This is a genomic window from Enterovibrio paralichthyis (genome assembly GCF_019209835.1).
Taxonomy (GTDB): domain Bacteria; phylum Pseudomonadota; class Gammaproteobacteria; order Enterobacterales; family Vibrionaceae; genus Enterovibrio; species Enterovibrio paralichthyis.
This window is the reverse complement of record NZ_JAHUTS010000006.1, coordinates 1-114,771: the sequence shown is the minus strand read 5'-3', so window position 1 is coordinate 114,771 and position 114,771 is coordinate 1. Positions and strand designations below refer to the sequence as shown.

At 50.8% G+C, this 114,771-nt stretch carries 108 protein-coding genes and 1 pseudogene (1 of these 109 only partly in view); 50 read left to right on the top strand and 59 right to left on the bottom strand.

Annotated elements, in window-relative coordinates; all coding sequences use genetic code 11:
- Positions 1-251, bottom strand: the 5' end (the start) of a protein-coding gene (locus tag KU854_RS09560) for an amino acid deaminase (RefSeq protein WP_218358276.1). It extends 1,021 nt beyond the left edge of the window; only the first 251 of its 1,272 coding nucleotides appear in the window; its start codon is at positions 249-251; the stop codon falls past the left edge of the window.
- A gap of 126 nt (positions 252-377) precedes the next feature.
- Between KU854_RS09560 and KU854_RS09555 the strand changes: the two genes are divergently transcribed.
- Together KU854_RS09555 and KU854_RS09550 are read left to right on the top strand one after the other, a co-directional pair.
- Positions 378-1,814, top strand: a complete 1,437-nt coding sequence (locus KU854_RS09555) for an N-acyl-D-amino-acid deacylase family protein (RefSeq protein WP_218358275.1) — start codon at positions 378-380, stop codon at positions 1,812-1,814.
- A 13-nt stretch (positions 1,815-1,827) separates the two neighbouring features.
- Positions 1,828-2,217: a RidA family protein gene (locus tag KU854_RS09550; RefSeq protein ID WP_218358274.1), complete on the top strand. Its 390-nt coding sequence runs from the start codon at positions 1,828-1,830 to the stop codon at positions 2,215-2,217.
- A 50-nt stretch (positions 2,218-2,267) separates the two neighbouring features.
- On the opposite strand, the gene KU854_RS09545 is transcribed toward KU854_RS09550, so the two are convergent.
- From KU854_RS09545 to KU854_RS09535, 3 genes are all read right to left on the bottom strand, one after another.
- Positions 2,268-3,125 (bottom strand): sterol desaturase family protein, encoded by an 858-nt coding sequence (locus KU854_RS09545; RefSeq protein ID WP_218358273.1) that lies wholly within the window; start codon positions 3,123-3,125, stop codon positions 2,268-2,270.
- A gap of 75 nt (positions 3,126-3,200) precedes the next feature.
- Positions 3,201-3,494, bottom strand: coding sequence for a VF530 family protein (locus KU854_RS09540; protein ID WP_255555495.1), 294 nt, complete (start codon positions 3,492-3,494; stop codon positions 3,201-3,203).
- A gap of 91 nt (positions 3,495-3,585) precedes the next feature.
- Positions 3,586-3,915: a hypothetical protein gene (locus KU854_RS09535; protein ID WP_255555494.1), complete on the bottom strand. Its 330-nt coding sequence runs from the start codon at positions 3,913-3,915 to the stop codon at positions 3,586-3,588.
- 419 nt (positions 3,916-4,334) lie between these two features.
- Here KU854_RS09535 and KU854_RS09530 point away from each other — a divergent pair, with 419 nt between their 5' ends.
- The 8 genes from KU854_RS09530 to KU854_RS09495 all read left to right on the top strand — a co-directional run bounded on the left by KU854_RS09530 (position 4,335) and on the right by KU854_RS09495 (position 10,541).
- A complete protein-coding gene (locus KU854_RS09530; protein ID WP_218358272.1) occupies positions 4,335-5,102 on the top strand; it encodes a DUF3450 domain-containing protein in 768 nt (255 codons plus the stop codon).
- Between the two features lies 1 nt (position 5,103).
- On the top strand, positions 5,104-6,456 hold the full coding sequence (locus tag KU854_RS09525) for a MotA/TolQ/ExbB proton channel family protein (protein ID WP_218358271.1): 1,353 nt from the start codon (positions 5,104-5,106) through the stop codon (positions 6,454-6,456).
- Positions 6,453-7,004 carry a MotA/TolQ/ExbB proton channel family protein gene (locus KU854_RS09520; RefSeq protein WP_218358269.1) on the top strand — a complete coding sequence of 184 codons (552 nt, stop codon included), beginning with the start codon at positions 6,453-6,455 and terminating at the stop codon, positions 7,002-7,004. Before KU854_RS09525 ends, KU854_RS09520 begins: the two co-directional genes overlap by 4 nt.
- Positions 7,001-7,408 carry an ExbD/TolR family protein gene (locus KU854_RS09515; RefSeq protein WP_218358267.1) on the top strand — a complete coding sequence of 136 codons (408 nt, stop codon included), beginning with the start codon at positions 7,001-7,003 and terminating at the stop codon, positions 7,406-7,408. Before KU854_RS09520 ends, KU854_RS09515 begins: the two co-directional genes overlap by 4 nt.
- Positions 7,405-8,064 carry an energy transducer TonB gene (locus KU854_RS09510; protein WP_336245242.1) on the top strand — a complete coding sequence of 220 codons (660 nt, stop codon included), beginning with the start codon at positions 7,405-7,407 and terminating at the stop codon, positions 8,062-8,064. Before KU854_RS09515 ends, KU854_RS09510 begins: the two co-directional genes overlap by 4 nt.
- A gap of 5 nt (positions 8,065-8,069) precedes the next feature.
- Positions 8,070-9,266: a tetratricopeptide repeat protein gene (locus KU854_RS09505; RefSeq protein WP_218358265.1), complete on the top strand. Its 1,197-nt coding sequence runs from the start codon at positions 8,070-8,072 to the stop codon at positions 9,264-9,266.
- 204 nt (positions 9,267-9,470) lie between these two features.
- A complete protein-coding gene (locus tag KU854_RS09500; RefSeq protein WP_054779581.1) occupies positions 9,471-10,019 on the top strand; it encodes a hypothetical protein in 549 nt (182 codons plus the stop codon).
- A 123-nt stretch (positions 10,020-10,142) separates the two neighbouring features.
- Entirely contained in the window at positions 10,143-10,541 is a 399-nt protein-coding gene (locus tag KU854_RS09495) for a GFA family protein (RefSeq protein WP_218358264.1), read from the top strand.
- A gap of 170 nt (positions 10,542-10,711) precedes the next feature.
- On the opposite strand, the gene KU854_RS09490 is transcribed toward KU854_RS09495, so the two are convergent.
- Both KU854_RS09490 and KU854_RS09485 read right to left on the bottom strand, forming a co-directional pair.
- On the bottom strand, positions 10,712-12,508 hold the full coding sequence (locus tag KU854_RS09490) for a beta-N-acetylhexosaminidase (RefSeq protein WP_218358263.1): 1,797 nt from the start codon (positions 12,506-12,508) through the stop codon (positions 10,712-10,714).
- Positions 12,509-12,530: 22 nt separating this feature from the next.
- On the bottom strand, positions 12,531-13,625 hold the full coding sequence (locus KU854_RS09485) for an ROK family transcriptional regulator (protein WP_255555493.1): 1,095 nt from the start codon (positions 13,623-13,625) through the stop codon (positions 12,531-12,533).
- 396 nt (positions 13,626-14,021) lie between these two features.
- Here KU854_RS09485 and KU854_RS09480 point away from each other — a divergent pair, with 396 nt between their 5' ends.
- From KU854_RS09480 to KU854_RS09460, 5 genes are all read left to right on the top strand, one after another.
- Positions 14,022-15,188 (top strand): MFS transporter, encoded by a 1,167-nt coding sequence (locus tag KU854_RS09480; protein ID WP_218358262.1) that lies wholly within the window; start codon positions 14,022-14,024, stop codon positions 15,186-15,188.
- Between the two features lie 69 nt (positions 15,189-15,257).
- Positions 15,258-15,407: a hypothetical protein gene (locus KU854_RS09475; protein WP_218358261.1), complete on the top strand. Its 150-nt coding sequence runs from the start codon at positions 15,258-15,260 to the stop codon at positions 15,405-15,407.
- Between the two features lie 168 nt (positions 15,408-15,575).
- Positions 15,576-16,226, top strand: coding sequence for a glutaredoxin 2 (gene grxB / locus KU854_RS09470; RefSeq protein ID WP_218358260.1), 651 nt, complete (start codon positions 15,576-15,578; stop codon positions 16,224-16,226).
- Between the two features lie 237 nt (positions 16,227-16,463).
- Positions 16,464-17,492, top strand: coding sequence for a cytochrome-c peroxidase (locus KU854_RS09465; RefSeq protein WP_218358259.1), 1,029 nt, complete (start codon positions 16,464-16,466; stop codon positions 17,490-17,492).
- 64 nt (positions 17,493-17,556) lie between these two features.
- Positions 17,557-18,177 carry an MOSC domain-containing protein gene (locus KU854_RS09460; protein ID WP_218358458.1) on the top strand — a complete coding sequence of 207 codons (621 nt, stop codon included), beginning with the start codon at positions 17,557-17,559 and terminating at the stop codon, positions 18,175-18,177.
- A gap of 49 nt (positions 18,178-18,226) precedes the next feature.
- Here the strand turns inward: KU854_RS09460 and KU854_RS09455 are convergent, their stop codons facing one another.
- The 5 genes from KU854_RS09455 to ectA form a co-directional block, all read right to left on the bottom strand.
- The gene (locus KU854_RS09455; RefSeq protein WP_218358258.1) at positions 18,227-18,580 is read right to left on the bottom strand and encodes a DUF2750 domain-containing protein; all 354 of its coding nucleotides are present in this window, start codon (positions 18,578-18,580) and stop codon (positions 18,227-18,229) included.
- 156 nt (positions 18,581-18,736) lie between these two features.
- Complete coding sequence (locus KU854_RS09450; RefSeq protein ID WP_218358257.1) at positions 18,737-20,149, bottom strand: aspartate kinase; 1,413 nt, start codon at positions 20,147-20,149, stop codon at positions 18,737-18,739.
- Positions 20,150-20,220: 71 nt separating this feature from the next.
- A complete protein-coding gene (locus tag KU854_RS09445; RefSeq protein WP_054779588.1) occupies positions 20,221-20,607 on the bottom strand; it encodes an ectoine synthase in 387 nt (128 codons plus the stop codon).
- A gap of 15 nt (positions 20,608-20,622) precedes the next feature.
- Complete coding sequence (gene ectB / locus KU854_RS09440) at positions 20,623-21,888, bottom strand: diaminobutyrate--2-oxoglutarate transaminase (protein WP_218358256.1); 1,266 nt, start codon at positions 21,886-21,888, stop codon at positions 20,623-20,625.
- A 23-nt stretch (positions 21,889-21,911) separates the two neighbouring features.
- Positions 21,912-22,457, bottom strand: coding sequence for a diaminobutyrate acetyltransferase (ectA, locus tag KU854_RS09435; RefSeq protein WP_218358254.1), 546 nt, complete (start codon positions 22,455-22,457; stop codon positions 21,912-21,914).
- 510 nt (positions 22,458-22,967) lie between these two features.
- Between ectA and KU854_RS09430 the strand changes: the two genes are divergently transcribed.
- On the top strand, positions 22,968-24,413 hold the full coding sequence (locus KU854_RS09430) for a glyceraldehyde-3-phosphate dehydrogenase (RefSeq protein WP_218358253.1): 1,446 nt from the start codon (positions 22,968-22,970) through the stop codon (positions 24,411-24,413).
- 68 nt (positions 24,414-24,481) lie between these two features.
- On the opposite strand, the gene KU854_RS09425 is transcribed toward KU854_RS09430, so the two are convergent.
- Genes KU854_RS09425 through KU854_RS09415 form a run of 3 tightly spaced genes read right to left on the bottom strand, consistent with a single transcriptional unit; the run spans position 24,482 to position 28,075 of the window.
- The gene (locus KU854_RS09425) at positions 24,482-25,096 is read right to left on the bottom strand and encodes a PqiC family protein (protein WP_218358252.1); all 615 of its coding nucleotides are present in this window, start codon (positions 25,094-25,096) and stop codon (positions 24,482-24,484) included.
- Positions 25,093-26,766: an intermembrane transport protein PqiB gene (pqiB, locus tag KU854_RS09420; protein WP_218358251.1), complete on the bottom strand. Its 1,674-nt coding sequence runs from the start codon at positions 26,764-26,766 to the stop codon at positions 25,093-25,095. The genes KU854_RS09425 and pqiB overlap by 4 nt, the downstream gene beginning before the upstream one ends.
- Positions 26,759-28,075, bottom strand: a complete 1,317-nt coding sequence (locus tag KU854_RS09415) for a PqiA/YebS family transporter subunit (protein ID WP_218358250.1) — start codon at positions 28,073-28,075, stop codon at positions 26,759-26,761. The genes pqiB and KU854_RS09415 overlap by 8 nt, the downstream gene beginning before the upstream one ends.
- Before the next feature lie 285 nt (positions 28,076-28,360).
- On the opposite strand from KU854_RS09415, the gene KU854_RS09410 reads away from it, so the two are divergent.
- Positions 28,361-28,609 carry a YdcH family protein gene (locus tag KU854_RS09410; protein WP_418885849.1) on the top strand — a complete coding sequence of 83 codons (249 nt, stop codon included), beginning with the start codon at positions 28,361-28,363 and terminating at the stop codon, positions 28,607-28,609.
- An 80-nt stretch (positions 28,610-28,689) separates the two neighbouring features.
- The gene (locus tag KU854_RS09405) at positions 28,690-29,079 is read left to right on the top strand and encodes a nuclear transport factor 2 family protein (protein WP_218358249.1); all 390 of its coding nucleotides are present in this window, start codon (positions 28,690-28,692) and stop codon (positions 29,077-29,079) included.
- Positions 29,080-29,260: 181 nt separating this feature from the next.
- Here the strand turns inward: KU854_RS09405 and KU854_RS09400 are convergent, their stop codons facing one another.
- From KU854_RS09400 to KU854_RS09385, 4 genes are all read right to left on the bottom strand, one after another.
- Complete coding sequence (locus KU854_RS09400; protein ID WP_218358248.1) at positions 29,261-29,683, bottom strand: hypothetical protein; 423 nt, start codon at positions 29,681-29,683, stop codon at positions 29,261-29,263.
- Positions 29,684-29,808: 125 nt separating this feature from the next.
- The gene (locus KU854_RS09395; RefSeq protein ID WP_218358247.1) at positions 29,809-30,375 is read right to left on the bottom strand and encodes a hypothetical protein; all 567 of its coding nucleotides are present in this window, start codon (positions 30,373-30,375) and stop codon (positions 29,809-29,811) included.
- Positions 30,376-30,505: 130 nt separating this feature from the next.
- Complete coding sequence (locus KU854_RS09390) at positions 30,506-31,573, bottom strand: aspartate/glutamate racemase family protein (RefSeq protein ID WP_336245241.1); 1,068 nt, start codon at positions 31,571-31,573, stop codon at positions 30,506-30,508.
- 106 nt (positions 31,574-31,679) lie between these two features.
- Positions 31,680-32,408, bottom strand: coding sequence for an SDR family oxidoreductase (locus KU854_RS09385; protein ID WP_218358246.1), 729 nt, complete (start codon positions 32,406-32,408; stop codon positions 31,680-31,682).
- A 104-nt stretch (positions 32,409-32,512) separates the two neighbouring features.
- On the opposite strand from KU854_RS09385, the gene KU854_RS09380 reads away from it, so the two are divergent.
- Entirely contained in the window at positions 32,513-33,481 is a 969-nt protein-coding gene (locus KU854_RS09380) for a LysR family transcriptional regulator (protein WP_218358244.1), read from the top strand.
- A gap of 114 nt (positions 33,482-33,595) precedes the next feature.
- Here the strand turns inward: KU854_RS09380 and KU854_RS09375 are convergent, their stop codons facing one another.
- A complete protein-coding gene (locus tag KU854_RS09375; RefSeq protein WP_218358242.1) occupies positions 33,596-34,108 on the bottom strand; it encodes a hypothetical protein in 513 nt (170 codons plus the stop codon).
- A gap of 285 nt (positions 34,109-34,393) precedes the next feature.
- Here KU854_RS09375 and KU854_RS09370 point away from each other — a divergent pair, with 285 nt between their 5' ends.
- Positions 34,394-35,995, top strand: coding sequence for a glycoside hydrolase family 3 N-terminal domain-containing protein (locus KU854_RS09370; protein ID WP_218358240.1), 1,602 nt, complete (start codon positions 34,394-34,396; stop codon positions 35,993-35,995).
- A 43-nt stretch (positions 35,996-36,038) separates the two neighbouring features.
- On the opposite strand, the gene KU854_RS09365 is transcribed toward KU854_RS09370, so the two are convergent.
- Positions 36,039-36,851, bottom strand: coding sequence for a LysR family transcriptional regulator (locus KU854_RS09365; RefSeq protein WP_218358238.1), 813 nt, complete (start codon positions 36,849-36,851; stop codon positions 36,039-36,041).
- Positions 36,852-36,970: 119 nt separating this feature from the next.
- On the opposite strand from KU854_RS09365, the gene KU854_RS09360 reads away from it, so the two are divergent.
- From KU854_RS09360 to KU854_RS09350, 3 genes are all read left to right on the top strand, one after another.
- Positions 36,971-38,023 (top strand): aldo/keto reductase, encoded by a 1,053-nt coding sequence (locus tag KU854_RS09360; protein ID WP_218358236.1) that lies wholly within the window; start codon positions 36,971-36,973, stop codon positions 38,021-38,023.
- Positions 38,024-38,159: 136 nt separating this feature from the next.
- The gene (locus tag KU854_RS09355) at positions 38,160-38,318 is read left to right on the top strand and encodes a hypothetical protein (RefSeq protein ID WP_218358235.1); all 159 of its coding nucleotides are present in this window, start codon (positions 38,160-38,162) and stop codon (positions 38,316-38,318) included.
- On the top strand, positions 38,308-38,904 hold the full coding sequence (locus KU854_RS09350; protein ID WP_218358234.1) for a Fic/DOC family protein: 597 nt from the start codon (positions 38,308-38,310) through the stop codon (positions 38,902-38,904). Before KU854_RS09355 ends, KU854_RS09350 begins: the two co-directional genes overlap by 11 nt.
- 116 nt (positions 38,905-39,020) lie before the next feature.
- Here the strand turns inward: KU854_RS09350 and KU854_RS09345 are convergent, their stop codons facing one another.
- The 8 genes from KU854_RS09345 to KU854_RS09310 all read right to left on the bottom strand — a co-directional run bounded on the left by KU854_RS09345 (position 39,021) and on the right by KU854_RS09310 (position 45,814).
- Positions 39,021-39,521 (bottom strand): GNAT family N-acetyltransferase, encoded by a 501-nt coding sequence (locus KU854_RS09345; protein ID WP_218358233.1) that lies wholly within the window; start codon positions 39,519-39,521, stop codon positions 39,021-39,023.
- An 83-nt stretch (positions 39,522-39,604) separates the two neighbouring features.
- The gene (locus KU854_RS09340) at positions 39,605-40,525 is read right to left on the bottom strand and encodes a 5-oxoprolinase subunit C family protein (protein ID WP_218358232.1); all 921 of its coding nucleotides are present in this window, start codon (positions 40,523-40,525) and stop codon (positions 39,605-39,607) included.
- Positions 40,522-41,208, bottom strand: coding sequence for a 5-oxoprolinase subunit PxpB (pxpB, locus tag KU854_RS09335; protein ID WP_218358231.1), 687 nt, complete (start codon positions 41,206-41,208; stop codon positions 40,522-40,524). The genes KU854_RS09340 and pxpB overlap by 4 nt, the downstream gene beginning before the upstream one ends.
- Positions 41,195-41,935 carry a 5-oxoprolinase subunit PxpA gene (locus KU854_RS09330; RefSeq protein ID WP_218358230.1) on the bottom strand — a complete coding sequence of 247 codons (741 nt, stop codon included), beginning with the start codon at positions 41,933-41,935 and terminating at the stop codon, positions 41,195-41,197. Before KU854_RS09330 ends, pxpB begins: the two co-directional genes overlap by 14 nt.
- 26 nt (positions 41,936-41,961) lie before the next feature.
- Positions 41,962-43,272 (bottom strand): TRAP transporter large permease, encoded by a 1,311-nt coding sequence (locus tag KU854_RS09325; RefSeq protein ID WP_218358229.1) that lies wholly within the window; start codon positions 43,270-43,272, stop codon positions 41,962-41,964.
- Positions 43,269-43,820, bottom strand: a complete 552-nt coding sequence (locus KU854_RS09320; protein ID WP_218358228.1) for a TRAP transporter small permease — start codon at positions 43,818-43,820, stop codon at positions 43,269-43,271. The genes KU854_RS09325 and KU854_RS09320 overlap by 4 nt, the downstream gene beginning before the upstream one ends.
- 129 nt (positions 43,821-43,949) lie before the next feature.
- Entirely contained in the window at positions 43,950-44,927 is a 978-nt protein-coding gene (locus tag KU854_RS09315; protein WP_218358227.1) for a TRAP transporter substrate-binding protein, read from the bottom strand.
- Positions 44,928-44,980: 53 nt separating this feature from the next.
- Complete coding sequence (locus KU854_RS09310; protein ID WP_218358226.1) at positions 44,981-45,814, bottom strand: putative hydro-lyase; 834 nt, start codon at positions 45,812-45,814, stop codon at positions 44,981-44,983.
- A gap of 420 nt (positions 45,815-46,234) precedes the next feature.
- On the opposite strand from KU854_RS09310, the gene KU854_RS09305 reads away from it, so the two are divergent.
- Positions 46,235-47,329 carry a DUF2235 domain-containing protein gene (locus KU854_RS09305; RefSeq protein ID WP_218358225.1) on the top strand — a complete coding sequence of 365 codons (1,095 nt, stop codon included), beginning with the start codon at positions 46,235-46,237 and terminating at the stop codon, positions 47,327-47,329.
- Here the strand turns inward: KU854_RS09305 and KU854_RS09300 are convergent.
- Positions 47,320-48,213, bottom strand: coding sequence for a LysR family transcriptional regulator (locus KU854_RS09300; RefSeq protein ID WP_218358224.1), 894 nt, complete (start codon positions 48,211-48,213; stop codon positions 47,320-47,322). The genes KU854_RS09305 and KU854_RS09300 overlap by 10 nt on opposite strands.
- A gap of 240 nt (positions 48,214-48,453) precedes the next feature.
- On the opposite strand from KU854_RS09300, the gene KU854_RS09295 reads away from it, so the two are divergent.
- A complete protein-coding gene (locus KU854_RS09295; protein WP_218358223.1) occupies positions 48,454-50,709 on the top strand; it encodes an Orn/Lys/Arg family decarboxylase in 2,256 nt (751 codons plus the stop codon).
- Positions 50,710-50,773: 64 nt separating this feature from the next.
- On the opposite strand, the gene KU854_RS09290 is transcribed toward KU854_RS09295, so the two are convergent.
- The 3 genes from KU854_RS09290 to asnA all read right to left on the bottom strand — a co-directional run bounded on the left by KU854_RS09290 (position 50,774) and on the right by asnA (position 54,125).
- A complete protein-coding gene (locus KU854_RS09290) occupies positions 50,774-52,117 on the bottom strand; it encodes a mechanosensitive ion channel family protein (RefSeq protein ID WP_218358222.1) in 1,344 nt (447 codons plus the stop codon).
- Positions 52,118-52,512: 395 nt separating this feature from the next.
- On the bottom strand, positions 52,513-52,845 hold the full coding sequence (locus KU854_RS09285; protein WP_218358220.1) for a DUF1840 domain-containing protein: 333 nt from the start codon (positions 52,843-52,845) through the stop codon (positions 52,513-52,515).
- 272 nt (positions 52,846-53,117) lie between these two features.
- Positions 53,118-54,125, bottom strand: a complete 1,008-nt coding sequence (gene asnA / locus KU854_RS09280) for an aspartate--ammonia ligase (RefSeq protein ID WP_218358218.1) — start codon at positions 54,123-54,125, stop codon at positions 53,118-53,120.
- A gap of 335 nt (positions 54,126-54,460) precedes the next feature.
- Between asnA and KU854_RS09275 the strand changes: the two genes are divergently transcribed.
- Complete coding sequence (locus tag KU854_RS09275; protein ID WP_218358217.1) at positions 54,461-55,723, top strand: HD domain-containing phosphohydrolase; 1,263 nt, start codon at positions 54,461-54,463, stop codon at positions 55,721-55,723.
- 213 nt (positions 55,724-55,936) lie between these two features.
- Positions 55,937-57,352, top strand: coding sequence for a 30S ribosomal protein S12 methylthiotransferase RimO (rimO, locus tag KU854_RS09270; protein WP_218358216.1), 1,416 nt, complete (start codon positions 55,937-55,939; stop codon positions 57,350-57,352).
- An 82-nt stretch (positions 57,353-57,434) separates the two neighbouring features.
- Here the strand turns inward: rimO and KU854_RS09265 are convergent, their stop codons facing one another.
- The gene (locus tag KU854_RS09265; RefSeq protein WP_218358215.1) at positions 57,435-57,722 is read right to left on the bottom strand and encodes a hypothetical protein; all 288 of its coding nucleotides are present in this window, start codon (positions 57,720-57,722) and stop codon (positions 57,435-57,437) included.
- Between the two features lie 122 nt (positions 57,723-57,844).
- Here KU854_RS09265 and gcvA point away from each other — a divergent pair, with 122 nt between their 5' ends.
- Positions 57,845-58,768, top strand: a complete 924-nt coding sequence (gcvA, locus tag KU854_RS09260) for a transcriptional regulator GcvA (RefSeq protein WP_218358214.1) — start codon at positions 57,845-57,847, stop codon at positions 58,766-58,768.
- A 659-nt stretch (positions 58,769-59,427) separates the two neighbouring features.
- Positions 59,428-60,642, top strand: coding sequence for an EAL domain-containing response regulator (locus KU854_RS09255; RefSeq protein ID WP_218358213.1), 1,215 nt, complete (start codon positions 59,428-59,430; stop codon positions 60,640-60,642).
- Positions 60,643-60,746: 104 nt separating this feature from the next.
- Here KU854_RS09255 and KU854_RS25050 read toward each other — a convergent pair whose 3' ends face one another.
- Positions 60,747-64,259: an alkaline phosphatase gene (locus tag KU854_RS25050; protein WP_218358212.1), complete on the bottom strand. Its 3,513-nt coding sequence runs from the start codon at positions 64,257-64,259 to the stop codon at positions 60,747-60,749.
- An 844-nt stretch (positions 64,260-65,103) separates the two neighbouring features.
- On the opposite strand from KU854_RS25050, the gene KU854_RS09245 reads away from it, so the two are divergent.
- Both KU854_RS09245 and KU854_RS09240 read left to right on the top strand, forming a co-directional pair.
- Positions 65,104-65,913 (top strand): MIP/aquaporin family protein, encoded by an 810-nt coding sequence (locus KU854_RS09245; protein WP_218358211.1) that lies wholly within the window; start codon positions 65,104-65,106, stop codon positions 65,911-65,913.
- A gap of 49 nt (positions 65,914-65,962) precedes the next feature.
- Positions 65,963-67,045 (top strand): glycerol dehydrogenase, encoded by a 1,083-nt coding sequence (locus KU854_RS09240; RefSeq protein WP_218358210.1) that lies wholly within the window; start codon positions 65,963-65,965, stop codon positions 67,043-67,045.
- 149 nt (positions 67,046-67,194) lie between these two features.
- Here the strand turns inward: KU854_RS09240 and KU854_RS09235 are convergent, their stop codons facing one another.
- The gene (locus tag KU854_RS09235; protein WP_218358209.1) at positions 67,195-67,773 is read right to left on the bottom strand and encodes a NapC/NirT family cytochrome c; all 579 of its coding nucleotides are present in this window, start codon (positions 67,771-67,773) and stop codon (positions 67,195-67,197) included.
- A 55-nt stretch (positions 67,774-67,828) separates the two neighbouring features.
- Positions 67,829-69,295 carry a multiheme c-type cytochrome gene (locus KU854_RS09230; protein WP_255555492.1) on the bottom strand — a complete coding sequence of 489 codons (1,467 nt, stop codon included), beginning with the start codon at positions 69,293-69,295 and terminating at the stop codon, positions 67,829-67,831.
- 519 nt (positions 69,296-69,814) lie between these two features.
- Here KU854_RS09230 and ompW point away from each other — a divergent pair.
- A complete protein-coding gene (gene ompW, locus KU854_RS09225) occupies positions 69,815-70,456 on the top strand; it encodes an outer membrane protein OmpW (protein ID WP_218358208.1) in 642 nt (213 codons plus the stop codon).
- A 44-nt stretch (positions 70,457-70,500) separates the two neighbouring features.
- Here the strand turns inward: ompW and KU854_RS09220 are convergent, their stop codons facing one another.
- Complete coding sequence (locus KU854_RS09220; RefSeq protein ID WP_218358206.1) at positions 70,501-71,382, bottom strand: LysR family transcriptional regulator; 882 nt, start codon at positions 71,380-71,382, stop codon at positions 70,501-70,503.
- A gap of 111 nt (positions 71,383-71,493) precedes the next feature.
- Here KU854_RS09220 and KU854_RS09215 point away from each other — a divergent pair, with 111 nt between their 5' ends.
- Positions 71,494-71,997 (top strand): lactoylglutathione lyase family protein, encoded by a 504-nt coding sequence (locus KU854_RS09215; RefSeq protein WP_054779617.1) that lies wholly within the window; start codon positions 71,494-71,496, stop codon positions 71,995-71,997.
- A 48-nt stretch (positions 71,998-72,045) separates the two neighbouring features.
- Here the strand turns inward: KU854_RS09215 and KU854_RS09210 are convergent, their stop codons facing one another.
- The gene (locus KU854_RS09210) at positions 72,046-72,930 is read right to left on the bottom strand and encodes a LysR family transcriptional regulator (RefSeq protein ID WP_218358204.1); all 885 of its coding nucleotides are present in this window, start codon (positions 72,928-72,930) and stop codon (positions 72,046-72,048) included.
- A gap of 117 nt (positions 72,931-73,047) precedes the next feature.
- Here KU854_RS09210 and KU854_RS09205 point away from each other — a divergent pair, with 117 nt between their 5' ends.
- Entirely contained in the window at positions 73,048-73,911 is an 864-nt protein-coding gene (locus KU854_RS09205; RefSeq protein WP_218358202.1) for an MBL fold metallo-hydrolase, read from the top strand.
- A 57-nt stretch (positions 73,912-73,968) separates the two neighbouring features.
- On the opposite strand, the gene KU854_RS09200 is transcribed toward KU854_RS09205, so the two are convergent.
- Positions 73,969-75,972 carry a PhoX family protein gene (locus KU854_RS09200; protein WP_218358200.1) on the bottom strand — a complete coding sequence of 668 codons (2,004 nt, stop codon included), beginning with the start codon at positions 75,970-75,972 and terminating at the stop codon, positions 73,969-73,971.
- A 312-nt stretch (positions 75,973-76,284) separates the two neighbouring features.
- Here KU854_RS09200 and KU854_RS09195 point away from each other — a divergent pair, with 312 nt between their 5' ends.
- Positions 76,285-77,037 (top strand): DUF2076 domain-containing protein, encoded by a 753-nt coding sequence (locus tag KU854_RS09195; RefSeq protein WP_218358198.1) that lies wholly within the window; start codon positions 76,285-76,287, stop codon positions 77,035-77,037.
- 148 nt (positions 77,038-77,185) lie between these two features.
- Here KU854_RS09195 and KU854_RS09190 read toward each other — a convergent pair whose 3' ends face one another.
- Complete coding sequence (locus tag KU854_RS09190) at positions 77,186-77,680, bottom strand: hypothetical protein (protein ID WP_255555491.1); 495 nt, start codon at positions 77,678-77,680, stop codon at positions 77,186-77,188.
- Positions 77,681-78,365: 685 nt separating this feature from the next.
- On the opposite strand from KU854_RS09190, the gene KU854_RS25045 reads away from it, so the two are divergent.
- A complete protein-coding gene (locus tag KU854_RS25045) occupies positions 78,366-79,571 on the top strand; it encodes an SH3 domain-containing protein (RefSeq protein ID WP_218358196.1) in 1,206 nt (401 codons plus the stop codon).
- A gap of 290 nt (positions 79,572-79,861) precedes the next feature.
- Here KU854_RS25045 and KU854_RS09180 read toward each other — a convergent pair.
- Positions 79,862-80,824, bottom strand: a pseudogene (locus tag KU854_RS09180) (transposase).
- A gap of 846 nt (positions 80,825-81,670) precedes the next feature.
- Between KU854_RS09180 and KU854_RS09175 the strand changes: the two are divergent.
- The 3 genes from KU854_RS09175 to KU854_RS09165 all read left to right on the top strand — a co-directional run bounded on the left by KU854_RS09175 (position 81,671) and on the right by KU854_RS09165 (position 82,973).
- The gene (locus KU854_RS09175; protein WP_218358194.1) at positions 81,671-82,003 is read left to right on the top strand and encodes a hypothetical protein; all 333 of its coding nucleotides are present in this window, start codon (positions 81,671-81,673) and stop codon (positions 82,001-82,003) included.
- Between the two features lie 94 nt (positions 82,004-82,097).
- Positions 82,098-82,547 (top strand): hypothetical protein, encoded by a 450-nt coding sequence (locus KU854_RS09170; RefSeq protein ID WP_218358192.1) that lies wholly within the window; start codon positions 82,098-82,100, stop codon positions 82,545-82,547.
- A 120-nt stretch (positions 82,548-82,667) separates the two neighbouring features.
- Complete coding sequence (locus KU854_RS09165) at positions 82,668-82,973, top strand: DUF6678 family protein (protein ID WP_218358190.1); 306 nt, start codon at positions 82,668-82,670, stop codon at positions 82,971-82,973.
- A gap of 683 nt (positions 82,974-83,656) precedes the next feature.
- Here the strand turns inward: KU854_RS09165 and KU854_RS09160 are convergent.
- From KU854_RS09160 to KU854_RS09150, 3 genes are read right to left on the bottom strand one after another with little or no spacing between them, the layout of a single operon-like run.
- On the bottom strand, positions 83,657-84,205 hold the full coding sequence (locus KU854_RS09160) for a hypothetical protein (RefSeq protein ID WP_218358188.1): 549 nt from the start codon (positions 84,203-84,205) through the stop codon (positions 83,657-83,659).
- Positions 84,202-84,747 carry a sigma-70 family RNA polymerase sigma factor gene (locus tag KU854_RS09155; RefSeq protein ID WP_218358186.1) on the bottom strand — a complete coding sequence of 182 codons (546 nt, stop codon included), beginning with the start codon at positions 84,745-84,747 and terminating at the stop codon, positions 84,202-84,204. The genes KU854_RS09160 and KU854_RS09155 overlap by 4 nt, the downstream gene beginning before the upstream one ends.
- A gap of 23 nt (positions 84,748-84,770) precedes the next feature.
- The gene (locus tag KU854_RS09150; protein WP_218358184.1) at positions 84,771-86,447 is read right to left on the bottom strand and encodes a vWA domain-containing protein; all 1,677 of its coding nucleotides are present in this window, start codon (positions 86,445-86,447) and stop codon (positions 84,771-84,773) included.
- A 308-nt stretch (positions 86,448-86,755) separates the two neighbouring features.
- Here KU854_RS09150 and KU854_RS09145 point away from each other — a divergent pair, with 308 nt between their 5' ends.
- From KU854_RS09145 to KU854_RS09135, 3 genes are read left to right on the top strand one after another with little or no spacing between them, the layout of a single operon-like run.
- Positions 86,756-87,514 (top strand): amino acid ABC transporter substrate-binding protein, encoded by a 759-nt coding sequence (locus KU854_RS09145; protein ID WP_054779626.1) that lies wholly within the window; start codon positions 86,756-86,758, stop codon positions 87,512-87,514.
- A gap of 11 nt (positions 87,515-87,525) precedes the next feature.
- Positions 87,526-88,200, top strand: coding sequence for an amino acid ABC transporter permease (locus tag KU854_RS09140; RefSeq protein ID WP_218358182.1), 675 nt, complete (start codon positions 87,526-87,528; stop codon positions 88,198-88,200).
- Positions 88,197-88,928, top strand: coding sequence for an amino acid ABC transporter ATP-binding protein (locus KU854_RS09135; protein WP_218358180.1), 732 nt, complete (start codon positions 88,197-88,199; stop codon positions 88,926-88,928). The genes KU854_RS09140 and KU854_RS09135 overlap by 4 nt, the downstream gene beginning before the upstream one ends.
- 116 nt (positions 88,929-89,044) lie before the next feature.
- On the opposite strand, the gene KU854_RS09130 is transcribed toward KU854_RS09135, so the two are convergent.
- The 6 genes from KU854_RS09130 to KU854_RS09105 all read right to left on the bottom strand — a co-directional run bounded on the left by KU854_RS09130 (position 89,045) and on the right by KU854_RS09105 (position 95,652).
- Positions 89,045-90,070, bottom strand: a complete 1,026-nt coding sequence (locus tag KU854_RS09130) for a Tle-like phospholipase domain-containing protein (protein WP_218358178.1) — start codon at positions 90,068-90,070, stop codon at positions 89,045-89,047.
- A 326-nt stretch (positions 90,071-90,396) separates the two neighbouring features.
- The gene (locus KU854_RS09125; RefSeq protein WP_054779629.1) at positions 90,397-91,164 is read right to left on the bottom strand and encodes an IclR family transcriptional regulator; all 768 of its coding nucleotides are present in this window, start codon (positions 91,162-91,164) and stop codon (positions 90,397-90,399) included.
- A gap of 149 nt (positions 91,165-91,313) precedes the next feature.
- On the bottom strand, positions 91,314-92,474 hold the full coding sequence (locus KU854_RS09120; RefSeq protein WP_218358176.1) for an iron-containing alcohol dehydrogenase: 1,161 nt from the start codon (positions 92,472-92,474) through the stop codon (positions 91,314-91,316).
- Between the two features lie 47 nt (positions 92,475-92,521).
- Positions 92,522-93,877 carry a TRAP transporter large permease gene (locus KU854_RS09115; RefSeq protein ID WP_218358174.1) on the bottom strand — a complete coding sequence of 452 codons (1,356 nt, stop codon included), beginning with the start codon at positions 93,875-93,877 and terminating at the stop codon, positions 92,522-92,524.
- A 5-nt stretch (positions 93,878-93,882) separates the two neighbouring features.
- A complete protein-coding gene (locus tag KU854_RS09110) occupies positions 93,883-94,497 on the bottom strand; it encodes a TRAP transporter small permease subunit (RefSeq protein WP_218358172.1) in 615 nt (204 codons plus the stop codon).
- Positions 94,498-94,575: 78 nt separating this feature from the next.
- On the bottom strand, positions 94,576-95,652 hold the full coding sequence (locus tag KU854_RS09105) for a TRAP transporter substrate-binding protein (RefSeq protein ID WP_218358171.1): 1,077 nt from the start codon (positions 95,650-95,652) through the stop codon (positions 94,576-94,578).
- A 625-nt stretch (positions 95,653-96,277) separates the two neighbouring features.
- Between KU854_RS09105 and KU854_RS09100 the strand changes: the two genes are divergently transcribed.
- Complete coding sequence (locus tag KU854_RS09100; protein WP_218358170.1) at positions 96,278-97,426, top strand: Na/Pi symporter; 1,149 nt, start codon at positions 96,278-96,280, stop codon at positions 97,424-97,426.
- 166 nt (positions 97,427-97,592) lie between these two features.
- The gene (locus KU854_RS09095; protein WP_218358169.1) at positions 97,593-99,110 is read left to right on the top strand and encodes an MFS transporter; all 1,518 of its coding nucleotides are present in this window, start codon (positions 97,593-97,595) and stop codon (positions 99,108-99,110) included.
- A gap of 4 nt (positions 99,111-99,114) precedes the next feature.
- On the opposite strand, the gene KU854_RS09090 is transcribed toward KU854_RS09095, so the two are convergent.
- Genes KU854_RS09090 through KU854_RS09080 form a run of 3 tightly spaced genes read right to left on the bottom strand, consistent with a single transcriptional unit; the run spans position 99,115 to position 100,956 of the window.
- Positions 99,115-99,885, bottom strand: a complete 771-nt coding sequence (locus KU854_RS09090) for an ABC transporter permease (protein ID WP_218358168.1) — start codon at positions 99,883-99,885, stop codon at positions 99,115-99,117.
- Complete coding sequence (locus tag KU854_RS09085) at positions 99,878-100,525, bottom strand: ABC transporter ATP-binding protein (protein ID WP_218358167.1); 648 nt, start codon at positions 100,523-100,525, stop codon at positions 99,878-99,880. Before KU854_RS09085 ends, KU854_RS09090 begins: the two co-directional genes overlap by 8 nt.
- Entirely contained in the window at positions 100,522-100,956 is a 435-nt protein-coding gene (locus KU854_RS09080; protein WP_218358166.1) for an acyl-CoA thioesterase, read from the bottom strand. The genes KU854_RS09085 and KU854_RS09080 overlap by 4 nt, the downstream gene beginning before the upstream one ends.
- A gap of 226 nt (positions 100,957-101,182) precedes the next feature.
- Between KU854_RS09080 and KU854_RS09075 the strand changes: the two genes are divergently transcribed.
- Positions 101,183-101,368, top strand: a complete 186-nt coding sequence (locus KU854_RS09075; protein ID WP_218358455.1) for a YgaP family membrane protein — start codon at positions 101,183-101,185, stop codon at positions 101,366-101,368.
- A gap of 49 nt (positions 101,369-101,417) precedes the next feature.
- On the opposite strand, the gene arfB is transcribed toward KU854_RS09075, so the two are convergent.
- Both arfB and KU854_RS09065 read right to left on the bottom strand, forming a co-directional pair.
- Entirely contained in the window at positions 101,418-101,831 is a 414-nt protein-coding gene (arfB, locus tag KU854_RS09070) for an alternative ribosome rescue aminoacyl-tRNA hydrolase ArfB (RefSeq protein ID WP_054779635.1), read from the bottom strand.
- 331 nt (positions 101,832-102,162) lie between these two features.
- Complete coding sequence (locus KU854_RS09065) at positions 102,163-103,101, bottom strand: DMT family transporter (RefSeq protein ID WP_218358164.1); 939 nt, start codon at positions 103,099-103,101, stop codon at positions 102,163-102,165.
- Between the two features lie 213 nt (positions 103,102-103,314).
- Between KU854_RS09065 and KU854_RS09060 the strand changes: the two genes are divergently transcribed.
- The 3 genes from KU854_RS09060 to KU854_RS09050 all read left to right on the top strand — a co-directional run bounded on the left by KU854_RS09060 (position 103,315) and on the right by KU854_RS09050 (position 105,021).
- Positions 103,315-103,710 carry a DUF805 domain-containing protein gene (locus tag KU854_RS09060; RefSeq protein ID WP_218358162.1) on the top strand — a complete coding sequence of 132 codons (396 nt, stop codon included), beginning with the start codon at positions 103,315-103,317 and terminating at the stop codon, positions 103,708-103,710.
- A gap of 204 nt (positions 103,711-103,914) precedes the next feature.
- Positions 103,915-104,424, top strand: a complete 510-nt coding sequence (locus KU854_RS09055; RefSeq protein WP_218358160.1) for an NAD(P)-binding domain-containing protein — start codon at positions 103,915-103,917, stop codon at positions 104,422-104,424.
- A gap of 207 nt (positions 104,425-104,631) precedes the next feature.
- Entirely contained in the window at positions 104,632-105,021 is a 390-nt protein-coding gene (locus KU854_RS09050; protein ID WP_218358157.1) for a DUF805 domain-containing protein, read from the top strand.
- 84 nt (positions 105,022-105,105) lie between these two features.
- Here KU854_RS09050 and tkt read toward each other — a convergent pair whose 3' ends face one another.
- From tkt to KU854_RS09035, 3 genes are all read right to left on the bottom strand, one after another.
- Positions 105,106-107,100, bottom strand: a complete 1,995-nt coding sequence (gene tkt, locus KU854_RS09045) for a transketolase (RefSeq protein WP_218358155.1) — start codon at positions 107,098-107,100, stop codon at positions 105,106-105,108.
- Positions 107,101-107,209: 109 nt separating this feature from the next.
- Positions 107,210-108,160, bottom strand: coding sequence for a transaldolase (gene tal / locus KU854_RS09040; protein WP_054780120.1), 951 nt, complete (start codon positions 108,158-108,160; stop codon positions 107,210-107,212).
- Positions 108,161-108,428: 268 nt separating this feature from the next.
- The gene (locus KU854_RS09035) at positions 108,429-109,424 is read right to left on the bottom strand and encodes a sugar-binding transcriptional regulator (protein ID WP_218358454.1); all 996 of its coding nucleotides are present in this window, start codon (positions 109,422-109,424) and stop codon (positions 108,429-108,431) included.
- A gap of 365 nt (positions 109,425-109,789) precedes the next feature.
- On the opposite strand from KU854_RS09035, the gene KU854_RS09030 reads away from it, so the two are divergent.
- Complete coding sequence (locus tag KU854_RS09030; RefSeq protein WP_218358153.1) at positions 109,790-112,360, top strand: EAL domain-containing protein; 2,571 nt, start codon at positions 109,790-109,792, stop codon at positions 112,358-112,360.
- Between the two features lie 15 nt (positions 112,361-112,375).
- On the opposite strand, the gene KU854_RS09025 is transcribed toward KU854_RS09030, so the two are convergent.
- Entirely contained in the window at positions 112,376-113,470 is a 1,095-nt protein-coding gene (locus KU854_RS09025; protein ID WP_218358151.1) for an anhydro-N-acetylmuramic acid kinase, read from the bottom strand.
- Positions 113,471-113,622: 152 nt separating this feature from the next.
- On the opposite strand from KU854_RS09025, the gene nagZ reads away from it, so the two are divergent.
- Positions 113,623-114,627 (top strand): beta-N-acetylhexosaminidase, encoded by a 1,005-nt coding sequence (gene nagZ / locus KU854_RS09020; protein WP_218358150.1) that lies wholly within the window; start codon positions 113,623-113,625, stop codon positions 114,625-114,627.
- Positions 114,628-114,771: the final 144 nt, after the last annotated feature.

Here is a 114,771-nt window from a genome sequence, read left to right as displayed (position 1 = left end):
GGTGTCATGGATGTTTTTCCATGTGGGCAGAGTGCGGCCTTGTGTTGGTCAGCAAAGTGCTGCATCCAGGCAATGTTGTTGTCGAGGGCGTCTTTCAGGATCACCGCGGCGGGCAGTGAAATATCTTCGTTGACCAGACTGTAGCGGCCGTCTGGCTTTTTCTCTGTCCAGACTCCTTTGGTACCCACAGGAAAACTTTCGTGAAGTGATACCTGATAGTTTTCAGTCGCTTGTTGCGCTGTGTCTGCCATTCCTTATTCTCCTAACATCCTTGTCGGCGATTGGGTATCAAACGATGGTATGCAGTTGTGCCACTTCAGGCTACCGCAAACTGCAGGGATTAGACCCGCGTCATAGTGAAAGTTTCAGGGGGAAACGTGCAGTTTGATTTTGTTGTCCGGCAGGCATCGGTGGTGGATGGAACCGGTAAAAACAGCTTCGAGGCAGACGTTGCTGTAAAGGGTGACCGTATCGCCGTCATCGGCAAACCGGGTTCACTGAACGCAGGGAAGACAATAAACGCAAAGGGGCTTGTGCTGGCTCCCGGCTTTATTGATGTGCATACCCATGACGATACCCAGGTGATCAAACATCCTAGCTGTGAAGCAAAAATCAGTCAGGGTGTCACGACGGTGATCGTGGGCAACTGCGGTATCAGCGCCGCCTGTGCATTGTTGAAGGGCGATCCGCCGGATCCGATGAACCTGCTCGGTAAACGAAGTGATTTTGACTACCCAAGTTTTGCTGAGTACACACTTGCGGTGCGAGAGGCTGTGCCTGCGGTGAATGTGGCAGCGCTGGTTGGGCATACCACACTGCGCAACAACGTGATGGATAACCTGTACCGACCAGCGACGCAGACCGAAATACAGTTGATGCGCCGCGCCCTCCGCGATGCCCTTGAACAGGGCGCACTCGGCTTGAGCTCCGGCCTCGCGTATGCCAGCGCCCATGAAGCCACCACAGACGAAGTAAAGGCGCTGGCCGAAGAACTCGCCGCTTTCGACGCGGTTTACACCACCCATCTTCGCAGTGAATTTGAACCCATCCTGACCGCCATGGAAGAAGCCTTTGCGACGGCCAGACATGCAGACGTGCCCTTGGTTATCTCCCATCTGAAATGTGCCGGAGCCGGAAACTGGGGGCGCACAAAAGAGGTGCTGTCTTTGATGGATTCTGCTGCAAAGGGTCAGGATATCGCCTGTGACTGTTACCCCTATGCGGCCAGTTCATCCACCCTGGATTTAAAACAGGTAACGGATGAATTCGATATCTTCATTACCTGGTCAGACGCAATGCCGGAGCAGGGAGGAAGAATGCTGGATGATATTGCCAAATCCCTCAACGTTTCCTTGCTGGAAGCGGCAAAGAGGTTGCAACCGGCAGGGGCGGTATACCACTGTATGGATGAAAAGGATGTGCAGAATGTGTTGCGCTATCCACTCACCATGATTGGTTCTGACGGCCTGCCCAATGACCCGCACCCACACCCAAGGTTGTGGGGAGCCTTTCCAAGGGTGTTGGGGCATTACTGTCGGGAGCAGAATCTGTTTTCACTCGAGCAGGCAGTGCACAAAATGACAGGACTTTCAGCCCAGCGTTTTGCACTTAAAGACAGGGGACAAATACGTGAAGGGGCGTTCGCCGACCTGGTGTTGTTCGACCCCGAAACCATCTCGGACAGAGCCACATTTTCTTCGCCGAAGCAGGCGGCAACAGGCATCAAACGCGTTTGGGTGAACGGTGCTTTGGCATGGCAGGAAGGCAACCAAACCGGTCAACGGTCAGGACGATTTATAAAACGAAAACAATAGTGGAGAAAGGAATATGACCATTAAGCGATATGGGGTGGAAGGCGGCGTTGGCACTGGTGGCCAGCATCTACCATTTGCACGTGCGGTAGAAGCGGGCGGATTTTTGTATGTATCCGGCCAGACCCCGATGATTGACGGTGAGGTGGTTGAAGGCGGTATTGTGGAGCAATCGCGCCTCGCAATCCAAAACTGCGTGGATATCATGACCGAGGCGGGATTTGGTCTCGAAGACGTTGTGCACGTCAAAGTTGTGCTGACCGATGCGCGTTACTTTCAGTCTTTCAACAAGGTGTTCAGTGAGTTCTTTGCTGCCAATCCACCGGCGCGGATCTGCATGGTGGCCGATTTGGTGGTGGATGTGAAAGTGGAAGTCGATGTGACCTGTTATCGCGCAGACCGCTGATAACGCTTCGCTGTATTCTGAGGCCGCCCCAGTGAGGGGCGGCTTTTTTATTACGTTTTTTCCCCTGCACTGTCAGCAATTGCCGGTGGGCCAAACAGGTACGCCAAGCGGGTTTTAAGCGGTGTTGGCTGTCTGGTAAACGCCAGGGATAACATTGTTCGCCATTGGTGGAAGGTGGCTACAAACGGGTTCCAGCTTTGGATCGGTTTAGGGATGCCGTAATCGATGTCAATATCGTCACGCTCTTCGACAAAGGTGCCGAACATTTTGTCCCAGATAATCAGCACTCCGGCAAAGTTGCGGTCAATGTACTGGGGATTTTTTGCATGGTGGACACGGTGGTGTGATGGCGTATTGAAGACTTTTTCAATCACGCCCAGCTTATTGATCACCCGCGTATGCACAAAAAACTGGAACCCGAGGTTTACTCCCACGACCACAAGCACAAGTGAAGGGGCAAATCCTATCAAGATTAATGGCGTCCAGAACAGCCACATGCCGGAGACAGGGTAGGTCAGGCTTTGCCGGAACGCAGTGGTAAAGTTCATCCGCTCGGAGCTGTGGTGGGCGATATGGGAAGCCCAAAGCCAATGGATATTGTGTGATGCGCGGTGAAACCAGTAGTAGAAAAAATCCTGCAGGATGAACACACCAATCAGGCTGGCAGCGCTGAGCGGGATATCCCAGATGCGGAAATGATAGAGCCAGAGAAAAAATGGCATCAGTACCAAGGTGGCAATGATGTCAGCGCCTTGGTGTAGGCCGGCCAAGCTGAAGTTGCAGACCAATTCTTTAAAGGAATAGTCGGCATCGCCGCGGACACGAAGAATACGGTACTCCGCCAGCATACAGAGCAGAAACAGCGGTGAGAGTAGAAGCAGCGTGAGCGATTCCCAGCCCAAATCCATAGAAAGTCCCCATCCTGTGCGTATTCACTACCATACATCAGGCGTCAGGGGACGACAATCTCAGGCTGGAATCTGTTAATTTTTCAGCTTGTTAAGCGATGCCGCCCAAGGGTCAACGTCAGGCTGTGACTGACAGAAGGTGTCGAGATAGAGCTGCTCAACTTTTTCACGGGCCCAGGGTGTTTTGCGCAGGAACTTGAGGCTTGATTTCACGGACGGATCGCTGCGAAAACAGTTGATCGCAATTTCCCTGCCAAGGTATTGCCAGCCGTAGTGCTCAACCAGTTGGTTGATGATTTGTTCCAGTTTAACGCCATGAAGCGGATTGTTCGGTTGATGGTTCATGATATTGGGGTGTGAAGATAACAAGGGGCAAATGTGCCACAGGCGGCCAATTGCATCAATGAAAAGCACGAAAAAGAAAGGGAGCCGAAGCTCCCTTGCATGAATTTTTCTGCAATCAACGACGCATTGACAGGCTTTGGTCAGTGAACTGGTTCAGGCGAAGACGTGTCTTAATGTCTTCACATGCACGTTGAATGCTGAACGTGTCCTGTGCGCTCAAGTGCAGGGACAGAGTGCTGGTGAAGCGGAAGTCTTCACAAATCTCAGCCAGACCAATCAAATCAGAAAGCTTGGCATCCTCAGGATCTTTAAGCAGCTTCTCGTGTTGTTTCTGAATCTGGATAGTGTAAATCTTGCTTGAGTAAGTGTATGAACTTAGTGTCATACCAACCATAGCGAAGAAAAGCAGTGCTGCAATGATATAAAGGGGCTTGTTATTAGACATGTTATCTTTCAATGTATTGGGCGAAAAAAGATGCGTATCTTTTTAGAGACAGAAGTCTACTCTTTTGGGCAGTGATTTCGCAATAGTTTCAAATTGCTAAATTAGTTGTTTTTTGAGATCTAGGTCTAATTAATACCAAATGCTCTCACTGCGTTACTTTTCTGATTTGTTTTTGCTCAACTTTTTCCACCTCTCATTGATTCTTTTGTTGTTTACCCGTTCGTTAGGCGAAGCCTGATTAACAACGCTCTTGTTTTGCCCACTCCCAATGATGTGACGCCTTGGTTCTCACAGACTGCCTTTACTCAATAATGTTCTGACACTGACGCCCTTATTGATTAGAATCACGGGTTTAAATTGTGCCGTTTTGAACGGTGATACTTCCGAGCCACATGAACGATGTTGAGAGATACCGCTAGATGAATCTTGTTGCGCGTTTAAGCGCTGCTTCGTTAATCCTGATAGCCTGTTCCGCTGCGGCGACGGGTCTGGACAAAGCTTCCACCATTGAAGCGAACACAGTGAAAGCAGATGCGGCCTCCCAACAGCGTATCAATCGCAGCGATGATGCTGCGCAGACCATGAAGGCAGAAATAGAACGGCTTGAGCAGGAAGTGGAAAACCTCACTGTTTACCGCAATCACCTGCAAAACCTTATTACCAGCCAAAATGAAGAGCAGGCTTCACTGCAAAAACAACTTCAGGATATCGCTGAAACCCGCCAGGGAATCGTGCCCCTGATGTACCGCATGATTGAAGATTTGTCGTTTTGGGTGAGTACAGATTTGCCGATGAACAAAGCAAGCCGGGAAAAACGGGTTGAAGACCTGAAAACACTGATGACCCGCGCCGATGTCAGCGATGCGGAGAAACTGCGCCGTATTCTTGAGGCGTATCAGATTGAACTGGATTACGGTGCCAAACTGGGTGTTTTCCAGCAAAAGCTCACCCTCGATGGCATTTCCCGTGAAGTCGATGTTTTGCACCTTGGCCGTATGGCACTTGTCGCCAAAAGCCTGAAGGGGGATCTGTTCTGGTACTACGATCTGCCACAAAAACAGTGGGTCAAAATGGACAGTGCCGACACCACTATGTTGGGTCAGGCTTTTGATGTCGCCGATGAGCGTGTTCCGCCGTCCATGTTAACCCTGCCATTGGCTGTATCAGCCGACAGTAAGGAGGGGTAAGATGCGATTATCCCTCCGTAAATGTCTTGCCGTGTCTGCCTTGGGCGGAGCTGCGCTTCTTCTTCAGGTGCCAGCAGCAAATGCTGACTTGGTTAAGCAAACGGCTGCGGCGCAAAAAGAATCCGCGAAAACCAATTCTGCACGTGAATCCAGATTTTCTGAAACGGAGCAACAACTGTCAGAAAAACTGAAAGTGCTTAAATCCCAGCGCCTAGCACTCGAAGCCGAAACCGACGCATTGAGTGATACTTTTTCAGACAATGAGCAAACACTGGCAAGTCTGGAAGAAACCTTGCGTCTTGAAGCGGGCAGTCTGGGCGAAGTTTTCGGTGTCGTCCGTCAGGTTGGGCGTGAGCTCAACAGTGAGCAAGCCGGATTACCTGCTGCGATTGGGACACCACTGGCATCATCTCTTGATACGATTTCTGACGCCAGTGCGTTGCCATCACTGGCAATACTGCAGTCGTTTGCGCAAGGGTTGGAGAAAACACTGACCAACAGTGCCCATATCGGTCAAATCACGTTGGATGTACGGGATGACAACGGTGCCATTGTACCCGAGGCAGTGACCCGTGTCGGTAATGTTGCGCTGCTCAATGATAAAGGCTATCTGGACTGGGACGCCTCCAGCCAGCAGGCCAATACCTTGCCCCAAGTTCATGGAGTTAAACCCCCGCAAGTGCAAGCCCTGAACGCTGGTGAAATGATCGCGTTGGATCCAAGCCGTGGTGAGGTGATCAAACGCCTGGCGGATAAACCGACACTGCAGCAACGCATTGCCCAGGGAGGTTTGGTGGGCGGCGTGATCATCGCATTACTTTGTGTGGGTATCGCCATTGCACTGGTGCGGGGTGTGGTGATGTTCCGTGCGCGCGCCCAGATGAATGCCCAACTTAAAGTGCCCCGTAAACCCGCGGACAACCCGTTGGGGCGCGTACTTAAAGTTTATTACGATGAGCCTGACCGCGCCCTAGAGACGCTGGAGTTGAGGCTGCTTGAAGCCGTGATGGATGAGCAGGAAGGATTCGAGAAGGGTTTGTCTATGCTGAAACTTCTGGCTGCACTGGCACCGATGCTCGGCTTGTTGGGAACGGTCACAGGGATGATCGAGACTTTCCAAGTGATCACAGAATACGGCAATGGCAATCCGTCCATTATGGCGGGCGGCATTTCGACAGCCCTGATCACGACTGTTATGGGGCTGGTGGCTGCTATACCGCTGCTACTGGCTCACAATGTGCTGAGCTCACAGGCTGACACTCTGCGTGGCATGCTGGAAAAAACCGGGGTGAGCCTGATTGCCGAGCAAGCTGAAATGAACCACGACATTATGCCAGTGGGGCAGGCGGTATGACCGAGCTTATCGATGACTTTCCCGCATTGCCCATAGACGGCTGGCAATCCCTGAGCAGCTTTATGGCGCAGGGTGGCCCGGTATTGTGGCTTCTGGCCGCAGTGGCAGCGCTATGTTGGCTGCTGGTGGTTGAAAGACTTCTCTACATGGTGGGTGTGTATCCTGCTTTTCGCGCGGGATTAGCGCAGCGCTGGCAATCACGCGCCGATAAATCTTCCTGGTATGCCAAAGCGATCCGTGAAGGGTGGCTGTTTGACGCCCGCCGACAGCTGAACCGGAATTTGCGCGTTATCCGTGGCCTGGTAGCGGTATGCCCAATGATTGGATTGTTGGGTACGGTAACCGGCATGATCTCAGTGTTTGACCTGATGGCAGCCAACGGCGCAGGCGATGCCCGCGCAATGGCCAACGGGATTTCCATGGCCACACTGCCGACATTGGCGGGCATGGTCATCGCGTTGGCAGGACTTTTTGCCCATGCGCGGTTGCAAAAACTGGCAGAGCGCCAGGAACTTTCACTGTCTCGCACGCTGAGGTTGGTGTCATGAGATTCCAACGTCAGCAAAAGCCGCGGGAAGATGCACAGGTTGATCTGACTTCCATGCTGGATATCGTCTTCATCATGCTGATCTTTTTCATCGTGACCAGCTCTTTTGTGCGTGAGTCCGGTGTGGACGTTAACCGTCCTGCTGCCAGCAACACCAGTATGCAGGCGGCAACCAGCATTTATGTCGCTATCACAGATAGCAACGACATTTATATCGACAAGGCACGGATTGATGTTGAACGCATTGAAGCGACGCTGTCGAGACTGTCCAGCGAACAGCCTGATGCTGCCTTGGTGATTCAGGCGGATAAACATGCTTACAGTGGCACTGTGGTACAAGTGATTGATGCGGCAAAAGGGGCAGGTATTTCCCGCATTGCCCTGGCTGCGGAGCCAAAACAGTGAAACGTTGGCTGTTTGCGTTGCCCCTGTCTATGCTGTGTGTCTTTGCCCTGTTCAGTGTAATGGCGGCATTGGTGACGCCCACTGACAACCAAACCAGGGCAGGCAATTCGCCCGTTTCCCTTGATGTATTGGTGACGCCGGAGGAAACCGAAGCCAACCGCCGTGAGCGGGCGGCGCCGCCGAAACCGCCTGTTGCTGTAGCTCCGCCGTCGCTGGCGCTGAGCACACCATCAACCACATTGCCAACCCCTGCCATTACCGCATCTTTGCCCGATATCTCTATGGATGTTGCCGTTGAAGGGCTTTCCGTCGCCATGCCTTCGTTTGGCGAGGTCGCTGACGTGGCTGTTCCTCCGCCATCGCTCGGCGAGGGAAGTGGTTATCAGGGCGCTGTGCCTTTGGTAAGGGTGGAACCTGTTTATCCAGCAAAAGCCCTCAAACGAGGCATAGAAGGTTACGTTATCGTACAATTTACTATTGATGAAAACGGAAACCCGATGGATCTGAGTGTGCTCGAAGCATCACCCAAACGGGTCTTTGACCGGGAAGCGCTGCGCGCCGCAAAACGCTGGAAATACGCACCGAAACTGGTCAATGGCAAGGCGGTTTCTCAGCCGGAACAAACCGTAAAAGTGGAGTTCAATCTCACAAAATGAGCCGCATGCCGCGTTCAACATTTTGCCTGATATCTGTGCTGGTGGCGTCGCTTGCCATCCTGCCAGCTTCGCTTTCTGCTGCCACTTTGTCAGCGCCGACGGCCAAACAGGTACAAAAGGCCATGAACTTGCAGTCGCAGAATAACCTCGCTGAAGCGGCGGCAATTTTGGAAAGCCTAAACTCGGGATCGTCCTATGACAGGGCTTTTGCCGACAGAATGCTGGGCGCGATTTATTGGCAGCAGGGAAACACGCTCAAAGCGATCAATGCACTGATGTCGGCTGAGAAAAGCGGCGCTTTAAACCCGGAAGAAATGCGTTCGGCGCAGCGTATGCTGGCCGACCTTTTGCTCATTCAGACCCGCTATTCAGAAGCCCTTACCCGCTATTATCCGCTCGTTGCTGATACCCAAACCACTGACAAGGAAGCCGGTGAGATCTGGTTCCGCATTGCTCAGGCGCAGTACCAGAATAAACAAGCTGGCAAAGCGTTGGATGCGGTTAACCGTCACCTTAAATTGTCACCTGCCAGCGTATCTGCCTTATCCCTGAAGCTTGGTGCCGAGGTTCAGTTAACGCAATGGAAAGCATCGACGAAGACGCTTGAACGCTTGATCATGCTTGATCCGGGCAACAAAACCTGGTGGCTTCAATTGGTCAGCAGTTACCAGAAACTTAATGACCACGCCGGCATGCTCAACACGCTTGTCCTTGCTGAGCGAAGTGGCATTGCCTTAACCACAGATGAGAAGATGTTCCTCGCCCAACTGTATGGCAAGCAGGGTGTTCCCCACAAAGCGGCGCGTGTATTGCGTGCTGTCAATGAACAGTCAGCGGATGCCCGGCGCCTGGCAGCAGAGGCATCTTATTGGCAGCAGGCCAAAGAGTGGGACGAAGCGATCGACGCATGGACAAGAGCCGCAGCGTTCAACCCTGAATATTATTGGGTGGCGGCGCAACTCGCGCTGCAGCACCAGCAGTATCAGCGGGCCTTGTCCTTGCTGGAAAAGGTAAGTGATGATACGCCCGCTGACAGGCTGGAACTTGCCCGCGCATTGGCTTATGACAAACTCAACCAAATCACCAAAGCGTTACAACATGCAAAACGCGCCCACGCCGCAGTCCCCTCTAAACAGACGGAATCCTGGGTTCAATATCTGACAGAGAAGCAGGATGCCGCCCTCAGATCTCCTGCGAAATGAAGGCTTTATTTTTGCTGTTATGAATAACCAATTTACTAGTTGATTAGTACATCAATATCGCATTATTATCACCCCAAGCCATATTATCGATATGTTAATGGAAGATGGTCTGGTTAAAAATTCGGCAGCATGACAATCATTGTCAGGCCGGTTAAGGAAAACGAAATATCGAGCCTTGGCTCCCCTGTATAGAGAAGTACCTGAATGACGTTAGAGCTCATCACTGAAATTCTTGGTTGGACATCCGTTGTTTTCTACATCGGTATTACTATTTTCAACACCATGAAATTCACCCGTTTTGCTGCATTTGGTTCGGCAGCGAATGATACGCTGTGGGCATTTTTAATGGGCTGGTGGCCAAAAGTCATTCTGAACCTCTCTGTGGCATCTCTGAATACTTATCGCTATGCCAAAGACTTCACCAACGCGTCGAAAAGCGTGATTCTGGGTCTGGGCTCTGTGATGGCTGCCGGTATCTTGTATATCGTTTACGTAGCAGTGACTGGATTTATCGCTAACCCAACATTGCCAGTTGCACTGCAATTTGCAGATCTGGGCATCATTTTGCTGGCACTTTACATGACCACCCTGGGTAACTACCGCAAACTGATGTTGCTGTCAGGCTTTGTCGGCATGGCCGCTTACTACGGCAACCCACAGATGATGATCATCAAAGCGCTGGTGATCGGCATCATGAGCTACAAGCTGTTTTTTGATAAGTCGCAGCAGGTTGAAACTGCTGAAGCGGTGTAAAGCACCAAAAATTTCAAAACTTTTGCGAGAAAGACCCCGAAGTTCGGGGTCTTTATTTTGTCCCTTTTATTCCCTCCCGATTTGGTATAAACCTGACTAAAACAATCAAGAAAGGAGAAACCGATGAAAGGAAGTTGTCTTTGTAAAGCGGTGCAGTATGAAGTAGAAGCACTCAGCTCACCTATTATGCACTGCTCGTGTACCCAATGCCGGAAAGCCCATGCTGCAGCTTTCAATACTGGTGCAGCGGTTTTGCCTGAGTCTTTTAAATGGCTGAAAGGAGAAGATCTGCTGTCGCAATACGAGTCGTCCCCTGGCAAGCTTCGCAAGTTTTGCTCTGTTTGCGGCAGTCAGTTGCTGTCAACAAAAGAGGGCGCACCGTTTTATGTATTGCGAGTTGCAACCCTGGATGATGACCCTGGTCAGGTACCTGCTATGCGTATCTGGACGTCAGATGAAGTCCGTTGGCTGGACTACAAAGCAGAGATCCCCGAATACCCAGAATGGCATCCAAACCGATAACGGACAGTTAAAAAAAAGCCTATTAGTGACGCTGTCACTAATAGGCAAGTCGGCAGAAGCGAAGGATATCTTCTAGAGATATCTTTTATTGTTTTAGTGCGTTGAGTTACTTTTATTATTCCTTTTTAAGGCCAGAGGTTTTGGGAAACACGCCGGAACCTTGTTTGGGCTTACATTACCGCTTCTGTTTCTAACGCCGTTGTTTGCTCTTCCTGCAACAGGCTCTGTAAGAATTCAAGCCGCGCGCTGCTCTGTTTAAGTCCGCCTTCACGGTAATTCTCTCGCCAAAGTGTTCGATAAGTCTCGAGTAAAACAGCAACATCCCGTCTGATGCTTTTTTTCCTTTGTGCGCTGAAACGTTCGACTTCACGGTGCCCTTCCTCGATGTACCCCATCACTATCCTACAGGCAATGTCGAGGGCTTCGGCTGTCCAAAGCAGTTCACTGCTGAGTTCACCGCCTTTGGCAGGCGAAAGCGAGGCTTTCACTTTTGCCAGCTTTTTCCGTGCATTTTCCACCGACTGAATGTCCCTCCAAGTCGCTCGTTTAATGTGGCGTCGAGAGGCCTGATCAAATAAAACCGGACCGAAGAAGGCACAGTTTGGTGTGGTAACACCGGTTTGGCGGTAGAAATTTTGCAAGGCTAACAGCGCACCAAATTCGGTCTCTGTCGCATCTGGGTAGTACCAGCGCAGCGGCAGATCGACATTGTCATTGACTTGTTGTTCCTGCCCCCAGGCCATGGCAGCACCGAATGCGTAGGCGGGAATTGGCATGGCATGTTGCTGGCCGTGACCCATATCGCCCCATTCTGTGACCATAAAGCCTTCCGCGCCATAGTGTTTCGCGGACTTGGCTGCTCTTCGCATATGGGTTGTTGCATCGTGCCAGCGACCTGCCACTGAAGCGAAGCAGTTGGTGGAAACCACGACATGAAAGGGGTAACCAAACTGCGCCAGCTGTTTGTGCTCGGCATCAAAGGGATGGTCCGGTTCATAGCCCCAATTGAGCAATGTAAGGCCTTTGGGAAGCTCGCAGATAAGGTTGGGATAGCGAAACAGCATGTCGCTGAAAATTTGGCATTGTTTCCCTTTCGATGCCGCGATATCGATAACCTTGTTCAGGTAGTTAAGAAACACCCGGCCTTTACCATAGATTTCACAGGCAGATTTACTGGCACCCATGCCTAAATCCATGGTTTCGTCGAAATTCACATTTAGGGTATTGCTTGAGAAGTTGGGAGCCAATTCCTCAATCAAGCCATCAATAAACGCCGTCGTTTGATCACTGATGGGGTTCAGGCCAAAAGCCCCGGCGCGGAAATCACCGCGCTGGTCGCGAAATCCTTCGGTTTGCTCAGCAAGATGCGCATATTCGGGATGGCACAGCCATTTTTCCATATGCCCAAAGCAAGCCTGATTGGCAACCAGTTCAATACCCAACTGGCAGCAATAGGCATCAATCTCCCGGGTATCTTCGGCTGTCATTGGGGAGTAATCGCGCCAGACCGTCTCATGGTTTACGTAGGCGAAAGTATGTTCGGTATACAGTTGCAGTTGGTTAAAACGCAGAGACGAGAAGTAGTCAATCAGGCGCTTCAGGGTGGCGATGGTTGGTACACGGTCACGGCTGATATCTAACAACACCGAGCGAACCGGGAAATCTGGATGATCTTCAATAACAGCATCTTCCCTTACTACACTGGCATCATCAATCAATTGGTTGATAGCCAGATGGGCATAGCGTAGCCCATGCAGATCCGAATACTCCACCGTGAGCATACTTTGCCTGAAGCGCAGGCGGAATCCCTGATCGGGAAGGGTGGCGTCATGGCGATAGAGCAGGGAAGGATGAAGTAACCGCGCACCAAAGCTAACAGGACAGCGTTCAACCAATGCAGAAACACTGACGCTCTTTTTGGCGAATCCACCGATGTAACGTTTGGGTGCCGGAAATATGTTGATCATCTTACATCCTTGTATCGCAACCCTATGCAGGGACTTTTCTGTCTCCCAACAGCGCTAGACTGTCGGTAAGTTTTAATTCGGGTGTGAGCAATTTTTGCCATGCCATACAGGCGGCACCCATGGCGGCGGCTTGTGGGCCAAGCAGGGAAAACTCAATATTGGGTTTGACGATTAAAGAGCCTGCCAATTCTTCTGAATGGCGTCGGAGTGAGGCCGCAAGCTCTGAGCCGAAAGACATCCCGTTGCCGCCAATAACAATGCGGCGAATGCTCATCAGGCTGCATAAATTCACCGCAAGCGCAGAAAACTCCTCGATGATAACGCTGGGTGTCGGTTCCGCACCGCGCATTAGTTCCTGACTATTAAACTGGCCGGCCATGTGGTCGTCGCCGTAAAAAAGCTGGCGGTTCAAAATGATACCTACGCCAATCCCCAATCTATGGTAAAGCTCCCTGGCATGGTGGGTGGAGAGCAGGACATAGAGAAAATGGTCGTAGGGCAGGCTGCGCTGTTGCATCAATTCCCCCCAGGCACCGCAGTTTGCGTCGTTGTCGATAAACACGGGATAGGGGAAGTGACGTTTGAAAATAGGGGCGAAGTTGATGGGCGAGCGGATATTCAGCGTATGAGATACCAATAGTTGGCTTTTCTCCGGATTAACCAGGCCCGGGATACCGATGCCTATTGCCAGAATACGCGGAAACAGCTTCTGGATTGCTTCAACACTTGGCTGTAAGGCGAGAATAACGGCTCTTTCGAGGGCAGCTTGGGTGTCGAGCGGCAACATATCGTGATAAACCACCTGACCCAGCAAGTTGACGACGGAAACTTTCAGCATGTCTGAGTTTATGTCCACGCCGATCAAGACACCGAAATCCGGGTTGAAGATCAAGGAAACTTTGGGACGACCCCCTTTGTTGACTGGCATCTGGGGTTGTTCGAACAGCATACCAATCTCGAGCAAATGGTTGACGGTTTTGGTGACCGTCGACTTATCCAGCTCAAGCTTTTCCGCCATCTCAATGCGGGATACGCCGGGAGACTGCCACAGCGTATTGATGATTCGGGCGGTATTGGTGGTTTTGCTCAGTTTCACTGACAAGATATTAGTTTCCAAAAACAACTTAATTCGTTGGGTATCTTATTGATAGTGTTTAAAAAAACAACAGCACCACGGAAAAACTTCGACTCAATGAAAACTTAATGTTTATACGTTGAAGTGAATCGAAGAAATATGAAAAACGGTAAGTTATCAATTAGCACGCAGCCAGCAAAGTTGCCGATCGCAACTAATTAGTCGCAAGGTATAAGCATTTCGCCGTCTGACGGTTTCGGTTATTGCACCAAGGAGGAAGCTATAGCTATGAGACACTACCGCCGCTATTACATCCACGGCCGTGGCTAACTCATTGGGTGGTTGGGGTATACAACAACCCTTTCACAAATGGGGTTGATGCCTGCTGGCCAATGGAGGGATACTCGAGCTTACAACACAGCACGGGATATTCATGGAATGAATAAAAATGTTTGGCTGTTGGCCTTGTGCCAGGCGCTGTTGATGAGCGGGAATATCGTGCTTATTTCAGTGAATGGCTTGATTGGGCAACAGCTCTCGCCGAGCGATACCTGGGTCACCTTGCCGGTTTCAACACAATTTGTCGGCTTGATGCTGGCCACGATTCCGGCCTCATTAATTATGGCGAAAATCGGCCGTAAAAACGGTTTTATGCTGGGTAACATTATTGGAATTTTAGGTGCGTTGTTGTGTGTCTATGCCCTTAACCGCGGAGACTTCTGGCTATTTTGTTTTGCGACATCACTGCTCGGGATAGGCATTGGTTTTGGTACGCTCTATCGCTTCGCAGCGGTAGAAGTGAGCGCGCCAGAGAGCAAAGACAAAGCGATTTCACTTTCGATGGCTGGGGGCGTTTTGGCCGCCATTATGGGGCCAAACCTTGCGATAGCCAGTCAGGACTGGCTGCCCGGCGCGCACTTCAGCGGAGCATTTCTCGGTATTACCGGGCTTTACGTTATCTCCCTTGTCGTGCTTCAGTTTATTGGCTTACCCCCTGCAGTGAAGCAAAATGATCAGGCTGTGCAAAGCTCTGTCGGGCAGATTCTGAAAGCTCGCGGATACCTGCTTGCCGTATTTGCAGCAGTGGTTGGCTATGCAGTAATGAACCTTTTAATGACAGTCACGCCGATTGCGATGCACCGGCACGGTTTCCATTTTGAACAAGCGGCAATAGTGATCGAATGGCATGTTCTGGGTATGTTTGCGCCGGCATTTATCACCGGCAGCTTGATAGGCAAAATCGGTACGCGAAACACCATAGTGCTCGGTAGCCTGTTCTTTATAGGCTGCATTTTGATCAACCTGAACGGTATGACTGAGTGGCATTTTCGGGCTGCTTTGGTCATGCTGGGGATCGGCTGGAACTTTATGTTTATCGGCGCGACCAGCCAGCTAACGCAAACCTATTTGCCGCAGGACAAACCCCGGGCACAGGCGATCAACGAATTTGCCGTTTTTGGCAGCGTGACACTCACCGCGCTGCTCGCCGGTAATCTGGAAGTGACGCTGGGGTGGCAAACCCTTAATTTGGTGGTACTTCCCTTTGTTTGCGTGGTGCCTTTGCTGTACCTGATGCTAACCCGCGCCAAACCGGTAGAGGTGTGATAACACGACGCAGCAAACCAGGTGGTGCTATCTTTAATTAGCCTGGTGTGATGTAGAGGAGTGCGCCACATGGAACTGGAAAATGAGCGCGGCGATAAGATGCACCTTGCTGATGATCTTACGCTCAAGGAAATGGTTGATATGGGTTTGTTGGTCGTCATTTCTGACACCAATGACGACAGTGAAGAGTGCTGGATACCCGCCGACGATATTGATTGATAAAGTGCCCCGGAAGGGGCATTTTTCCGCCCCATCCATTCATCTAGACAATACAAATTCCTGACCTGTGATCTGAGCAGTCCGGTGCTTGTTGCGTTTGTGTCTGTTGGCACTAAAATCAGCGCGTCGCACAACGTTTGTGTGCGCCTGTTTCAAAAAGGATGTTGGATGAAACTGTACGTGTTTGATCACTGTCCCTTCTGCATAAAAGCAATGATGACCGTGGGTCTGAAAAAGCTGGACGTTGAACTGGTTTACCTTCAAAACCATGATGTAGAAGCGCGGATAGAAAAGGTAGGCGCGAATCTGGTGCCTATTCTGGAGAAAAGTGACGGTAGCTTCATGGCAGAAAGCCTCGATATCGTCGCTTATTTGGACAACCTTGATGGGCAACCCGTATTGGGCGAAAGCCAATTCGGTGAGCGTATTTCCACATGGCAAACGGCAGCTGGCTATTTTGGCTCGCGGCTTTTATTTCCGCGCTGGATGATGATCTCCCTGCCGGAATTTGCGTGTGATGAAGCAAAGGCGTGGTTCACCAAGAACAAAACGGAAATGATTAACAGGCCTTTTGATGACGCCTATGCCAAAAGTGATGAGTATATCGCCAAATTGAGCGTCGAGTTACTCAAGCTGGACTGGCTGGTTCCGCCATCGCAGCGTGGTAATCAGCTCACTTACGACGACATCAATATCTTCCCAACGCTTCGCAACTACACGGTGATCAAAGGGATCCGCTATCCGGGAAATGTGCGCCAGTACATTGATGAAATGGCCGCGCTTACCGACATCGCTTTGTATGATTCTGTTGCGGTTTAGCCCCTAACCTGATTCGGTTTTGAGAAAGAGGAGCCTGTTAGCGCTCCTCTTTTTGTTGGTGGCTTTTCGCCACGATCGCACCAGTGTTTTATCTATATCAAACGGTTAATACAGCTGTGTCACCCTGCTATCCCTGCGGCATCGGGATTCCCTTTTAAAGCTATCTGAAATTCCAATTGTATTGCTTCGGCGCTTTATGCTCAGATGATTTGAAATTGCTGCAGCGGGAGGTGGCTAATGAAGCAAAACAACGCAAACTTTATCACCACAGCGCTGATATGCGTGGCACTCTTTCCTGCCGCCACTTCCTACGCTTTGCCGGACGCCCAGCTAAGAGATCTGTCCAACCGGCTTTTTGGTCCCTTACCTGACACCATGCCTGGAAGCGGGCAAGACACGGCCGCCATGGCTTCGCTCGGCCAGCAACTGTTTTTCGAAAAGGGCTTGTCTGCCAACGAAACGCAATCGTGCAATACCTGCCATGACTTGACGGGTTCTAAATCGGGCACTGAACCGCGTTCTGTGTCACAGGGTGCATTGGGATTGACCGGCACACGTAATAGCCTGACGGTGTGGAATGCAGGCTTCCAGTTCTCACAGTTCTGGGATGGACGTGCTGACTCGCTGGAAGAGCAGGCAAAAAGTCCGCTTCTTGCACATCATGAAATGGCCTTGTCATCGGGGCTGGAGGCTGAAAGGGTCTTGCGCGAGCGCGGTTATACCCCGGCGTTTGAGGTTGCGTTTCCCAATCAGGACGATCCTGTGACCTTTGATAATGCCGCCAGGGCACTGGCGGCATTCCAGCGCACTTTGATCACTGCTGATCGCTTTGATCGTTGGCAAAAGGGCGACGATAACGCTCTGTCTGCAAAAGAAAAGCGGGGGCTGGAACGTTTTGTATCAACAGGTTGTAACGCCTGCCATAATGGCCCGTTAATGGGCGGTCAGCTTTTCATGAAAATGGGACTGGTCAATCCGTATCCTAACCAGATAGACAAAGGCCGGGCTCATATTACCGGCAATGCAGCGGACGACTTTCTGTTTAAGGTGCCTCCATTACGCAATGTGGCGAAGACAGCGCCTTACTTTCATGATGGTGCTATATATTCGCTCGAGCAAGCCGTCAAGGATACTGCCTGGCACCAGCTCGGGGTAAAACTTAAACCTGATGCCGTCGAAGATATTACGGCTTTCCTGAAGGCACTGGACAATGAGCGTGAGGTGAATTTTACCGTGACCGACAACGAGCAAATGAGAGAGGAATAATTTCGTGCAAACCTTATTTGCCCTGGAAGGGGTATACCGTGGAAACGTCCAGCAACAGTTCGGGATGCGAACGGCGATGGGCAAGTCGCGGATTGAAGAGCCGCTGTTTTTGTCAGCAGTGGGACTCGAGGGTGACGAATGTGCCGAAACACGGTTTCACGGTGGCGAAGAACGTGCACTGCATCAATACCCGGCGGAACACTATCTTCACTGGCAAACGCGATTCGGGATTCAAACATGGCAGGCTCCCGGGATGGGAGAGAATATCAGCACTCTGGGTATGCTTGAGACAACCGTGTGCATCGGGGATGTCTATCAGTGGGGTGAGGCAGTCATTCAGATCAGCCAGCCACGCTCCCCTTGCTACAAACTGGACAAGCGTTGGCAGGTGGAAGGATTTGCACAGCGAATGCAAGACAGCGCGCGTTGCGGTTGGCTATACCGGGTTCTGACGCCGGGTTTCGTCAGCGTGCATGAACCATTGGTGCTCATCGAGCGCCCAGCTAATGCAGTGACGGTGAAAGAGACGTCAGATATTTTCTTTGTAGATCCGTTAAACCCGCAAGGATTGGAACGCTTGGCAATGCAAACTGCGTTGTCTGAAAGCTGGCGCGGCAAAGTGCTACAACGTATCGAAACCGGGGTGGTAGAGAATTGGCAGCACAGGCTGACGGGGAAAAGTTAGCGGCGGGTGATATAAGAAGGCGCAGTACGAAGACTGCGCCATGGCGGGATTAGAGGTACATTTTCGCCAGTTCTGATGGCTCGATTTCTTTGCCATCCAACTCTGCGTTCCAGTTGGTACCTACCAACACGCCATCTTCATCCAGCGTGATCAGCCAGTCTTCAACGAACACATCCAGTGGGATCTCAACCACTTCGAAGTCTGCCCACTCTTCCACGTTGTGATGCTCCGCATCTTTTTTCGCAGACCAGAAAGGCATCACTTCGCTGCTTTCGAACTCAGTTGAGTCACATGCCAGCCAGCCGTCTTCTTCGTTCTTCAGACCCCAAACTACGTTAGTGCGTTTGGTTTCTTCAATGAAAAGCATCAGGTTTGCCTGAATGTCTGACGTTAATTTGCTCATTGCTTTGCTCTCACAGGAAAATTCGCCGCTAGAGTAACACTTTATGGCGCATTCTGTCTGTTTCGTTTCGGTAAACGAGAGGGAATTTCTGTCGGACGGCCGAAAATAAAAAGCCAGCGCCCGGAAAGGCACTGGCTTCTTGCATGAATAGCGCTGTTATGCGACGTTTTTCTGTGCAGCCTGGGTAAAGAACTCATCATGCAGTGCTCGGATAGCAAACTCGTACATCTCGTCTTTTACCACAAACTGTACGTTCACATTGCGCATTGAGGAGTGAACAGCAATCGGCGAAATGTCATTGCGCATCAAAGCCAGTACGCCACGGCTCAATGTAGTGTTGGTGTTGATCTCGGCACCAATGGCTGAAATCAAAGCCACCATGTGACCGGTGATTGTCGCACTTGGGAAGCGTTTCTCAGCGCGATACAGCACCTTGTTCAGGTTCTTGGCGACACCGCTCAGGTAATAAGTGATGGAGTTGGCGTTCATTTCCTTACCGACCAAGCTGACGCTTTCATCGGCAATCATTTCCATCATGTCGTAACCGACGTTGTCGACATTGCCAACCATAGCCTGATCAAAGATATGCAGTGCGAAGACTTTATTTTTCCCTGCGATGATCTCGATATGCTCAGCATCCGGCTGGTAAGAGCCAGAGATCAAAGTGCCCTGATGCTCAGGTTCGAAGGTGTTCTTAATCTGCAGCGGAATACTTTGTTGGCGCAGGCCGGAGGCAGCGTTCGGGTGAATCGCTTCCATGCCCAAATTGGCCAGCTGATCAGCCACATCGAAGTTGGTCTGGCCGATTGGCAGCACATTCTCAGGCCCGGCAATACGTGGGTCGGCACTGCTGAGGTGATACTCTTTGTGGATGATAGCGAGATCCGCTTCCGTCAGGCAGGCAACACGGCTGAACGTCATTTCGCTGTAACCGCGGTCATAAGTCTTCATCAGGCCTTCGTCGCAATAAGCATAACCGGTCACAATGGGCAGCTCATTGCTGACATCAATATCAGCGAAGGCACTTTCAATCACACTGTCCAGGCTGCCGCTAAGCTTGTTGTCCCAACCTGAAAGGTCAACAAAACGGGCGTTGACGCCGAGCGTCCTGAGTTTGAGTGCGGTGTTATAAGCACTGTGCGCTTCACCGATAGATGACAGAAACTCGCGGATTTGTGGCAGGTATTGGCGCAGGGTGAATTGACCATAACTACAGGTCGCGAGAATGTTGCTGATACAGTCACGCGCTTCCTGCAAGCGCTGGGAGATAAAGTTATCTGCACGGGTGCGGTTCAGGGGGTCGGCGAACAGATTCTCGTTGATCAGCATCATGCGCTGTTCAAGGGTATCGAATCCACTCTGCCACTCTTCATCGCGTTGAGCGACGCGCTGGTAAATACCAGGCTCACCGGTGCGTTTACATTCCAGCAGCGCATCGGTAATACCGCCATAAGCGGAAACCACAAACACGCGGTTATAAGGGGAAACTGGGCGAAGAAAAATATTGTCGAGCACGGCATCAAAAGCCGACATGGATGTGCCGCCGATCTTTTCTACGGTGTAGGTCATCGTTGAAATCCTTGTCTGCGAAAAAGGAAAAGAGAAAAGGGGGGCTTAAGCCCCCAAATTAGGTGAGGCGATCAGTCAACCAGAGGGTACACGCCATTTTCATCGTGTACTTCCTGGCCGGTAATGGGCGGGTTGAATACGCAGGCCATTACCATTTCCTTATCTTTATAGGCACGCAGGTAATGTTCGTCGTGCTTGTCGAGGATATAGAGGGTTCCCGGTTTAATAGGGTAGGTTTCTCCCCCTACAACTTCGATTTCACCTTCACCGGACATGCAGTAAACCGACTCCAGATGGTTCTGGTAGTGGATGTGGGTTTCTGTTCCCTCAAAAATAGTCGTGATATGGAAAGAAAAGCCCATTTTGTCGTCTTTGAGCAGCATGCGCACGCTTTCCCATGTTTCGGCTACGACACGGCGTTCGCTGTTCTTACATTCTTCGAGTGTTCTTACGATCATGGTTCTTCTCTTTCCTTAAGATGCTTTGCGGGTGAGTTTGTTGGCAATGTCTACGGCAGCCTGTTCGAAAATTTGCAGGCCTTGTTCCAGCTCAGACTCACTAATAGTGAGTGGGCAGAAGAACTTCACCACTTCATCGTTTGGACCGGCAGTCTCGATCACCATGCCTTTTTCAAAGCAGCGGTCAGAAATTGCGGAGGCGATATCACCGTTTTTACACTCAATCCCCTGCATCATGCCGCGTCCTTTAGCTTGCACGAACAAAGATGGCAGTTTTTTCAGCGTACGTTCGATCGTTTTGGCGACCTGCTTGCTGCGCGCAGCAATGTGGTTTTCAAACTCGTCGTTACTCCAGTAGCTTTCGATCGCCTGAGTGGCGGTAATGAAGGCATGGTTGTTACCACGGAAGGTGCCGTTATGTTCACCCGGAGACCATTTGTCGAGCTCTGGCTTGAGCAGTACAACTGCCATTGGCAAACCGTAACCACCGATAGATTTCGACAGAGTGATCATGTCTGGCTCAATGCCTGACGGCTCAAAGCTGAAGAAAGTACCCGTGCGGCCACAACCTGCCTGAATGTCATCGACAATCATCAGAATGTTATGTTTGGTACAAAGCTTACGAAGCTTTTGCAGCCACTCGTTGGAAGCGACATTCAGACCACCTTCGCCCTGCACGACTTCAAGCAATACAGCCGCAGGTTTGTCTAGACCGCTTGAGTTATCGTTCAGCATGGTTTCGAATAGCGCCAGGCCATCAATGTCGGCATAACCTTCATAAGGCAGGCGGGTAGTGCCGAACAGAGGCATGCCTGCGCCGCCACGATGGTGTTGGTTACCTGTGGCTGTCAGTGCACCCATGGTGCAGCCGTGGAATCCGTTGGTGAAGGCAACAATGTTGGTGCGGCCAGTGACTTTACGGGCCAGCTTCATTGCTGCTTCCACGGCGTTGGTGCCTGTTGGTCCGGTGAACTGCACTTTGTAATCAAGTTGCCGTGGTTCGAGAATGTGATTACGGAGTGCGGTTAGGAAGGCGGCTTTTGCTTCAGTATGCATATCGAGGCCATGGGTAATGCCATCACTGTCGATATAATCCATTAGCGCTTTTTTAAGTACAGCATTGTTGTGCCCGTAGTTCAGCGAACCGGCACCGGCAAGAAAGTCGATATAGCGCTCACCACCCTCAGTGGTCAGCCAGCAGCCCTTTGCCGATGTAAACACAACCGGAAAGCTGTTGCAGTATGACTTAACGTTTGACTCTTGCTTGTTAAAAATGTCCATAAGGAATCCGTTTCTCTTTTTAATTAGTGAGTTTTTTTCAAAGGAATGCGGTAAAGGAACTCTGTGTCATGCTTGCCTTTGAAATGGCGTTCTTCATCCAGAAACACCGACACTTTTCCTTTATTGCCATGGCTGGCATCAAGTTTACGGAACAACGCCCAAGAGCCTTGGTTTGACTCAGTGATGGTTGTTTCTACCGCCAGTAGATCGTCGAGGTGGGAGCGCATCAGCAGCTCTTGCAGCATTTGATAAGCCAAACCCAAACCGCGCATCTTCGGAGAGACCGCTACCTGCCACACAAACAGCACATCGGGGTTATCAGGTTTACGGTAGCCAGAAATAAAGCCAGCGATTTCTCCATCGTACTCGGCGAGAACGCAGGTTTTGTTGAAATGGGAAGACTGAAGGAAATTGCAGTAAGAAGAGTTTTCATCGAGCGGGGGGCAACTAGCGATGAGTTGATGAATCGCGATGCCATCTTCCCTTTTCGGTGTGCGGAACACCCAAGCATCCTCATCTGTCCTCAAACGCTTTAGTGCTGCGTTTTGATAAATCGTCTCTGTACTCATGTATCCAATACATCCTTTAGTGGTCTAAGCATTTAAGCCCTTTAAATGATACATCTGTTGGATTTTTTATCAAGTCAGCGTCGACATTTTGAGATTTTATGCCTGTAAGGCGCTGTTATTATTTGGATTAAAAATTATGGCTCAAAAGTAATACATTTAGACGTGTAATCATTTTATCAATAAAACGTCATATTCAGAGGAGGGAACAGGGGCAATCCAGCGTGGATACTTATTTGACGTCGCGTAGTAAGTGAAAGCAACCCGGAAGGAGAACATTTTGTTGTTGTAAACTTTCAATCATTTTTTGTGTGCTGGGGAAAAGTGCCGTGATCGGACAGTAAAAAATCTACGCAAATACCTTTAATGTATTGATAGTTATACATAAAGAACGGTGCTTAATTTTACTAGGTTAATAATTGCCCACCCTTTAGACTCGTCGCCAAAATAATAAAAACAGCCCTCTCAACTCTTTTATTTACCTAACCTTCAAAAAGGCGAAAGAAAGTAACGATGAGCCCAGAACAATACCTTACCCAATGGCAAAAAAGTCAGAGTGACGCCGAAACCATGTCGCTAATGATCGGCAAACTCTATCGTGAAAAAGGTGTAGAAATTCAGGTCTATGGTCGCGCAGTGATCAACGCAAGCACCATTGATTTGATCAAATCTCACCGTGTTGCGAGATGGTATACCGGTCAGGAAGTTTCTACTTCCCAGACGCTCCTTATCCTTGAAGCGTTATCTACTATGGCGTTATCCCCTTGCCGTATCGATATAGGCCGACTGGCGAGCCAGTACTGGCAAGCACATGACGATACCGAGCAACTTGATGATTTTCTCCAGACAGCAATCGCAGATTTGCCACCAGCCACGAGTCTTAAGAAGCCCAGAGATATCGTGTTGTATGGCTTTGGCAGAATCGGCCGTTTAGTAACGCGCCTGATGATAGAAAAAAGCGGGCCGGGTTATCCCCTGCGTCTCCGCGCGATTGTTGTACGTGGCGGCAAAGATGGCGATCTTGAAAAGCGCGCCAGCTTGCTGCGCCGTGATTCTGTCCATGGGCCATTCAATGGCTCAATTCTGGTGGACCACAGCCGCAATGCACTGATTGTAAACGGCAACTATATCCAGATCATTTATGCCAACCATCCGTCTGAAGTGGATTACGAAGCGCATGGCATTCATGATGCTGTGGTGGTGGATAACACCGGTATGTGGCGTGATGTGGAAGGCTTGAGCCAGCATCTGACTGCCAAAGGCGCATCAAAAGTGCTGCTGACTGCTCCGGGCAAGGGTGACATCAAAAATATCGTGTTTGGTGTAAACCACACCGATATTGAAGATAAAGACACCATTGTTTCAGCGGCAAGTTGTACCACCAACGCTATTACGCCGGTGTTGAAAGCCATGAATGATCGCTATGGCGTGGAATCAGGCCATATTGAAACCGTGCATTCGTTCACCAATGACCAGAACCTGATCGACAACTTCCACAAAGGTGATCGCCGCGGCCGTGCTGCATCACTCAACATGGTGCTGACCTCGACCGGTGCGGCTAAAGCGGTCGCTAAAGCGTTGCCTGTGCTGAAAGGTAAACTGACCGGAAACGCTATCCGCGTGCCGACCCCGAACGTGTCGATGGCCATTGCCAACCTCAATTTGGGTAAAGAAGTTGACCGTGATTCGCTGAATACTTACCTGCGTGAAACCGCGTTGATGTCACCGTTGTCCGGTCAGATTGACTACACCCAGTCAACGGAAATCGTGTCTTCAGACATCGTTGGCTCTCGCTATGCAGGTGTTGTAGACAGCGAGGCAACCATTGCTGACGGCAACCGCTGTGTGCTTTACATCTGGTACGACAATGAGTTTGGCTACAGCTGCCAGGTGATTCACTGTATGGAGCAGATGTCGGGGATCATGTATCCAACGGTGCCTGCGGTGAAGCAGGCATAAGAGTCTGCATGCAATGAAAAAGCGGCTATCAATGCCGCTTTTTACTTTTGGGGAGACGGGTATGCTGGCTACCCCTTGATTGGAACGCCGCTACCCGCCCGCGTTTGGTTGGCTAAAATCCGCGCCAAGGCGTTAATCAGTTGGTCTGTCGCTACCGACAGTGCATTAACCAGTGCCGGATAACCCTCTTCCGCCAACGGCTCCTGATAATGGAACGTTTCTGACCGCACCAGCTCGCCGTTTCCATCCAACAGGCTCCATTCACCGGCGACCTGTGCATTGCCGGTGTAGCTGCCGTTGAACTGTTCAAAATGCAGCAGAAGGGTGAAGGCCGCTGTTTCGTTGATGGGTGCGCTTGCGGTTACTGGCCAGAGAGACGGGGATTTTGCGCGCAACCCGGCAATCACCCGCTGGGCAAGTTGTCCGGAAAGATCTTCTGCCCACAAATTGTTCTGTGCCACCACAATAGCGTTGTCACTGGTCTGATAGACAATACCAGTGCCAGACAAAAGGCTTGCCAAGGTAATGGGGGCGACCACTAACAAGGGTTGTCCATCCCGGTAGGCGAGCGTTCCGGCCGCTGGCTGCGCCGTCAGCAAGAAGTTCTGTGTCGGTGTCACCGGTGTTGAGGAGCAGGCAACCAGCAAAGTTGCCATTAATCCGGCAGTGATGATCTTTTTCATTGGCGGCTTCCTTTCACAGGGACAGGGTCAGATTTACCGTCCGTGCCGAATATCAGTGCATCCGGCTCGGCATTCAGGGTTTCCAGCAGTGGCTCCAATTCGCCAAGAACGCGGTTGAGCTGGGAAATGGCTTGCTGCAATTCGAGGTACGAATCAGAGCCAGGACTGAAGCCTTTCAGTGTTTTCTGCAATTGCTGCAAGCTTCCTTGTACCTCTTTGGGCAGTTCCTGGGTTTCTTTTTTCTTCAGCAGCGTATCGAGCGTGGCAAGAGTTACCGCCAGCTCCTTGCCGACACCCTCGAACGACGCGACGGTTTTTTTCGTTGTTTGAAGTGTCGTATCGAGGTTTTCGAGGGTTGTCTCGATAGGCAGTTTGTTCAGCTTGTCGAGAATGTTGCCGACTTGGCGCTGGAACTGGACAAACTCACCTTCGACCGTTGGGAAAACGGGATAACCGAAATAGATATCATTGGCTTCAGTATCCGGTACGTCAGTGTAAAAATCGGTATCGATATACAAGGCGCCAGAAAGCAGATTGCCGGTTTTCAATGTTGCGCGCAGCCCCTTCTGAAAGGCAGTTTTGAAGTTTTCGGCCAGTTGCGTTTCAGACTCTTCGGTTGAAGTGAGGTCGTAAATCCGTTCAAGTTCAATATGCACCAGAATAGGGATATTGCCGGTACTGATGGCGTCTTTCTCTGACAGATGAAGCGGCACTTTTTTTACGGTACCAATGCGTATGCCGCGGTATTCCACCGGTGCATCGGGTTGTAAGCCGCGAATGGACTCCGAAAACAGCATGGCGAACGGCAGATAGCTTTCATACATTTTCTCCCGCATCTGTTTCACATCGTCATACAAGGAAAAATCGACCATTTGCTCGGTCACGGGCGAGCCTTCCGGCGAACCTTCGGGAACAGCAAAACTGACGCCACCAATGATCAGGGTTTCCAGTGATGCAATCTGCACATTAAAACCTTGCGCATTGAGCTGGATATCCAGCCCGGAATTGAGCCAGAAACGGGTGCGGGTGCGGACAAGGCTGTCATAGGGCTGGAAGATGAAAAGCTGGTAAGTGGCCTTTTTATCTTTCACATCAAAACCGACTTTCTCGACCCGCCCGACGGTGTATCCCTCGAACAGTACCGGGTCGCCAACAGCCAGTTTGCCTGCCTCATTCGACGTTAACACCACCCTGAGCCCTTTGGCATCTGGCGGTGCTACAGGCGGAGAATCCAACACGGTGAAGTGTTCGCGTTTTTCTTCTGATTCGCCGGGACGGAGTTCCAAATAGGGGCCAGAAAGCAATGTCTCAAGGCCGGATACCCCTTCGGTGCCGATACGCGGCTTTACAACCCAAAACACCGTGTCTTCCCGCAACATCCGCTCAGTGCCGCTGTCCATGCGGGCGACGAGTTTAATTTCGTTGTAATTCTCACCAAGCGCGACATCGGTAATGGTACCGACTTTTACGCTGCGTGCTTTGATCAGGGTTTTTCCCGCCTGAATACCGTCTGCGGTTTGCACTGTCAGAGTAATCTCTGGCCCTTGTTGGCTCATGTACTGAAAAATCATCCACACCCCGGCAACAATCGAAACCAGTGGGATGATCCAGACAGCGGAAAAGCGTTTCGCCGGTTTGACTGTCGCCGTGTTTTTTTGTTCGTTATCCATTCGGCAAATCCTGGGTAGCGGGTTTTGTCGTGATGGCAGGGGAGATGGCTTCCTGCGTCCAGAGCGCTCTTGGGTCATAAATCATGGTGGCGATCAGGGTGAAGATCACCACAAGGGCAAAATAGGCCACAGCCGGGCCAGGAGAAATACTCATCAAATTATTGAACTGCACCAAGGCGGCAAGCAGTGCGACAACAAACACATCAATCATTGACCAGCGGCCGATAAGCTCGATAAAACGGTACAGCTTGAGCTTTGCCAGCGAGTCGTCAGGATGATGGGTTGTTTTAGCAGTCATCAACAGGTGGAAAAGGATCAGCATTTTTGTCAGCGGCACAATCACACTGGCGGTCAGAATCACCAGCGCGATGGGATAAGAGCCCAGTTGCCAGAGCAGAATGACACCGTCCATGATGGTTGAAGACTCGGTGCTACCAAAGCTGATGGTGTACATCATGGCGTAGAGATTCGCCGGCGCATAAAGTACTAGAGCCGTGATCGCCAACGCGGCAGAAATGGTCAGGCTTTTCTCCGGGTTATACGGTTGCAAGGCACTGTGACAACGTTGACAGGCATCCGGCATATCGCCGTTTTCATCCGGGATATTGATGCAGTGGCAGAGACGGCAAGCGGTGTGGTTTTGGCTAAGGTGTGTATCACCGGCTTTCACCTTTCCGGTCGGCATTGGCCGAAACAGGTGGTGATAAAGCCAATGCCTGTCTGTCGCCCGGGAGATTTTTACCAGCATCAGGGTAAACAACATAAACGCCCAGAACGACTCGCCCATCACCACGTCGGTCATCGCTGCAATTTTGACAATGCTGACCAAAACGCCCACCAGGAAAATATCGACCAGCAACCAATGCTCGATACGAAACACAAAGCGCAGCAGTTGCTTCACCCACCACGAATCCCCCGGGTAGTCTCCTTCTTGCTTTTTCGCGGCCAGTACGAACAACACCATCAAGGCAAGAACATAGCAGGCAGGCAGCAAAATAACCGTCAGCACCAGTAAAACGGCGAGGGCATTGTTGTCGAAGTAATGGAAAACGCTGAGCGCATTGAGCAGTACGATGTGGTGCGAGAGTCCCTGCACACTGATCGTCATAAAGGGAAAAACCAGGCTTATTGTCAGTAACACCAGACAGGTCGTGCCGATGGCCAATACCTTTTGGTGCGAATCGATAACCTGCCGGAACAAGGTATGTCCGCAACGCGGGCAACAGGCATTTTGCTCACCACTAATCGCGGGAATGGCAGAAACCAGACCACACTCCAGACAAGGTGCCAGCGGTGTTCGAATCGTCACTCTGCGTAAATTCCCGTTCATCAATTTGAAGCAAGTATAGAAATTGTCAGGTGCGGCGTTTGACTATCGTCTGGGGTTCCAAATTCTGAAACAGGCTGTAAGGGCAGAGGAATGTTTTGCTGTCATGACGGTGCGCATCCACGAACGCCGCGTATTCGCGAAAAGCTTTCATGTGCACTTAGTGAGATGTTCATCACTAAACGCTGCAAGACCCGCGCAATGTGAACGCACTTTCCGACTGGGCTGCTACTTTTTACACGAAGATAACGCTGAACAAAGAGGCCCATGATGTTAGGTGAAAGCCATTCTCTAAAACACGAATTTCCAGAGCTCGAAAACCTGATTGATCACCTGATTGCATCGGACATGCATTTCGCCAAGGAAGCCGCCCGTTACAACTCTCTGGACACAGAAATCCGCAAGCTCGAACTCAAAGGATCTCCGATTGAAGACGAAGACATGAAACGGCTGAAAATGGAGCGCGCCGATCTCAAAGACGAACTGTATGAGCTGCTGCAAAAAGCCAGCCAGTAGGTGCGACTTTACGCCATTGATTGACGCAGAACAAAGCGCGCGAAAGCGCGTTTTTTCGTGGTGAAGGATACGAGGTAGTAATGCACGATAAAGAAAAACTGGAGCACAACAAAGAAGCTGCAATGGACTTCTACCGCACCGCGTATTTGGGTGAACCCGCCAAAGCAGTCGAGCTGTATGTGGGCGACTATTACACCCAGCATAATCCGGCTGTGGAAGACGGCAAAAAGGGTTTTATTGCGTATTTTGAAAAGATGCACCAGGACTTCCCGGACAAGGACATCGCGTTTCTGCGTGTGATAGCAGAAGGGGATTTGGTGGCATTGCATACCCGCCAGCGTTGGCCGGGCGGCGACGAATACGTCACCATGGATTTCTTCCGATTCGACAAAAAGGGCAAGATAGTCGAACACTGGGATGCCATTCAGCAAGTGCCAGAAGAATCCGCCCACAATAACACCATGTTTTAGTGGATGAAGTGCTCTTGGTTCTTCCCCCTTTTAAGGGGGAAGTTAGATGGGGGTTTTGGTTTTTGATCTTTGGGGCGTTTTGGGCAAAACGAAGTAGACGGCTTTTCTGTTCGAGAGAAATGGCTGCTAACGCAGCAAAAAGAATGTTATTGCCTATTGACCGGAGAAGGGCTCATATGTGTTAGGTATGCTTCCGCCGCTCTTCGACTAAATCTTGCAGAGTATGCTTATTACTAAGCATAAACTCCACTCCTTGTAAGGTCATCTGCCACTGCCCCAAACCACAATCTTCTCGGTTTACACGTTTTACAAAGCCTTTGTTATCTAGATTTATCAGTTTCACTTCTAACTCTAATGGTGAATATTCATTATGATGTATCGCAAGCTCGTTGGTCGAGATAGGAGTGTTTTCCTCGTAACCGTCGTGAAGAATAAACTGCATAAAATAGATGTCGTGTTCGTCAGGGGCATAGGTTTCCTTTCGACGTGATGAGGTATTTATCGATTCTTGAGTGGTGACTTTTTTGTGCAGTGACCAAGAAATAAAAACTGCCAAAATAGTTGCTACACCACCAATCAAAGCACCAATAATCGTTGAGTCCATATATTCCTCTTTAATGCCTAACAACTGAATAACTGGAGCTTACTAAGCCAAATCTGATTTAAACGCCTAAATTTCTGGATAGCATTAAAAAATGCGCTTCGAGTAAACGTCCACATTCATTCTTGTTATCTAACATCTACTCCGGAATGTAGATCACATATAGCGTTCACAATCGGCTGAACGTCAAATCTTTCACCAAGGACTTCAAATATTGCAGTATCAATATAAAAAGCCCTGAACAAATGGACAGGCACGCCGTCGCTCTCAATTTCTCCACCAACATACGAAGGAATAATGAATCCTACAACAGGTTTTTCGTTTAGGTATTTGTCCAAATTCTCATCAAAATGCTCAAGACAATTTCTAAGTTTTCTGCTTTTGAGTGGATTATTACCATCTATATTAAAGATACTTCTTAACTGCGACGCTCTTTTTTGATGAATTTTATTTTCCCCTTTTGTAGTAGGCCAAAAATATCTGGATATAGATGCAGCATGAAGAAATACATTATGTAGATGATTCAATATTTGATCAGTCAACTCACCTGTGAGTTCATATTCACCATTTTTCTTGTTCGTCATGCTGGCAAATGAATGAATAAAATCTATAGATTCCATTGCTGCTTCACAATGGAATCTTATAGCTTGTCCATAAAATGCCACATAAGGTGGCTGAATGCCTTCAAATATCATGCTGGACTTTTCCTAATTAAATAGCAACTTCTGGATCTCAAAAAGGGCCAAAATTCAATCAACACAACCTGCCATCTCTGCTTAAACCTCGCACAAAAAACTGGCAGATTGCGTCGTGATTAATTCAGTTTTATTTAGCCGTTGGCTTGGATACCGCGTGACGGGACAGCGCGGCAAAGACATCTTCATCGCTCAGCGCTGCCTGCGGGAAGACTTCAATACCAAGCGCAGTCAGTTTTGTGGCGACATCCGTTGCGCTTTCAGAGAAAAACAGCGTTGGCAGATGCGAGTAGCTGCCACGGATTCGTTCGCCACGCGCCGCCAGGAACTGCTCGGTCAAATTGAAGATGCGCTTTTGGATATCGCACAGGGAAGGTAAATCCTGAACACTTACGGCCAGCGGTGCCAGCCAGTCGCAATGCTCACCATGGTAGCTATCCAGCGAACTTTCCAGCGTATGTGCTTGCCCTTCAGCGCATTGAAGACTCTCTGCCAGCACCTGAGATGCATCAATCACCTCGATATTCAGGTTCAGTCGCCCCTCTTTTTTGAAACGCTCAACGCTTATCGGCGTTAACGCCAGAGGCAGTTCAGTACAGCCCAACACCACTTTATTGCAGTCGTGGCGCTCGGTTTCAGCGTTGATCACCTCGCAAAGCAGGTTCTCTGCCTGTGCAGTGATTTGTGCCGTTTTAATACCAAACTCGCTGTTGTAAATCGCGTCCATCACCTTGGCCTGATTGGCACTGTCCGGTGCAACACTGTCGAGCCCAAATTCCGCCAGCGCCTTCTGATAAAGGCCGGAGCAAACCAGGCTGGTGACACCCATCACCAGAATGCGTTCTTCACATCCACGCTGGCGTTTGGCTGTTTCGTTGACCATATCGACAAAAGGAACGGGAACATTCGGCGTCAGGGTGCGGAAAAGTTCATGAGCACTGTTGCAAGCAAGCCCCAGCACCGATGCGCCAAGGTGCTGCATAAAACGTAGGGTGAAGGTGGCGGTATCGTGCTTTCTCAGCTCCGGTTCATCGGCCGGCTGCCACTCAACCCCCACTTCTTCCGGTTTGTAGGCCAGGCGTGAATTTCCAAACACCAGGTATTCTGCGCTTTGGTGCTCAGGGTTGGCGGCAATCTTTTCGACCAGATCGACCATGGCTTCATTACCCATGCCGCCGATGATTCCAATTCGTTTCACATTGATTTCCTTACTGCATTATCAATGGCGAGCAATATATCGATAATTCAGAAAGTTACATTTATATGTGTCACGAATTCCACTTAAAGTGTGTGGTTTATAGGAGTTAAAGACGAACGCCCCCATCGACGGTCATGACCGCATTGCGCATGGGCAATGAACCGTCGGAAAGCAGGAAGGTAATCGCGGGCACCAGATCGTCAGCGACCAATGCCCGTCCGAGTGGTGTTGAAGACAGTCCTTCAGCCAATGCTGCAATGTCGTCCTCAGACATGCCAGCCTTAGCCTGAATCTCGGTCAGAGTTACGCCAGGACGGACAGTGTTGATTCTGATACCGCGTCCAGCCAGTTCCACGCTCGCCACACTGGCAATGGCTTCAAGTGCTGCTTTGCTGGCGGTGTACACGGCGGTGGAAGGCCAGGTTTTATCCAGCACAACGCTGGATACCATCACCACACTCGCGGGGTTTTTCAGCAGTGGCAAGAGCGATTGCAACGTCAGCAATGGCCCGGCCATATTAATCGCAAAGGTATGGTTGATGTCGTCGGCGGAGATTTCACCGATGGGCTGCGGGAAAAAGACACCCGCATTTAACACCAGGCCGTCGAGGGTAATATCGGCTTGCTTGAGTTGTTCAGCCAAAGCCGTGATTTCCACCGGGTTGCCGCTGTCGCAGCGAAACGCCTGAACACCGGATTGGGCGGATACGCGGCGCAGCTTTTCTTCATCGCGTCCGGTGACGATAACGGTGTTTCCCTGGGCTGCCAGTGTTTTTGCGGTTTCCAGTCCAATGCCTGCTGTACCACCCGTCACTAAAATCGTTTTGTTTTCCATGATGCTTCCTTGTTCGTGATTGACAGGCTTATCCTAGCGGTTGAATTGTTCGCCTTTTAGTGCCTAATATGGAATCAATTTGTTGCCAAAAGGGAAACATTGGCATGGAGCAATTACACCAACAGTTGCCGAACATCTACGTGTTCAGACTGGTGAGCGAGCTGGGCAGTTTTCAGGCAGCGGCAAACCAGCTGGGCTTGCCGCGTTCTTCGGTCAGCAAGAAAGTCTCTCAGCTTGAGCAGTATATGGAGCAGCGCCTGTTACAGCGCAGCACACGCAAATTGCGCCTGACGGAAGATGGCCTGCGGCTGATGAATGCAACGGAATCACTTGGTCAACTGGTGGGGGAAACCCGTCATTTGCTGATGGAAGGGCAGGCGGAACCGGCGGGGAGGGTGGTGATCAGCACATCGACACTGATTGGAAGACAGTACCTCACCCCGCACGTGAAAGCGCTGCGCCAGCGTTTTCCCAAAATTACACTGCAGCTTGATTATTCCGATGATGTGGTTGATCTGCTTGAAGCGGGCGTTGATATTGCTATCCGCACCGGAAAGCTGCCGGACTCGACATTGGTGGCACGCCCGATAGGGACGAAAACCCACGGCACTTTCGCCGCGCCTTCTTACCTTGCCGAACACGGCAAGCCGAAAACGCCACATCAACTCAAAGATCATGACTGCATGGTGTTCAAGAACAACGCCGCAACGATGAACCATTGGCACTTCACCCACCCAAACGGGGAAATCCAGTCCGTTGAAGTGAAAGGTGCCATTGTTGGCAATGATGGCAGGGCGATGGTGGATTTGGCTGTGGAAGGTTTAGGCATAGTGACCGTCGACCCGAACACCATTTCAGAAGAAATCGCTCAGGGGAAACTGGTACCGATTCTGACGGAATGGCAAAGCCCTGAAAACAAGCCGGTTCAGTTAGTCTGCTTGGGCCGGGAAACCCGAAGCAAGGCCGTTGATGCAGTGTGGCGTTTTCTGGCGGAGGCACTGTCCGACAATATTTCGCCAGCGATTTCCGTTGACGGAAAATTGGGGGCAGGCGTGAGTTCAGAATGTCAGTAGGTTGAGGCGATACATGTGCCTTGAAATGCCTCGATTGGTTGTGATGAGAGTTTTTGGATTGCAGCAGATCGCAAAGGCATCCTTGCTATTCCGTGTTTGAAATCCCTTTCCTGTTCAGTCATTTCTTTCCTTTTCCATCTCCATCTCATTCACCCCTAAAAGTTTTCTCGCTGTATTTACCATCATGCCAAATGAAAACTGCTCTGGGATATCTTGCTCTTTGGCGAGTTTCTGGAATTCAGCGTTTAGCTCATCCGCTTTTTGAGTGTCAGGTGCGGCGATCAGGTAGGAAGTCTGGTAGATGTAATAAAGGGTCGCGATTGCCAATAAAGAGCCATTTGATTGCGCGTTGTTCAACAGGTCTAAATAGGCATTCACATCTTGGTCATGCTCTTTTTCGTAGTAAGCAATCAAAAACAGGTAAAACCATGCATCACCTGCTTGTTTTCCGTTTATGAGTTGGAGAAACGTTTCTTTGGCGAGTGGATAGCCGCGACTGTGGTTATCCACCACGATTTTCTTGGCAAGCTGGATTTGCAGAGCGTCGGGCGACTCACTGGCACAGACAGTGGGTGCTCCGTATATCAGCGCTAATAGCAGTAAGACTTTGCTGCTTGAACTTTTCAATATGGTTAAACCCGCTTCCTCATCCCTAAGTTAATGATACAAGAGTGTGAGGCATCCCATTCGAGCTAACCGTATTGAATCTGAAATTCCCGAATAGTTTCCCAACCCAATCGCATCTCACTGTGAAGATGAATACCGTCGCAAAACGAGATGATATCAGGTTGCTCAATAAAGCATTTCCAGCATCTGGGATCTCAAGAAAACAATCACATAGCATTCCAACTTATGCTCTCCTACACCCGTACAAGCCGCGTAGGCAACAATAGGAAACGTTGAGGAGAAAACATGAACCCAATTGAGCAACAGATCGCCAAATGGAGCCTGAAAGAGAAAATCGGGCAACTCTTTATTCTGGCGTTTCCCGGAAAGACGGCAGACACCGCTGCCCAGATGATCGCTGAATATAACCTCGGCGGTTGTTACCTCAGTCAGGACAATGCTGAAACCTTCGAAGAAGCACACGTGCTGAACAAAGGTTTGGATGCCTTGCTCAAACAACACGACCGTTTACCACTGCTCCTGGGTGTGGATCAGGAAGGCGCGTGGGGCGTGCTGGTGGGTGAGTCAACAACTGGCCCTGGTAATCTGGCGTTGGGCGTGGCTGAAGAGGTGAGCGGCACGGCCAACATGTACCGTGTATTTGGCGAAGAAATGCGAAGCGCAGGCTTTAACTGCATTCTGGGCCCGTGTTGCGACGTTAACTTAAACCCAGCATCACCGATTATTGATACCCGCTCGTTTGGGGATGTGCCGAGCAAAGTGAGTGCCCATTCCGCGGCAGCAGTGAAAGGGTTGCATCAAGGTGATATCGTCGCCTGTGCCAAGCACTTCCCCGGACATGGCGATACCCACGGTGACACCCACCGGGAAATCCCACGGGTGGATAAATCTTATGATGAACTGAAAGCCAACGACCTCGCGCCGTTTCAGGCGGCGATTGATGCCGGTGTCGATCTCATCATGACCAGCCATATTCTCTATCCGCAACTGGATGATTCAGCCCCTGCAACCTTGTCCCCGGTGATCCTGCAAAATGTTCTGCGTGGGGATATGGGCTTTGAAGGTATTATCATTTCTGACAGCATGAACATGGGGGCTATACAGAATCACTATCAACCGGTTGATGCTGCCGTTAAGGCGATGAAAGCGGGCATTACCATGATCATGCTTTCGGAAGAGCACTATGATCACTCCGATGCTTATCTTGATAAACAACTGGCGATGATCCACGGCCTGATTGATGCGGTGGAAACTGGCGAGCTGGCAGAATCCGTGATTGATGATGCGGTAAAACGCGTTGTTGCATTCAAGCTGGCGAAACTGGTTCCACAAACGCTTTACCAGCCATTCTCGTTTGCAGAAAACCGAGAAGTCGCTCAACAGGCTGCGAATGAGGGTGTGGTATGGCTGCGTGGTGGCCTCAAAGACGTTGCCGACAAGCCGCTTTACCTTTTGAACGCCACACCAAAATCGAGCTATCACAACCTGATGAACCCGCGCGGAATCGGCCCCAATCAAGCGCAACCGGCATTTGACGCTTTCCGCGATGAACTGGCCAAGCTGCACACCCACTGTCAGGTCGTCACTAAAGACACGCTGCCAAACCTGGATGATGGCTATCTGGTGGTCGTCACCGAAAACCACCCACTTCCGGGTGAAGATTTTGATCAGGTAGAAGCGAAACAAACGGTGCAGCAACTGAGCCGAGATTTCAGCAACCTTGTCGTTGTTGGTCTGCGAAGCCCTTACGATGCCTTGGAATACCCGGATGTGGTGAACTACCTTTGCGCCCATTCACCAAGGCCGGAAAGTGCAGTCGCAGCAGCGCGGGTATTGTTGTCGAAACAAGCTGCTTCGACAGGGGTAGCAGTGAGCAGGGTGAACTGATTTGCGATAAACCATTGAGAGAGGCGTTTTGCCTCTCTCTTTTTTACCCATACACTCGCCCAATCCTCTCAATCAGCCGCCGGACTTCAGGCAAATATCGGTCTTCATGATGGATCACCAGCCACTGGTCGTGACTTAGCTCGTCAATAACGTCGCCTTTTTTCACCAATTGCGGGTAGCGGTTGCCGATAAATGTGGGAAGCAGCGCGATGCCTTTGCCTGATAGCGCCAAATCCAGACTGTTTCTTGGTGCGCTGACTTCGACAAGCACATTGTCGCCCGCGGTTTTTGCAAGCCAGCGGGAAGATGGGGTATCGGCCAGCGTTTTTATCCATCGTTCGGGGGCGCTTTCAGTGCCGAAGGCGGCAAATTCAATGCGCATCAGTTTTCGACAGACGAGGTTTTCTTCCAACGGACGCTGGTTGCGAAAGCCAATCACCACCTCGCGGTGAGAAATATCCAACACTTTTTCCGAAGCAATAAACCGGATGCAGCAGTCTGGCGGTGAGCCGGAAAGATCGTCGATATGATCCAGCAGATATAAAGTCGTCCAGGTACCGGCGGAAAGCTTTATCAAGGGAAGCTGCCGTTTTTGCGAAGGCGTCGTGAGTTGGTGCAGTTTTCCCTCGATCCCCTGAAGCTCATCAAGCAGTGCTTTCCCTTCTGCAAGAAGCTCATAACCCCGATCATGGCGGGCAAACAATTCACAGCCCAAGGCTTTTTCCAACGCATACATTCTTCTGCCCAGTGTTGCGGGGCTTTTGCCTGCCACTCTGGCCGCGTTGGATAATCCGCCTTCGCGCGCGACGGCGAGAAAGAGTTGCAGATCGTTCCAGTCCACTTTCTTTTCGCTCATGAAAAGACCTTGTCATTCTGTTTCGTTGATGAAATACGCCATTCCCCTAGTCTAGGAAACAGACAGGCAATGCAGCGTCCCAACTCAGGGACGGCATCCAATGGGAAGAGGAAGTGACAATGAAAGACGAGATAGTATCAACTGGGCTAACCCATAATCCGCTCGGACGCACAGGCCCCATCGTGTCGCGCTTTGCGCTGGGAGCCATGACCTTTGGCAGCGAAACGTCAAAGAAGGAGGCGTTCAATCAGCTTGATCTCTTTGTCGAACACGGCGGCAACTTTATCGATACCGCAGATGTTTACGGCGGTGGAGGCTCGGAAAATATTATCGGCGAATGGGGCAAAGCGCGGGGAGGGCTGGACGACCTAGTTATCGCCACCAAAGGCCGATTCGCGCCGCCAGCGGGCAGTTTCGGTGCCTCAAGGCGTAGCCTTATCCGCTCAGTGGAAGCCTGCCTGAAAAGACTACAAGTGGAAGCGATTGATGTGTATTACATCCATGGTTGGGACAAAGATACGGACATTCTGGAAACCCTATCGACGCTGGATGATTTGGTTCGAAGCGGCAAAATCCATTACACCGCTTGGTCAAACCTGACAGGGTGGCAGTTGCAGCGAATCATTACCACCGCAAGAGCCTATAACCTTCCAGTACCCACAGCACTGCAACCCCAATACAGCCTGCTTGAGCGCGGCATTGAATGGGAAGTGCTGCCGTGTTGTCTGGAAGAGGGAGTTGGCCTCGCGCCATGGTCACCGCTGGCAGGTGGTTGGCTGACAGGAAAATACAACGCCGACATCAGACCAACAGGCGCAACCCGTTTAGGCGAAGACCCAAACCGTGGCGTCGAAGCCTACGATATCCGCAACACCGAGAAGACGCACCGCGTGTTGGCCGTACTTGCTGATATTGCCAAACAACACCAATGCCCAATGTCAGATATTGCTTTGGCATGGCTCGGCGCAAAACCCGGTGTGTCATCCATCCTGCTCGGCGCAAGAACAGCGCAACAGCTAAAAGCGAACCTCGCCGCCGCGAATGTCACCTTACCAGACAAGCATATCGCAGAGCTGGATGCGGTTTCTGCTCCGGGTTTACCTGCGTATCCGTATGGGTTTCAGGAGCCTTGGTCGGGCATGGAAGTTTGGGAGAAACTGAGGACGAGGTGATTGGAGGTTTTGGGTTCTTTCAAGCTTATAGCATTCGGCTTTGAAAAAAGAACCGAGCCGTTAATTCCACTCTGGGTTCGCTCAAAAGCAATGAATACGTTAAAATATAATCAATTAACAGCAAAGGCTTTTCATCATGAAAAATACAGAAGCCCCTAAAAATACAAAAAAAACGTCCCGCAATTTCTCTCCGAAACTGAGTAACTTGGAAGTGAGCATGTCTTATGAAGGACTTAGCTTGAAGGCAAAAAAACAACAGTCCTTGGAGGAACTGAAACGTCAGTATGCGAGATAAATACGGCGTTCACCAAGACCCTCACTGCTACAGTGACTCTGACGTACTGAAAAACTTACTAAATATCCGCGATGCCGATGCTCTTGCAGAGGCTGAGGCGGAGTTTGTTCGCTTCAGGTATATGGAGTACATCAGTGAAGCAGAATCTTTAGAAGATTTCACCCTAGACCATTTCTTGAAGTTGCATCGTGTGCTTTTCCAGGATATTTATCCGTGGGCAGGTCAGCTCCGTGACGTTGATATTTCAAAAGGCGATACTCGATTTTGTGCTTGTCAGTTCATCAAAACCGAACTGGTTAAACAGCTTGCGAGAATTCCAGCTCTTCTTGATTGTTTAGATAGAGAAGCAGTTGTCGAACTCACCTCTGATATTTTCTGTGAGATAAATGTTATTCACCCTTTTCGTGAAGGTAATGGGCGTTCGACCCGATTTTTCTTTGAAGAGTTACTGTTCGTAACTGGCTACGAAATCTCGTGGCCTGCGATTACCCAAGAGGAATGGATAAAAGCGAATATTGAGGGTTTCTATGGCGACGTTAAGGGGCTTAGGACTATTTTTGATCAAGCCATTCAGAGTCGATCGTAATACGTTCAATCATTCAGCTGTGCAGTAAGTAGAGGTTGCCACATATTCGGTTGGTGACCAAAAGCCCTCCAACACTCTCGTATCAAAAGGCTTCAATAACTCGTTGAAGCAGAGTCTTACAAGAACTTTTCCAGCATCACTTCATCAATGTACTGACCATTGATCTTGGCGTGCTTTTTCGCGGTGCCTGCAACTTCAAAACCTTGCTTTAGGTAAGCGTCAATCGCGGTTTGGTTGTCGGCGCGGATGTTGGCAATCAGCTTCTCAAAACCGCGGGCTTTGGCGGTTTCAAAGGTGCTGGCGAACAGGGCGGAGGCGACGCCTTGCGCGCGGCTGGTTTGCTCGACGTAAGTGGTGAGAATGCCAACGTGGTCGAGCGCGCGGGTGTAGCTCGCGAACGGTTCGACGGTTTGGTAGCCAACCACTTTTGCTGTGTCCGTGTTTTGTGCCACCAGAAAGACGCCGTTTACCGGGAAATACTGAATAAAAAAGCTCTGGTCAGAGGCGGAAAAAGGGGTATCCAGTAGAGTGGATTTTCCGTCCTGAATGATGGGATTGATTACGTCGGTGATGACGTTGGCATCGGAAGGCAGTACGTTTCTGATGGTAATGTTCATGGTTTTCAGTGTGTCTGGAAATTTTCGTCAAAGCGTAGCGCAGATAGGTTGCGCCACGCCAGTTAATTTAATGTCAGGATTGTTTATCCAAAGATCACCCGGTTAAACAGCCGTCTTTCGACCTCTGCATCCGCGACATCCATGGGCGCGAAGGTAACGGCTTGTCCAGGCTGGCGCTGGGAAAGTTGTCCTGCGCCCAGGCTACTTAAACAGCCGATTTTCGGATAACCGCCAATGGTTTGTCTGTCTTTCATCAGCACAATCGGCTGACCATCATTGGGGATTTGAATCGCCCCAAAGGCAATCCCTTCCGAGATAATCCCGCTGAGCTGGCTTTTGATTGGCGTACCGGAAAGGCGATACCCCATGCGGTCGATATTCTGGCTCACTTCATAGCGGCTGGTGTAAAAGGTCATCTGCTCGTCGTGAGTGAATGAAGCGTTCTGGTAAGCGGGCATGACGCCTAGTTCCAGAGGGGCGTCGTAATCCGGGATTGTCCATCTCGGAGCACGGCTTTCGATGACGTCTTTATTTGGCGTAAACGGCAGTGTATCGCCTTTTTTCAGCGCGTCGCCAATGCCACTTAAACCGCCCAGTTGTTCCCGTTTGACCGTCGCGCAGCTTCCAAGTTTTGGCTCGCAGTTAAACCCACCGGACACCGCAAGATACGCGCGCAGGCCGGATTTGGGTGCGCCGAAAGCCAGCACATCGCCGGGCTTTATGGCGTAGGTTAGCCAGGGCTGTATCGCTTTGTCGTTCAGGGTCGCGGCCAAATCAGCACCTGTGATGGCGACCGTCGTTGGCGCGTTGGCTTTCAGCGAGAGCTGGCCAAAGGTGATTTCCAGCTGTGTGGCATCGGGTTTGTTTCCTAATAGACGGTTCGCCCAGTAGAAGGCGTGTTCGTCCATTGGCCCGCCAGTGGTGATGCCAAGGTGCTGGAAACCGAAGCGGCCGCTGTCCTGCAGCAGTGCCAGCATGCCGGGTTTGATCACATCGAAACTCATAACACACCGCCTTGTGCGAGAAACTCTTCCTTGTCGATGGGACGGAATCTCACCCTGTTACCGACGTTGACGCGGGCGAGGGATTCACTGTCCCAATCCACCATATTGAGCGGCGTGCGGCCGATGATTTGCCAGCCGCCCGGTGTGCTGCTGGGGTAAATTGCGGTCTGGTTATCCGCAAGTCCCACGCTGCCCGTGGGCACTTTGAGGCGCGGAGTCGATTTGCGCGGCATGACAATCGCATCGTCCAGACTGCCAAGGTAGGCAAAGCCAGGGCTAAAGCCAATCGCGTACACGCGGTATTCCCGCTCGCTGTGCAGCTTGATCACGGCGTCGGCATCCAGTCCGGTTTTCTTGCACACATCAGCAATATCCAGCGCCACTTCTTCACCGTAATAGACAGGGATTTCTACCACCACACTGTCGCTGTCATCACCTGCCGCATCCACTTCGCTCTCCAATGCTTGACGGATACGTTTGATGATGTCGAAACGGTCGGTACGGTGCAGGTCGAAAGTGACCAGCATCGAATTGTAAGACGGGATAATGTCGGTGATGAGATCACCCAGCCCCGCTTTAACTTGATAGATAGCGCGGTTCACCTCAGCGGCAATCGCGTCATCAATCCTGTCTCCAAAATACACAATCAATGTCTGTTCATTGACTGCCTCAATTCGCGCCATTTGCCCTCCATTGCGTCAACGCCTGAGCCACGGCGGAAGCGTGTGGGCCGTCGCCGTGAATGCAAAGTGTGTCAGCCTCAACCTTGAGGGTTTTGCCACTTAGGGTAGTGACAGTGCCGGAATCAACGATTTGTTGAACCTGCTTGAGAATGGCGTCAGCACTGCCATGCACTGCGCCTTCAATGCGGCGGTCAACCAGAAAGCCTTCATCGTCATACGCGCGGTCTGAAAAGGCTTCAAACATGAGTTCGATGCCGACTTCTTTCGCCAACGACAGTAAAGGCTGACGGTTCGGGATAGCCATCACCACCAGAGGACAACCAGGCGCAGCATCTTTCACTGCGCGCATCACGGTTTTCAGCACTGCCATGTCTTTCATCATGGTGTTGTAGAGTGCACCGTGGGGTTTGACGTAATCCACAATCGCTTTTTGCTGGCGGCAAATGCCACGCAATGCGCCGATTTGATAACCCAGCCAGGCGTAAAGTTCTTCTTCTGTGCAATCAAACTTGCGGCGGCCAAAACCCATGAGATCCGGGTAGCCGGGGTGCGCGCCAATCGACACACTATGTTGGCGTGCCAGGTCGACCGTCTTTTGCATGGTGACAGGGTCGGAGGCGTGAAAGCCGCAGGCGATGCTCGCCATATCGACACAGGGCATCACTTCGGCATCTTTGCCCATAGTCCAGGCACCGAAGCTTTCTCCCATATCGCAGTTCAGTTTCATGGATAAATCCTTTTTCAATTAGCCGATTAACGCTGGCTCATGGTCGTCGGCAGATAGGTCACGATGTCTGGAAAAACCGTGATCAACACTAACCCCAGTAGGATCAGCATAAAAAACGGGAAGGCAGCCTTTGCGACATACAGGATGTTTTTGCCCGTGAGCGCCTGAATAACGAACAGGTTGAAACCCACTGGCGGCGTGATTTGAGAAAGCTCAACCACCAGCACGATAAAGATGCCGAACCAGAGCAGGTCAATGCCCGCTTGCTGCACCATGGGCAACACCACGGCAACCGTCAGTACCACCACGGAAATGCCATCAAGGAAGCAGCCGAGCACCACAAACAGAATGGTGAGGTAGAGCAGCAGTTCAAACGGAGATAGTGACATCGCGGCAATCCACTCCGCCAGTGCGCGTGGAATGCCCAGGAAGCCCATCGCCAATGTCAGGAAGTGTGCTCCGACCAGAATAAAGCCGATCATACAGGCGCTTTTTACTGCGCCGAGCAGGCTTTCTATAAAGCTTTGGCGGGTGAGTGAACCGGTCAGTTTCGCCAATACCATGGCCCCGAAGACACCAAGCGCAGCGGCTTCAGTGGGCGTGGTAAATCCGCCATAGATAGAGCCCAGCACAAAACCAATCAGTGCAACGATAGGGATGAGCTTTTTCAGTGCTTTGATACGCACTGACCAGGTGATGTCGCTACTGCTGTGTTGAGGCACCTGATCTTTGTTCATCAGCGCCCAGATGGTGGTGTAGCCGACAAAAAGCACCATCAGCATGATGCCGGGCAGGGCCCCTGCAATGAACAGGCGACCAATCGACACTTCTGCTGCTACGCCGTACACAATCAAAATGATGGATGGCGGAATAAGCAGGCCAAGCGTACCGGAACCGGCCAGCGTACCCACGGCCATTTTTTCGCTGTAACCCTGCGCTTTTAGCTCAGGCAGCGTCATGCGGCCAATAGTCGCGGCAGTCGCTGCCGACGAGCCTGACACCGCAGCGAAAATCCCGCAGCTCAGTACGTTCACATGCAGTAGTTTGCCGGGAAAGCTGCTCAGCCAAGGAGACAGCCCTTTGAACAAATCTTCGGAAAGGCGGGTTCGGAACAGAAGTTCGCCCATCCAGATAAACATCGGCAGTGCAGTAAGCGACCAACTGGTGCTGGCTCCCCAGCTTGATGACGCGAACAGTAAGCCGATTTGCTCGTTGCCGGTAAAGTAAAGGCCAATCACGCCGACGCCAATCAGGGCGAGGGAAACCCAAAGCCCAGCGGCCAGAAACAGCAGCATAGAGGCGGCGAGGATAAAGGAAATGGTGGTCATGTCTGTCATTGGGCACGCTCCCCGTCTTTTTCTACGTCTTTTGATTCGGGAAGGTCGAGCGAGACTTCTTCACCTTCGAGCAGTTTGTAGTGCGGTGTAATGCCGCGGATGTTTTCAATCAGGCTGTCGAGTACCGCAAGGTTGAAGGCAATCATGCCGAGGGCAACAGGCACCTGCGGGATCCAGAGCGGGATCGGTATATAGCCGTGGGTCACTTCCTCAAAATCGTAAGACTCCCACACCATGTAGGTGCAGTAGTAGCTGGCAAAGCACAGCAGCAGGAAGGCGACAGTCAGCACCACAGTTTCCAACGGGCGTTGGAACTCTTCCGGCAGGCGCTGAATAGCCAGGTTTACGCGAATGTGGCCGCCTTCATGAAAGGTGTAAGCCAGACCAAAAAAGGTGGAGGCGGCAAGGGCATAACCGGAGAAATCTTCGGCAGAGGGGACAATAAAGCCCGCCATGCGTCCGATAATCTGCGCAAGGATGATCAGCATGATCAACACGATAAAGAAACCGGACAGGCCGCCCGACAACAGGTAGAGAGCTCGTTTCATAGTAATTCGTCCCAACAGGCGTAGCTCGGTATTCGGTAGCAACAGGACGTTGCTTGTTTAACCCTCCCCAAATCCGTTTTCAGGGGGAGGGTTTATGTGCTCAAGAAAAATGATTTAGTGAGCAATCACTTACTGGCGATAAGCATTAAGTACAGGTGTCAGTGCCTGCGGATTTTCCGCTTCCCACTCTTCGGTCATGGTCACGCCAATCGCCTGTAGTTCATTGAGCAGTTGCTCAGAAGGCTTGGTCACGGTGATGCCATTGTCTGCCAGCGTTTTGGTGTCTTTGGCTTCCTGCGCCACTACTTCATCCCAACCGCGCGCTTCGGCTTTTGCAGCGGCGTCCAGAATCGCTTTTTGGGTCTCTTTATCCAAACGTTTGAATGCGCGCTTGTTCACGACCACGAAGTTTTTAGGGATCCAGGCTTTGATTTCAGTGAAGTCACTCAGGTAGTCCCATGCCTGACCGTTTGCGCCGGTAGAAGGCGAGGTGATCATGGCGTCGATAATGCCGGTGCTGAATGCCTGCGGAATATCCGGCACCTGAACCGTGGTTGGGGTGGTGTTCATCAGATCAGCCAGACGGGAAGTTGAAGGACTGTAAGCACGCATCTTGGTGCCTGCGATGTCAGCCAGTGAGTTCACGGGTTTTTTGGTGTACAGGCTTTGCGCTGGCCATGGCACGGTGTACAGCAGCATCAGGCCTTCTTTATTCAGTTGTTTTTCGATTTCAGGCTTGGCGGCTTCCCACAGCTTGTGGGCTTGTTCGTAGTCCGTGGCAAGGAAAGGAATGTTGTCGTGCTTAAAAATAGGGTGGGTATTACCCATGATGCCAATGAACACTTCGCCCAGCTGAACCTGTCCGGTACGCACTGCACGTGGAATTTCAGGGTGCTTGATCAAAGACGCACCAGAATGCACTTTGATATCCAGCTCGCCGCCAGTGGACTCTTTGATATCCTCAGCGAAACCGTAGGCAATTTGCGTCGGCAGGTTGGCATCACCATACGGGGTTGGCATGTTCCATTGCGCCGCAAGCGTGGAAGGTGCAGTCATGGCGGCGGCAGTAAAAGCCATCGCAGGTAGCAGGGTTTTCAACAACTTCATAGGAAGTCTCCTTTTAATGGGGCATTGCCCCTTTCGTCCTAAAAAATTCGTGATCAAAGAATAGAGAGTTGCTCGTTGCTTAAATCTGTCACCAGCATTTTGCCGGGAGCATGGGTAATGGCGATGGGCGGTTTGGCGTTAGCAATCGCTAACTGCGGTGTAACGCCACACGCCCAGAACACAGGAACCTCGCCTTCTCTGAGCGGCACAGGATCGCCAAAATCCGGTTTGGAAATGTCGCTGATCCCAATTGCTTCAGGGAAACCAAGATGCACTGGAGCACCGTGGGATTTTGGATAACGGGTGGTGATTTGTACTGCGCGAATCGCATCTGCCGGTTTAAACGGGCGCATGGAAACCACCATGTTGCCGCTGAAACGTTCACTTGGCTGAGTGGCGATATTGGTTCGGTACATAGACACGTTGGCTTGGCAGTCGATATTGCGAAGGGAAAGCCCCGCACGGATCAACGCATCTTCAAACGAGAAGGAGCAGCCGAGCACAAATGTCACCATGTCGTCTTGCCAGAGATGTTTGATATCGGTGGCAGAGTCGCAAAACACACCGTCACGAAACACGCGGTATTCCGGTACATCGGTACGGATATCAATGTCATCTCCCAGAGTATCGAGCAGGGGCTCGCCGGGTGCAGACACCGCCAGAAGAGGGCAAATGACCGGGTTTTTCTGACAGAACACCAGAAAGTCGTCCGCCCACTCTTTGGGTAGGATAACGATATTGCCCTGCGCTAACCCTGGCGCAAAGCCGCTGGTGGGGCCGGTAAACTTGCCTTGCCGTGCCAGCATCCGTACTTCACGCGCCTGATTGACCGAGGCTTCGTGGTGGTTAGATGTCACCGGCTTTTCCTTTCTTGCAACTTGCGTCATGGCTTCCTTGTCTCCGCCTGATACCTTTAGTGTTAACTAAATGTTGCAGGAAGGTGTCATTTCGTCCAATTATAGTTTTTTACCTTTTCCGATAAACAAAAGTTATCGGTACTGTGATGCCCGCTAGGATGCATACTCTGTGAACGGCCAATTTTGTGTGAGCTAGCCCAATGTGCTTTGCGTAGTAACCCTCTGATACACATCCAACTTTATGAATAAACTCGCTTTGTCTCGGCTTTGTTAAGCATTCCGGTCAGCCCTGTACATAAAATTGCAGTCAACCCCCTGCGCCATTTCAGGGCGGGAACTGCCTACCAAAAAGATGCAACACCATCCAGATTTCGCATCCTAATGGCGCACAAACTCATGCTTCCGTCACAAGAGAATTTAAAAAAATGTGACGTTTGGAAGGAGGTATCTATGATTCATTCTCCGCCAGGACAAAAACTTATCGTGCTTTTTGATGGCACCTGGAACGACCCGCAAGATCAAACCAACGTTTATCTCTTATCCCAGTGTATCCAGCCTTTTGACAGCAATGGGCTCCGCCAACGCTTCTTCTACGATCCTGGTGTCGGGACATCGCGCTTTACCCGTTTTCTTAGCGGCACAACCGGATGGGGATTGACGGAAAACCTGATGCAGGGCTACGAATGGCTGGCGAAGCATTACCACGGCGGCGAAGAAATCTGGATCTTTGGATTTAGCCGCGGCGCGTATACGGCGCGCAGTTTGGGCGGGTTAATACGCAAATGTGGCCTGCTGAAAACCACCACCCCGGCGTTGCTGAAACAAGCCAATAAGCTGTATCGCAACAAATCGCTGTCACCCAATGCCAAAGAGTGTATTGCGTTCCGTGAAGCCTACAGTGATTCAGTAAAAGTCCATTTCCTTGGTGTTTGGGATACGGTCGGCGCGCTGGGTGTTCCCGGCACCTTCTTTTCAGAGCGCGGCATGTTCGCCTGGCACGATACAAAGCTTTCGAGTTGGGTGACCAATGCGTTTCACGCTGTCGCACTGGATGAACACCGCGCCGCGTATGACACTGCACTTTGGGTGCAACCGGAAAACACAGACGCGCCGAGGAAAATAGGAAACGTTGAGCAGCGCTGGTTTATCGGTGCCCATGCCAATGTCGGTGGTGGATATGAGAACGATGAACTCAAGTTTATCCCGTTCAAATGGATAGCAGAAAAAGCGCAGCTCAAAGGGCTGTCACTTGATTTTAGCCACCTAAAGATTGAAGACGAAGCCTGGCGGGCAGAGCCGCGGGATTCATTCGAGGAGTTTTTAAGCGGCTACTACGCCAAATTTCAACGTCTGCGCGGCAATGGTGACGATCAGGGGCGCTTTTACCGCGCTATCAAAGGCCGAAAAGCCGGTCATGTGGCAGTAAATGTCACTATTGATGAATCCGTCTGGCAAAAATGGCACGCCGACGGCTACCGGCCACAAACCATTGTCAATGCAAGGCTAAGCCCGACTGTGAAAAAGGTGGAAGAGGTTCACGACTGATTCCCATGCATCGCCGCGACTTCAACCGCAAGCTTGGCGGCTTCCTCTGCGGCGCCGTTCATGGGGGCGCGCAGGTAGGAAGCTGTGAAACCAAGTGGCGATGGCGACCAGTCGCATTGAACCTGTTTGAGGTTTCCTTTTTCGATTTCAGGCTCGGCAATCAGTGTAGGTAAGGTCGCTAGCCCCAATCCATCCTGTGTCATGCGCAAACAGGCCGACAGAGAACTTGAGGTGAAAAAGCGGACGTTCGCTGCCTCTGCCTGGGTAAACCGTTCTTTGATTTCCCCAAACGGCTGAGTGTTACGTGCATAAGTGATGATGGGAAATTCAGCGAGTTCAGCCAGCGACAAGGTTTCGTCCCGGATTGGCAGTGATGCATTCGCCACCCACACCAGTGGGTAACGGCATAGTGCCATATTCTGCACCGAAGGCTCTGAAACAGGCCCCATCAGAAACGCCAAATCTAACGTCCGCTCCAGCAAGTCGTGGCGAAGGTTGGAAGTGACATCCACAGTAATGTCGATATCCAGCCTTGGAAATTTTTCGTTGAAGCTTCGCAGAAACTGGGTCAGCCAGGTGTGAACCACTGTCTCCGAAATCCCCAACCGCAAGGTGCCGGTAAACAGCGCATTGTTCTCGGCTCGGCGTTGGAACTGATCCGCCGAGCGCAGCATTTTCTCCGCATAAGGCAAGAGTTCCCGTCCTTTGGCTGTCAGGGTTACCGGTGAGGCTTCGCGGTCGAACAGAATCACGCCCAACTCTTTTTCAAGGCTGGCGATGCGCGAGGAAATGGCAGGTTGGGTAGTGAACTGCTGCTCGGCGGCTTTCCGAAAGCTGCGCAAAGTGGCGACAAGGACAAAAGTCTCGATACGTTTCAGGTTCATGCTTGGCTCAGGTTACTGCGTTTACACCAAAGATAGAGCATAAATAACGGTTTAAAGGGAGCAGTACGCCAGAAAGTGAACCTTCAACTAGCTATGCAAATTTCCTGCATGAATTTTTGTGGCGAAGTTCAGGGAATTGGAACGATTACTTTCTCTATCTTCCCATGCTGAGACTACTATCGGCGCGTGACACACGGAAGCTAGACGGTAACAGTTCCTCTAAAAGGTGGCCTTAAACAGATGAAATTTCGCTTTCCCATCATAATCATTGATGAAGACTTCCGCTCAGAGAATATCTCTGGGTCGGGCATTCGGGACCTTGCTGAAGCCATCAGCAAGGAAGGCATGGAAGTGGTCGGTTTGACCAGCTACGGCGATCTCACCGCGTTCGCGCAGCAGGCGAGTAGAGCGTCCTGTTTCATTGTCTCGATAGACGATGAAGAGTTTGATATTCACGACGAGCATGACGCTAATATCGCGCTGACCGCAGTGCGTAACTTCCTCAATGAAGTGCGAAAGCGTAACAGCAATATTCCCGTTTTTCTTTACGGCGAAACCCGTACCTCGCGCCATATTCCTAACGATATCCTGCGTGAACTGCATGGCTTTATTCACATGTTCGAAGACACGCCGGAGTTTGTGGCGCGGCATATCATCCGTGAAGCGAATAAATACCTCGATTCACTGGCACCGCCATTTTTCAATGCACTGATGGATTACGCCAGTGACAGCTCTTATTCCTGGCATTGTCCGGGGCACTCCGGCGGTGTGGCCTTCCTGAAAAGCCCTGTTGGGCAGATGTTCCACCAGTTCTTTGGCGAAAATATGCTGCGCGCCGATGTGTGTAATTCGGTCGATGAGCTGGGGCAGCTGCTGGACCATACTGGCCCTGTGTATGACAGCGAAGAAAATGCGGCGCGTATTTTTGGCTGTGATCATCTGTTTTTCGTTACCAACGGTACTTCGACTTCAAACAAAGTAGTGTGGCATTCCACCGTTGCGCCGGGGGATGTGGTGGTGGTCGACAGAAACTGCCATAAATCGATCCTGCACTCGATCATCATGACAGGCGCTATCCCTGTATTCCCGACCCCGACCCGCAACCACTACGGCATTATCGGGCCTATCCCGAAGTCGGAGTTTGAGCCTGAAGCGATCCGAAAGAAAATCGAAAGTCACCCTTTTGCCAGCAAAGCCAAAAACAAAAAGCCGCGCATCCTGACGATTACCCAAAGCACCTATGACGGCGTGCTGTATAACGTAGAGGAAATCAAAGGGTTGCTAGGTTCGACCATTGATACCCTGCACTTTGATGAAGCCTGGCTACCGCACGCGGCATTCCACCACTTCTACCACAACATGCATGCTATCGCGTCTGATCGCCCGCGCTCGGAAGAAGCGCTGGTATTTGCTACTCAATCGACTCACAAATTGCTGGCAGGTTTGTCTCAAGCATCCCAAATCCTGGTGCAGGACAGTCAGAGCCGTAAGCTAGATACCCACCGCTTCAACGAATCCTATCTGATGCACTCCTCAACCAGCCCGCAGTACGCGATTATTGCCTCATGTGACGTGGCTGCAGCCATGATGGAGCCTCCGGGCGGCACAGCATTGGTGGAAGAGTCCATTCTGGAAGCAATCGATTTCCGTCGCGCAATGCACAAAGTGGATGAAGAGTTTGGCGATGATTGGTGGTTTAAGGTCTGGGGGCCAGACAATCTTGGCGATGAAGGTATTGGCGAGCGCGATGACTGGGTGATCCACACGGACGACAAATGGCATGGATTTGGTCAGATTGAGTCTGGCTTTAATATGCTCGACCCGATCAAGGCGACCATTATCAACCCCGGTTTGGATGTGGACGGTAACTTTGATGACATCGGTATTCCGGCCTCTATCGTCAGCAAGTATCTGGCAGAGCACGGCATCATCATTGAGAAAACCGGGCTGTATTCCTTCTTTATCATGTTCACCATCGGCATCACCAAAGGTCGCTGGAATTCCATGGTGACGGAGCTTCAGCAGTTCAAAGATGATTACGACCAAAACCTGCCACTTTGGCGTGTTATGCCGGAATTTGCGGGAAAACATCCTCGCTATAGTAAAGTGGGTTTGCGCGATCTGTGTACTGACATTCACAACGTCTACAAAGAGTACGATCTGGCAAAAATCACCACGGACATGTACTTGTCGAATATTGAACCTGCGATGACGCCAAGTGATGCCTGGGCGCAAATGGCACACCGCCAGATTGAGCGTGTTGCGATTGATGAGCTGGAAGGGCGCATTACTGCGATGCTGGTGACCCCTTATCCGCCAGGCATTCCGCTACTTATTCCTGGTGAGAAGTTCAACAAAACCATCGTTCGTTACCTGCAGTTTGTGCGTGATTTCAATACCCGTTTCCCGGGCTTTGAAACCGATGTTCACGGTCTGGTGCGTGAGAATATTGATGGCGTTGACCACTACTTTGTTGATGCGGTGATAGAAAATTAATTCGCTGAAAAACCGATAAAAATGAGCCACGCAATTGCGTGGCTCATTTATTTCTGCATTTTGTTCAGCGTTTGTTCGCAGACTGTTGGGCTGCGAAATCGTTGGGGTTGAGCACCCGCAATTCCCGTTGTGGGAAGGGGATTTCAATGCCGTTGTTTTGCAGCGCTTCAAGGATGATCAGCAGCAAATCGCCGCCGACGCGGTTGCGTCCGTCATCAATGCCTTCCATCCAGAACTCCACAAACATATTGATACCGTTATCACCAAAGCTGTCTATTTCACAGTCCGGACGCTTTTCCAAAGGCACTTCTTCACCGCTCAGTACCTGTGGGTGATTGCCGACGGCTTCTTTAATCAGCTCAACACATTCACGCACGTTGGTGCGGTAACCCACCGAAAAATCCACGCGGTAACGCTGGTGGTCATCTTTCTGTGTCCAGTTGGTAAACGAGGAGGAGATAAAGGTTTCGTTTGGCACCACGATGTCTTTGCCGTCGAAGGTTTCCAGCGTGGTCGAGCGCATGCGCATTTGGCGCACCATGCCGAGTTTTCCGTCTTCCAGCTCGATAAAGTCGCCCAGTCGCACGGAGCGGTCAAACAGGATGATCATGCCGGAGATAAAGTTCGAGGCGATGGATTGCAGGCCAAAACCCAGACCGACGCCAATTGCACCACCAAACACAGCAAGGGCAGTCAGGTTGATCCCCACGGTTTTGAGCAGCAGCAAGGCAAACACGATAAACAGCCCGATTTCGAACAGCTTGGCAATCAGCTCGCGTGTGCGGACATCAATGTCTTCCTGACGGCGGATGATCACTTGTCCGGTTTTGTTGGTCGCCCTTCCCATCCAAAACAGCAGCAAGCCAAACAGGGTGGTTTTCAGAATGTTGTACAGCGATATACGGGTATCGTCGAACGAGAACGCTATGTTATCGAGAAACTGTGTGAATTCGTCCAACACGCCAATCAGGTGAAAGAACAGCAGCGGTAAACCCACCCAGCGCAGAAATTTGGCGACGAAAGGTTGTTTTATCGCAGCATGGATAAACTGGCTGAACAGCAACATGGCGTTGAGTGCGTGTGCCAGTATTAATAGCCACTCGGTGCCGGGGTTGTTCAAGGTGGCCGTGAATTTCAATGCGATCTGCAAAAACAGCAAGGTGAGCAGCGGGAAGATGAGCCGACCGCAGTTAAAAGCCAGATTTTTCAGTGGATAGAGTTTGGGATTCTCGGGCGGTTGGCGGAGCAGAGGCACTTTACGCCGAATCCACGAACTCACCAGCCAGGAAACCATCACGATAAAGCCAATGGCCAGCAGTTGCTGATAGGTATCTGCGTCTGAAAACGCGGTTTCCGCGCGTGTCAGCAAGGATTGAATGTGCTCCTGCCAAGGTTGCAAATTGTTCATAGTTTCCTCAATAGTTCCAGCGTTCACAGCGCGGGATACGGTGGGCGCTAGCCGCACACTTCGCAAGTAAGCACACCGGGCAATTTTTACGTCGTTTCACATGAACCTTTCTGGGTATTTAATGGTAGGCCTGTTATGGGGAATTGGGCATGAGGGTAGATGTTCAGACCCAAGAGTTATTGTGTGCCAGTGTTGCCAAAACAGGTGTTAAACCGGCACAGCCTGTTGTATCAGGTTGATGGGTATAGTATCAGAAGTCACTTAACAGTTTGTAACTATGGTGGTTATTCGTGGTTAACCTTTTCTCAATATTGATGGAGATCGCAAGCATTTGGGGCGGGGAAAAGAAGAGAGAAAAGGGAACGCCCGCCGGGATTGCAGGCGTTATTCTGCGCCTACAGGAATGAGCTGCCTGTTGCGTCTTGCCACATGACATCGCAGCCTTCTTTTTCAGCGGCTGTGAGCAAGTCAATCAGGGGAAGAGCACGGTCGCCAATACTGACCGGGGTATCCTGAAAATCTTCATCCTCGTCCTGGGGCGCTTCGTGGTGCTGGAGCTTTTCTTTCGCCAGTGCATCTTTCAATGATGCCAGCGCCTGTGAAACATCTTCCGCCAGAATGGCACCCGGCACGGTGTCGCTGTGGCCCATCATCTTGAGCATTTGTTTGCCTACTTCCCCAAACATGGTGATGTCCGAGAACGCTTTGCAACTAAATCTAATCAGCATATCGGTGTCCCTGTGTTTTTTCTTAGATGTTGATTCCCATACATTAACCCATTGAAGATAGTGGTGTTATCTCGTTTTTGAGGATTTTGGAAGGGTTGGGATTTACAACGGGTGTTATTTCCCGGCTAACCTGAACTCGGGCATCTTCGTTTTTTTGTGTGTACAGAGTATGGGTGAGCGGAGAAGCTATCGCCAACCGGCGCAGGGAAAAGAAAAGGCTCCTTTGGGAGAGGAGCCTTTACGGAAATCACCGGCGTGATAGTACCGACTGATTACAGTAGAACAATCTGGTTGCGGGTACATTCATCAATCATTTCATCCGGCCAGATGGAGGACTGCACTTCACCGATGTGTGCTTTTTGCAGGAAGAACATGCAAATGCGCGACTGTCCGATACCGCCACCGATGGTGTACGGCAGGGATTTGTTGAGTACGCTGCGGTGGAATGGCAAGGTGGCACGATCTTCACACCCGGCGATGTTCAACTGGGCTTGCAGGCTATCTTCGCAGACACGGATGCCCATAGAGGAAAGCTCCAGTGCGCTGTCCAGCACCGGGTTCCAGAACAGCAAGTCACCATTCAGGTTCCAGTCGTCGTAGTCCGGCGCGCGGCCGTCGTGGCGCTCACCATTGGACAGTACATGGCCAATGTTTTGTATAAACACCGCGCCATACTCCTTACAAATCGCGTTCTCGCGCTCTTTAGCGGTGAGATCCGGATACTTTTGCAGCAGGGCTTCAGAGGTAATAAAGGTGACTTTTTCAGGCAGGCGCTTTTTCAGAACCGGATATTCCTGATAGATATAATTTTCGGTCTTCAGGAAGGCGTTGTAGATCTTTTCGACGGTAGCGTGCAGGTAGTCTTCACTGCGCATTGACTTGTCGAGCACCTTTTCCCAGTCCCACTGGTCGACATAGATGGAGTGGATGTTGTCCAACTCTTCATCGCGGCGAATCGCATTCATGTCGGTGTAGAGGCCCTCATCGGTCTCAAAACCATAGCGGCCTAGCGCCATACGCTTCCACTTAGCCAGGGAGTGAACCACTTCAACCTGTGCGCCGTTGTCATCGGCCAGGTCAAAACTGACAGGGCGTTCGGTGCCATTCAGGTTGTCGTTGAGGCCAGTTTCCGGCTTAACAAACAGTGGCGCTGAAACGCGGGTTAGGTACAACTCATACGCCAGTGCGTATTCGAAATAGTCTTTAAGCTTTTTGATCGCGACTTCAGTGTCACGGAGGCCAAGCAGCGGCTGGTAATCTGCGGGAATGGTCAGTTGCATGGTAAATCCTTTTATTTTTCTTTCCTGCCAATACCTTACGCGACCACAGCAAGAGCGTCCAGTCTCCCCTTGGTGTTATTTTACGAATAAAAAAGGCTGCGCGATCGATGGCTGCTTTTCGACGATGGCTTTGGGTGGATAAAAACTGTACGCGGAGTGTGTTTTTCCGGGCACTCTTTGGGAGTAGGTCACCTTGGAATAAAACTACGATTTACTTAACTCACTGAGATAGCAACGTTAATTTGAAAATCTTCATGTGCAACTTGTGGCAAAGCTGAGCTTTGTAACTAAGCTTAAAGGTATCAATAAAAACGACTTTTTTGGGATTGAAGCTGATGTCTGCCACGGTTACTGCTTTAGATACCACTGTATTGGAAGTGGATATGCGCCACACGCTTTTGTTGTTTGCCAAAGCACTCGATTACGTCGGTGTGGATGACTGCCATCATGGACACCGTGTCGCCTACATCAGCGCATGTTGTGCTGAAAAATTGGGGTGGGATCCGGTAAAAGTGCAGAAAAGTTTCTTTTCGGGCTTTATCCATGACTGTGGTGTGTCGAAAAGCCGTGAACATCTGGATTTACTAGCGGAAATGGCACCGGAGACCGCAGGTGCCCATTGTGAGCGCGGCTACACCGCTTTGATGCAGTGCTCAATCCTGCATGCTTTCAGCAACATTGTCCGCTTCCACCACACCCATTGGGAAGAGTTGGTGCAGCAGGATATTCCTGAGGATGATCGTGACGTTGCGGCTCTGGTGTTCCTGGCAGACCGCGTCGATTTCCTCCGTGCAGGCTCAGTTGCGGGTCTCCAGGATGATCTGGTCACCCTGCACAAAGTATCTATCGGCGAGAGTATTCGTGCTAAAGCGGGCACTATGTTTTGCCCAGAAATGGTGGAGGTCATGTGTGAGCTTATCGATACTGATGGCTTTTGGTTCAAGATGGATGTGAACCATATTGAAATGATGGCCCAGTCATTTGACGCGGATGAATGGTACAACCAAAAGTTGTCCATTGAGCAAATTACAGAGGTGGCGACCTTCCTTGCCAAGATTGTGGATGCGAAAAGCCCTTTTACCTACGAGCATTCCATTCGGGTGGCACAACTGGCGCACTACCTAGGTGGCAAGATGCATCTGCCCAGCCAGACCCGCGATCTCCTGTATGTGGCGGGGCTAGTGCATGATATCGGTAAACTCAGAACGCCGGATGAACTGCTGAACAAGCCCGCCGCCCTTACACCGGAGGAGTACACCTACGTTAAACGCCACACCATAGATACGGAATTCGCCCTGAACAAAGTGTTCCCAAACTCTAAAATTTGCGAATGGGCATCAAACCATCATGAGTTTATTGATGGCTCGGGCTATCCCTATCAGAAAAAGGGTGATCTCTTGGATGTGCCTTCGCGCATTATTACGTTCTGCGATGTCTATCAGGCGCTCTCACAAGACAGGCCCTACCGTGGTCGTATGACCATGGAAGAGAAAATGGAAATCATCTCCAAGATGGTGACACAGCGTAAACTTGATAAAGAAGTATTCCGCCATGCGATTGAAAATCTGGATGAGTTTGATGAGATTGCCTGTGGGTAATAAAACGTCGCGACGTAATTGAAACAAAACCGCCACACCATTGTTGTGGCGGTTTTGTTTGGGTCACAGCTTCTTGATTTTCCTTTCCCTATCTTGCCCAACCTTTCCGTGAGCTATTCCACAACTTGAGGTAGTGTCGGCCACACAGCGAAGGTATAATCGCCGGCTAATTACGCTGTTCCCCCGAATAGCAGCATATGATGAGCAAAGAAGATGACTGTCGAAACCTATACGCCAAATAAAACAACGACGTTAGAAACGGCGAAAAAGACCATCGCGGAGCAAAGTGAAAGCCGCGACGCAACTGCCACTTCGGGCGGTAACAAAATTGGATTTGTGTCACTGGGTTGCCCCAAAAACCTTGTGGATTCCGAGCGCATTCTTACCCAACTTCGTACCGAAGGGTACGAGATTGTGAATTCTTACCACGACTCTGATGTTGTCATCGTCAACACCTGTGGTTTTATTGACAGTGCGGTTCAGGAGTCTCTGGACACCATTGGTGAAGCGCTGAAAGAAAACGGCAAAGTGATCGTGACAGGCTGTTTGGGCGCACGCGAAGATGAAATCCGCGAAGTGCACCCAGGTGTTCTGGGTATCACTGGCCCACACGCATACGAGAACGTGCTTGAGCATGTTCATCAGTTCGCGCCGAAGCCACAGCACAACCCGTTTACCAGTCTGGTACCGGATCACGGCGTAAAACTGACGCCGAAACACTACGCCTACCTGAAGATATCGGAAGGCTGTAACCACCGTTGTACTTTCTGCATCATCCCTTCAATGCGTGGTGATTTGGTGAGTCGTCCTGTGGGTGAAGTGCTGAGCGAAGCAGAACGCCTGAAAAATGCAGGCGTGAAAGAGCTGCTGGTGATCAGCCAAGACACCAGCGCTTACGGCGTTGACACCAAACACAGCACAGGTTTTGCCAACGGTATGCCTGTTCGCCAGAATCTGACGGCGCTGAGCAGCGAGTTGGGCAAAATGGGCATTTGGGTGCGTCTGCACTACGTTTACCCATACCCACATGTTGATGACGTGATCCCACTGATGGCGGAAGGCAAAATCCTGCCTTACCTGGACATTCCATTCCAGCATGCGAGCCCTCGCGTTCTGAAGGCAATGAAACGTCCGGGCAAAGCTGAGCGCACCCTTGAGCAAATCAAGAAATGGCGCGAGATGTGTCCTGAGCTGGTCATTCGCTCAACCTTCATTGTGGGCTTCCCAGGTGAAACCGAAGAAGATTTCCATATCCTGCTGGATTGGCTGAAAGAAGCGCAGTTGGATCGCGTGGGCTGCTTCAAGTACTCACCGGTGGAAGGCGCAGCAGCGAACGACATCGAAGACCAGATCCCAGAAGATGTGAAGCAGGATCGTTACGACCGCTTTATGCAGCTTCAACAGGAAATCAGCGCAGCGAAACTGCAAAAACGCATCGGCACCACCATGAAGGTACTGATCGATGAAGTGGACGAAGAAGGCGCAATTGGCCGTACCTACGCGGACGCTCCGGAAATCGACGGCGTGGTTTACCTGAACGAAGAATTCAACGTGAAAGCGGGTGATATCGTAGATGTTGCGATTGAACACGCTGACGAATACGACCTTTGGGGTGCTGTGGTTCGTTAATTTCAACGGGACTGACATCGTTTTCGAAAAGGGCTGGTGAACAGCCCTTTTTGTTGCCTGCCATTTTTGTTTTCACACTCCATCAGCGGCGTGTACCGGCTAGCCAGCCTACCTGTTGTCTTGGTCGGTTCGAGTAGAACTGGATCTGCCTCGTTTCCTCTGGGTTGAAACCCAAATCTTTCAGGATATATTCCGGATAGTCAGCCAACTGTCGGTAGAGCTTCTGTTGCGCTTTATGCAGGCGATACGCTTTGTAATGCTCGATAAATCCTTCTACCGCCTTCCAAATCATCCGGCTTAGGGCGAAATGTGTTTCCCGGCTCTGTTCGTATGGTGCGACCAGCAATGTGTGTTGGTTATCTTTTCGCATTGTCATGCCTCCTGGTGACCTTGGTAACGATCAAGTTTTGCTTAATCTTTGCTCAATCATGGGCTAGGATTTTCTGAGCGACAAACGAGGTTTCACAACGGATGGGTTAGATAATCTAAGTTATGGAAGGATCATTCCCCCCACTGAATGCACTGCGGGCATTCGAGAGCACGGCTCGGCAACTGAGTATCAAAAAGGCGGCGGAAGAGTTGCATGTAACCCCGGCGGCGGTCAGCCAGCAAATAAAAACGCTGGAAAGTTTCCTTGAGATCGAATTGTTTGAGCGAAAGGTCAGGGCAATTGCGCTGACGGACGCAGGCGAACAGCTGTTTCCTTTTATGGAAGAGGGATTTGCCAAACTGGAAGAAGGGATTAACCAACTACGGCGGCAACGTTACAGCAATGAGCTGGTGGTCAGTGTTTCACCGACGTTTGCGGCGAAATGGTTGTTGCCAAGGCTGGGACGTTTTTATCAGCAGTTTCCGGAATACCGGTTGCGTGTGGATGCGTGCGAGTCTTTGGTGAATTTCCGTCATGATGGCGTTGATGTGGCGCTACGCTACGGCGGCGGGAATTACGCCAATCTCTACAGCGAAATATTGCTGCCAGAAGTTGTCGTCCCAGTTTGCAGTCCTGCGCTTTTGCAAGGCAAAAACCCGATACGTACACCTTCAGATTTGCGCCACCATATGTTGCTCCGGTCAGACTGGCAGACAAGCCAACCGCAGGCTCCGTGTTGGGGAATGTGGCTTCGTGCCGCCGGTGTTGAAGATATCGACAGCACCCGCGGCCACCAGTTTTCCAGTGAAGCGCTGGCAATGCAGGCGGCCATCGAAGGACAGGGAGTCGCGTTGACATCCACAGCCTTGGCAGATTTGGATGTTGAGGCGGGGCGGTTAGTGTTTCCGTTTGGACGCAAGCACAATCAGAAAGTGGCATTTGGGTATTTCTTTGTCTGCCCTGAATCGCATTTGCGGGTAAAAAAGGTTCAAGCATTCAAGCGCTGGATAACGGCTGAGTTAAGTGATTCCGAAACCAGTGGGTAATCATTGATGCGTGGTACCACTTCTGGCGTCGCTGGGTATTATCCATTTATCTCTTGCAGTGATTTTAATACCAGCGTTGGCTTGCTTTAAATGGTCTTGTTCGGGATTTGGTTCATTTCTCTGGATATAAATACCTCAATAAGTCACCAGATTGATATTTGTGTCATTATATTTTCAAATAGGAACCAAGCTCTCATTGTTGTGTAAATTACCCCCTTGTAAATCAAGTTATTTGATATCGCATTTGACCAAGGTTTGATGTGTGTTAGGTGGTGTATTAATTTTGATACATAAATTCGCAGGTTATTATATAAGCGATGTTTCATGTAAAGCTTGGTTAATATTAAAAATGTTGCATATAAAATAAATATTTATATAAATCAAAGTCATAATGGTATCTTGGTGTGTGTTTCTTATTTGTGTGACGTTAATAATGGAATGTGTATGGATTAAATCTAATGGGTATTCTATTAATATTATTTGTAATTACTGAATCTTAAGGGAATTGAGCTAAAGCTTTCAGTTTTACGAGGTGTTTATTCATTAGAGTTAGCTAATTTATGCAACGTGTATCAGTGTAGGCATGGATTATAAATGTCGCTGATTGTTGCTTGTTGTCTTTGCTAGGGATCTATCAACATTCAATAGGAAAAGTGTTAATGAATGGCGTTAATAAAACTAAAAATATCGCTGTCGTTGATAATTCTGTATCTGTTTTAATGCTTATCAAACAAATGATGTCTAGGTTGGGATACGAAAATGTCACCTGCTTTTCGTGTCCCCAGGAAGCATTGAAGGAAATCAATTACGATATTTCTAGGTTTGATGCAGTGTTTACCAATTTGGGCATGCCGGATATTGACGGTATGTGTGTGATCCGTGAACTGGGGAAAATGAGTTATCGCGGTGCAGTATGCATTATTTCAGATCTTGAAAACCGGGTAACTGAATTGGCGGCTGAAATTGCCAAGCTCCAGTGGGTCTACCTTTTGGGCAGCATTGCCAAACCCATTACCCTTGAAGCCTTGGGAGATATACTCACCAAACTTCATAAAATTGAAGACAAAATCGAATGCCAGACGTCAGCCCTGTCACGCGACGCCTTGATGCGTTGCATTATTAACGATCAGGTACTGCCTTATTATCAGCCCAAAGTGAATCTCATTAGCCGGCGGGTTGAAAGTGTCGAGGTGTTGGCGCGGATTGACGACGGCGTCCGGCCTGTTATTTATCCCAGTTGTTTTATCCCCACGGCGATAAAATATGACCTCGTCGACCTTATCACCACTGCGATTGCCGAGAAAACGGCATCGGATATGGAAAAGTTGTCGGAGATTTTCAGCGAAGACGTTGAGGTCAGCATTAACCTTTCAGCCAAGCAGCTGGACGACTTGAATGTACCACAACGCCTTGAAGGGCTATTTCGCAATAAGAAGGTGCAGCGTTCGCGAATTACCGTTGAAATTACCGAAGAATCGTCGCTGAGTTCGCCGGAACAGTTGGAGTCACTTAACCGTTTCAGGATGCAGGGTTTTGGTGTCTCGCTCGATGACTTCGGTACAGGCTTTGCCAATTTCCAGCACCTGCGGTACTTACCCTTTACGGAAGTGAAAGTGGATCGATCTCTGGTCAGTAAAATCCATGCTGATCACTTCAGTCAGGCCATATTGAGATCACTGGTGGATTTCTCTGCAGAGACCGGATGCCGGGTTGTTGCTGAAGGGGTGGAGCTGGAAGAAGAGTTTGAATATCTGGCAACCCATTACCCTTCTATTTATGCACAGGGCTATTTTATCTGTAAGCCAAGACACATTGGGGAACTCAAAAGCTGGTATCAGCAGTGGAAGATGAAGCATACCGTGGTTGCCCTCTGAAAATCGATACGGCAACGGCGGAGGCAGGCGCTGTTAAGGTTTGCCTTGCAAAGAAAAAACGGCTCATGACGAGCCGTTTTTATTATGCGGGAGAGGTTTCCCTGTTAAGTGAAATCAAACAGGTCTGTGGTGACCATGTCGACATCCACGTTTTCCAGTGTGATAGTTGCCGCACCGTCATTAACAGAAACCACGGTGTTTGCTCCGCTCTGCCAGAACAGCAGCATGTCTGCGCTGGTAGCGAGTGAGCTGTCAATCTGGATGCTGTCTTCAGCAAGGTTGAAGTCGGTGATCACATCGGAGCCTGACTGGCTGTCGAAGAAGAAGACATCCGCGCCTTTTCCGCCAGTCAGGGTGTCGTAACCTTCCCCGCCATGAAGGAAGTCTGCGCCGTCATCACCTTTCAGGATGTCATTGCCCTCGCCGCCTTCCAGCACGTCATCGCCCTGGTTACCTTCGAGAATGTCATTTCCGGCACCACCATAGAGCAGGTCGTTACCGGTGTTGCTGCCATCAGTCTGTTCAGCATAGCCAAATTCCAGTTGGACGGTGGCGGTATTGCCGTCAGCATCAACAAGGAAGTAACTGCCATCTTCGGTCTGGACGATCACCGGTGGAGTCATGTCGTTTTCAATGCCAGTGACATTGAGCTGGAACACCAGTTCGCCGTTGGCATCGATGGTGTAGAGGTCAACGCCTTCGGCGGCATTTGGCATGACAAACACAGGCTCACCGTCGACATACCCAGCAGAAGACATGTAAGCGCCTTTACCTTCGACCGTGTCGGTCAGAGTCAGTGTGCCGGCTTCGCTGACTGCAAACACGGAAGCATAGCCACTGCCGCTGGAGGAGGTGATTGCATAGACCGCGCCTGCTGCCGTTTGGTAGAAGGTGACAGAGTTATTGCTGCCCGCGGAAGATGCTTGTGTATCAACCAGCGTGAGATCGCCGGTAACGCGGTTAACGCTGTAGAGATTCACGCTGCCATGGCCACTAGATGCCACAAAAGTCTGGCTGCCAATTGAAACGATATCAATGCCAGAGACCAGATCCCCTGCTGCTACTGACGTACCGGTTTCCGCGATTTTGCCGGTTTCAGGGTCATAGGTCAGAATATCAATGCGGTCATTCTGGGTGCGGGTGGCGTAGATGTATTCAGTCCCGTCGTTGGCTTCAAACAAGACGTTTTCACGCACGATGCCACCGCGCAGCCAGGTTTGGGAGCCGCCAAAGTTAGACAGGCCACCATCAAGGGAGAGTGTGCCATCGTCTGAGATATGCCAGGTCGTAATAGAGCCGCTGTTCTGTGAGGTCAGGAACAAAGTTGCTACGCCATCCACATAGGCCATGTTGGACTGCGACAGGCCATTACCCATAGAACCTACTGAAAGCCCTGCATCTGTGACCTGCTGGGTAATATCACCGTCTGAGGTGGTAGTGACAGTTTTGCTGCCATTGTCGAAGGTGATGCGGTCAGTCTCCGTCAGCGTACCGTCGTTTTCCACCCGTGCAATGATGGTGGTGCCGCTGTAGCCAAATTGAGTCGTAACCACATACGGCGTGCCATTGATATCAATGGTTGTTGTTGTCCAGCCGCCGTTGGCTTCGTTGGCGACTGCGTCGTCAGCATTGATCTCGTTGATCGCTGATGCTGTGCCATTGTCCCCCACAAGACGGTCGTTACCATCGCCACCATAGATCTGGTCGTTGTCGCCGTTACCGAACAGAAGATCGTCCCCAGCGCCACCTTCCATCAAGTCATCACCGTTACCACCAAACAACTGGTCGTTGACGTTGTTGCCAAACAGCTCATCCACTGCCAGCTTGACGGTGGCGGCATTGCCATCGGCATCGACCAGGAAGTAGCTGCCGTCGGCCGTTTGGACAATCACCGGTGGCGTGTTGTCATTTTGCAGGTCAGTAATTGTAGTGCGAAGCTCCAGCTGACCATTTTCATCGATAGTGAAAAGATCCACGCCTTCGGTTGCATTAGGCATCACAAACACAGGCTGGCCTTCTACATAACCGGCAGAAGACATGTAAGCGCCGCCGCCTGAAACTGTGTCTGTCAGGGTCAGCGAACCGTCTGCACCCAGTTTAAACACGGATGCGTAGTCGCCACCGCTGCTGGACGTGATCGCATACGTGGTGCCGTCTGCTGTTTGGTAGAAGTTGACCGAGTTGCCACTGCCATTGGTGACCGATTCAACATCGACAGCGGTGAGGTCGCCCGTGTTTTCATTCACTTCGTAGAGGTGGACGCTGGCGTTACCGCTCGCGACGGCAAAGGTTTTTCCATAGGCTTCGATAATGTCGATGCTTGATGCGATATCACCGGCAGCGACAGATTTTCCGGTTTCCGCCATTGCGCCGGTTGCCGGGTCATAGGTCAGGATATCAACGCGGTCGAAGAAAGGACGGGTTACATACACGTACTCACTGCCATCATTGGCTTCGAAGGTGACATTCTCGCGGATAATGCCGTCGCGCAGCCACGTTTGCGAACCACCAAAGTTAGACAGGCCACCTTCGAGTGAAAGCTCGCCATCGGCGGAAATGCTGAACGTGGTGATTGAACCGCTGTTTTGTGAGGTAAGGAAAAGAGTAGGCTGCCCATCGACCATTGAGATATTGGAGTGATGCAAGCCGTTGCCCAGCGCATTCACAGACAGACCTGCATCCTGGATTTGCCCAGTGATATCGCCACCGGATGTGGAGGTGACGGTTTTGGTGCTGTTGTCGAAGAAAATGCGGTCAGTTTCGGTCAGGGTACCGTCTGTTTCTACGCGGGAAATGATGGTGGTGCCGCTGTAGCCAAATTGGGTGGTCACCACGTATGGTACACCATCAATGGTCACTGTGGTGGTTGTCCAGCCACTGTTGGACGCGCTCTCTACCGCAGGGCCATCTGCTTCGAGTTTCACGCCGCTTGAGCTGCCAGAGCCGGTACCCACGTTGGGATCTGTGCCATCGTCACCCACGAGGTGGTCGTTGCCGTCACCGCCTAGCAGGATGTCGTTGTCGTAACCGCCATCGAGGTAGTCATTACCGACGCCACCGCGCAACGTGTCGTTGCCCTTGTCACCGTAAAGGAAGTCTGCGCCATCCTGTCCCCATAGTGAATCGTCGTCATCGCCGCCGTGAATGGTGTCAGAGCCTTGTCCACCCCAAAGAACGTCATTGCCTTCGTCACCGTTGATGGTGTCATCGCCCTGATCGCCAAACAGCACATCATTGCCTTCGCCGCCGTGCAGTGTGTCATTGTCATTGCCGCCATGGGCTTTGTCGTTGCCAGTGCCACCGTAAATGGTGTCTACACCATCGTCACCAAACAGCTGATCGTTGCCGCTGCCGCCTTCAACGCGATCATCGCCACTGTCGCCAAAAAGTACATCGTCGCCGAATCCGCCGCGTACCCAGTCGTTACCCGCATCACCATGAACGATGTCTGCGTCATCACCACCAATCACGGTGTCGTCGCCATCACCGCCGTATACATAGTCAGTGTCGCCGTCAGCCTGAATGTAATCGTTGCCGCCATATCCATAAATTACATCCACACCAATGGTGCCGCGTAGCGTATCGTCGTCTTCTGTTCCATGAATAATATTGGTCACTTCTTTGTCCTCATGTTGAGCTGTGTTGTTTGTTTTTTTATCCACGGGGAGATATTAAGTGTGATTATCAAGGCGGGATATAAATGGCCGTCTTACAAATGGAACACGTTCCATCCGTTGTATATCAGGTTTTTAGAGAAGTATGATGTTCGTATGTATACGGAAAAATACACATGCTGACGGTGGAGGATTAACCTACTGTCTATAAGGGGATATCCATTGTAAAAGTCGGATAGAACTGCATATCTATTCAGTGGTTATCCACTGTATGAAAAAAGAATGAAATTATTTTTTCTCTATCAGCGACATGCGATGGGGTGAAATGTTGCGAATTGGTGGTAAAAACCTGTTTTTGCAAAGTTATTTCGAAATGTTTGTGTGTTAGGTGATGTAAGGCTTTGTTCTTCGTGATCCCGGTTTTACTTAACTCGCTGGGTAAGTGGGGAAATACCTTTCGATTTGATTATAATTACCTTAGATCTCTAACAGCCACTCTGAGTAATGTCGAAAATCAATTTGAAAGAATTGATGTCATTAATTGAAGGTTGCGACTCACTGAGTGCTCCTGGTTCTACTCTCTATATGCGCTTGGCTTCCCTTATCAAACGAGAGTGCAGAATTAAGTATGATGTTAAGAGTTGGGTGGATATTCTTGATTTACTAATCACTTATTTTGATTTTATGACTTCAAATATCTTGATAATAGATAAGGGGATTTTACATATAACTATACTGAAATGTGTATAAATTAATGTGTAGTACTATAGTACCACCACAATAATATTCTCTCCTGTACGCTCTTGTACCTATCGTCACTATTTACAACACGGTAATGGGTGGGTATATGTTAAATTTTAAAAGAGATGATATTTACTATCAATGTATTGCGGAGTTTTGTGGTACAGGGTTACTTGTTTTCTTTGGTGTTGGGTGTGTTGCCGCGGTTGTATTGGCAAATGCGAATCTTGATTTTTGGGGGATAAGCATAACATGGGGATTGGGTGTTTCCATCGCAATTTATTGCAGTAAAGGGGTCTCTGGTGCTCATCTAAACCCTGCTGTCACAATCGCCTTAGCCGCATTTCATGGCTTTGATAAATCGAAGATTATTCCATATATCCTATCCCAACTTTTGGGTGCCTTTTGTGCAGCATGCTTGGTTTACCTTTTGTATTTCAATCTCTTCACTGAATATGAAACTGCGCATCAGATAATTCGCGGTTCAGAAAGCGGTCTTTCAACTGCAGCGATATTTTCCACTTATCCTAACCCATCAATTTCTATCGCTGGTGCGTTTTCTGTCGAGTTTTTAATCACTTCGGTTCTAATGTTTACAATATTGGCAGTCTTTGACGAGAATAGTGGGATTAGTAATAGTGCTGTAGGGCCAATCATTATTGGCATTGTTATTGCCGTAATAGGTGGTTCATTAGGTTCGCTGACCGGATTTGCAATGAACCCGGCGAGAGATTTTGGGCCTAAATTGTTCACATTTTTGGCAGGTTGGGATTATGTTTCATTGAGTGGTGGTAAAACAATTCCTTACTTTATTATTCCTATTGTTGCAACGATTTCAGGTGCATGTTTTAGCGCGTGGATTTATCCAAAAATTGCAGGAAATTACCTGTCAAGAAATAGAGTTAAATCCACTTAAATAGTACTGAGTAGTAAGTGTGTAATATAACCCCAACAAGGAGTTTATGATGGAAAGGATAATTATTAGTCCTGGAAAATACATTCAAGGTCCAGATGCTATTGGCAATCTCGCTCAATATGTTGAAAAGATTGGCAGTCATCCGCTCGTGCTTGCTGACGAAACCGTTCAACAGATAGTTGTAGAGCCAGTGTCGCAGAGCTTTTCTGCTTTGAATATGTCTTACAGCATCGAAACCTTTTGCGGCGAATGTTCCCGCCCGGAAATTGAGCGTCTTACTGATCTCTGTCGGAGCGGTGGTCATGACATAGTTATTGGTATCGGTGGAGGCAAGACACTTGATACCGCCAAGGCAACTGCGTTTTACCATAACGTTCCCGTCGTCATTGTTCCGACACTTGCGTCAACGGATGCACCCACAAGTGCATTATCCGTCATTTACACACCTGAGGGGGAGTTCAGTGAATACTTGCTTTTACCCTCAAACCCTAACATGGTCATTATGGATACCAATATTGTTGCGGGCGCACCTGTCCGGCTTCTGGTTGCGGGGATGGGGGATGCGTTATCAACCTATTTTGAAGCCCGGGCAAACAGTATCTCCGGTGGACAAACCATGGCAGGGGGTGTGCCAACAGCTTCTGCGCTAGCATTGGCAAAGCTCTGTTACGAGACGCTTCTCGCCGATGGCCTCAAAGCCAAGATCTCCGCCATTAACCACTTAAGTTCTACTGCCCTTGATAATGTCATTGAGGCGAATACTTACCTAAGCGGAATCGGCTTTGAGAGTGGTGGGTTGGCAGCAGCCCACGCGGTACATAATGGCTTGACGCATGTGGAGGAGTTTCACCATCTCTACCACGGTGAAAAAGTAGCATTTGGAACGCTGGTCCTGTTAGTGCTGGAAAATGCGCCTATGGATGAGATCCAGACAGTCCTGAATTTCTGTAAGGAGGTCGGGCTTCCTACAAACCTTCATCAGATGGGAATGAAAGAGCTGGATAATGAAAAACTCCTGCGGGTAGCTGAAGCATCCTGTGCTGAGGGAGAAACTATCCATAACATGCCATTCCCTGTGACACCATCGGCTGTACTTTCAGCGATCTACAGTGCACACACTCTGGGATTGTAAAACCGGTAAACTTGTTAAGTGCCTCCCTGCTTTGCTTTTGGAGCAGGGAGGCTTGGTTCTGTCATTCTCACCAAGATACCTGCGGTGAGCTGAATTGAACCGAAGAAAAAGGCCGCCAGATTGGCGGCCAAATTGTTGACGTTGCGCTGTTACTCCACGGTAATACGTTTATGCGCAATGCCTGTGTGACAGTCGATACAGGTTTCTCCCCGTGCCTCCATTTGCTGGTGGTTCAGGCGCGCGCGCTGGGGCTGCGATGCCAGATCAAAGTTCTCGCCCGTGTGGCAATGACGGCAGTTGGCGGAATCTGTGGCTATCATTTCCTCCCAGACAATGCCAGCCAGCCGCGGTCTTTCCTGTTCAAAGTTCTCCTTGGTGATTTTGCCGATCAGCATGTAGTAAATGTCTGCGGTCGCGACGATTTTGACTTTCATCTTATCGACAAATTCATGGGGCACATGGCAGTCGGCGCAGGTTGCGTGAACTTCGTCTTCGCTTACGTAATGCGGCGATGCCTGATACTCCTGAACAATGGTGTCCATCTTCAGATGACAGCTAAAACAAAACGCGTTTTGGTTCGATGCCACCATCACACCCTGAAAACCGGCGATCCCAAGTAACAGAACGAACACACCGATAGGAATACCGAGCAACAATGGCTTCTTTAACCAGCGCCAGAGACGCTGGGTTTTCGATAGCCGTGGCTCGGGAGCATGCGGTTCACCCATGTTTCCTCCTCAGATATCCCGCCCTTAAAACGCACAGGCGGGAACATCATGGCTATCAGTTGTTTTGGTTCAGGTAGCGGGCTTTGAAGGCTTCCTGTGCTTCTTTACGCGCGCGTTTCACTTCTTCCGGCTCGTTGCCGCTGAACCAGGCGTGCTCAGGACGCGCCAGCACTTCAGTCAATACAGCGCGGGCACGTTCAGCGCCTTCGTGATTGCCGTTTTGCTCAGCCACTTCCACCACTTCAATGAACTGGGGAACCATTTCGATGTAGAAGCGTTCGGCCACTTCATACAGGCCATGCCACTGCACATAATCCGGAGCCTGCATTGCTGCACCATGGCGGGCGCGGCGGCCTTCGTGGTGCCAGAGGTAGAACCATGTCCACTCGATCTCTTCGTCAAACCCGGTTTCTGTCAGCATGTTTTCTTGCTTGAGCACAGCCATCAGATCCCGGCCGGGACGGGCAAACTTGTCGTTATAGAGTTCTACCAGCGAATCAAACTGGATATAAAAATTATCAACCATCGACTTGGTATGACAGGACTCACAAACGTTTTGCATGTCGGCACGGCGTGCTTCCCAGGATTTGGTTTCTTTGCCCATGGCTTTGTCTTTGGCATCAATTTTTTCTGATACCGCAGGGCGCAACGTCCAGGAAATGCGGTTACCGACATCATGGGTAACGGGCAATTCACGGGTCGCTGACATATGGCAAGTGGCACAAGTTGGGGCTGCGTCATAGTCTTCGCCAACAATCCATTTGGCAGAGCCAAGATTCATTTGATCCACATGGGCAAAGAAGTTGATGCCATGTTTGGATTCTTCATAAATCTCTTTTTGCGGATGGTCAGGGCCGAGGTGACATTTACCACAGGCTTCAGGGCGGCGTGCTTGTACCATGTCAAACTCGTGGCGTTGGTGGCAGGCACTGCAAGCACCGATAGAGCCATCGGGATTGATCCGGCCAATACCGGTATTCGGCCAGGTTGCCGGGTCAAGATCGCCGTTCTCCAGCACTTTTACTTCTGAGCCATGGCACTGCCAGCAGCCGTTTACAGCGGCAGGGGAGGCACCATTTAACATCAGCGATCCTTCGACCACCTCTGCAAGGAAGTTATCGAGGGAGCCGATGATCTGCCCCGCTTTGGCGTGATGGCTAGCATCGAATTCTTTCACTTCCTGCGAATGGCAATTTCCACAGTCTTTGGGTGAAACAATGACCGCGATATCAAAGCCTTCGTGGGAGATAGCATCGGCATCTTCTGGCGAGGCCTGATGGCACTCATAGCAACCGACATTGGCACCATAGTGCTTGGAACGTCCCCATTGGGCATAGATTGAGGGGTTTTTATCCTTGTGACAGGCAGCGCATTGTTTGCTCTGTTCACTGAGTTGGTTAAAAGGCTTCATCACCAAGGGTTTTGGGTCTGCGTTCACCGTTTGGGGTAAGAGCAGCAGAAGCAGGGTCAACAGGGTGACAGACAAGACAAGCGTGTATTTCTTCAGTAGTCCTGAGTTCATGGTGAACCTCGCATATCCAGACTTCGATACATTGCCGAAGCATTTTTTGAATTGCTGACTGACTTTATTCTCACTATGAGAGTAAGTTGAATTTGAAATGCCACAAATAAGGTATGGTCAAATTGTGACCTTGCAGGAAACAAATCCTGCGTTGTGAAGAGGCAATAAGAAACTGGGTTTATAACGGGAAGGAGGAGAGTAAATCGAGTGCATATGCGGGGTGATGTAGACGAGTTACACCTTTATATTCCTTCTGGTGCATACGATTTTTAAACGGGAATCTTTCGTATTGTCACTCGCCTTTACTGCCTTTTCTTTTGGACAAATCAAGGTGTCGATCAATATGTGGTTATTGCCACAATGGATGAAAAGGTGATCGGTGATTCAGCAAAGTTAATTCGCGTTAACAAATCATTTTCAAATTGATTTCCATCAATTTAGGCGGGATTTCGTGTGCTAGATTGCGGCGGTGTTCAAAAAACACCCAGTAACGAAGCCCGAAAATGTAAGGAAACAATGATGAAAAAAACAATGACCCTGCTTGCCATGATGGCTGCGCTTTCTTCGCCTGCTATTGCCCATCAAGAGGGTGACATTCTTGTCCGTGCGGGTATTGCCAGTGTTTCACCCAATGACAGCAGCGACAAAATTCTAGGTTCTGATGAAGAGCTGCACGTGAACTCGGATACCCAGCTTGGCCTGACGGTCGGCTACATGCTGACGGACAATGTCAGCGTAGAACTGCTGGCAGCCTCTCCATTTTCCCACAACATTTCTACGCCACTGCTTGGCTTAGGAGACATTGCAGAGACCAAGCACTTGCCGCCAACGGTCATGCTGCAATACTACTTCGGCACTAAAGAAAGCACGTTGCGTCCATTTGTGGGTGCAGGTATCAACTACACCGTTTTCTTTGATGAAGGTTTTAACAGCAAGGCACAAGGCGCTGGATTGACCGACCTTAACCTTGATGACTCCTGGGGTCTGGCTGCCAATGCCGGTCTGGATTACATGCTGGAAGAGAACTGGTTCGTCAGCGGCTCTGTTTGGTATGCAGATATCAGCACCGACGCCACCTACAAGTTCAATGGCGCTGACCAAAGCACCAAAGTGGATATTGACCCATGGGTGTTTATGCTGGCAGTGGGTTATTCGTTCTAATTACGACCAGCGATATGGTTGCAAGGGGAGCTTAGGCTCCCTTTTTAGTGCATGGCATCATGAACAATATCCATCGCGGCTTCATAGCGTTTTGGCAGTTCGCGGTGTTTTTTACGCGAAAGATACAGTGATTGTGAAACTGGGGCATTGAGCTCCAGCGACTTAAGGCTGTCCCTTTCTTCAAAGCGGTTCACCACGCTTTCCGGCAACACGGTAAATCCTAATCCCTTTGCGACGGGCAGTAAGATCTGGGTGAGCTGGTTGACATAACCGCGGTGCGCCAACGCCTCAATACCTTTGTAGTGATTTGGGAAATTTTGTCCTAACACCAGATCAGCATAGTGTTTGCCATCGGGGTGATGAATAAAGCCTAAGGCGGAAAGTGCTTCAAAATCATCGCCGGAAATATTGGCTTTGGCCGGTACAACAACACACAGCGCCTCTTGTCCAAGCAAGGTTTCTTCAATGGCCGGCTGGTCAAATTTCTGGGTCGTGATGCCAATGTCTGTCTGGTTCTCCATCAACATCTGGCGGATCCGCTCTGCGGGCGCGGCTTCGAGGTGAACCGATAAACCGGGATGCTGCGTCTGAAGTGCCAGTAATTGTGGATAGAGCTTGATAGCCATCGCGCCGGAGCAAGCGAGGCGAAGGTTGCCCTGATGAGGATCGTCGTTGCGCATTCTTTCAAGAAACCGGGCTTGCAGTTTTTCCTGCTCGGCAATAAACGCTTTGAGCATGACGCCTGCACGGGTGAGTTCAAACTGCTTCCCTTCGCGGAAGATCAGGGTTTCGCCCAATGCTTCTTCCAGTTTCTTTACGTGCTGGCTTACGCCGGGTTGGGTCATATAAAGCCGCTCAGCTGTGCGGGTAAAGCTGCCGGTATCAACCAGCGTAGAGAATGTTTCCAACCATTTTGGGTTCAGCATAAGGTTTCTTGGATAACAGAAAATTATTAATCAGATAATAATCGATAATTTTTCATTGTGAAGCGTCCTCCCTACACTGGCCGCATCAAGACAATAATGAGGAATTTTCAGATGCAACAGCCTTACCCACGTACCTTTTCCCACATCGGCATTTCAGTGCCGGATCTTGAAGCGGCCGTAAAGTTCTACACCGAAGTGCTGGGCTGGTACCTGATCATGGAGCCGACGGAAATCGTTGAAGATGACTCCGCCATTGGTGAGATGTGTACGGATGTGTTCGGCGAAGGCTGGGAGCGTTTTCGCATCGCGCACCTTTCAACGGGCGATCGCATTGGCGTGGAACTGTTCGAGTTCAAGAACCAGGAAAACCCTGAAAACAACTTCGAATACTGGAAAACCGGTATCTTCCATTTCTGTGTGCAGGATCCGGATGTCGAGGGGCTGGCAGAGAAAATCGTCGCGGCTGGTGGGAAAAAGCGCATGAAAGCGCCACGTTTCTATTACCCAGGCGAGAAACCTTACCGCATGATTTACATGGAAGATCCGTTCGGAAACATCCTCGAAATCTACAGCCATTCGTATGAGCTGCACTACGCGGCGGGCGCTTATAAGTAAGAGTCTATTTGCCCTCTCCTTTTCGAGGGGAGGGTTTGCCCTTGCTATTTAAAACTTCCCGTCAAAATACCCGACCAGAAAATCAATCAATGCGCGAACCGGCCGTGAAAGGTGTTTGCGGGATGCATAAAGCAAATAGATAGTCAGGGTATTCAATTGCCATTGCGGTAGCACCACTTCCAGCTTGCCTTTTTTGACCCACTCTTCGACCAGATAAGTTGGCTGCATTGAAATCCCCATTCCCGCCAATGAGCCGTGAAGCAGCACGGTGGCTTCATTGCCGGTGATAGGGCAGTTCACCTCAATACTTTGTTTTTCATGGCCTTTGGTGAAATGCCACTCGTGACGTCCGAAGTTTTTGTAACCCAGGCATGCATGTTCCCTGAGATCGTCTGGTGTATTGATCGGCGCTCTTGATGCCAGATAGGTCGGTGAGGCAACCAGCATAGACTCGCAAGGCGCAAGCGGTCGGCCAATCAGTGACGGATCAGGATTGCTGGCGGTTCTGATGGCAAGGTCAACGCGCTCCGTCACCAAATCTACGGCTCTGTCCTGCGAATCAATATCAATGATCACACCGGGGTGGCGTTGCCTGAATTCGTGCAGGGCGGGCATAAGCTGGGAAAAGCCAAACGACATACTGGTGCTGACGCGGATAAACCCGCTCAGCGCCTCGCCTGGCATCAGGCTCTCTTCCAGATGCAATGCCTGTTCGACCCAACGCTGCATGTCCGGCAGTACCTGTTTGCCCATATTGGTAAGGGAAACCTTCCGCGTGGTGCGGTTTAAAAGCCGGGCACCCAGCCAGTTTTCCATCGCCTCGACATAGCGCGTCACCATGGGACGGGACATCTCCAGCCGGTCAGCGGTGGCGGTGAAACTCTCGGTTTGTGCCACATCCAACAGCACCTTTGCGGCAGTCAACTTGTCCATAAGTTCATCTTTAACCTGCTCGATTTAAGAAATAATGATGCAAAGGATAGGCGCTATTTCGGAGCATATCCAATCGCTATGCTTCCCCCCAAGCCCAATTGAACAGGAAGTAAAACAATGAAAACAGCAATTGCTCTCTCACTCTCTCTCGCTCTTTCCGCTCCCGTATTGGCTGACAGCACACCGCTGACATTCGATGTGTATTACGGTGATGACAACAGCTTCAACGTGACCTCCACCGTGGTGGCCGGTGAGAAGGAAGTGATGGTGATCGACACCGGTTTCACCCGTGCGGATGCACTGCAAATTGCAGCTAAAGTACTGGACTCCGGCAAAGAGCTGAAAACCATTTTTATCAGCCAGGCAGATCCAGATTACTACTTCGGTGCCTCGCAACTGCTTGAGATCTTCCCGCATGCCAACGTGCTGACGACACAGGCAGTGCGTGACGCTATCGTCAAAAAGCTGGAAACCAAGATCAGCTTTTGGGGCCCGAAAATGGGCAACAATGCGCCGAAGCAGCCTCGTGTGCCTGATGTGTATAAAGGCGATGAACTGAAGGTGGATGACACCGTTATCGAGATCAAAGGCACCGATGGTGTGTTGGCTCGCCGCCCTTACCTTTGGATCCCGTCTGAAAAAACGGTTCTGGGTAACGTAGGCATTGTGGAAGGCATGCATGTCTGGATGGCTGACACCCAAACCGATGCGGAAGTGGCGGCATGGCTGGATCAACTGAAGGAAATGCAGGCGTTAAATCCTGAGCGAGTGATCCCGGGGCACATGAAAACCGAAGGGAAACTCGACCCTTCCACCATTGCTTACACCGCGACCTGGATTGAGCGCTTTGCCGATGCCAAAGCCAAAAGCAAAGACAGCAAAGGCGTGATTGATACAATGGCCGCTTACTACCCGGAACTGGGTGCGACCTTTACGCTGGAACTGGGCGCGCAGGTACACAAAGGCGAAACCCAGTGGTAACAGTGCGGGGAAGATGAAAAGGGACGCGGCGGCGTCCCTTTTGCATTTGGGGAAGGTTTAAGTACCAATTGGCCCACCGTCATTGCGGCGGATTGCCACCGTTGCCGCGCGGGGTCTGATATCCATGCCTGACGGCGTTTGCTCTGTGGCGTCATTTGAGTAAGGCCAGTTGCCCGGGTGCTGGATGTTGACGAACACAGTGCGGTAGTCAGGGCTGATCGCAAAGCCAGTCACTTCACACCCGTTGGGGCCAACGAAGAAGCGGCGAAGCTCACCCTGGTTTTCTTCTGTGATCGGCAGTTGGTTGAACCTGTCATCCATGATGGGTGAAGGCACCACCGCCAGCATTTGGTCGTTGGTGTATTCTTCCACTTCATCTGCGCCGTTGTCGGTCTGCACCCACAGGATCCCGCGTTTATCGAACGACAGTCCATCCGGGCTAGCGAACTGGTTAAATTCCGTCAGGCCTGAGCGGTTGGTATCAGCATCGCCGTCAGCCGGGGAGCCAAACACAAAGATGTCCCAAGTGAAGTCAGTGGCGCGTCGGCCTTCGTCCCAGCGGATGATATGTCCAAACTTGTTGTTAACCCTTGGGTTGGCAGAGTTTCCTTGCGTGCGGCGGGTATTATTGGTCAGCGTCATATAAACAGAGCCGGAGAATGGATCCACAGCACCCCATTCCGGGCGATCCATCGGGGTAGCACCAAGAAGGTCGGCAGCACCGGCTGTGTTGAGAATAATGGCATCTAGCGAAGGGAAGTGATCTGCCAGAGTACCGCCATCTTGGGTCGTGCTGCTCAGCGTCAGTGGCAGCCAGGTGCCTGTGCCATCGTCGTTGAAACGGGCGACGTAGAGCGTACCTTCATCCATGTATTTGTCGCCGACGGAAAGGCGGTCAAACCGGTGCGCATCACGTTTGTGCCAGCGTGCGGTCGATACAAATTTGTAGATGTATTCAAAACGCGAGTCATGGCCGGAGTAAAAGACGATGGGCTTTCCGTGCTCCACATTGCCGAACACACAGCCTTCATGGCGGAACCGACCCAGTGCGGTGCGTTTGCGGGCGCGGGACGCTTCAGTGTAAGGGTCGATTTCGACGATATAGCCATAGCCGTTGGCTTCATTGCGGTAATCTTCATCGGCTGAACTGCCAGAAGGGGTAATATCAAAGCGGGCGAATTCATCGTCGATTTCCTGCGCGTTGCCTGCCAGCGTATCCCAGCGGTAGCGGGTGGAACGGGTTGAAATACCGATGCGGGTCTGATCGTCGGTCAATTCACCACGATTCACAAAATAACCCGGCCAGTTTTCTTCACAAGTCAGGTAGGTGCCCCATGGCGTGTAGCCGTTGCCGCAGTTGTTCAGCGTGCCGCGTGTCGTATTACCTTCCGGCGAATATTTGGTGACCAGCAAGGGTGAGTACGCCAGCGGGCCTGAGATATCCATTTCTGTCGCGCCGGTATAACGGCGGTTGAGTGGGTCGCTGTCGACCACTGTCCACACGTTATCTTCCAAACGGATGCGCACCACGCTCACACCGTGCGCATTAATTTCTTTGCGCACTTCATCCACGATAGGACGCAGCCCATCTTCAATGGTATCGCCATTCGGATGCAGGGCGTTCTGGTCAATGTATTCGTGGTTGATGCACAACAGCCCGTCGTCATTGCTGTCATTCAGCGGAAAGAAATGCATGCCGTCATGGTGCATACCTACCGCATTCAGTTGGTCATCCCCGGTATTTGAGCCATCATCCAGCCAGGTCGCGCCCTGTGAAGTCAGAGGCGTTCCCCAGGGGGCGAGGACTTGCGCATTGTAGCCGGGAGACACGGCGACGGCGTCGGTCAGTGAACCGGGAATAGACTCAAAATTCAGTTTGGCTTTGGAGACGTTGGGATAAAAACAGCCGGAAAGGCCAAGTGAACTGACGGCAGTCAGCGCGCCAATACCCACACCGCCTTTCAGCACACTGCGTCGTGAAAGGTTCGCTTCCAACACCTCATCAAAAGGTTTGTTGCCGCTGTGGTTACGTCGGGTAGCGTCAAACGTTTCCTTGCTCATTGCTCTCTTCCTATGGGTTATGTTCAGGGCGAAAACCAGTGTGGGAGGGAAAATTGACACTTTGTCTTAACAAACGTGAAGTTTCGGTGGCTGCTATATGACAGCAATGAGAACAAGCGGGGTGTCTGGCTCAATATTGAACAGGCGGCGTGTACGGGAACTGCCATGCTTTGAACATCAAAGGGACGGGTGGTGGTTGTGAAATGAGATATTTTTGCAATCTTAGATTAGCCACTTACCGTCCGCTGAATTTGGGCGTATGTTGCCATCCAAAACACAAAGAGCCTTTGCACCACAAAGGGAGGAAGAGTCATGACACCACAAGAGCAAGAGCTGATTGAAAAGCTCGCCGACAAATTGGCCAACAACACCAGCGGCAATAAAGATGCGGCTGCAGAAAACCTGATTGCCTCCCGCATCGCCAGCCAACAGGATATCGTCTATAAACTGACCCAGGTTGCTCTGGCGCAGGAAGTGGCGCTCAAAGAGATGAAAGAGCGTAACGATTATCTGCAACGCAATGCTGACTTTTACCGTCAGGAATCACAGCGCGGCAGCATCAGCCGTATGTTTGGCGGTGACAGACAGCCACCGCAACCGCCACAACCGGCTTACCGTCCAAGTGCCTTCGGCGGCTTTATGCAAACCGCGGCGGGTGTGGCAGCAGGTATGGTGGCAGGCAGTGCCTTGAGCCATATGTTCTTTGGCGGTGATCGCGGGGAAACCGTGGTTGAGGACATCACCAATAACAACATTGTTGAAGATCCCAACGCCCAGCAGGACGGTATGCAGCCAGATCAAGATCCTTCACAGGACATGGCGAACGGTGACAACGGCAGCTTCCTGCAAGGGACAGACAGCTACACCCAGGATTACACAGGCGGTGGTTGGAACCAGAATACCGGCTTTGATGACGGTAACGCAGGGTTTGATAACGACAATGGCTTTGATGATGGCTCAAGCTTTGCCAATGTCGATCCTGACGATGATCCAAACCGTTTTGGTGGCGGTGATGGCGGCGGTGATTCCGGTGATTTTGGTGGCTTTGATGACGACAGCTTCTAACACCGAAGCCGTAATGGCTTAACCCCAAAAGGTCTGGCGAGTGCCAGACCTTTTTTGTTGCCTGTCATTAACTGGCAAACGGTGAGCCGCAAAGGTTGCAACCGAGGAAGGTGATAACCAGCCGGTTCTGATAACGGTTTTGGTAGTTCTAGGGAGAGACGTCATAAGGTGCGCGCTGGTAACGTCCCTGAATGAAAATGGTTTCGCCTTGTTCCAAAGACATAATGCTGTTGACGGCGGCGACGCCGGGAATCGAACAACCGGTATCATTGTTGGCAAAAGTCACCGGGCCAATGGATGCGTTGCTGCCGGGGGGCAAGGCATTGGGCAATGAAATACCGATGCGCAGGAGATATTTGAAACCACAGGTACGCTGTGCATAGCGGGCATCAATGTTGTACAAACCGCTGGTTGGGGCGGTGAACATATGAGACGTGGTGTCAAAGGCGAAGTTATAGTTGATTTCGGTCTCATTGTATTCGACGACTTTGATCGCGCCGGTATTGGTTTCTGTCAGCTCGTCACCGGAAATATATGCATCCACCACGACAGTGTTTGACGTCAGGTAAGGATCCTGGGCCAGGGCTGGTGTTGGAGCGGTGAGTAGCATCGCCAAGGCAGTTATTGGCAGGGTTGGTTTCATTGGCATTTCTCCTTGCTGTTTATGTGTGTACAACAAGGGAAGACTAGGCGGGAATGTCAGGGGCAATTTGTGTTCTTTTTAAGATGGTCTGCCGGATATATAGACAGCTCATGATTGCAGAGTCAGGCGGTGCATAGTGGACAGAGTGCAAGATTGAAGCAAGGGAGCTGATCCAACAACTCACTGAAGTATCGGATTATTTGCATGAGTCATGACTCAAGCTGTCAGTTCGCAAACCACAATTTAATCAGACCTGACAGACCCCGCTATCTTGCTTCTGCCCATTCCAAAATACGCCTCCAGCTTTTAGTCCCTTCCCTTTTTCAAGGGGAAGATTAGGATGGGGTTGACTCAGCCCCAACTCGTGTCAGGTCGACCTGCTATGGCACGTTTATGCCCCTTTTCTTGCTAGCTAAAGCTAACGTTATCTGTCTCAACTCGAGAGTTTTCTATAGATTTTCTAATGCCAGTCGTGAGGTATGTAGAAATACCCCACTTTGTCGTAATTTCTCGTTCGTGATTTTGGGATATATGATGATACTCTATTAAAAACATGTGCTTATGCTAAGTCAAGGTGTCCGGCGGATGCGCAAAAAATCCCAAAGTGGGGTGTTTAATTACCCCACTTTGGGATCTAATAAATTGTTAGATTTTTATTTGAGTTCATCTGTTTATTGGTGAAAAAGTGACTGAAAGTAGTAAAAGTTCAAAAACGATTGAGGCACTAAGTTTTGATAATATGGTAAAGCAGATGCCCTCACAGGAATTGTCAGCGTTGACTAAAGCGAGTGAAGTAGCAAAGCAAATGTCGCTTTATGAGTCTTCGGCTCTAAAGCAAGCGAGCGAAGTGGCCAAGCAAATGTCGCTTTATGAGTCTTCGGCTCTAAAGCAAGCGAGTGAAGTGGCAAAGCAAATGTCGCTTTATGAGTCTTCGGCTCTAAAGCAAGCGAGCGAAGTGGCAAAGCAAATGTCGCTTTATGAGTCTTCGGCTCTAAAGCAAGCGAGTGAAGTGGCAAAGCAAATGTCGCTTTACGAGTCTTCGGCTCTAAAGCAAGCGAGCGAAGTGGCAAAGCAAATGTCGCTTTATGAGTCTTCGGCTCTAAAGCAAGCGAGTGAAGTGGCAAAGCAAATGTCGCTTTATGAGTCTTCGGCTCTAAAGCAAGCGAGTGAAGTGGCAAAGCAAATGTCGCTTTATGAGTCTTCAGCTCTAAAGCAAGCAAGAGGCTATTTGAAATCGTTTGCGATGCAAGAAGCTGCATCGTTGATCGCAGCTAGTTCGATTTCTCGTATGTTTGTTGCAAATGACTCCGCAGCTATCCAAGCAGTAAGAGAAATGTCAGGCTCCATATTACAGCAGGACTTAGCTGGAATTTTGGATAGCTCTAATGCTGAAATTGGCTTTGAAATCAATGCGGATGCCATCGAGGACGCTGTTACTCAATTTAGCACTGCTCCTGCACTTGAGAGCAGCAGTAGCATTTTAGACTGGTACAATAATCAACCGCCTTCAATGCAGCTGATCATTGGGCTCATTTTTAGTTATTGGATTGGAGTATTTTGCAATTTATCTATGCCACTTTACGAAGATTGGTCACAGCTATTTAGTGATACAAACTCTAGGGTAGCTCCTAAGTTAATTGTGAATGAGGCGCGGAAAGAGTACGACTTAACTGACCTCAAGAATTATCGTTTTGTTGTAGCTACAATCCTACATGTTAGGAATGAACCAACAATTAATTCAGATATACTCGATGAACTCGAAAACGGAAAAACTGTAAAGCTTATAGAAAAGTCAAAACGGTGGGTGCTGGTTGAGTACTTGTGTGATGACACGGGAGAGTATAAAACTGGTTGGGTCTTTGCGAGGTATTTGCATAGATTCGAGATCTAAAATCTAACACATATGAGCCCTTCTCCGGTCAATAGGCGATAGCCTTCTTTTGGCTGCGGCAGCAGCCAATGCTCCCTAAAAACAAAGTCGTCCATCAAACATGGGACAGGCACTTCAAAAACAGGAGAGTTTGAAGATACCTCAACGGGTGTTTACAGCCCGCCAAACTATTAAATTGAGTTTATTTTTCAGTGATGAAGGGGAATACGACGGTCAGTTTGCGAATTGCAGAAAGCACAAAGCTCAGACGTCCGTCTGATCATGTTTTTGAGTTAGCTAGCGGGTTTGAATTAGTGGTCGGGCAATCGCAGCCCAGATATCCGATGTCGTTTAAGATGAGGAAGGGCGGCTTGAATCGCCGTTTAAGTGCCAATGATATTTCCACGCTCAATACGTGTGCAGGTATCAAGCCAACTGTCTGGTTCCAAACCTAATCGTTCAAGTAGAGGCGGCAAAGCATTATCAATATGGCCGGATTTGTCATCGCGAAGTTGCCGCCCAGTCCATTCAACCAACTCCAGGTAATCCATCAGCCGGAATGGCAGTCCAGCAGGCATCTCTTTTCTTGGGTTGCCAACAAAAGGAAACAGAAAAGGCGCAGTTGCTTGTTCTTTCCTAAGTGCTTCGATTCGAGCTTTGACGGAAGTGTGTTCTGATTGTTCTGGCGTCTCTGCGATAGCGGCACGAACGGGATTCAAATCAACGTAGGCCATCGCAGCAGCCAACGCCTTTTCGTCCAATAACGCCTGGCTTTTAAACCGCCCCTCCCAAAAGTGCCCGGTGCACCCATCTTCCCGATTGGCTTCCACTGCAATATGCTGATTAAGGAGCCGCATAAACCAACTGATGGAGGTTAAGCGTCCACGCCAGCATTCCACTATTTCAAGGCAACGGGCTGTTTCAGCGTCTGACAGTTCACTACCTTGCAACCAACGTTGGATTAAAGTTGGCCCTTGATGAAACGCCAACCACCGCTCTGCAACTTCCAAAGGCGATAGTGCATTCGCTTTGTCGGTATTGATGTGCAGCACAACGTGGTAGTGATTGCTCATAATGGCGTACGCACACACATCAACGCAGAAAGCCTGGGATAGCGCCAACATCCGCTTCTCAATCCATCCGCGGCGATGCTCAAAACTCTTTCCCGCTGATTCATCAACACCACAAAGAAAAGAACGACGCACACAGCGTGACACGCAATGATAATAAGGCGTGGCGTCAATAGAGATAAGGGATGAACGCGCTTTCGTCATTATGTCTGCCGTCATGTATGAAGATTCACAATGATTTGAAAGTAGCGTGGCAGCGAAATGATTTCAGCTTAGATTACCGAGAGTTAGAGCAGGATTTTGGAATGATGAAAATGACAGATTTGTGCTTTTCTTATAGTGTCTGTCCCCATAAGACCGGTACGTCGGCGAAGTCCCGCGAGCTTCGTTTAATGCTGCTTACTTGCCCACGGGCTCCGGGCACCTGGTCCTTCTCCATCGCGGCCTCGCACTCTTCCTCTACAGAACGGCCGTTCTCTTTATCGGTGCATGCTCGTTCCGTTTCGGTGACGAGCGTGTGGGGCCGGTATTCGATGAACGATTCGCTCGCACTGAGTTCACTAACAACTTAGAAGCAATCTTCACGGACCAGCATCGGAGTCCTCTGCAGCTTGGATCGGCTCCGCATTTGAAGGCAGCACTGGCACTGACGGAGATGCTTGAATCGTGGGTGCTCGCACACGAACTTGGCCACGTACTCGGCCACGGAAAGACCTTCAAGACGTCTCACGAGGTCGAGTTCTCTGCCGACGCCCTTGGCCTCGAGTTGTACCGCGCCACATTACCTACCTATTTGCAGCACGAATGCGCACATCACGAGGACCCTATTATTCGTTCCATGCACGTAGCTGCTCCCCACATGTTCTTTCATCTGGCGCTGCTTATTGAACTCTTTCATCCGCAAGAACTCGAGGATACTCACCCCCACGCCTATGAGAGGTCTAGACGTCTCTGGAGTAAAACCGCTGGAGACGACGCGACGATAGCGTTAGCTAGACAGATCCTTGCAGCGTTCGTCCACACTACCGCGCCCAACCGAGGAATCATGCCATGACTGAATCATTCTTCTCTCCTACGAGCATTGCGAGTGTCGCGACCGCTACCGCAATGGTCGTGGCGGTGTCCACCGCCCTTCACAACTTCATTGGGCTTAAGCCCAAGATAACCGCGTTCATTTTCTCTCAGGCCATCGCCGTGCTGAATGTGATCGTGGCGAAGGATGCCGGGTGGCTTGATTGGGCTCTATTCTTCTTCAACGGGTGTTTGCTCTACTGTACGGCACTGGGACTGAATCAGAGTCTTTCGCCTACTGGTGGCGGTGGTGCAGTCCTTCCACGTCCGCGTGCGAAGGCGGGACGCTTGTTTCGGTCGTGGCTTCAATGAAATGAGTATGAGCATAGACAGCGGCCTAACAACAGCATGCAGCGGACGACTGCGCCGCCGCTGATGCTGATCGTTATGGCCCAAAAGGAGAGTCATGAAGAAATTTCTAGCATATTTGTTTGGTATTGCCTCAGTCACTGCGAGTGCGGAAGGAATGCAAGTAATTACAGTTGATGAACAGCATATCCAAATGGGGTTGGCCGAAGGTCAAGTGGGCGAATACTACGCAATAAAACCAGCTATTGAAGTTGAGCTAGATGCTTCAGGTTATAAATTTCCGGCTATCCCAGGGCAAGAATCAAATGAACCAAACGCAATTCAACTCATAATCGATAATGAGCATCAATTTACAGCGTATTGGGAGCCTGGCGTAACGAAGTACACACTTAATAATGCTACGTTGGTACCGCGGTTTAAGGACTTTAATGGTTTCAACTCGGGAGACCAATTTGTAATTGCCATTGGCGTTTTGGTAACTGATCACGTAAAAAAAGAACAAGCATTTAAAGTGCAATGGGTAGGTATGGGCAAAGTCCAGCCATAACAAGTGGCTGTAACGGACAAATTTTCGCTGTCACCTTTTTTACGTGGCAAAAAAGCCGCCATCAGAAATTTGCTCGGTGAGCCGGGCGTTATAGGTAAGTCAGTTTTCATGATATCAGTTATGAACAACACCAAATGGCGAGAACTTCGAAAGGCAATGTCTTGTTTAGGCACAGCTAGTCCTCAGTGGAAAGTCAAAATTCTCTCAACTGGCTATCAGTCAAATTGGGACGGTGACTGGTGCTATCATTTTGCAGACGACAATTATTCAGATATTGAGTGGGTTGAAATCAAAGTGGATGGCGAACCTCAACGTTCACTAGTTCTGAATGCTCTAAAAAATGTCCATGTGGCAGGCTCTGTTACTGAAGATGGATATAGGATCTACGGGTATGTTTCAGACTTTAGCTCGGTCGATTATCTCTGAGAAATTCCCTATAACAAGGCAATGAACGAGGGACGCTTTGTCAACGCGGCAGTTTTTCAAAGTATTGTGAATACAAAGGATTAAAGCGGTTTTGGGAGGTTTGGTAAGCGCCCGTTATTGCAACGTTATATGCCATGAGGACAACTTAAATGTTCGAAAGCGTGTTTTTGAACGAGATTTTAAAGTCAGAACTGACTAATAGAAATGTCATTTTAGATAAAGCGGAATGGCCGCCTAAGTGCCGCAGGCTTATCATATTGAAGTACCGATTCTCTCAGCAATATAGTCTTGCGACTTACCGTGAGGTGAATGACTCACAGTATTGGTTCTCTGAGTACGTCGAAGGGAATGAATGTTTAGCTTGTAAGTTTGAAGTCCTGAATTAACAGGCCTGTTGATAACATCATCCATTGAAACCTGTGACTGGGCGTATAACAAATATGAGCCCTTCTCCGGTCAATAGGCAATAGCCATCTTTTGGCTGCGTTAGCAGCCAATGTTTTCGAACATCAAAGCCGTCTACTTCGCTTTCCCCAACCAGAATTTATCCGAAGTAGACACTTGCGTGCACGCCCTCCAACTCGTTTCTGTCCCATCCCGAATTTCGGTTTAAGCAGACCGATTGTGTGATCTCGTCGTGACTAACCAGTGGATGTGTAAGACCGAGTATGAGTTGCTGCAGACTATTCTTTGCTCTCAAGCAGCTGTTTGAGGTGCATTGGCAACTGCGCTTTCAGTGCAGGCTCTGCATCCAGTTTCTGCTTGAGCAGCGCTCTCGCTTCGGCTGTTTCGCCTTTGGCGAGCAGTGCCTCCACATCGGCAAACGGATTGTTGACCGGTAGCGCTTTATCCTCTGCCATTGATTTGGCCGCCTCCGGGCTGACCCGGTCAAAGCGCATCATCTCGTTGCTATCCTCTGCGTGTAATTCGAAGGACTGCATTTCCCCGACCTGGCGCTTTGGTGCAGCATCGGATTGAATCATCGCAGGTGCACTTCGAAGCTCTATCTCCGCAGGTGTTTGCAGGGTTTTATCGGCCCATTTCCACGGTGCAAGCAAGGCCACAAAGCCCACAGTGGCAGCAAGCCCGACATATCGCCACCATTGGCGTTTTCGGCGTGATTGCTGCTTGGCGTAATCCAGTATGGTGTTATCCAGTTCGGCACTGGGCGATTCTGTCGCGCTTTCCTTGTACAGCGCGACGATGTCTTCATCTTTGAATGGCGCTGTCATTCTCTCTCTCCAAGTTTTTTCGTCAGGCACTGGCGAAGCTGATCCATGGCGTAGCGCAACCGGGTTTTCACCGCTTCAGCTTTAGCGCCGACAATGTCACAAATCTGGGTGGGTTCGAAACCGGCTTCATGGCGCAGCAAAAACGCCTCGCGTTGCAAAGGCGCAAGCAGTCCCATGCAGTGTTTAATAGCGGTTTTCTTGTCGCCGTCCCAATCAGGATGGTCACTGTGATCGTCATCCAGCGACTGGATATAGGCGTTGGACGAGACCATTTTACGGTGTTCGTCAATCACCAAATTGTGGGCAATATGGTAAAGCCATGTCGTGAACTTCGCCGTCGGCTGATAATTTTCCCGTTTATCGACGACCCGGTACCAGACATCCTGATACAACTCCTCCGCGCGGGCATGGTTGGCTGCGCCCAATTGCCGCACAAAGTAGCGGTAAAGCGGGTTTTTATGGCGCTGATACAGGGCAGCAAAGGCGCGCTGGTCGCCTTTGCTGAATTGCACCATCAATGTTTCGTCGGTTTGGTTATCCATGGATATATTTTAAAGATGGCTCATCAAAGATTCTGCGCGATTTCCACCAGGCTAATAAATTCGCCGCGATAGTTGTAAGGGTCGTTTCCGCGGTTATCCCGCGCAATATCAGCAATTTGACTGTAGGCTAAACCATCCACGTAGTGATTGTCTTTGAGTTTCTGCGCAAAGGCGGCAACAGCGGTAGCAAACTGAAAATCGCTGCTGGCTGTTTTAAATTCTGTCGCGCCCGCGTTGGCTTTGACCAATTGCGTGGTCAGTTTGCTTTGTTCACTGCCAGGCAGTTTGTATCGTACTTTTACCTGCGCCAGTTCACTGCCAAATCCCGCGGAAGCCTCCTTGGTTGGCTGGTAGCGCAGGTCATCGATTTGACCCTGTTCGCCCGCCAGAGTGATCTCGTAAAGGGCGGTGACGGTGTGTCCGGCACCGATTTCTCCGGCATCTACCTTGTCATTGTTAAAGTCTTCATCGCGCAACTGACGGTTTTGGTAGCCAATCAAGCGGTATTCCTTGACGGTATCCGGGTTGAATTCGACCTGGATTTTTACATCTTCCGCGATGCTTTGCAGGGTGCCGCTCATCTGGCGCAACAGTACCTTTTGCGCTTCATGGAGGGTATCGATGTAGGCGTGGTTGCCATCACCAATGTTTGCCAGTTGCTCCATCATGCCGTCGTTGTAATTGCCCCGGCCAACACCCAATGTGGTCAGGGAGATGCCTTTTTCCCGCTCCTGCTCAACCAGATTTTTCAGCGCATCCAAATCGGTCACACCCACATTAAAGTCGCCATCTGTCGCGAGGATCACCCGGTTAACCCCCTCCTTGATAAAGCCCTTCTGTGCCTGCTGGTAAGCCAGTTTGATCCCGCTTTCACCATAGGTGCCGCCGCCAGCCTGCAGGCTTTTTAGTGCTGCTAGAATGGTCTGCGCGTCGTCGCCTTTCGTGGGCTCCAGCACCACGGAGGATTGCCCTGCATACGTGACCAGACTGACTTTGTCATCGGCGGTGAGGTTTTTCACCATCAGGGACAGGCTTTGTACCAGCAGGGGCAATTTGTTGGGATCGCTCATTGAGCCTGATACATCGACCAGAAACACCAGGTTCGACGGTTTTCGCTCGTTGACCGGAATGTCGTAGCCTTTCAATGCAATGCGCAGTAGCTGGCGGCTTTCGTTCCATGGCGCAGGGGCAAGCTCAGTGCTGACGGAAAAAGGCTGCACTTTGGTCACTGGTGTGGGGTAGCTGTAATCAAAGTAGTTGATGAAGGCTTCTTCACGGATCGCGTCCGGCGGTGGCTTGTTCCCCATCTTGAGGTAACTGCGCACATTGGCGTAGCTGCCGGTATCGACATCGACAGAAAAGGTCGACAAAGGTGACGTTGTCACTAAATGAATGCCGTTGCTGGGCGTATCGAGGTAGCTGTCGCGGTTCTCAGGTTGATAATGCTCCCGGGGATAAGGCATCGGCATGGAGACAAACACCTGATCGCCCAAAGCACGCGACAGGGCGACTCTGCCCATTTTTTCCATTTGCATTACAGGCACTACCGTTTCTTCAACAACGGCTGGGGTGATCTGCGGTTCGATCACCGCTGTTTCAGTGCGGTTTGTTTTGGCACTTTCCGCCGTGTTGGATTCCGAGCATCCTACCATTAGGGTCAGCGAAGCGATGATTGCCAATGTGATTTGATTGCGTTTCATGTTCCCGTCCTTTGTTAACTGGTTTTTGGCTATAAACGGGCGGGGAGCGATAGGGGGTGATTTATTTTTATCTTTTCGGATCTTTTTTTGAGGGAGTATCTGACAGGATAAAAAACGAACAAATTTTAAACAGTGCGGCTAATCTCTCTAAATTTGCTCTCATTTGCAGAGTATTACATAGAACGATTTGTTATTTATCCCAAAAAAACAACTGCGTTACATTGAGCGCCATAAAGAGAAGCGCCCACCAGCGTCTGTGTTTATGCAGTTTGTGGCGATGTCGAGATAACGATCATGGAGTAGTAACAATGCGTTCAATGAAAAAATTACTGGTAGCGACAATTGCACTGGCTGCCAGCGTCACCTCTACCGCTTCACTGGCACAGGAAGACGTTAAAGTCGGTATGTCTGGCCGCTATTTCCCGTTCACTTTTGTGAAAATGGATGAGCTGCAAGGCTTCGAAATTGATGTGTGGAATGAAATTGGTAAGCGCGCCGACTTCAATGTGGAGTTTGTTACTTCAAACTTCTCCGGTCTGTTTGGCATGCTGGAAGCGGGTCACATCGACACCATCAGCAACCAGATCACCATCACTGATGCGCGCAAAGCCAAATACGCATTTTCTGTGCCTTACGTGGTAGACGGCGCACAGGTTGTGGTACGAAAAGGGCGTGACGATATCGAAGGTATCGACGATCTGAAAGGCAAGAAAGTTGCGGTTAACCTTGGCAGCAACTTCGAACAACTGCTGCGCAACTATGACAAAGCCGGTGACATCAACATCATCACTTATGACTCAGGCTTTGAGCAGGATGTGGCGCTGGGTCGTACCGATGCATTCGTCATGGACCGCGTATCTTCCGCGCAACTGATCCAGAAATCCGGTCTGCCGCTGCAACTGGCAGGCGAACCGTTTGAAACCATCGAAAACGCAATGCCGTTTTTGAATACGCCAGAACAGCTGGCACTGAAAACCAAAGTGGATAACGCTCTGACTGAAATGAAAGCTGACGGCACCCTCAGCGCGATTTCCCAGAAGTGGTTTGACGCTGACATTACGCAGTAAGAGCGGCGTGAATGAACGGTTTTGATTTTCACTACATGCTGGAGTTGTTCCCGATACTGGTGAAGTATCTGGGAATAACTCTGGAAATGTCACTGATTGGCTTTGTGGCAGCGCTCGTGTTGTCAGTGTTTTTGGCACTGGTCAGGGTGTTCAAGGTGAAAGTGCTGGATACAGTTGTTGCCGTGTATATCTCGTTTTTCCGGGGTACACCACTGCTGGTTCAACTCTTTTTACTTTATTACGGCTTGCCACAAGTCTTCCCGGCGTTTGTCGGCATGGATGCATTCACCGCTGCGGTGGTGGGTTTGTCGCTCCATTTCTCGGCCTACATGGCTGAGAGTATCCGCGGTGCGATCCTCGGTATCGACAAAAACCAGATGGAAGCGAGCCTCAGTGTCGGCATGACAGAGCTTCAGGCGATGCGACGCATTGTGCTGCCTCAGGCAGCGCGCGTAGCAACGCCATCACTGATGAACTATTTCATCGACATGATCAAAAGTACGTCGCTGGCATTTACGTTGGGCGTGGCGGAAATCATGGCGAAGGCGCAAATGGAAGCGTCATCCAGCTTTAAATTCTTTGAAGCCTTCCTGGCGGTTGCGCTGATTTACTGGCTGGTGGTGGTGGCATTCACCCAGGTTCAGTCGGTGATGGAAAAGAGAATGAACAAGGCGTATGCACGATGATTGAAGTGAGAAATTTGAGCAAGCGCTTTGGCGAGGTCGAGGTGCTAAAGCACATTGACCTTGATGTTAAACAGGGCGAAATCGTGGCAATTATCGGCCCATCGGGCACCGGTAAATCGACCCTGCTGCGATGCCTGAACTTCCTCGAAACGCCGAGCGGTGGCGAGATCCAGATTGGCGATGTGCGCGTGAGTGCGAACAACGTATCCAAACGTGAGATCCACCAGTTGCGTAAACAAAGCAGCTTTGTATTTCAAAGTTATGCCTTGTTTGCGAATAAAACCGCCCTGGAAAACGTGGCTGAATCCCTGATCACTGTCTGGAAAGAGCCCCGCGTTCAAGCGCTGACAACCGCACGGAGATTGCTGGTCAGTGTGGGTATGGAAGCGCATCTGGACAAATACCCGGCGCAGCTTTCCGGCGGTCAGCAGCAGCGCGTTGGTATTGCGCGTGCCATGGCTTGCAAAGGTGAAGTGATCCTGTTTGATGAGCCGACATCGGCACTTGACCCTGAATGGGTTGATGAAGTGCTGTCGGTAATGAAACAGCTGGCTGCGCAAAAGCAGACCATGATTGTGGTGACCCACGAAATGCAGTTTGCCCGTGAGATTGCTGACAAGGTGATCTTTATGGAAGGCGGCGTGATTGTGGAACAGGGCCCGCCGTCGCAGATTTTCGGTAACCCGCAAAACGCGCGAACTAAAGCGTTTGTGGCGCGCGCTGCCTGACTTTAAGGTTCCCCCTAGCCTGATTGTCAAATGGCGCATCGAATATCGAAAAGAAAAAGCCCTCAACCTTAACGGTTGAGGGCTTTTTTAATCCCTCGCCAACTTCATCGGGATCGTTACAAATCCTCCAGCAAGCTGGGGAAGGAGTTAATGGCGTATTCTGCTTGCCATGCCATCAAATCCAGGGTGTCGTCAGTCCAGTCGATATAAAACAGCGCCCTGAAGCTATCAATGTCGTTATCAATACTGGTGAGATCGTTGTAATCACTCCGGTAAACCGGTTGCGACAGGAACTGCAGTTCCTCTTTAATGGGCGTCGTGAAATGGCGGGTTAAGCCAGTATCGAGGAAAAACAGTGGCGTAAAGCGCGAAGCAGAAAGGTAGAAAATGTCGCCATACTGTTTTGAATCCACACCAATCACATCGGCATCCTGCTGGCCGTCACCATCGGATACAAACTCTCCTTCCAGATTGAAGTTGGTAATGCCACCGGCATTGCTCACCCATTGGTTGTCTGACAACCCTGCGCTGCGCATTGCCTGTTTGATTTCATTTAGCACAGCATCACCGACACCGGATGCGTCGAATACCGTGGCTGGCTTACCGGTGCGAATGGCGGCGACGGTTGCCAGTCCACCACCCAGACTGTGGCCTGTGTAGTGAATGGAATATTGACGGTATTTGTTTGCCAGACGCGCGGATTCTGAAATGGCAAAGCGGTACTGCGGTGGCACCTGACCAGAAGCCATAATGCCGTTGGTCACCCAGTCAGAGGTACCCAGCTCGCTGCCGCGAAAGGCGATAACAGCGTTACTGCCATTGGTGAAGACCGCAGCATGAAATCCGGTACTGCTGTCGTGCACGCTTTCTGTTAGTTGCCAACCGCGTGGAGCACCCCAACTTTTGTACACATATTCAGAGAATGCCAGATAGTGCAATGCATTGCCTGCTTGAGTCACGGAAGGGGGCTGGTGGGTTTTGTAGGTATTACCCGTGGTGTTGGTTGTATTGGTCATATTGGGGTGGAGCACGGAATCCACATAAGACCCGATATTTCCCAACTCTTCCTGCGTTGTAGCCAGAACGTTCTGCGAAGACAAGCTCACCAAAATGGCGAATGAGCCAAAAACAATCTTTTTCATGAGAACTTTTCCCTTTTTCGATGATTGACGATACCACTTACTGTCAAATTGATACTTCATGTATCGATATAGATCGTAGGACGTCATTTCTGTCTTGCCAGTTTTGAGGTGAGTCATTGTTGAGACAAAAGAAAATTAACGTTTTGCTCGCTGGGGATGTCCCGGTTTCTTGGCTTATCTATTTGTATTTAAAGAGATAAATATCGCACTGGGAAGTGAGCAGGGTGGTGTTTGAGATGAAAGGGAGTGGCGGGTGATAGGGCGCAAAAGTATTGGTTTCAAGATACTTTGAAACCAATACCGTCAGCATTCTTCAACAACAGGGTTTAACCTTCACGCATCAGGGATTCCAGCTCCATGGCTGCACGGCGAAGGTGTGGCTCGAATTGCAGCAAGTCGTCCAGAGACGTTCTCAGCACCGGCGCGTGGGTAAACAGGCAGGCGTGGAGTTGTCCTTGCTCGTTGTAGATAGGGACAGAGATCGCCACCATGCCGTCGATAAACTCTTCGTTATCAACCCCCAGTTCCCGTTCAGCAATACCAGTGAGTTCCCGCTCCAGCAAGATGGGGTCGGTAATGGTGTTTCTGGCCAATTGCTCCAGCGTCAGGTTATTGATCAGGCGCTGGCGTCGGCGTTTGGTCAAGGTGCTGAGATACAGCTTTCCACTGGCGGTACACCAGACGGGCGTGTTGCTGCCAACCGGCAGGTTGATCTGTAATGGCCAGTTGGTCTGTATGCGATCGTAGTAGATCATATCGATCCCATTTGGCAGCGAAATACCGCATGTCTCGCCAATTTCATCAGCCAGCTTTTGCAAAATGGCCTGACGCAATGCCTTGAAATGGGTGGTGTGCAAAACGCCCAGCGCCATGTCATGCAGCCTTTTGGCGGGGATCAGGTTGCCACGCATATTGGTCTGTACAAAACCGTCCCGCTCCAGTTGCTGCAGCAGACGATGAATACTCGGCTTGGGAATATCCAGCATGAGGGAAAGTTCCGCCGGGCTGGGCGGTCGCTCGGCGCAGGAAATGGCTTCAATGATTTCCAGCACACGGGCAATGGAGGAGGCTTTTTCTCGTTTTTCTGTTGTCATCCCTGTACCTGAACAGTGTTTTTAGGTTACACCTGCCTTGAAGGCAGATAATCAGAGTATAAGTTAATGACACCTCAAACCGGAGAATAACGGTGTGCGTGTAATAGCTGGCTCACATTCACACACCATCTGTCTCATATTTCTACCATTTATTCCCAGAGACCTGAGTAGATGCCAATCATCTCTTCAATGCTGGGAATGCGCGGGTTGTTGCCCGGCGAGCCGGATGCCATCGCCTGGTTTGCCATGGTGTGCATGGCACTGAAAAACGCCTCCTTTGCGATGCCGAATGCTTCCGGCGTCGGGACATCAAGATCAGCATTCAGGGCGTGCAGTTCTTCCAGCAGTTTCTGGCAGGCATCCTGGTCGCCGTCGGTGATGTCCGCAACGCCCATAGCGCGGGCGCAATCCGCATAGCGTGCAGAAGCGGCGGGAATCGAAAATGCAGTCACGGATGGCAGCAACATGGCGTTTGAGAGTCCGTGCGGAACGTGGAACAGGGCGCCAATGGGACGGCTCATTCCATGCACCAGTGCCACCGATGCGTTTGAAAAGGCAATACCGGCAAGTGTTGCACCCAGCATCATGTCAGCGCGTGCATGGGTATCTCCTCCATTTTTACAAACGCGGCGAAGGTTCGGTGCGATTAGACGCATCGCCTCCAAGGCGTTGTAGTCGCTGAACGGGTTACCTTTACGACTGACATACGACTCGATGGCGTGGGTGAGCGCATCAATGCCCGTGTCTGCAGTCATTCGGGTCGGCAGCGAGTGGGTCAGCTCCGGGTCAACCAGGGCTGCTGTTGGCATAAACGATGGGCCGACGCAGAGCATTTTTTCATCGTTCCTTGCATCGGTAATGATGGTAAAACGGGTAACTTCAGACCCTGTTCCAGCGGTTGTCGGCACCGCGATAAGGGGAATAACCGGTTCACTGACAATGCGCGGAAAGCAATAGTCGCGCATTTTCCCACCCGCACCTGCCAGCACAGCCATGGCTTTGGCACTGTCTATCACGCTGCCGCCGCCCAGGGCAATCAGGCAATCAAAGTTGCCTGACCGGATAGCGTTGACGCCTGCCTCTATAGAGGTATCTGTCGGTTCTGGAATGGTGTCATCGAAGATCTGTGTTGCGAAACCTTCCTCTGCAAGCAGCGACGTAATCCGCTCCCCCTGACCCAACGCCACCATGGTTTTGTCGGTGATGATCAGTGGCTGGCTGCACCCCAGCGCGCGCACCATGGCCGGGAGTTTAACGATTGCCCCGTCGCCGATTTCCATCAGGCGGGGAAGGATAATTGAATGTGACATATGGGCTCCTTATTTAAATTAAGCAAATCAATGTGTTGAACCTAAGGTCAGGGTGAGTACACGGTTGATGGCAACCAGGTGACGATGGAAGGCATCCAGAACACGAGCGCCAGACCCAGCAGTTGCAACAAAATAAACGGCACGACACCGCGGTAGATGTGGAACAGGTTGATCCCGGGCGGCACCACGCCTTTGAGATAGAAAAGGGCAAAGCCTACCGGCGGAGTCAGGAAGGACGTTTGCAGGCAGACCGCAAACAGCACGGCGAACCACACCAGATCAAACCCCATGGCACTGACAACCGGGGCGACCAGCGGCAGGATGATGAGCGTAAGCTCAATCCAGTCGAGGAAAAAACCGAGGATAAAGGTGACAAACAGAATCGCAATCACGATGCCGTGAGGGCCAAATGGCAGGCTGGTGAGGGCTTTTTCTATCAGTTCATCGCCACCCAGGCCGCGAAGGACAAGGGAGAATGCTGTCGCGCAGATAATTAGCGCAAAGATAAAGGCGGTGGTTTTGGTGGTTTCCCTGCCGACTGAGCGCAGTACATCCAGTGTCAGTCGTCCGCGCATCGCTGCAAGCAAGGTCGCGCCCAATGCACCGACTCCGGAGGCTTCCGTCGGTGTGGCAATACCCATAAAGATGGAGCCCAACACTGCGATGATCAGTCCCGCCGTTGGCAAGGCTGCGCGAAGTGCACTGAATATCACCCGCATGCTGATAGGTTCCGCATCGTCAGACACCGGTGCCATATCGGCACGTGTGAAACCGATGATCAGGATATAAGCCACATAAAAGGCTGCGAGCATCAGGCCAGGGAAAACCGCGCCAAGGAACAGGTCTCCGACCGAAACACCAATCCGGTCGCCCATCATTACCAGCATGATGCTGGGCGGCACCAGAATGCCAAGGGTGCCGGTTGAGGCAATAGTCCCGCAGGCGAGTTCTTTGCTGTAGCCATCACGCATCATCATTGGCATGCCGAGTACGGCCAGCAGAACCACGGAGGCACCGATGATCCCTGTGGAGGCTGCGAGCAGCAGACCCACAAAGGTTACCGTTACCGCAAGTCCACCACGTACCCGTCCAAACAGGCGAACCAGATTGCCCATCAGATCTTCTGCGGTGCCGGAGCGGTCGAGCATCAGTCCCATAAAGATAAACATGGGCAAAGCCACCAACACCCAGTTGGTCATGATGTCCCACATCCGCGGAACAACGAGCGACGCATAATTCCAGTCGATCCCGATAAAGGCATCAAACCATTCGTCTGCCAGCATGGCGACGGGAATAAAAATCAGGGAAATACCACACAGCACCCAAGCGACGGGAAACCCGGTAAACAAGAGGAAGATAAACAGGCTGAACATGATCAGCACGAGGATTTCATTGATTTCCATGGTCATTACTCCCCGTGTCCAGAGCTGGTGTGCACCGCAGCCTGAGTTGTTCGCCTTGGTGAGAGAAATAGGAGGGTGAAAACACGGCTGAGGCGTGAAAGGCAGGCAAACCCCAGCAGCAAAAAGGCAAACACCAGCGCACCTTTCATAAACCAGCGATATGGCAAGCCACCGGGCGCGGCAGAGACTTCACCCAGTTCCCAGGAATAGAGAACAAACGGCAGGCCGTACCAACACACCAGCACAAGAAAAGGGAGGAGCAGGAATATCAGCCCCAGCATTTCAATCCAGGCTTTGGTGGTGGGTGAAAATTTGTCGCGTAACAGATCTACCCGCACATGGCTGTCTGTGACCATGCAGTAGGAAAGCCCCACCAACCAGCCGAGGGCATATAAATGCCATTGCAACTCTTCAAATTCGATCCGCCCTTCTCCGAGCAGGTAACGCATCAGTACATTGGTGATGATCACCAGCATCAGCACTACCCACACCCAGGAAAAGGCGTTACCAAGGTGCAGCAGGCATGTATCCAGTGCGCGGGATAAGCGTGTTTCCGGCAAGGTATCTGTCGCTGCTTCTTCCGGCAGCGTTACGGTATTGTTGGGAAGTTTGTCTTGCATAGCGCCTCCAGCCCTGAAAGCATCCCCTGCCGTTTCCGGCGGGGGAGCAGGGTTTTCCTTTTTCAGTGGTGATGGAAATTATTCAAAGTTGCGTGGCAGGTAAGCTTTCTGCTTCCACTCTTTGTAGTTGTCGCGGAATTGCTGCTGGGATTCGTAGATTTGTTTGAAATCCGGATCCGATGCGGCGATCTCATCCATCACTTCGGTAGAAAGGGTGTTCAGTGCTTGCAGCAGTTCAGGGTTCAGCGTTCTTGCGGTTACGCCTTTGGCTGGAAAGCTCGCCATTACATCACCTTGTAGCGATTCTCCACGGGTAAGGGCGCGGAACGTGCCGGCTGTGCAGGCCATGTCGATGGTGGCTTTGGTTGAATCAGAGAGGGCATCCCACACATCTTTGTTCACCACAAGGTGTGAGGCAGTAAAGGTTTGGTGCCAACCGGGGAAGTAGTTGTTCTTGGCGACTTTATCGAAGCCCATCAAGCTGTCGATAGCTGGCATGGAGAACTCAGACGCATCGATAGCGCCTTTTTCAAGTGCAGGGAAAATTTCACCGCCGGGCAATACGGTGACGGAAGCACCGGCTTTTTGCAGCACTTTACCGCCGATACCGGCAAAGCGGATTTTCAGCCCTTTAAAATCATCCAGTGAATTGATTTCTTTGGTGAACCAGCCTGCTGTCTCTGGGCCAATCACGCTGCATAGCACAGGGTGAACGCCGTGTTTTGCATAAAGATCCTCGGCCAGTTTCTGACCTTCACCTTCATACCACCATGTTGCGTATTCCCAAGGTTCCATGCCGAATGGGACAGCGGCAAAGAGTGCTGCCGCTGGAATTTTGCCCTGGTCGTAACCCAGCCAGGTATAGCCGGCGTCGATCTGCTTGTTTTTGATGGCTTCCGTGATACCGAAAGGCGGTACCAGTTTGCCCGGCTCGTAAACCTTGAATTTGATATTGCCATCGGTAGCACGGTCGATTTGCTCAGCGACGAGTTTGATCGGATCGCCCAGAGCAGGGAGGTGGGTGCCAAAGACTGCCTGAACTTTCCAGCGGATTTTTTCCTCAGCAATGGACGGCGCTGAAAGTACGGCTGCAATCACACCGGCAAGCAGTGCGGATGTGACTTTATTCTGTCCTTTTAACCAGTTACTTCTCATTACTCAATACCTCTGTCGTAAGGTGCCCCAATGGGCAAAATGTAAATCTATCGTTAATAACGATACGATATTTATCATTTTACTAACATTGTGGTTTTTGCAAGTTTTTAGCTAAAACGATACGAAATGAATCGTTATGTGTTTCACTTGGCGGCTTGATGAGGCAGGTGTCTCGCATATGGGAGTTTGGATTGTTGATCGGCTGAAAATCAGCACCTTGTGTGGGAAGAGGAGGGAACTGGATAGGGAGGTTCGGACAGAGCTGGCAAAGAATGGAATCAATTATGAGACATAGTTGTCGATTAATTTTTCACTTGTTGAATCGATCGGCATGAGCTGCCTCGCGATGATTCTTTTGCCTTGTTTTGGCCATTTTCTGTGAATTTTTTGATTTGACCCAACCCCCACGATCGACATTGCGGGATTGTTTATAACTCTATGTATCTTAACGGCGTGCCAGTTTTTCGCTTGGGCGGGGAGGAAGGCCTGAAAATCAATTGTCGGTCATAAACTGTACATATTGGGTTCAAATAAACGTCATAAAGCACCGTTCAGTAATATTACTGTCACATTGCGTTAATAGTATCCGCTTCGAACTGAAATCATTACTAGCAGGAAGTGAGTTATGAGCATCCAGTCTGATGCACTACAAGGACGCCAGTCCGATACGCCAAAACGCGCGCTACAGTGGGTGACACTGATCGGCATGCTGTATCTGTTGTTGGTCTCCGTCTCCATGATTGGCAGCGGCTTTAAATGGGCAGCAGGCGACCACGCCAAAGAGTTGTTCGAGTTTGCTTCCAACCCCGTTGCGGGCCTGATGATAGGCATCATTGGTACAGCACTTATCCAGTCTTCAAGTACTGTTACATCCATTATCGTTGGTCTGGTTGCCGGTGGCTTGCCTGTTGAGATGGCGATACCCATGGTCATGGGTGCCAATGTAGGAACTACGGTCACCAATACCTTGGTCAGTCTTGGCCATGCCCGCTGTAAAGATGAGTTCCGCCGCGCTTTCACTGCCGCTACCGTTCATGATTTCTTCAACCTTTTCGCGGTAGTGATTTTCCTTCCTCTCGAAATAATGACAGGCTTTCTGGCAAAGATTTCTGCCTGGCTGGTATCACCGCTGATGCAGGCGGATAACCTCAGCCTGAAAAGCTTCAACTTCATCAAACCACTGACCAAGCCTTTGGTAAATGGCGCGAAATCAGTATTTGACATCCTGCCGGGCTCATTGGGCGGTATCGCACTGGTGCTGTTCGGTATTGCGCTGGTCATCGTCTCTATTACCGTTATGGGCAAGCTGATGAAAAAGCTGATGGTAGGCAAAGCCCGTGAAGTCCTGAACGGTGCGATTGGTCGCGGTCCTATCCACGGTATTGCTTCCGGCACTTTGGTTACTATTCTGGTTCAGTCCTCGTCGACCACTACCAGCCTGATTGTGCCGCTGGTCGGTACCAATGTGCTCTCAGTGCGTCAGGTTTATCCGTTTACCCTGGGTGCCAATATCGGTACCTGTATCACTGCGCTGCTGGCAGCCACCGCTGTGACCGGTGCAAATGCTGTCTTTGCACTGCAAATTGCACTGGTTCACTTGCTGTTCAACATTGCGGGTATTCTGGTGATATTCGGCTTGCCATTCTTGCGTGACCTGCCGGTGAAATGTGCGGAGATGCTGGCTGGGTGTGCAGTGAAAAGTAAAATGGCCGTAGTCGCTTACTTGGGTGTGGTTTTCATCTTGGTGCCGGGTCTGGTGTTGTCAATGTCGTAAGCGACAACAGGCAAACCATGAATGTGACGCCCCTGACTTTGTCGGGGGCGTTTTTGTTTCGGTTTCCCAAAATAAGCAACCTTGAGAATAAGGAATTCTGCGTCCGCTTCTAGACTTTACCTGATCTTACCTCCATCACTTTGACAAGGCATCAGACGGCGCAGAGATGAGCACGACGCAGAATCCGGATAGCGGAAAAGTCAAAAACAAGCTGGTCTACCATCTCGACAAAGCGCGCACGGTGCAGCGTTATATTGATGAAGCGCCGGTGTGGCGTGATGGCACCCCAACCCCCCATGTTCCCATGACCCAAATGCAGTGGCGTATCTGGCTGCTGGCCTCGGCAGGCAAGTTCTTTGAAGGGATGGTGGTGTTTATGACGGGCGTGGCGCTGCCCTTGATGGCCGTGGATTTCCAGTTGTCGTCGCTGGAAAAAGGCTATGTCGGGGCGTCTACCCTGATCGGAATTCTGGTGGGTGCCAGCCTGCTCGGCGGGTTGTCGGATCGTTTCGGGCGTAAAAAGCTATTTATTGCTGAAATGCTGCTGTTGGTGCTGTTTCTCTGTGCGCTGGTGGTGAGCAGCTCGTTAACAATCCTGTTGCTTTGTATGTTCGGTGTTGGATTCGCGCTGGGGTGCGATTACCCCACAGCCCATTTGATGTTGTCTGAAAGTATACCCAGCAAGAACCGCGGTAAATTGGTGTTAAGTGCTTTTGGCTTTCAGGCAGTTGGGGCGATAGCCGGGATGTCAGTTGGGATTGCCATTCTTTCGTTCGACAGCTCTGCGTACGCCTGGCGCTGGATGTATGCCATTGTGATCATTCCTGCTGTTGCTGTGTTGATAGGGCGCTTTTTTATTCCCGAAAGTCCGCATTGGTTGATGGAGGAAAAGCGTCAGGATGAAGCCGAAGCGGCGCTTTCTCGCTTATTGAAACGCACACCTGCCTACCCGCCAACCATCCACCTGAAAGCGCGCAAGGAAAGTGAAACCGGGACAGTGGCTTCCAAAGGCGGTTTTTGGGATGGATACCTACTGCTGTTTTCTGCCGAAAACCGAAGGGCAACCCTGCTTGCGTCTGTTCCCTGGTTTTTACAGGATCTGGCAACTTACGGCATTGGCATTTTCACTCCGACGGTGTTGGCCAGTGTGTTCGGTTATACCCGCACAGACCATCATACCGTTGCCGCAATCATTGCCGATGATGTGATGGCCGCCAAAGGCACCGCAGTGCTGGATCTGTTTTTATTGCTGGGGGTGATTGCGGCTGTTTTTCTCGCCGACAGGCAGGGAAGAATGCGGTTACAGATCGTGGGATTTATCGGCTGTGCGGCGGGGCTGTTGATTTCCGCAATGGCGGTATCCGCGCAGGGTGACAGTCAGTGGCTGATGCTGTTTTCTGGCCTTATGCTGTTTAACTTTATGAACTCCATGGGGCCCAATGCCCAGACTTACCTGATTGCCGGGGAAGTGTTTCCGGTGGAAATGCGCGGGAAGGGGGCGGGATTTGCAGCTTCTTTTGCCAAGGCAGGGGCTGCGCTGACCGCGCTGATCTTCCCGGTCGTATTGGCTTACCTTGGCTTGAAAGCCCTGTTATTGATTTTGGTGTTTACATCCCTGACCGGCGCAGCATTTACCTGGTACTGGCGCATTGAAACATCCGGCCGGGATTTGGAAACCCTCTGAGGGTTCAGAGGGTGAGGCGTCCATAAGGGTCGGAGATATGTTTGCCTATCATCGACAGGCTGACGGCGGTGGACAGCACGACTGAGATAAATATGGCAATCATGATCACCAGTTGGTATTTCACCGCCAGCAACGGCTCCGTTCCGCCCAGGATTTGCCCTGTCATCATGCCCGGTAAACTGACGATGCCCAGCGTACTCATTGCTGCCATAGGTGGCCTTAAGGCGGCAGCAAACGCTTCTTTTACAAAAGGTGTGCAGGGCTTTGGCGCACCCAGCGCGACATAGTATTCATACTCTGCATGCCGTTGTTTCAGGCTCGATTGCAATCGGTCGATAGCCAGCACATTGGCTGAGAGGGTATTACCGAGCAACATACCTGCTACCGGGATGAGATACCGCGCTTCCCACCAAGGTGATGTTTGTATGACCCCCAGCATTAATACCGGCAACATAAAGCCAATCGCAATCAATTGGCCGGTCAATACGGCAGGCATCGTGCGTTGCCACTGGGTGCCCGTCTGTTTGCAGATGGTCCAAGCCGCCATCAAAACCATGACCATTAACCAGGCGGTGTTCAGCCAGAAGCTGTTCAGGTTGAACAGGGTTTGCAGGTACAGGCCAACAATCGCCAGTTGCAGCGTCATGCGGGTAAAGGCGGTGATCAGTGTCTTGCTTAACCCCAGCCTCCAACGCTGGAAAAGCAGCAGGGGGATGAGGAACACCAGATAAAAAGCAGCAAGGGCGCTGTTACTCAAATGCAGGGCATCACTCATTCTCGGCTCCCATATCGAATTTGAACTCGGCAGCGTCGTACCAGACAGGATCGTGTGAAACTGAAATGCGGATGATCTCCCTTTGGGCGAGGAAATCGGTCAGCTGGTCACGGCTGTTTTTATCCAAAGCGGAAGTCGGTTCGTCCATCAGCCAGATAGGACGGGGAAGCAAAGAAGCACGTGCCAGCGCCAGACGCTGCCGCTCACCACCGGAGAGCGATTTGGGATCCTCTGACAGGGAGTGGGTGATTCCAAGTGCGGAGATGGCTTCCTTGCAAGCCTGCTCACTGGGTGCCGGGGCGGTACATGCTTTGAGTTGCCACGGGAGCAACAAGACATCCAGAAGGGTTTCTCCCCCCATGACAGGATCCTGTGGCAGGTAGTTGATCTGGTTGCGCCACCACCCCAATTCGGCTTGGGAAACCGATTTACCTTGCCACTCCATGGTGCCGGTCTTTGCAGGCATCAAACCGGCAATCACTTTGAGCAGGCTGCTTTTTCCGCAACCGGAAGGGCCATATATGGCCAGATGCTGTCCCGGCTCCAGCGACGCAGAGATCGTCAGTTCTCGGCAGGATTCAAATCCGGATTTCAAGTTCTCAAGGCGCAATATATCAATGGTATTCGGTTCAAGGCTCATGGCGTCATCACGTACTGTTGCAAGCCTTCGTGTGTGACTGAAGGAATGGGACAGCTTTTTCCGGTGCTGAAATCGCAGTAAACAACCAGCGCCTCACCTTCGGCGACGCATTTTTCCTGTTGGTGACTGAAGATTTTATATTTCATGGTATAGCGCTTTTCCCGGATGTCCTCGACCCAGGAAACCGTCGTGATGGTATCCGGATAAACAAGGGGAGAGCGGTAATCGCAGCGTGTCGAGGCAACGACGGGGCCAACACCGCTTTCTTGCATATGGGCAAACACTCTCAGCTCATCAAGCATGACCACCCTGACATCCTCGAAATAACGGAAATAGACAGTATTGTTGATATGCTGCAGCGCATCCATATCGTTCCATACGATCGCCTGTGTTTGTGAAAGCGGAAATTCTCCAAATTGCGTTTTTGTCACGGCACACTCTCCTTGTTGATGGTTCACTGATTGCACACCATCAGCTGGGTTCACACAAGCTTCGTCCGCAGGGGGTACAGAGTAATGTGATTTTCGATTACTTTAGCATTCGCATAATTAGTAGGCATTAAATTAGCTTTTACTTATTCAAGGTTCTATAGTGATGTCAGATATCCAAAGGAGGTGGGTGATGGCACAAGTAGAACTGAACGATGAAAAAGTGGGAATGTCGCTGGATGGAGCAGTCCGGGTTTTTGCAGGCATAATGGTGCTGGTTTCGCTGGCGCTGACTGTGTGGGTAAACCCGCAGTTTATCTGGCTGACAGCTTTCGTTGGCTTTAACCTGATCCAGAGTGCGTTTACCGGATTTTGCCCGGCAGCCATGGTTTTCAGGAAGCTGGGTTTTAAGTGAGCAACGTGGCTTAGCGCTTAATAGGGCGGTTATCCGCCCTTTTTGTTGTCTAGAATTGCACCTTCCCGCGCAGCGATTTGGTCTTGCCCCGCTGGGTTTTGGTATCAACACGCTTTCTTTGTGACGACTTGGTGGGCTTGGTTGCTCTTCTGGCTTTCTGAACCTTTGCGACGCTTTTGATCATCTCCTGCAGACGAAGCAGCGCATCCTCGCGGTTTTTCTCCTGCGTCCTGAATTGCTGCGCCTTAATGACGATAACGCCATCTTTGGTCAGCCGGCTATCTTTCAGTGCCAGCAAACGCTCTTTGTAAAACTCTGGCAGGGAAGAGGCGTGAATATCAAACCGGAGATGGACTGCCGACGAGACTTTATTGACGTTTTGTCCCCCTGCGCCTTGCGCACGGATGTACGAAAGCTCGATTTCTTCATCCGGGATGACCACTGTTTGGGAAATGTGCAGCATGTGTATCGTGTTCCTATCCTGTTCACGCGCCATTATACCCAAGTGGTCTGAAGTTGCAGGGGGTTCCTAGGGTCTGTTGATCTTTGGCGGTTAAATTTTGTTCTAGCCATAAGCGTTTTAGGCGCGGCGAGGTGTGTGCCGCCTAGCATTCTAAGCAAATACACCTCAACAAAGCATAAAACGCTTAGGGCAGAACCCTTCGGGCAGCGTTTGCGGGGACTTTCTCCTGCGTTATCGGCTTCTCATGTAGGCCAGCTACACATCAAAGCCTCTGCCTTGTATAAAGCCCCCGCAAACTGCTGCAAAAATCATCGCCAAAGGTCAACAGACCCTAGTATCGGTTTTGTGGGGCGGAATCCGCTTTAACCGCCGGTTTGATATTGGCGATGACGATACCGGCAACGATAAAAGCAATCCCCAGGTAGTGATACTGCAGCAGTTTCTCTCCAAGAAGCAGCATGGAAAAAATCAGCCCGAACACCGGGATCAGGTGCATAAACTGCCCTGTAGTGGCTGCACCCATGCGTTGCACTGCTGCGTTCCAGCAAAAAAAGGCAATGCCAGAGGCAAAAATACCGGTGTAGAGGGAGATGGCGATGCTCTCTTTGCTGATGGGCATGGTTTCAAACAGCAGGGATTCGCCCAAATAGAAAGGCAACAACATTAGGTTGCCAATAAACACGGTGTAACCCAGCATGGGTAACCCTTTTAAATCTGCAGGCAGCTTTTGCACCAGCACGGAATAGGTTGCCCAGACCAGAATGGCAAACAGGGCGATCATTTCACTGTTGCCAAGGGAGAAATCTGTCACCAACTGGCCTTTGGTGATGATCAGCAGCACGCCAATGGCAGACACACAGATAGCCAGCGCCTGACGATAGGTGGTGGTGTGCCGGAAAAGCAGGAACTGCACCAGCAGTATCATCAGGGGTGATGAAGATTGCAGGATCACCACGTTGGTTGAGAGCGTATTTTCCAGCGCGATATAAACAAGGGTGTTGTATCCGGCCACACCGAAAAGTGCCAGCAGCAAAACCAACTTGATGTGCCGCTTGAACAGCGGCCATTGCCGACGCATAGGACGGATCACAAAGGGCGCGAGCACCAGGGAGGCGACTGTCCAGCGCCAGAATGCAAGCCCAATAGGAGGGATGGTCGCATTCACCATTTTCGACAGCGTAATGTTGCCTGCCCAACTCATGGTCGCAATCACCGCGAGCAGAATGGGTAACCAAGCGATACTCGCTATGTTCCTTGTTTTTTCAGTCATTCCCTGCAATCGGTTTTTCTATGTAGAGTGGACAGACAGTTACGCATTTAATCAACCGGCGTGCAACATCCGTGGTGGGAAATGTTGGTTATCTGACAAGGCGCAGTGCTGCTTTGATCCTCTGAAAGCGCGCATTATTGGGGATTTTTTGTATAGAATGGGCGCGAATTAATTGGGTTTCCCGTTTGGACCCACGAAAACTGGAGAGAAACCATGAATTGGTATATCGGTGTACTCAAGCAGTATGCGACGTTTAAAGGACGTGCACGACGTAAAGAATATTGGACCTTTTTGTTGATTAACATGCTGGTGACCATGGCACTGGCATTTGTTGACCGCCAGTTGGGTACTTTCAATCCGGAATACGGTATGGGTACGGTAGGCATGGTTTACGCAGCGGCCATTTTTCTCCCTACGCTTGCGGTGACAGTCCGCCGTCTGCATGACACTGACAGAACCGGCTGGTGGGCGTTGCTGGGCATTTTACCTTTTGGGGTGATTGCGCTGCTTATCCTGCAAGCATTTGAAGGCACGAAAGGCAGCAACCGCTTTGGCCCTGATCCGAAAGGCAATGCTGACAGTGATAACAGCGGCACGTTCAGCGGCTAATCCTTATACAGGCACTGCAACGGTGCCTGTGTATTCCTTCTCTTATATGCCCTCCTTTTACACCGACTGTTACCAACAATAGACATGTCGTAAATCGATTATGGCGTGGTGCTTCGTGACAGCTAACCTTTGCCAAACCCTTCCATACTGGTTCGCTGCGTCAATCTTGCTAATCAGCGGGGCGCTCAAGGACAGGAGCAGACGATGAATATTGGTTTTATCGGTTTGGGACAGTTAGGTGAACCTATCGCGGGGAACTTGATGGCGTGGTGTCGCGATCATGGTTGCCATCTTTATGTGTGGGATCCTTCAGCCGAAGCGATGGCTAGACTGGTTAAATCCGGTGCCCGTCATGGTCACGATCCGGCTTCTATTGCGCAGCGATGTACCGTGTTGCTCTCGGTGCTTCCCGCACCGGAAGATGTGTCTGCTCTTGCGCTGGGGGAGAACGGTGTGCTGGACAATGCTGATGGGCTGGATATCTGGATTGAACTCAGCCCTTTTTATAACGCGCGGTGGGAGCAATTTATCGATGCTGCACCGGAAGGATTGATCATGGTGGATGCGCCAGTGAAAGGCAGCATTGAGGCGGCAGAAGAGGGCACGCTGACCGTGGAATTTGAGGGAGAGGCGCAAGTTTTTCATCGTTATAAAAACTTGCTTGAGGCTTTTTCTATTCATTCCACCCTGATTAAGCCGGAAAATCCCCGCTGATTTGGAAATGATAAACCCGCCTCAAAGTTAATAATAACCATGTAATTTAGAGTGAAACAATTCGTTCTGTGTTCTGAGTTAACAATGTGCTGCTGGGCTTTTGTTAGCGTGTTGCGTTATACCCAAACGACCTGAAAATGTGCGCATTCAGGTCGTTTGGGTATGTTCATTTGGGCGGTTGACCAACGTAGTAATAAGGATGTCAGGATGAAGTGGTTGTTTGCAGCGTTTTGGAATTATGCAACTTTTGTTGGCCGGGCGAGAAGACGGGAATATCTGGGCTTTCATGTCACCCAGCTTCTGGTTTTATCGGTTTGTTTTTACATTGATTACCATGCCCGAATAAGCAGTCATTTCCAGCTTTCTGACTTCAATATCACCTTGGTCTGGATTGGGTTAACCCTGTTGCCCAGCATTGCTGTGACTATTCGTCGCCTGCACGACATCAACAAGTCTGGCTGGTGGTCATTGGTTTTGGCAGTTCCTGTTGCCGGACCTATCCTGTTTTGCCTGCTCACCCTGCTTTGCGGCACACGGGGTTCCAACCGATACGGCTATGATCCGCGCCATATCTTCAGCCACAACATCTGGAATTAGCCCCAGGTACAAGTGTCTCTGACTTATTGATAAATAAAAAGAAAACCCGCCGGATGGCGGGTTTTGTATTTGAAGCTGTTTGGCTTACGCCAGCAGTTCTTTCGCAGTCTCAACCACGTTTTCAGTGGTGAAGCCGAACATGTCGAACAGCTGGTCAGCAGGCGCTGATTCACCAAAGGTGGTCATGCCGATGATGCGGCCGTCAAAGCCTACATACTTGTACCAGAAGTCCGCAATGCCCGCTTCGATAGCGATACGTGCTGTCACGTCTGATGGCAGAACCGCTTCACGGTAAGCGGCATCTTGCTTGTCGAAGGTGTCAGTCGATGGGATAGACACCACGCGAACCGCTTTACCTTCTGCAGTCAGTTGTGCTGCTGCTTCTACCGCCAGTTCAACTTCTGAACCGGTGGCGATCAGGATAAGCTCTGGCTTGCCTGCGCAATCTTTCAGGATGTAACCACCCTTGGCGATGTCAGCCACTTGCTCAGCAGTACGTTCTTGCTGTGCCAGGTTCTGACGCGAGAAGATCAGCGACGTTGGGCCGTCTTTGCGCTCAATCGCCAGTTTCCACGCGACTGCGGATTCAACCTGGTCACATGGACGCCATGTGCTCATGTTTGGCGTCAGGCGCAATGACGCGATTTGCTCAACCGGCTGGTGGGTCGGGCCATCTTCACCCAGACCGATAGAGTCGTGAGTGTAAACCTGGATGTTCTGCACTTTCATCAGCGCAGCCATACGCATGGCGTTACGCGCGTATTCCATGAACATCAGGAAGGTTGCGCCGTAGGGTACGAAACCACCGTGCAGCGCGATACCGTTGATGATCGCGGTCATACCGAACTCGCGCACACCGTAGTGGATGTAGTTGCCAGATGCATCTTCACCGGTCAGGGCTTTTGAGCCAGACCACATGGTCAGGTTTGAAGGTGCCAGGTCAGCTGAGCCACCCATGAATTCAGGCAGCATCTTACCGAACGCTTCCAGCGCGTTTTGTGATGCTTTACGTGACGCAATGTTCGCTGGGTTGGCTTGCAGATCAGCGATGATTTGGTTCGCTTTCTCTTCCCACTCAGCTGGCAGCTCGCCGTTTACGCGACGTTTGAATTCTGCAGCCAGCTCTGGGTGTGCAGCTTCGTACGCAGCCAGTTTCTCGTTCCACGCGGCTTCTTTTTCAGCACCCGCAGCCTTGGCATCCCATGCGCCGTAAACGTCCGCAGGGATTTCAAATGCAGGGTGTTCCCAACCCAGGAATTCACGCGCTGCTTTGATTTCGTCTGCGCCCAGTGGTGCGCCGTGACAGTCGTGTGAGCCCGCTTTGTTTGGTGAGCCGAAACCGATGATGGTTTTGGTACAAATCAGGGTAGGACGGCCTGTTTCTGCTTTCGCTGCTTCAATCGCTGCGTTGATAGCGTCTGCATCGTGACCGTCTACTGCCGGGATAACGTGCCAGCCGTAAGATTCGAAACGCTTCGGCGTGTCGTCGGTGAACCAGCCTTCAACGTGACCGTCGATAGAGATGCCGTTGTCATCCCAGAATGCGATCAGTTTGCCCAGACCCAGGGTACCTGCCAGTGAACATGCTTCGTGGGAGATGCCTTCCATCAGACAGCCGTCGCCCAGGAACACGTAAGTGTTGTGGTCAACGATGTCGTGGCCGTCGCGGTTGAACTGTGCAGCCAGTGCTTTTTCCGCAATCGCCATACCCACTGCGTTGGTGATGCCCTGACCCAGAGGACCGGTCGTGGTCTCTACGCCTGGCGCATAGCCGTACTCAGGGTGACCCGGGGTTTTAGAGTGCAGCTGACGGAAGTTTTTCAGATCGTCGATAGACAGATCGTAACCGGTCAGGTGCAGCAGGGAGTAAATCAGCATAGAGCCGTGACCGTTAGACAGCACGAAGCGGTCGCGGTCTGCCCACGCAGGGTTCTGCGGGTTGTGGTTCATATGGTCGCGCCACAGCACTTCGGCGATGTCCGCCATGCCCATTGGGGCACCTGGGTGACCAGAGTTAGCTTGTTGTACACCGTCCATGCTGAGTGCACGGATAGCATTGGCAAGAGTTTTACGTTCCATCTTAGGCTTACCTTGTTAAAAGTGTGTTCAGACCTGATATCAATCAGCGGAATAATATAGGAAATAAGAGAGCGGCAATAGCCGCTCTCTGTAATTGTGTTTTGCGAGGTTACAGTTTTTCGCGGATCATGACTTCCAGCTTGCCCTGATCAACCGCGAAATTACGGATACCTTCAGCCAGTTTTTCAACCGCCATTGGGTCCATATTGTGCTCCCACAGGAACTCAGCGTGGTTCATTGGCGCTGGGCGCTCTTTCACTTCAACGTCATCATTCAGCTTCTGAACCACTTCGCCAGTCGCTTCTGACAGCTCTTGCAGCAGTTGCGGGCTGATGGTCAGGCGGTCACAACCTGCCAGTTCCAGAATCTCGCCCGTGTTACGGAAGCTTGCACCCATCACCACGGTGTCGTAACCGTGTTCTTTGTAGTAGTTGTAGATGGTGGTTACTGACAGTACGCCTGGGTCTTCAGCCGGTGCAAAGTCACGGCCTTCTTTCGCTTTGTACCAGTCCATGATGCGGCCAACGAAAGGAGAGATCAGGTAAACGCCAGCTTCTGCACACGCACGCGCCTGTGCGAAAGAGAATAGCAGGGTCAGGTTACAGTTGATGCCTTCTTTTTCCAGCACTTCTGCAGCGCGGATACCTTCCCAGGTTGATGCCAGTTTGATCAGGATACGGTCGTTGCTGATGCCCGCTTCGTTATACATGCTGATCAGCTTACGTGCTTTCGCTACGCTGCCTTCGAAATCGTAAGACAGGCGCGCATCAACTTCTGTAGAAATGCGACCAGGGATTACTTTCAGGATCTCTTTACCGATGTTCACTGCCAGACGGTCACCTGCATCTGCCACTTGCTGTTCAGTGTCGTTGCTTTTTGCTTTCGCGTAAGCAATCGCTTCTTCGATCAGCGGAGCATATTGTGGGATTTCGGCAGCTTTAAGAATCAGTGAAGGGTTGGTAGTTGCGTCTTGTGGCTGGTATTTGGCGATCGCATCGATATCACCCGTGTCAGCGACCACGGTAGTGAGCTTGCGTAGTTGTTCCAGTTTCGTGCTCATCTTCTAAACCTTTTATTGACGTTTCACTCTGGCTTTTGGGAAGCCGTAGGGGCTCAGCATGAAGCATTTGCCTGCATTTTGTATCGGGGTAATGAAACGCGATGAACAAATGCAACGGTGCTGAGCAAATGATAGGGTCATATTTGTGTTTTTGAGCGCTAAAGTCAACGGAAGGATCCGATAAATCTCACCGCGATCTCACACAAATGTTTGCTATTTACTGTTTCTGTTGAAGTGTAGTCGGTTTGCGGGCGAATCTTTGTCGCGATTACGCGTTATTGTCCACCATGTTGAGCAGTGCCATGGCGCAACTTGCGCTAGTTGCCAGTACATCAATCGTACCGGTTTTCAGGGCACCTAAAATGGACAATGCCTTACGGCTTTCACTGGCCATGGCGATAACGTTTGGAATCCGCGTCAGATCCGTCATTTCAAGGCCTACAACACGGTCACGCATCAGTGTGTTGGCGCGGCTTCCATCCAGTTTAAAGAAGTCGAAACCGCCAATGTCACCCACAATGCCGTCGTTCACACGCGCTTCCACAAATTCTCGGGCAGAGAAGCAGCCCAGTTTTACCATGTGGCTGTTTTCATCCATGTCACCGATACCGACCAATGCAAATTCTGCTTTGCGTGCCTGGTTCAGGGTTTCATTAATGTTCGGGTGGCTAAGGAACACATCGCGGATTTGCGGGGTGTCCACATACGCCGGTGCGTACAGGGTTTCACTGCTGCCGCCGAACTTTTTCGCCAGGCGGCGACAGATGTGGTCTGCGTTGATGATGTCACCGCTGCGGTGCGTGCCACCAATTGCGCAAACAAAGCGGGCATTGCGATGGGAAACAATGCCGGGGTGGTCAGCCACTGCTGCCACGTTCTGGCCCTGACCAACAGCCACCACCATGCCGTCTTGCAAGTTGCCATCCAAAAAGGATGAAACCAAGGTGGCTACCTGGATACGCTGCTCTTGAGCACTGGGCTGGTCGAGGGCTATCAGCGCGCGTTTTAGGTTGAAGCGCTCCATCAAACGCTGCTCTAGCTGTGCACTGTGGACGGGGTGGAATTTTACGGTGATTTCCACGATCCCTTCTTCGCGGGCGCGGCGCAGCAGGCGGCTGACTTTGGCCCGGCTAATGCCGAACTTTTTGGAAATCTCTTCCTGTGTCGTGTTTTGCTGGTAATAGAGAATGGCAATTTCAGTGAGAAGGTTGGTGTCGTCGAGCAGACTTTCAAAGTTGCTGCTTAACGTACGGGTAATGGTCATGAAGGTATCCTGCCGCAAAGTGATGGCGGACAGTTTACGCATATTTCATACCGTGAACAAATGTGCGGGTTAAATTCATTTGTTCACATGTGAGCATGGCCTCATTACTCAGGCGCGGTCACTTTTTCGAAGAATCACAGGTTCAATGCCTATAAAAATTGTAAAGCAATACGAGGTGGTGTTTGAAAAAGTAGTCATCTGTATCTATTTTGAAACATGTGGATATAAAAAATAAAAAGGATGAGCGTGTTCCTCGTGAACGGCACTACTCCTAACTTTTTCGTGACGGTTGGCTGGTATATGAATCATTACTCGAACGGTTTAGATGTTGTCCTAATGCGTGTTGTTTGCTTCCGGGTGATGCGATGAGATTCCATCTCTTTGCGCCGAGTAAGAAGATGTGGTTCTCGGCGACGCTTCTGGTTTTGGCGTTGATGGCCTTCACCGGTACCCGTTTCGCCGGTCTGTTTCCTTCATTTGGCCATCACCCAGATTATCTGGAAGTCGATTATGGTTACTTTATCGACTCAAGTAACAGCCACATCCTTAAATACGTCCGTGAGTCCGCCATTTTCCGGCACATAGACAACCCAAACGATATCCCCTGGGAGCTGGGAAAAAAATCTTACTGGGTCAAACTCAATGTGACCAACCTAGAGTCCAAACATCGTCATCTATCACTCTACTTTGATACCCCAATGATCGACCGCCTCAATATCTATCATTTCAACGGCAATGGGGTAGAGGAGAAGCATTGGGTGCTGGGAGACAGCGTCGAGCGGGGCTATAAAATCGGTGATATGCCACCTGCGGTCAGCTTCATGCTTGACGGATTTGAGAAGGCAACCGTGTACATGCAGGTGTTTTCTGCTGGTTATCCCGCCATGCCTATCTGGTTGATGGACCGGCATGAGTACCATTCCCTGACTCAATTGCTGCATGCGGTGTGGGGTGGATTTGTGGCGGTAATGCTGCTTGTCGCGACTTATACGTTCGCGGTGTATGTATCCCTGAAAGAGCGCGTTTACCTTGTCTATGGTTGCTACGTTTTAACCTCTTTCATTTTGCTGGGGGCTGTTCACGGGTTTGGGATTTATATTTTCCCTGAGCCAGTGCAGATCTTTTTCAGCAACAACACCATTAGCCTCACCTTTGGCCTTTTCCTTCTGGCATTACTCTATGCCCACCTTTATTTGCGTGTTCACCAGATGAACACCATGCTGCGGCAAGTGGTGATTTACTCGATGATGGTGCTGTCAGGCTTAATGATGATTACTTTGGTAGTGCCTGAGCACGTAGGCGCAATATTCCTGCTGACCACACAGCCTGTGTTCTATTCCCTTATCGCTGTTTTGGTTTGGAAGCGTTGGAAAGTCGCCCAAAAGTGGAGTTGGATGTTCTCATTTTCCTGGTTGCCGCTGGTCATTGCGGGCATATTCCCGCCCCTGCTTTTAACCGGTCATTTGGAATACACCCTGCTTTCCCGCTACGCATTTCTGATTGGCACGGTAACGTCAGTGCTGTTAATGGCACTCGCTCTGGCGGAGCGTTTCCGCCAGCAGCGAGAGACGATCGTCTATGAACTGACCCATGACAACCTGTCGTCAACGCCCAATGCGAATGTACTTTCAGTGGTGATGGATTCACTGATTCGATCCAACAAACCTTTTAGCTTTTGTTGCTTCCAGATCGACAGGTTCCGCGCCTTGGCACCTTACATGTCACTGGAAGAAAAACAGTACTTTATCAGACAGGTCTGCGAGCGCCTGGACAGCGCTCTCGACAGTGACAGTGTGATGGTGTTGGAGGTAAACAAAGGTGTGCAGCACCGTATCGCTAACATCAAAGAGGGGCACTTTGGGTTTATTGTGCTCTCATCCAACGAAACGAAAATTTCCCTGCTGCTGAATTCGGTGCTGGATGAGATAGACAGCTTTGTTGATATCAACAGCCTGAGTTTCCGCATCCAGGGCACCATAGGGTCAAGCCAGTTTCCTAAAGATGGCAGCCACACTGACTCCATCCTGAACAAAGCGATGCAGGCGGTGGTAGAAACGTCAATCAGTGAAAAACGCATCAATGCCTATGACTCACTGAACAACTTCAACCAGACCCTCAACATGTCGCTGGTGACTGATTTGAAGCGCGCCATTGAGCGCGATGAACTCGAGCTTTACCATCAGCCCCAGATTGATCTCAGAACCGGAAATATCCACGGTTCGGAAGTGCTGTTGCGTTGGGAGCATCCGCGTTTTGGCAATGTATCACCTGAGGTGTTTGTCAAACTGGCGGAGCAGGTTGGCCTGATCAATGACTTGACCCTGTGGGTGATAAAACGTGCTTTCTATCAGCAAAGTAAACTGATCGAAATGGGGTACAGCCGCCGCTTGTCGCTGAATATCAGTGCCTGTGACATTACTATTCCCAACTTTGTTGAACGCATTGCGGAGGTGGCGGAGCAGTATCGCGTGCCTACCGGGCTTCTGTCACTGGAGCTGACCGAGTCGGCGCTGGTGTCTGATTATGAACGGCTTCATCAGGTGATTGAAACCTTGTCAGGACATGACATTGAAGTCTCGATAGATGACTACGGAACAGGCTATTCCTCGCTGACTTATCTGTCGCAATTACCGTTTACCGAGCTGAAGATCGACCGCACCTTTATCATGGCGGTAACCTGCAACCCCAGAAAGCAGAACATTGTCCGGGCAACCACAGAAATGGCGAAATCGCTGGGCTTAATGGTGGTAGCTGAAGGGGTGGAAGATCTAGAAACCGCCTCATTGCTGAAGCGGTACGGTGTTGATATTGCGCAGGGGTATCACTATTCCCGTCCGCTGAGTTTCAGTCAGTATGTGCTCTATCTGAAACGTACCTGCAACCAGATGCCAGCGCCGGTAAAACGTCCACGGCAGTTCGGTGCCAATACGGGCTGATATACCCAAACGACCTTAATCGGGGTAATAGATTGCGCCCAAGCGACACAGGCGCGATGCCCCGGTGACTTCCGGAAGGTTGCCCGGCTTCCCTTCCAATGCTTGTTTTGCCAGCCAGGCAAACGCCAGCGCTTCAAGGGAATCACCGTCGACGCCTTTGTCATCGGTTGTCATCACAGTCCAACCCGGCAATGCCTGCTTCAGCGCTTCCATCAACGCCGAGTTCTGAGCCCCACCGCCACAGACGAGAAGTTCTCCCGCTGAGTACTTTTTCACATCGTTGGCAATCGACATGGCAGTCAGGGCAAGCAAAGTTGCCTGAACATCCTGCCCAGCAAGGGGAAGGCCAAATGTCGCCAATTGTTGATCCAGCCATCCACGGTGGAACAGTTCCCGTCCGGTGCTTTTCGGTGCGGGCTGAGAGAAATAGGGCTCCGCCAGCATTTGTGCCAGAAGGGCTGGGTTGACGGTTCCCGACGCTGCCCATTGGCCGTCTTTGTCATACGGTTCACCGCAATGCTCTGACACCCAACTGTCCATCAGCATATTGCCAGGGCCAGTGTCGAAGCCCAGCACCGGCTTGCCGGTTTCCAGAACGGAGATATTGGCAATGCCGCCAATATTCAGCACAACCTTGGTGTTACCCTCGGTGCCGAAAAGAAAACGGTGAAAAGCAGGCACCAGCGGCGCGCCCTGACCACCGAGCGCCATGTCCTTTCGGCGGAAATCCGCCACGGTCGTGATCCCCGTCAGTGCCGCAATGATATTGGCATCACCGAGCTGCATGGTGAACGGCATTGGACCGCTGGGTTTATGGAAGACTGTTTGGCCATGGCAGCCTATGGCAGTGACAGCTTCGGGGCTCAGGTTATGTTCACCCAAAAAGCGGTTTACGGCCTCTGCGTAGGTTTTGCCAAGAAAATGGTCGATGGTGCCGATTTCGTCAAGGGTGATGGGTTCACCCTGACTCAGGGCAATCAGCTTTTCCTTCAGCTCAGACGGAAAGGAATACATCGCCTGATGGTGAATGGTTGCGCCGTGGTCACCAAACGTGGCGGCGACCATATCAATCCCGTCCAGGCTGGTGCCGGACATAATACCGATATACATAGCGAAAACTGCCTTGGTTGTCTGTTGCTACTGGCTGTAAGTCTCTCACAGGAATAGAAAAGCGGGCATTAAATTTCGTGCTTCAGACTTTCTAGAGTGTGCGTCAGCGCGTACTATGTAGGCCGGATCTGCATATTTAATAGGAGCGAACCATGGGCCCACTGTGGCTTGATGTTGAGGGATGCGAACTGGACGCCGAAGAGCGTGAGTTGCTGGCGCACCCGTCTGTTGGCGGCTTGATTTTGTTTGCCCGCAATTACCACGATAGCCGACAACTGACGGCATTGACAGAATCAATCCGCAAAGCGGCCAAACGTCCGATCCTGATTGGCGTTGACCAGGAAGGTGGACGGGTTCAGCGCTTCCGTGAGCATTTCACAATTATTCCGCCTGCACAGTCTTATGCTCAGATGGAAAATGGGGAAGCGCTGGCACAGGATGCGGGCTGGTTGATGGCCGCTGAACTGATGGCGCATGATATTGACCTGAGTTTCGCACCGGTTCTCGACCGTGGCTTTGATTGCAAGGCCATTGGCAGTCGTGCATTCGGTGACAACAACGACACTGTTATCCGCTTCTCTACGGCTTTTATGGCTGGTATGAAACAGGCAGGCATGGCGACCACTGGTAAGCATTTCCCTGGCCATGGCGCAGTGATTGCTGATTCCCATTTCGAAAGCCCGAAAGACGAACGTGACAATATCTTCGAGCAGGACATGGCGATCTTCACGGCACAGATTCAGGCGGATGTGTTGGATGCCATGATGCCAGCGCACGTGATTTATCCTCACTATGATGATCTGCCAGCCAGCGGTTCACCGTTCTGGCTGAAGACCGTGCTGCGTGACCAATTGGGCTTTAAGGGAATCGTGTTTTCAGATGACCTGAGCATGGAAGGGGCGACCGTGATGGGTGGCCCTGCCGAGCGTTGCAAGCAGGCATTGGCGGCGGGCTGTGACATGTTGCTGATGTGCAATAACCGTCAATCCTCGATTGAAGCCTTAGACAACTTGCCGATCATCGACGTGCCCCAGGCTGCTTCACTGACGAAGAAGCACACGCTAACGCTGCGTGAACTGCAAAGCGCCCAGAAATGGCGTGATGTGAAAAAGCGTGTCGAGCAAAGCCTTGCTGTGTGGCAGGAAAAGCAAAACTAACAAAAGCAGGGCGATCGCCCTAATGCCGATCAGTTAAGAGATAAATGATCGGTTGAACGATCCAACAGATGGCTTATAAAGGCTCTAAGTCCCCATACTTAGAGCCTTTTATTTTGCAATTGACCACAGCCCTTACCCTCGCGA

Bases quoted from the DNA above. Each gene is read 5' to 3' on its own strand.
- nagZ (WP_218358150.1), top strand. From the start codon at position 113,623: ATGGGCCCACTGTGGCTTGATGTTGAGGGATGCGAACTGGACGCCGAA.
- KU854_RS09150 (WP_218358184.1), bottom strand. From the start codon at position 86,447: ATGAAACGCAATCAAATCACATTGGCAATCATCGCTTCGCTGACCCTA.
- KU854_RS09160 (WP_218358188.1), bottom strand. From the start codon at position 84,205: ATGACAGCGCCATTCAAAGATGAAGACATCGTCGCGCTGTACAAGGAA.
- KU854_RS09200 (WP_218358200.1), bottom strand. From the start codon at position 75,972: ATGAGCAAGGAAACGTTTGACGCTACCCGACGTAACCACAGCGGCAAC.
- tkt (WP_218358155.1), bottom strand. From the start codon at position 107,100: ATGGAACGTAAAACTCTTGCCAATGCTATCCGTGCACTCAGCATGGAC.
- KU854_RS09460 (WP_218358458.1), top strand. From the start codon at position 17,557: ATGCGAACGGCGATGGGCAAGTCGCGGATTGAAGAGCCGCTGTTTTTG.
- KU854_RS09030 (WP_218358153.1), top strand. From the start codon at position 109,790: ATGAGATTCCATCTCTTTGCGCCGAGTAAGAAGATGTGGTTCTCGGCG.
- KU854_RS09545 (WP_218358273.1), bottom strand. From the start codon at position 3,125: ATGGATTTGGGCTGGGAATCGCTCACGCTGCTTCTACTCTCACCGCTG.
- KU854_RS09315 (WP_218358227.1), bottom strand. From the start codon at position 44,927: ATGAAGTTGTTGAAAACCCTGCTACCTGCGATGGCTTTTACTGCCGCC.
- KU854_RS09245 (WP_218358211.1), top strand. From the start codon at position 65,104: ATGTTAAATTTTAAAAGAGATGATATTTACTATCAATGTATTGCGGAG.
- KU854_RS09075 (WP_218358455.1), top strand. From the start codon at position 101,183: ATGTCGCTGGATGGAGCAGTCCGGGTTTTTGCAGGCATAATGGTGCTG.
- KU854_RS09110 (WP_218358172.1), bottom strand. From the start codon at position 94,497: ATGCAAGACAAACTTCCCAACAATACCGTAACGCTGCCGGAAGAAGCA.
- KU854_RS09385 (WP_218358246.1), bottom strand. From the start codon at position 32,408: ATGGAAAACAAAACGATTTTAGTGACGGGTGGTACAGCAGGCATTGGA.
- KU854_RS09155 (WP_218358186.1), bottom strand. From the start codon at position 84,747: ATGGATAACCAAACCGACGAAACATTGATGGTGCAATTCAGCAAAGGC.
- KU854_RS09430 (WP_218358253.1), top strand. From the start codon at position 22,968: ATGAGCCCAGAACAATACCTTACCCAATGGCAAAAAAGTCAGAGTGAC.
- KU854_RS09320 (WP_218358228.1), bottom strand. From the start codon at position 43,820: ATGAAACGAGCTCTCTACCTGTTGTCGGGCGGCCTGTCCGGTTTCTTT.
- KU854_RS09025 (WP_218358151.1), bottom strand. From the start codon at position 113,470: ATGTATATCGGTATTATGTCCGGCACCAGCCTGGACGGGATTGATATG.
- KU854_RS09495 (WP_218358264.1), top strand. From the start codon at position 10,143: ATGAAAGGAAGTTGTCTTTGTAAAGCGGTGCAGTATGAAGTAGAAGCA.
- KU854_RS09205 (WP_218358202.1), top strand. From the start codon at position 73,048: ATGAAAACAGCAATTGCTCTCTCACTCTCTCTCGCTCTTTCCGCTCCC.
- KU854_RS09135 (WP_218358180.1), top strand. From the start codon at position 88,197: ATGATTGAAGTGAGAAATTTGAGCAAGCGCTTTGGCGAGGTCGAGGTG.
- KU854_RS09285 (WP_218358220.1), bottom strand. From the start codon at position 52,845: ATGCTGATTAGATTTAGTTGCAAAGCGTTCTCGGACATCACCATGTTT.
- KU854_RS09355 (WP_218358235.1), top strand. From the start codon at position 38,160: ATGAAAAATACAGAAGCCCCTAAAAATACAAAAAAAACGTCCCGCAAT.
- pxpB (WP_218358231.1), bottom strand. From the start codon at position 41,208: ATGGCGCGAATTGAGGCAGTCAATGAACAGACATTGATTGTGTATTTT.
- KU854_RS09505 (WP_218358265.1), top strand. From the start codon at position 8,070: ATGCCGCGTTCAACATTTTGCCTGATATCTGTGCTGGTGGCGTCGCTT.
- rimO (WP_218358216.1), top strand. From the start codon at position 55,937: ATGACTGTCGAAACCTATACGCCAAATAAAACAACGACGTTAGAAACG.
- gcvA (WP_218358214.1), top strand. From the start codon at position 57,845: ATGGAAGGATCATTCCCCCCACTGAATGCACTGCGGGCATTCGAGAGC.
- KU854_RS09215 (WP_054779617.1), top strand. From the start codon at position 71,494: ATGCAACAGCCTTACCCACGTACCTTTTCCCACATCGGCATTTCAGTG.
- KU854_RS09210 (WP_218358204.1), bottom strand. From the start codon at position 72,930: ATGGACAAGTTGACTGCCGCAAAGGTGCTGTTGGATGTGGCACAAACC.
- KU854_RS09300 (WP_218358224.1), bottom strand. From the start codon at position 48,213: ATGAACCTGAAACGTATCGAGACTTTTGTCCTTGTCGCCACTTTGCGC.
- ompW (WP_218358208.1), top strand. From the start codon at position 69,815: ATGAAAAAAACAATGACCCTGCTTGCCATGATGGCTGCGCTTTCTTCG.
- KU854_RS09360 (WP_218358236.1), top strand. From the start codon at position 36,971: ATGAAAGACGAGATAGTATCAACTGGGCTAACCCATAATCCGCTCGGA.
- KU854_RS09175 (WP_218358194.1), top strand. From the start codon at position 81,671: ATGACTGAATCATTCTTCTCTCCTACGAGCATTGCGAGTGTCGCGACC.
- KU854_RS09060 (WP_218358162.1), top strand. From the start codon at position 103,315: ATGAATTGGTATATCGGTGTACTCAAGCAGTATGCGACGTTTAAAGGA.
- KU854_RS09480 (WP_218358262.1), top strand. From the start codon at position 14,022: ATGAATAAAAATGTTTGGCTGTTGGCCTTGTGCCAGGCGCTGTTGATG.
- KU854_RS09050 (WP_218358157.1), top strand. From the start codon at position 104,632: ATGAAGTGGTTGTTTGCAGCGTTTTGGAATTATGCAACTTTTGTTGGC.
- KU854_RS09370 (WP_218358240.1), top strand. From the start codon at position 34,394: ATGAACCCAATTGAGCAACAGATCGCCAAATGGAGCCTGAAAGAGAAA.
- KU854_RS09330 (WP_218358230.1), bottom strand. From the start codon at position 41,935: ATGAAACTGAACTGCGATATGGGAGAAAGCTTCGGTGCCTGGACTATG.
- KU854_RS09095 (WP_218358169.1), top strand. From the start codon at position 97,593: ATGAGCACGACGCAGAATCCGGATAGCGGAAAAGTCAAAAACAAGCTG.
- KU854_RS09090 (WP_218358168.1), bottom strand. From the start codon at position 99,885: ATGAGTGATGCCCTGCATTTGAGTAACAGCGCCCTTGCTGCTTTTTAT.
- arfB (WP_054779635.1), bottom strand. From the start codon at position 101,831: ATGCTGCACATTTCCCAAACAGTGGTCATCCCGGATGAAGAAATCGAG.
- ectA (WP_218358254.1), bottom strand. From the start codon at position 22,457: ATGAGTACAGAGACGATTTATCAAAACGCAGCACTAAAGCGTTTGAGG.
- ectB (WP_218358256.1), bottom strand. From the start codon at position 21,888: ATGGACATTTTTAACAAGCAAGAGTCAAACGTTAAGTCATACTGCAAC.
- KU854_RS09395 (WP_218358247.1), bottom strand. From the start codon at position 30,375: ATGATATTTGAAGGCATTCAGCCACCTTATGTGGCATTTTATGGACAA.
- KU854_RS09230 (WP_255555492.1), bottom strand. From the start codon at position 69,295: ATGAACTCAGGACTACTGAAGAAATACACGCTTGTCTTGTCTGTCACC.
- KU854_RS09065 (WP_218358164.1), bottom strand. From the start codon at position 103,101: ATGACTGAAAAAACAAGGAACATAGCGAGTATCGCTTGGTTACCCATT.
- pqiB (WP_218358251.1), bottom strand. From the start codon at position 26,766: ATGGATAACGAACAAAAAAACACGGCGACAGTCAAACCGGCGAAACGC.
- KU854_RS09265 (WP_218358215.1), bottom strand. From the start codon at position 57,722: ATGCGAAAAGATAACCAACACACATTGCTGGTCGCACCATACGAACAG.
- KU854_RS09170 (WP_218358192.1), top strand. From the start codon at position 82,098: ATGAAGAAATTTCTAGCATATTTGTTTGGTATTGCCTCAGTCACTGCG.
- KU854_RS09165 (WP_218358190.1), top strand. From the start codon at position 82,668: ATGAACAACACCAAATGGCGAGAACTTCGAAAGGCAATGTCTTGTTTA.
- KU854_RS09325 (WP_218358229.1), bottom strand. From the start codon at position 43,272: ATGACAGACATGACCACCATTTCCTTTATCCTCGCCGCCTCTATGCTG.
- KU854_RS09190 (WP_255555491.1), bottom strand. From the start codon at position 77,680: ATGAAACCAACCCTGCCAATAACTGCCTTGGCGATGCTACTCACCGCT.
- KU854_RS09340 (WP_218358232.1), bottom strand. From the start codon at position 40,525: ATGAGTTTCGATGTGATCAAACCCGGCATGCTGGCACTGCTGCAGGAC.
- KU854_RS09500 (WP_054779581.1), top strand. From the start codon at position 9,471: ATGACGTTAGAGCTCATCACTGAAATTCTTGGTTGGACATCCGTTGTT.
- KU854_RS09530 (WP_218358272.1), top strand. From the start codon at position 4,335: ATGAATCTTGTTGCGCGTTTAAGCGCTGCTTCGTTAATCCTGATAGCC.
- KU854_RS09490 (WP_218358263.1), bottom strand. From the start codon at position 12,508: ATGATCAACATATTTCCGGCACCCAAACGTTACATCGGTGGATTCGCC.
- KU854_RS09295 (WP_218358223.1), top strand. From the start codon at position 48,454: ATGAAATTTCGCTTTCCCATCATAATCATTGATGAAGACTTCCGCTCA.
- KU854_RS09105 (WP_218358171.1), bottom strand. From the start codon at position 95,652: ATGAGAAGTAACTGGTTAAAAGGACAGAATAAAGTCACATCCGCACTG.
- KU854_RS09345 (WP_218358233.1), bottom strand. From the start codon at position 39,521: ATGAACATTACCATCAGAAACGTACTGCCTTCCGATGCCAACGTCATC.
- KU854_RS09410 (WP_418885849.1), top strand. From the start codon at position 28,361: ATGATGTTAGGTGAAAGCCATTCTCTAAAACACGAATTTCCAGAGCTC.
- KU854_RS09085 (WP_218358167.1), bottom strand. From the start codon at position 100,525: ATGAGCCTTGAACCGAATACCATTGATATATTGCGCCTTGAGAACTTG.
- KU854_RS09055 (WP_218358160.1), top strand. From the start codon at position 103,915: ATGAATATTGGTTTTATCGGTTTGGGACAGTTAGGTGAACCTATCGCG.
- KU854_RS09145 (WP_054779626.1), top strand. From the start codon at position 86,756: ATGCGTTCAATGAAAAAATTACTGGTAGCGACAATTGCACTGGCTGCC.
- KU854_RS09520 (WP_218358269.1), top strand. From the start codon at position 6,453: ATGACCGAGCTTATCGATGACTTTCCCGCATTGCCCATAGACGGCTGG.
- KU854_RS09195 (WP_218358198.1), top strand. From the start codon at position 76,285: ATGACACCACAAGAGCAAGAGCTGATTGAAAAGCTCGCCGACAAATTG.
- KU854_RS09100 (WP_218358170.1), top strand. From the start codon at position 96,278: ATGAGCATCCAGTCTGATGCACTACAAGGACGCCAGTCCGATACGCCA.
- KU854_RS09035 (WP_218358454.1), bottom strand. From the start codon at position 109,424: ATGACCATTACCCGTACGTTAAGCAGCAACTTTGAAAGTCTGCTCGAC.
- KU854_RS09525 (WP_218358271.1), top strand. From the start codon at position 5,104: ATGCGATTATCCCTCCGTAAATGTCTTGCCGTGTCTGCCTTGGGCGGA.
- KU854_RS09120 (WP_218358176.1), bottom strand. From the start codon at position 92,474: ATGTCACATTCAATTATCCTTCCCCGCCTGATGGAAATCGGCGACGGG.
- KU854_RS09275 (WP_218358217.1), top strand. From the start codon at position 54,461: ATGTCTGCCACGGTTACTGCTTTAGATACCACTGTATTGGAAGTGGAT.
- KU854_RS09235 (WP_218358209.1), bottom strand. From the start codon at position 67,773: ATGGGTGAACCGCATGCTCCCGAGCCACGGCTATCGAAAACCCAGCGT.
- KU854_RS09475 (WP_218358261.1), top strand. From the start codon at position 15,258: ATGGAACTGGAAAATGAGCGCGGCGATAAGATGCACCTTGCTGATGAT.
- KU854_RS09305 (WP_218358225.1), top strand. From the start codon at position 46,235: ATGATTCATTCTCCGCCAGGACAAAAACTTATCGTGCTTTTTGATGGC.
- KU854_RS09400 (WP_218358248.1), bottom strand. From the start codon at position 29,683: ATGGACTCAACGATTATTGGTGCTTTGATTGGTGGTGTAGCAACTATT.
- KU854_RS09350 (WP_218358234.1), top strand. From the start codon at position 38,308: ATGCGAGATAAATACGGCGTTCACCAAGACCCTCACTGCTACAGTGAC.
- KU854_RS09220 (WP_218358206.1), bottom strand. From the start codon at position 71,382: ATGCTGAACCCAAAATGGTTGGAAACATTCTCTACGCTGGTTGATACC.
- KU854_RS09425 (WP_218358252.1), bottom strand. From the start codon at position 25,096: ATGAAAAAGATCATCACTGCCGGATTAATGGCAACTTTGCTGGTTGCC.
- KU854_RS09140 (WP_218358182.1), top strand. From the start codon at position 87,526: ATGAACGGTTTTGATTTTCACTACATGCTGGAGTTGTTCCCGATACTG.
- KU854_RS09515 (WP_218358267.1), top strand. From the start codon at position 7,001: ATGAGATTCCAACGTCAGCAAAAGCCGCGGGAAGATGCACAGGTTGAT.
- KU854_RS09465 (WP_218358259.1), top strand. From the start codon at position 16,464: ATGAAGCAAAACAACGCAAACTTTATCACCACAGCGCTGATATGCGTG.
- KU854_RS09455 (WP_218358258.1), bottom strand. From the start codon at position 18,580: ATGAGCAAATTAACGTCAGACATTCAGGCAAACCTGATGCTTTTCATT.
- asnA (WP_218358218.1), bottom strand. From the start codon at position 54,125: ATGCAACTGACCATTCCCGCAGATTACCAGCCGCTGCTTGGCCTCCGT.
- KU854_RS09535 (WP_255555494.1), bottom strand. From the start codon at position 3,915: ATGTCTAATAACAAGCCCCTTTATATCATTGCAGCACTGCTTTTCTTC.
- KU854_RS09255 (WP_218358213.1), top strand. From the start codon at position 59,428: ATGAATGGCGTTAATAAAACTAAAAATATCGCTGTCGTTGATAATTCT.
- KU854_RS09445 (WP_054779588.1), bottom strand. From the start codon at position 20,607: ATGATCGTAAGAACACTCGAAGAATGTAAGAACAGCGAACGCCGTGTC.
- KU854_RS09310 (WP_218358226.1), bottom strand. From the start codon at position 45,814: ATGACGCAAGTTGCAAGAAAGGAAAAGCCGGTGACATCTAACCACCAC.
- grxB (WP_218358260.1), top strand. From the start codon at position 15,576: ATGAAACTGTACGTGTTTGATCACTGTCCCTTCTGCATAAAAGCAATG.
- KU854_RS09290 (WP_218358222.1), bottom strand. From the start codon at position 52,117: ATGAACAATTTGCAACCTTGGCAGGAGCACATTCAATCCTTGCTGACA.
- KU854_RS09380 (WP_218358244.1), top strand. From the start codon at position 32,513: ATGGAGCAATTACACCAACAGTTGCCGAACATCTACGTGTTCAGACTG.
- KU854_RS09130 (WP_218358178.1), bottom strand. From the start codon at position 90,070: ATGAAAAAGATTGTTTTTGGCTCATTCGCCATTTTGGTGAGCTTGTCT.
- KU854_RS09550 (WP_218358274.1), top strand. From the start codon at position 1,828: ATGACCATTAAGCGATATGGGGTGGAAGGCGGCGTTGGCACTGGTGGC.
- KU854_RS09450 (WP_218358257.1), bottom strand. From the start codon at position 20,149: ATGACCTACACCGTAGAAAAGATCGGCGGCACATCCATGTCGGCTTTT.
- KU854_RS09125 (WP_054779629.1), bottom strand. From the start codon at position 91,164: ATGACAACAGAAAAACGAGAAAAAGCCTCCTCCATTGCCCGTGTGCTG.
- KU854_RS09365 (WP_218358238.1), bottom strand. From the start codon at position 36,851: ATGAGCGAAAAGAAAGTGGACTGGAACGATCTGCAACTCTTTCTCGCC.
- KU854_RS09240 (WP_218358210.1), top strand. From the start codon at position 65,963: ATGGAAAGGATAATTATTAGTCCTGGAAAATACATTCAAGGTCCAGAT.
- KU854_RS09405 (WP_218358249.1), top strand. From the start codon at position 28,690: ATGCACGATAAAGAAAAACTGGAGCACAACAAAGAAGCTGCAATGGAC.
- tal (WP_054780120.1), bottom strand. From the start codon at position 108,160: ATGAGCACGAAACTGGAACAACTACGCAAGCTCACTACCGTGGTCGCT.
- KU854_RS09115 (WP_218358174.1), bottom strand. From the start codon at position 93,877: ATGGAAATCAATGAAATCCTCGTGCTGATCATGTTCAGCCTGTTTATC.